Origin of the sequence: Rhizobium sp. PP-CC-3G-465, assembly GCF_004343445.1 — a bacterium.
In the GTDB taxonomy this organism is placed as follows: domain Bacteria; phylum Pseudomonadota; class Alphaproteobacteria; order Rhizobiales; family Rhizobiaceae; genus Ferranicluibacter; species Ferranicluibacter rubi.
In genome coordinates, this window is the sequence record NZ_SLYH01000001.1 from 56,553 (window position 1) to 169,768 (window position 113,216).

The 113,216-nt window shown below is 63.6% G+C and carries 102 protein-coding genes (2 of these 102 cut by a window edge); 54 read left to right on the plus strand and 48 right to left on the minus strand.

Translation table 11 applies throughout. The features are described from left to right. The 5 genes from araD to yjfF form a co-directional block, all read left to right on the plus strand. Positions 1–647 carry the 3' portion of an L-ribulose-5-phosphate 4-epimerase AraD gene (gene araD / locus C8J33_RS00260; protein ID WP_110801853.1) on the plus strand. 67 nt of this gene lie to the left of the window's left edge, so 647 of the gene's 714 nt are visible here — the last part of the coding sequence; the start codon falls outside the window, past its left edge; its stop codon occupies positions 645–647. A 193-nt stretch (positions 648–840) separates the two neighbouring features. Further along, on the plus strand, positions 841–1,803 hold the full coding sequence (gene ytfQ, locus C8J33_RS00265) for a galactofuranose ABC transporter, galactofuranose-binding protein YtfQ (RefSeq protein ID WP_132662621.1): 963 nt from the start codon (positions 841–843) through the stop codon (positions 1,801–1,803). A gap of 265 nt (positions 1,804–2,068) precedes the next feature. Then, a complete protein-coding gene (gene ytfR, locus C8J33_RS00270; protein WP_132662622.1) occupies positions 2,069–3,619 on the plus strand; it encodes a galactofuranose ABC transporter, ATP-binding protein YtfR in 1,551 nt (516 codons plus the stop codon). Further along, complete coding sequence (locus tag C8J33_RS00275) at positions 3,619–4,641, plus strand: ABC transporter permease (RefSeq protein WP_132662623.1); 1,023 nt, start codon at positions 3,619–3,621, stop codon at positions 4,639–4,641. Before ytfR ends, C8J33_RS00275 begins: the two co-directional genes overlap by 1 nt. Continuing rightward, the gene (gene yjfF, locus C8J33_RS00280; protein WP_110733686.1) at positions 4,638–5,606 is read left to right on the plus strand and encodes a galactofuranose ABC transporter, permease protein YjfF; all 969 of its coding nucleotides are present in this window, start codon (positions 4,638–4,640) and stop codon (positions 5,604–5,606) included. Before C8J33_RS00275 ends, yjfF begins: the two co-directional genes overlap by 4 nt. A 62-nt stretch (positions 5,607–5,668) precedes the next feature. On the opposite strand, the gene C8J33_RS00285 is transcribed toward yjfF, so the two are convergent. Beyond that, the gene (locus C8J33_RS00285) at positions 5,669–5,902 is read right to left on the minus strand and encodes a hypothetical protein (RefSeq protein WP_132662624.1); all 234 of its coding nucleotides are present in this window, start codon (positions 5,900–5,902) and stop codon (positions 5,669–5,671) included. 40 nt (positions 5,903–5,942) lie between these two features. Beyond that, positions 5,943–6,134 (minus strand): hypothetical protein, encoded by a 192-nt coding sequence (locus C8J33_RS00290; protein WP_132662625.1) that lies wholly within the window; start codon positions 6,132–6,134, stop codon positions 5,943–5,945. 255 nt (positions 6,135–6,389) lie between these two features. Between C8J33_RS00290 and C8J33_RS00295 the strand changes: the two genes are divergently transcribed. Then, positions 6,390–8,675, plus strand: a complete 2,286-nt coding sequence (locus tag C8J33_RS00295) for an FdhF/YdeP family oxidoreductase (RefSeq protein WP_132662626.1) — start codon at positions 6,390–6,392, stop codon at positions 8,673–8,675. A 68-nt stretch (positions 8,676–8,743) separates the two neighbouring features. On the opposite strand, the gene C8J33_RS00300 is transcribed toward C8J33_RS00295, so the two are convergent. The 6 genes from C8J33_RS00300 to C8J33_RS00325 form a co-directional block, all read right to left on the minus strand. Further along, the gene (locus C8J33_RS00300; protein ID WP_132662627.1) at positions 8,744–9,190 is read right to left on the minus strand and encodes a PPC domain-containing DNA-binding protein; all 447 of its coding nucleotides are present in this window, start codon (positions 9,188–9,190) and stop codon (positions 8,744–8,746) included. Then, positions 9,187–9,948 (minus strand): SDR family NAD(P)-dependent oxidoreductase, encoded by a 762-nt coding sequence (locus tag C8J33_RS00305; RefSeq protein WP_207904000.1) that lies wholly within the window; start codon positions 9,946–9,948, stop codon positions 9,187–9,189. The genes C8J33_RS00300 and C8J33_RS00305 overlap by 4 nt, the downstream gene beginning before the upstream one ends. A 73-nt stretch (positions 9,949–10,021) precedes the next feature. Beyond that, positions 10,022–11,131: a catalase family protein gene (locus C8J33_RS00310; RefSeq protein ID WP_132662629.1), complete on the minus strand. Its 1,110-nt coding sequence runs from the start codon at positions 11,129–11,131 to the stop codon at positions 10,022–10,024. After that, positions 11,128–13,383: a xanthine dehydrogenase family protein molybdopterin-binding subunit gene (locus C8J33_RS00315; protein ID WP_132662630.1), complete on the minus strand. Its 2,256-nt coding sequence runs from the start codon at positions 13,381–13,383 to the stop codon at positions 11,128–11,130. Before C8J33_RS00315 ends, C8J33_RS00310 begins: the two co-directional genes overlap by 4 nt. Before the next feature lie 9 nt (positions 13,384–13,392). Further along, a complete protein-coding gene (locus C8J33_RS00320; RefSeq protein ID WP_132662631.1) occupies positions 13,393–14,409 on the minus strand; it encodes an FAD binding domain-containing protein in 1,017 nt (338 codons plus the stop codon). Next, entirely contained in the window at positions 14,406–14,900 is a 495-nt protein-coding gene (locus C8J33_RS00325) for a 2Fe-2S iron-sulfur cluster-binding protein (RefSeq protein ID WP_245507024.1), read from the minus strand. The genes C8J33_RS00320 and C8J33_RS00325 overlap by 4 nt, the downstream gene beginning before the upstream one ends. A 160-nt stretch (positions 14,901–15,060) precedes the next feature. Here C8J33_RS00325 and C8J33_RS00330 point away from each other — a divergent pair, with 160 nt between their 5' ends. Both C8J33_RS00330 and ligD read left to right on the plus strand, forming a co-directional pair. Further along, a complete protein-coding gene (locus tag C8J33_RS00330; protein WP_132662633.1) occupies positions 15,061–15,900 on the plus strand; it encodes a Ku protein in 840 nt (279 codons plus the stop codon). 2 nt (positions 15,901–15,902) lie between these two features. Further along, complete coding sequence (gene ligD, locus C8J33_RS00335; protein ID WP_132662634.1) at positions 15,903–18,446, plus strand: DNA ligase D; 2,544 nt, start codon at positions 15,903–15,905, stop codon at positions 18,444–18,446. A gap of 23 nt (positions 18,447–18,469) precedes the next feature. On the opposite strand, the gene C8J33_RS00340 is transcribed toward ligD, so the two are convergent. Together C8J33_RS00340 and C8J33_RS00345 are read right to left on the minus strand one after the other, a co-directional pair. Then, complete coding sequence (locus C8J33_RS00340) at positions 18,470–19,261, minus strand: Ku protein (RefSeq protein WP_132662635.1); 792 nt, start codon at positions 19,259–19,261, stop codon at positions 18,470–18,472. Positions 19,262–19,460: 199 nt separating this feature from the next. Next, positions 19,461–20,756 carry a PQQ-dependent sugar dehydrogenase gene (locus C8J33_RS00345; RefSeq protein WP_132662636.1) on the minus strand — a complete coding sequence of 432 codons (1,296 nt, stop codon included), beginning with the start codon at positions 20,754–20,756 and terminating at the stop codon, positions 19,461–19,463. A gap of 205 nt (positions 20,757–20,961) precedes the next feature. On the opposite strand from C8J33_RS00345, the gene C8J33_RS00350 reads away from it, so the two are divergent. After that, positions 20,962–22,062 (plus strand): glycosyltransferase family 4 protein, encoded by a 1,101-nt coding sequence (locus C8J33_RS00350; protein ID WP_132662637.1) that lies wholly within the window; start codon positions 20,962–20,964, stop codon positions 22,060–22,062. Next, complete coding sequence (locus C8J33_RS00355) at positions 22,059–22,814, plus strand: polysaccharide deacetylase family protein (RefSeq protein WP_132662638.1); 756 nt, start codon at positions 22,059–22,061, stop codon at positions 22,812–22,814. Before C8J33_RS00350 ends, C8J33_RS00355 begins: the two co-directional genes overlap by 4 nt. On the opposite strand, the gene C8J33_RS00360 is transcribed toward C8J33_RS00355, so the two are convergent. After that, a complete protein-coding gene (locus C8J33_RS00360; protein WP_132662639.1) occupies positions 22,802–23,575 on the minus strand; it encodes an OmpW/AlkL family protein in 774 nt (257 codons plus the stop codon). The genes C8J33_RS00355 and C8J33_RS00360 overlap by 13 nt on opposite strands. A 125-nt stretch (positions 23,576–23,700) precedes the next feature. Between C8J33_RS00360 and C8J33_RS00365 the strand changes: the two genes are divergently transcribed. Continuing rightward, positions 23,701–24,900, plus strand: coding sequence for a GGDEF domain-containing protein (locus C8J33_RS00365; RefSeq protein ID WP_132713328.1), 1,200 nt, complete (start codon positions 23,701–23,703; stop codon positions 24,898–24,900). Positions 24,901–24,933: 33 nt separating this feature from the next. Here C8J33_RS00365 and C8J33_RS00370 read toward each other — a convergent pair whose 3' ends face one another. Continuing rightward, complete coding sequence (locus C8J33_RS00370; protein ID WP_165910714.1) at positions 24,934–25,764, minus strand: MBL fold metallo-hydrolase; 831 nt, start codon at positions 25,762–25,764, stop codon at positions 24,934–24,936. Between the two features lie 226 nt (positions 25,765–25,990). Between C8J33_RS00370 and C8J33_RS00375 the strand changes: the two genes are divergently transcribed. Continuing rightward, positions 25,991–27,721 (plus strand): metallophosphoesterase family protein, encoded by a 1,731-nt coding sequence (locus C8J33_RS00375; RefSeq protein ID WP_165929693.1) that lies wholly within the window; start codon positions 25,991–25,993, stop codon positions 27,719–27,721. A 23-nt stretch (positions 27,722–27,744) separates the two neighbouring features. Here C8J33_RS00375 and C8J33_RS00380 read toward each other — a convergent pair whose 3' ends face one another. The 10 genes from C8J33_RS00380 to C8J33_RS00425 form a co-directional block, all read right to left on the minus strand. Next, positions 27,745–28,206, minus strand: coding sequence for a cyclic nucleotide-binding domain-containing protein (locus C8J33_RS00380; protein WP_092935006.1), 462 nt, complete (start codon positions 28,204–28,206; stop codon positions 27,745–27,747). Between the two features lie 109 nt (positions 28,207–28,315). Further along, entirely contained in the window at positions 28,316–31,099 is a 2,784-nt protein-coding gene (locus C8J33_RS00385) for an ABC transporter transmembrane domain-containing protein (protein WP_132662643.1), read from the minus strand. Positions 31,100–31,247: 148 nt separating this feature from the next. Beyond that, positions 31,248–32,402: a glycosyltransferase family protein gene (locus C8J33_RS00390; RefSeq protein ID WP_132662644.1), complete on the minus strand. Its 1,155-nt coding sequence runs from the start codon at positions 32,400–32,402 to the stop codon at positions 31,248–31,250. Beyond that, complete coding sequence (locus C8J33_RS00395) at positions 32,399–33,643, minus strand: glycosyltransferase family 4 protein (protein ID WP_132662645.1); 1,245 nt, start codon at positions 33,641–33,643, stop codon at positions 32,399–32,401. Before C8J33_RS00395 ends, C8J33_RS00390 begins: the two co-directional genes overlap by 4 nt. Before the next feature lie 6 nt (positions 33,644–33,649). Then, on the minus strand, positions 33,650–34,858 hold the full coding sequence (locus C8J33_RS00400) for a glycosyltransferase family protein (RefSeq protein WP_110801830.1): 1,209 nt from the start codon (positions 34,856–34,858) through the stop codon (positions 33,650–33,652). A 45-nt stretch (positions 34,859–34,903) separates the two neighbouring features. Then, on the minus strand, positions 34,904–36,067 hold the full coding sequence (locus C8J33_RS00405) for an ABC transporter permease (RefSeq protein ID WP_422038007.1): 1,164 nt from the start codon (positions 36,065–36,067) through the stop codon (positions 34,904–34,906). 44 nt (positions 36,068–36,111) lie between these two features. Next, entirely contained in the window at positions 36,112–37,110 is a 999-nt protein-coding gene (locus C8J33_RS00410) for an ABC transporter permease (protein ID WP_110728502.1), read from the minus strand. Positions 37,111–37,113: 3 nt separating this feature from the next. Next, a complete protein-coding gene (locus C8J33_RS00415) occupies positions 37,114–39,036 on the minus strand; it encodes an ABC transporter substrate-binding protein (RefSeq protein WP_132662646.1) in 1,923 nt (640 codons plus the stop codon). Continuing rightward, positions 39,033–40,967: an ABC transporter ATP-binding protein gene (locus C8J33_RS00420; protein WP_132662647.1), complete on the minus strand. Its 1,935-nt coding sequence runs from the start codon at positions 40,965–40,967 to the stop codon at positions 39,033–39,035. Before C8J33_RS00420 ends, C8J33_RS00415 begins: the two co-directional genes overlap by 4 nt. Before the next feature lie 206 nt (positions 40,968–41,173). Continuing rightward, complete coding sequence (locus C8J33_RS00425; protein ID WP_110801827.1) at positions 41,174–42,514, minus strand: adenylate/guanylate cyclase domain-containing protein; 1,341 nt, start codon at positions 42,512–42,514, stop codon at positions 41,174–41,176. A 257-nt stretch (positions 42,515–42,771) separates the two neighbouring features. On the opposite strand from C8J33_RS00425, the gene C8J33_RS00430 reads away from it, so the two are divergent. After that, entirely contained in the window at positions 42,772–44,103 is a 1,332-nt protein-coding gene (locus C8J33_RS00430) for a nucleotide sugar dehydrogenase (RefSeq protein WP_132662648.1), read from the plus strand. Positions 44,104–44,107: 4 nt separating this feature from the next. On the opposite strand, the gene C8J33_RS00435 is transcribed toward C8J33_RS00430, so the two are convergent. Then, the gene (locus C8J33_RS00435; protein ID WP_132662649.1) at positions 44,108–45,274 is read right to left on the minus strand and encodes a DUF3095 domain-containing protein; all 1,167 of its coding nucleotides are present in this window, start codon (positions 45,272–45,274) and stop codon (positions 44,108–44,110) included. A gap of 236 nt (positions 45,275–45,510) precedes the next feature. Here C8J33_RS00435 and C8J33_RS00440 point away from each other — a divergent pair, with 236 nt between their 5' ends. Then, positions 45,511–45,993, plus strand: a complete 483-nt coding sequence (locus C8J33_RS00440; protein WP_132662650.1) for a class I SAM-dependent methyltransferase — start codon at positions 45,511–45,513, stop codon at positions 45,991–45,993. On the opposite strand, the gene C8J33_RS00445 is transcribed toward C8J33_RS00440, so the two are convergent. After that, entirely contained in the window at positions 45,990–46,877 is an 888-nt protein-coding gene (locus C8J33_RS00445; RefSeq protein WP_132662651.1) for an FkbM family methyltransferase, read from the minus strand. The two genes, C8J33_RS00440 and C8J33_RS00445, sit on opposite strands and share 4 nt — an antisense overlap. A 223-nt stretch (positions 46,878–47,100) precedes the next feature. On the opposite strand from C8J33_RS00445, the gene C8J33_RS00450 reads away from it, so the two are divergent. Continuing rightward, the gene (locus C8J33_RS00450; protein ID WP_132662656.1) at positions 47,101–47,499 is read left to right on the plus strand and encodes a response regulator; all 399 of its coding nucleotides are present in this window, start codon (positions 47,101–47,103) and stop codon (positions 47,497–47,499) included. A gap of 10 nt (positions 47,500–47,509) precedes the next feature. Here C8J33_RS00450 and C8J33_RS00455 read toward each other — a convergent pair whose 3' ends face one another. Then, positions 47,510–49,441, minus strand: coding sequence for a PAS domain-containing sensor histidine kinase (locus C8J33_RS00455; protein ID WP_165929695.1), 1,932 nt, complete (start codon positions 49,439–49,441; stop codon positions 47,510–47,512). Positions 49,442–49,844: 403 nt separating this feature from the next. Here C8J33_RS00455 and C8J33_RS26845 point away from each other — a divergent pair, with 403 nt between their 5' ends. Then, on the plus strand, positions 49,845–50,000 hold the full coding sequence (locus C8J33_RS26845; RefSeq protein ID WP_165929696.1) for a hypothetical protein: 156 nt from the start codon (positions 49,845–49,847) through the stop codon (positions 49,998–50,000). 93 nt (positions 50,001–50,093) lie between these two features. Here C8J33_RS26845 and C8J33_RS00460 read toward each other — a convergent pair whose 3' ends face one another. Next, positions 50,094–51,272 (minus strand): aminotransferase, encoded by a 1,179-nt coding sequence (locus C8J33_RS00460; protein WP_132662660.1) that lies wholly within the window; start codon positions 51,270–51,272, stop codon positions 50,094–50,096. 280 nt (positions 51,273–51,552) lie between these two features. On the opposite strand from C8J33_RS00460, the gene C8J33_RS00465 reads away from it, so the two are divergent. After that, positions 51,553–52,083 (plus strand): DUF3833 family protein, encoded by a 531-nt coding sequence (locus C8J33_RS00465; RefSeq protein WP_132447771.1) that lies wholly within the window; start codon positions 51,553–51,555, stop codon positions 52,081–52,083. Between the two features lie 14 nt (positions 52,084–52,097). Here the strand turns inward: C8J33_RS00465 and C8J33_RS00470 are convergent, their stop codons facing one another. Beyond that, positions 52,098–53,711 (minus strand): VOC family protein, encoded by a 1,614-nt coding sequence (locus tag C8J33_RS00470; RefSeq protein ID WP_132662661.1) that lies wholly within the window; start codon positions 53,709–53,711, stop codon positions 52,098–52,100. Beyond that, positions 53,708–54,586 (minus strand): SDR family NAD(P)-dependent oxidoreductase, encoded by an 879-nt coding sequence (locus C8J33_RS00475; protein ID WP_132662663.1) that lies wholly within the window; start codon positions 54,584–54,586, stop codon positions 53,708–53,710. The genes C8J33_RS00470 and C8J33_RS00475 overlap by 4 nt, the downstream gene beginning before the upstream one ends. 223 nt (positions 54,587–54,809) lie before the next feature. Here C8J33_RS00475 and C8J33_RS00480 point away from each other — a divergent pair, with 223 nt between their 5' ends. Then, complete coding sequence (locus C8J33_RS00480) at positions 54,810–55,565, plus strand: Crp/Fnr family transcriptional regulator (protein WP_110801816.1); 756 nt, start codon at positions 54,810–54,812, stop codon at positions 55,563–55,565. Positions 55,566–55,577: 12 nt separating this feature from the next. On the opposite strand, the gene C8J33_RS27280 is transcribed toward C8J33_RS00480, so the two are convergent. Further along, complete coding sequence (locus C8J33_RS27280; RefSeq protein WP_207904001.1) at positions 55,578–55,847, minus strand: hypothetical protein; 270 nt, start codon at positions 55,845–55,847, stop codon at positions 55,578–55,580. Between the two features lie 201 nt (positions 55,848–56,048). Here C8J33_RS27280 and C8J33_RS00485 point away from each other — a divergent pair, with 201 nt between their 5' ends. Then, a complete protein-coding gene (locus C8J33_RS00485) occupies positions 56,049–56,453 on the plus strand; it encodes a response regulator (protein WP_281024586.1) in 405 nt (134 codons plus the stop codon). On the opposite strand, the gene C8J33_RS00490 is transcribed toward C8J33_RS00485, so the two are convergent. Beyond that, positions 56,437–57,465 carry a DUF2793 domain-containing protein gene (locus C8J33_RS00490; protein WP_132662664.1) on the minus strand — a complete coding sequence of 343 codons (1,029 nt, stop codon included), beginning with the start codon at positions 57,463–57,465 and terminating at the stop codon, positions 56,437–56,439. The two genes, C8J33_RS00485 and C8J33_RS00490, sit on opposite strands and share 17 nt — an antisense overlap. 170 nt (positions 57,466–57,635) lie before the next feature. Next, positions 57,636–58,412, minus strand: coding sequence for a 3'(2'),5'-bisphosphate nucleotidase CysQ (gene cysQ / locus C8J33_RS00495; RefSeq protein ID WP_110801814.1), 777 nt, complete (start codon positions 58,410–58,412; stop codon positions 57,636–57,638). 471 nt (positions 58,413–58,883) lie between these two features. Here cysQ and C8J33_RS00500 point away from each other — a divergent pair, with 471 nt between their 5' ends. The 6 genes from C8J33_RS00500 to C8J33_RS00525 all read left to right on the plus strand — a co-directional run bounded on the left by C8J33_RS00500 (position 58,884) and on the right by C8J33_RS00525 (position 64,437). Further along, positions 58,884–59,786 (plus strand): branched-chain amino acid ABC transporter permease, encoded by a 903-nt coding sequence (locus tag C8J33_RS00500; RefSeq protein ID WP_110728486.1) that lies wholly within the window; start codon positions 58,884–58,886, stop codon positions 59,784–59,786. A gap of 55 nt (positions 59,787–59,841) precedes the next feature. Next, complete coding sequence (gene livM, locus C8J33_RS00505; protein ID WP_422038009.1) at positions 59,842–61,194, plus strand: high-affinity branched-chain amino acid ABC transporter permease LivM; 1,353 nt, start codon at positions 59,842–59,844, stop codon at positions 61,192–61,194. Further along, positions 61,194–62,102, plus strand: coding sequence for an ABC transporter ATP-binding protein (locus C8J33_RS00510; protein WP_132662665.1), 909 nt, complete (start codon positions 61,194–61,196; stop codon positions 62,100–62,102). The genes livM and C8J33_RS00510 overlap by 1 nt, the downstream gene beginning before the upstream one ends. Then, the gene (locus C8J33_RS00515) at positions 62,099–62,821 is read left to right on the plus strand and encodes an ABC transporter ATP-binding protein (protein WP_062591936.1); all 723 of its coding nucleotides are present in this window, start codon (positions 62,099–62,101) and stop codon (positions 62,819–62,821) included. The genes C8J33_RS00510 and C8J33_RS00515 overlap by 4 nt, the downstream gene beginning before the upstream one ends. Before the next feature lie 39 nt (positions 62,822–62,860). Then, positions 62,861–63,205, plus strand: a complete 345-nt coding sequence (locus tag C8J33_RS00520) for a DUF6867 family protein (protein ID WP_110728483.1) — start codon at positions 62,861–62,863, stop codon at positions 63,203–63,205. Positions 63,206–63,318: 113 nt separating this feature from the next. Continuing rightward, positions 63,319–64,437 (plus strand): branched-chain amino acid ABC transporter substrate-binding protein, encoded by a 1,119-nt coding sequence (locus tag C8J33_RS00525; RefSeq protein ID WP_110801810.1) that lies wholly within the window; start codon positions 63,319–63,321, stop codon positions 64,435–64,437. A 273-nt stretch (positions 64,438–64,710) separates the two neighbouring features. On the opposite strand, the gene C8J33_RS00530 is transcribed toward C8J33_RS00525, so the two are convergent. Together C8J33_RS00530 and C8J33_RS00535 are read right to left on the minus strand one after the other, a co-directional pair. Next, positions 64,711–65,625, minus strand: coding sequence for a DNA-binding response regulator (locus C8J33_RS00530; RefSeq protein WP_132662666.1), 915 nt, complete (start codon positions 65,623–65,625; stop codon positions 64,711–64,713). Next, on the minus strand, positions 65,622–69,017 hold the full coding sequence (locus C8J33_RS00535; protein ID WP_132662667.1) for an ATP-binding protein: 3,396 nt from the start codon (positions 69,015–69,017) through the stop codon (positions 65,622–65,624). The genes C8J33_RS00530 and C8J33_RS00535 overlap by 4 nt, the downstream gene beginning before the upstream one ends. A gap of 261 nt (positions 69,018–69,278) precedes the next feature. Between C8J33_RS00535 and urtA the strand changes: the two genes are divergently transcribed. From urtA to ureG, 18 genes are all read left to right on the plus strand, one after another. Beyond that, positions 69,279–70,568: an urea ABC transporter substrate-binding protein gene (gene urtA / locus C8J33_RS00540; RefSeq protein ID WP_132662669.1), complete on the plus strand. Its 1,290-nt coding sequence runs from the start codon at positions 69,279–69,281 to the stop codon at positions 70,566–70,568. A gap of 360 nt (positions 70,569–70,928) precedes the next feature. Further along, positions 70,929–72,536 carry an urea ABC transporter permease subunit UrtB gene (urtB, locus tag C8J33_RS00545; RefSeq protein ID WP_132662670.1) on the plus strand — a complete coding sequence of 536 codons (1,608 nt, stop codon included), beginning with the start codon at positions 70,929–70,931 and terminating at the stop codon, positions 72,534–72,536. Next, positions 72,536–73,714, plus strand: coding sequence for an urea ABC transporter permease subunit UrtC (gene urtC, locus C8J33_RS00550; RefSeq protein WP_132662672.1), 1,179 nt, complete (start codon positions 72,536–72,538; stop codon positions 73,712–73,714). The genes urtB and urtC overlap by 1 nt, the downstream gene beginning before the upstream one ends. A 5-nt stretch (positions 73,715–73,719) precedes the next feature. Further along, complete coding sequence (gene urtD, locus C8J33_RS00555; protein ID WP_110728477.1) at positions 73,720–74,472, plus strand: urea ABC transporter ATP-binding protein UrtD; 753 nt, start codon at positions 73,720–73,722, stop codon at positions 74,470–74,472. Positions 74,473–74,679: 207 nt separating this feature from the next. Further along, positions 74,680–75,375: an urea ABC transporter ATP-binding subunit UrtE gene (urtE, locus tag C8J33_RS00560; protein WP_110801805.1), complete on the plus strand. Its 696-nt coding sequence runs from the start codon at positions 74,680–74,682 to the stop codon at positions 75,373–75,375. A gap of 23 nt (positions 75,376–75,398) precedes the next feature. Further along, entirely contained in the window at positions 75,399–76,241 is an 843-nt protein-coding gene (locus tag C8J33_RS00565; RefSeq protein WP_422038011.1) for an urease accessory protein UreD, read from the plus strand. A 32-nt stretch (positions 76,242–76,273) separates the two neighbouring features. Beyond that, complete coding sequence (locus C8J33_RS00570) at positions 76,274–76,576, plus strand: urease subunit gamma (protein ID WP_062591957.1); 303 nt, start codon at positions 76,274–76,276, stop codon at positions 76,574–76,576. 7 nt (positions 76,577–76,583) lie between these two features. Further along, complete coding sequence (locus C8J33_RS00575) at positions 76,584–76,832, plus strand: DUF1272 domain-containing protein (RefSeq protein WP_132447758.1); 249 nt, start codon at positions 76,584–76,586, stop codon at positions 76,830–76,832. Between the two features lie 75 nt (positions 76,833–76,907). After that, the gene (locus C8J33_RS00580; protein WP_110801803.1) at positions 76,908–77,213 is read left to right on the plus strand and encodes an urease subunit beta; all 306 of its coding nucleotides are present in this window, start codon (positions 76,908–76,910) and stop codon (positions 77,211–77,213) included. 7 nt (positions 77,214–77,220) lie between these two features. Beyond that, positions 77,221–77,646 (plus strand): lysozyme inhibitor LprI family protein, encoded by a 426-nt coding sequence (locus tag C8J33_RS00585; protein WP_132447979.1) that lies wholly within the window; start codon positions 77,221–77,223, stop codon positions 77,644–77,646. 129 nt (positions 77,647–77,775) lie between these two features. After that, positions 77,776–78,432 (plus strand): Urease operon accessory protein, encoded by a 657-nt coding sequence (locus C8J33_RS00590; RefSeq protein WP_132664398.1) that lies wholly within the window; start codon positions 77,776–77,778, stop codon positions 78,430–78,432. Positions 78,433–78,441: 9 nt separating this feature from the next. After that, entirely contained in the window at positions 78,442–78,696 is a 255-nt protein-coding gene (locus C8J33_RS00595) for an AbrB/MazE/SpoVT family DNA-binding domain-containing protein (protein ID WP_132662674.1), read from the plus strand. After that, positions 78,693–79,103, plus strand: coding sequence for a hypothetical protein (locus C8J33_RS00600; RefSeq protein ID WP_132662675.1), 411 nt, complete (start codon positions 78,693–78,695; stop codon positions 79,101–79,103). The genes C8J33_RS00595 and C8J33_RS00600 overlap by 4 nt, the downstream gene beginning before the upstream one ends. 3 nt (positions 79,104–79,106) lie before the next feature. Then, positions 79,107–80,819, plus strand: coding sequence for an urease subunit alpha (ureC, locus tag C8J33_RS00605; RefSeq protein ID WP_132662677.1), 1,713 nt, complete (start codon positions 79,107–79,109; stop codon positions 80,817–80,819). Positions 80,820–80,878: 59 nt separating this feature from the next. After that, on the plus strand, positions 80,879–81,568 hold the full coding sequence (locus C8J33_RS00610; RefSeq protein ID WP_132662679.1) for a TIGR02117 family protein: 690 nt from the start codon (positions 80,879–80,881) through the stop codon (positions 81,566–81,568). Between the two features lie 11 nt (positions 81,569–81,579). Next, positions 81,580–82,146, plus strand: a complete 567-nt coding sequence (locus C8J33_RS00615) for an urease accessory protein UreE (RefSeq protein ID WP_132662681.1) — start codon at positions 81,580–81,582, stop codon at positions 82,144–82,146. Between the two features lies 1 nt (position 82,147). Beyond that, positions 82,148–82,840 (plus strand): urease accessory protein UreF, encoded by a 693-nt coding sequence (locus C8J33_RS00620; protein ID WP_245507120.1) that lies wholly within the window; start codon positions 82,148–82,150, stop codon positions 82,838–82,840. A 152-nt stretch (positions 82,841–82,992) separates the two neighbouring features. Beyond that, positions 82,993–83,604 carry an urease accessory protein UreG gene (gene ureG, locus C8J33_RS00625; RefSeq protein ID WP_132662683.1) on the plus strand — a complete coding sequence of 204 codons (612 nt, stop codon included), beginning with the start codon at positions 82,993–82,995 and terminating at the stop codon, positions 83,602–83,604. Positions 83,605–83,816: 212 nt separating this feature from the next. On the opposite strand, the gene C8J33_RS00630 is transcribed toward ureG, so the two are convergent. From C8J33_RS00630 to C8J33_RS00690, 12 genes are all read right to left on the minus strand, one after another. Continuing rightward, positions 83,817–87,140: an efflux RND transporter permease subunit gene (locus C8J33_RS00630; protein ID WP_132662685.1), complete on the minus strand. Its 3,324-nt coding sequence runs from the start codon at positions 87,138–87,140 to the stop codon at positions 83,817–83,819. A 26-nt stretch (positions 87,141–87,166) separates the two neighbouring features. Further along, a complete protein-coding gene (locus C8J33_RS00635) occupies positions 87,167–88,393 on the minus strand; it encodes an efflux RND transporter periplasmic adaptor subunit (RefSeq protein WP_132664400.1) in 1,227 nt (408 codons plus the stop codon). 321 nt (positions 88,394–88,714) lie between these two features. Continuing rightward, positions 88,715–89,707: an ABC transporter substrate-binding protein gene (locus tag C8J33_RS00640; protein WP_132662687.1), complete on the minus strand. Its 993-nt coding sequence runs from the start codon at positions 89,705–89,707 to the stop codon at positions 88,715–88,717. A gap of 30 nt (positions 89,708–89,737) precedes the next feature. Continuing rightward, the gene (locus C8J33_RS00645; protein ID WP_132662688.1) at positions 89,738–90,601 is read right to left on the minus strand and encodes an ABC transporter permease; all 864 of its coding nucleotides are present in this window, start codon (positions 90,599–90,601) and stop codon (positions 89,738–89,740) included. Beyond that, the gene (locus tag C8J33_RS00650; RefSeq protein ID WP_132662689.1) at positions 90,598–91,470 is read right to left on the minus strand and encodes an ABC transporter permease; all 873 of its coding nucleotides are present in this window, start codon (positions 91,468–91,470) and stop codon (positions 90,598–90,600) included. The genes C8J33_RS00645 and C8J33_RS00650 overlap by 4 nt, the downstream gene beginning before the upstream one ends. After that, the gene (locus C8J33_RS27450; RefSeq protein ID WP_245507026.1) at positions 91,467–92,081 is read right to left on the minus strand and encodes a DUF559 domain-containing protein; all 615 of its coding nucleotides are present in this window, start codon (positions 92,079–92,081) and stop codon (positions 91,467–91,469) included. Before C8J33_RS27450 ends, C8J33_RS00650 begins: the two co-directional genes overlap by 4 nt. Before the next feature lie 235 nt (positions 92,082–92,316). Further along, the gene (locus tag C8J33_RS00665; RefSeq protein ID WP_132664401.1) at positions 92,317–93,138 is read right to left on the minus strand and encodes an ABC transporter ATP-binding protein; all 822 of its coding nucleotides are present in this window, start codon (positions 93,136–93,138) and stop codon (positions 92,317–92,319) included. Continuing rightward, complete coding sequence (locus C8J33_RS00670; RefSeq protein ID WP_132662690.1) at positions 93,135–93,500, minus strand: hypothetical protein; 366 nt, start codon at positions 93,498–93,500, stop codon at positions 93,135–93,137. The genes C8J33_RS00665 and C8J33_RS00670 overlap by 4 nt, the downstream gene beginning before the upstream one ends. After that, positions 93,500–94,954, minus strand: coding sequence for a dihydropyrimidinase (hydA, locus tag C8J33_RS00675; RefSeq protein WP_132662692.1), 1,455 nt, complete (start codon positions 94,952–94,954; stop codon positions 93,500–93,502). Before hydA ends, C8J33_RS00670 begins: the two co-directional genes overlap by 1 nt. After that, positions 94,951–95,331, minus strand: a complete 381-nt coding sequence (locus tag C8J33_RS00680) for a type II toxin-antitoxin system PemK/MazF family toxin (RefSeq protein ID WP_132662693.1) — start codon at positions 95,329–95,331, stop codon at positions 94,951–94,953. Before C8J33_RS00680 ends, hydA begins: the two co-directional genes overlap by 4 nt. Further along, positions 95,328–95,540 (minus strand): antitoxin MazE-like protein, encoded by a 213-nt coding sequence (locus tag C8J33_RS00685; RefSeq protein ID WP_165910708.1) that lies wholly within the window; start codon positions 95,538–95,540, stop codon positions 95,328–95,330. Before C8J33_RS00685 ends, C8J33_RS00680 begins: the two co-directional genes overlap by 4 nt. Positions 95,541–95,578: 38 nt before the next feature. Then, on the minus strand, positions 95,579–96,829 hold the full coding sequence (locus tag C8J33_RS00690; RefSeq protein WP_132662697.1) for a Zn-dependent hydrolase: 1,251 nt from the start codon (positions 96,827–96,829) through the stop codon (positions 95,579–95,581). A gap of 272 nt (positions 96,830–97,101) precedes the next feature. Here C8J33_RS00690 and C8J33_RS00695 point away from each other — a divergent pair, with 272 nt between their 5' ends. Continuing rightward, complete coding sequence (locus C8J33_RS00695) at positions 97,102–97,767, plus strand: TetR family transcriptional regulator C-terminal domain-containing protein (RefSeq protein WP_132662698.1); 666 nt, start codon at positions 97,102–97,104, stop codon at positions 97,765–97,767. Positions 97,768–97,789: 22 nt separating this feature from the next. Here the strand turns inward: C8J33_RS00695 and C8J33_RS00700 are convergent, their stop codons facing one another. Continuing rightward, positions 97,790–99,484, minus strand: coding sequence for an adenylate/guanylate cyclase domain-containing protein (locus C8J33_RS00700; RefSeq protein ID WP_132662700.1), 1,695 nt, complete (start codon positions 99,482–99,484; stop codon positions 97,790–97,792). A gap of 336 nt (positions 99,485–99,820) precedes the next feature. Here C8J33_RS00700 and mqo point away from each other — a divergent pair, with 336 nt between their 5' ends. After that, positions 99,821–101,524 carry a malate dehydrogenase (quinone) gene (gene mqo / locus C8J33_RS00705; RefSeq protein WP_132662702.1) on the plus strand — a complete coding sequence of 568 codons (1,704 nt, stop codon included), beginning with the start codon at positions 99,821–99,823 and terminating at the stop codon, positions 101,522–101,524. A 78-nt stretch (positions 101,525–101,602) separates the two neighbouring features. Here the strand turns inward: mqo and preA are convergent, their stop codons facing one another. Both preA and C8J33_RS00715 read right to left on the minus strand, forming a co-directional pair. Further along, complete coding sequence (gene preA, locus C8J33_RS00710) at positions 101,603–102,916, minus strand: NAD-dependent dihydropyrimidine dehydrogenase subunit PreA (RefSeq protein WP_132662704.1); 1,314 nt, start codon at positions 102,914–102,916, stop codon at positions 101,603–101,605. 12 nt (positions 102,917–102,928) lie between these two features. Further along, positions 102,929–104,293 (minus strand): NAD(P)-dependent oxidoreductase, encoded by a 1,365-nt coding sequence (locus tag C8J33_RS00715; protein WP_132662706.1) that lies wholly within the window; start codon positions 104,291–104,293, stop codon positions 102,929–102,931. Positions 104,294–104,470: 177 nt separating this feature from the next. On the opposite strand from C8J33_RS00715, the gene C8J33_RS00720 reads away from it, so the two are divergent. From C8J33_RS00720 to C8J33_RS00760, 9 genes are all read left to right on the plus strand, one after another. Further along, positions 104,471–105,424, plus strand: coding sequence for a sugar-binding transcriptional regulator (locus tag C8J33_RS00720; RefSeq protein WP_110728450.1), 954 nt, complete (start codon positions 104,471–104,473; stop codon positions 105,422–105,424). Positions 105,425–105,573: 149 nt separating this feature from the next. Beyond that, positions 105,574–106,896, plus strand: coding sequence for an ABC transporter substrate-binding protein (locus tag C8J33_RS00725; RefSeq protein WP_110728449.1), 1,323 nt, complete (start codon positions 105,574–105,576; stop codon positions 106,894–106,896). A 265-nt stretch (positions 106,897–107,161) separates the two neighbouring features. Further along, on the plus strand, positions 107,162–108,034 hold the full coding sequence (locus C8J33_RS00730; protein ID WP_132662708.1) for a carbohydrate ABC transporter permease: 873 nt from the start codon (positions 107,162–107,164) through the stop codon (positions 108,032–108,034). Positions 108,035–108,047: 13 nt separating this feature from the next. Further along, positions 108,048–108,872: a carbohydrate ABC transporter permease gene (locus C8J33_RS00735; protein ID WP_110728447.1), complete on the plus strand. Its 825-nt coding sequence runs from the start codon at positions 108,048–108,050 to the stop codon at positions 108,870–108,872. A gap of 45 nt (positions 108,873–108,917) precedes the next feature. After that, entirely contained in the window at positions 108,918–109,919 is a 1,002-nt protein-coding gene (locus C8J33_RS00740) for an ABC transporter ATP-binding protein (RefSeq protein ID WP_110801779.1), read from the plus strand. Next, complete coding sequence (locus C8J33_RS00745; RefSeq protein ID WP_132662710.1) at positions 109,916–110,689, plus strand: L-iditol 2-dehydrogenase; 774 nt, start codon at positions 109,916–109,918, stop codon at positions 110,687–110,689. Before C8J33_RS00740 ends, C8J33_RS00745 begins: the two co-directional genes overlap by 4 nt. Before the next feature lie 49 nt (positions 110,690–110,738). Further along, positions 110,739–112,223, plus strand: coding sequence for a mannitol dehydrogenase family protein (locus tag C8J33_RS00750; protein WP_132662712.1), 1,485 nt, complete (start codon positions 110,739–110,741; stop codon positions 112,221–112,223). A gap of 7 nt (positions 112,224–112,230) precedes the next feature. After that, the gene (locus tag C8J33_RS00755; protein ID WP_132662713.1) at positions 112,231–112,920 is read left to right on the plus strand and encodes an HAD family hydrolase; all 690 of its coding nucleotides are present in this window, start codon (positions 112,231–112,233) and stop codon (positions 112,918–112,920) included. Positions 112,921–113,035: 115 nt separating this feature from the next. Further along, positions 113,036–113,216 carry the start of an FGGY-family carbohydrate kinase gene (locus C8J33_RS00760; protein WP_132662714.1) on the plus strand. 1,397 nt of this gene lie beyond the right edge of the window, so only the first 181 of its 1,578 coding nucleotides appear in the window; its start codon is at positions 113,036–113,038; its stop codon lies beyond the right edge, outside the window.

Below are 113,216 nucleotides of genomic sequence, written 5' to 3' on the forward strand. Positions count from 1 at the left end.
TGATCAACCTGACCTTCGGCAATGCGAGCGCAGTCGATCGCGCCCGCGGCGTCTTCGCGATCAAGCCGAGCGGCGTGGACTATACCGCGATGACGGTCGAGGACATGGTGATCGTCGATTTCGACGGCAAGCGGGTGGAGGGGACACTCAACCCGTCGTCCGACACGCCGACGCATCGTCGTCTGCTGATGGCCTTCGAGGAGATCGGCGGCGTCGTGCACACGCACTCCTCGCACGCGACGGCCTTTGCCCAGGCCGGCATGCCGATCCCGATTTTCGGGACGACGCATGCCGACTATTTCAACGGCGAGATCCCGGTGACCCGCAAGATGACGGCCGAGGAGATCGGTACGGCTTACGAGTGGGAGACCGGCAACGTCATCGTCGAGCGTCTCGGCAATGTCGATCCGCTTGATTTTCCGGGCGTCCTCGTCAACCGCCACGCCCCGTTCACCTGGGGCAAGACGGTGGCGAAGGCGGTGGAAGTCGCCGTTGCCGTGGAGTGCATCGCGCATATGGCGATGATGTCGCTGCAACTCGCGCCGAAGCTGCCGCAGATCGAGCCGGAACTGCTCGCCAAGCACTTCAAGCGTAAGCATGGGCCTGGCGCCTATTACGGCCAGAGCGACACCAAAACCAAGTCCTAAGTGCCTGAAACCATAACACCCGCGTCTCACGACGCGGGTGTTTTTGCATGCGCCGGTGCAGGTCGAATGGCGCGTAAAAACGTGCGTGAAAAATGTCGAATGGTTGCATTTTGGCGCACGCATTCCCTTTACTAAAGTCATATTGTATGACTATATACGGCCATCGCTGAGGAGCGATTTTTGGGAGGAAATCATGAAGTTTGTTAAGACACTTAGCTGTGCAACGGTTCTCGCTGGCTGCGTTTTCTCGAGCGTATCCGCTGCCGACATGACGGTCGGCTTTTCGCAGATCGGCTCGGAGTCCGGCTGGCGCGCGGCAGAAACCACGGTGACGAAGCAGGAAGCCGAAAAGCGCGGCATCGACCTGAAATTCGCCGATGCGCAGCAGAAGCAGGAAAACCAGATCAAGGCGCTGCGTTCGTTCATCGCGCAGGGCGTCGATGCGATCTTCGTTGCGCCCGTCGTCGCGACCGGTTGGGACGAAGTGCTCGGCGAAGCCAAGGATGCCGAAATTCCGGTCATCCTGCTCGACCGTACTGTCGATGCCGACAAGAGCCTCTACATGACGGCCGTCACGTCGGACCTCGTGCATGAAGGCAATGTCGCCGGCAAGTGGCTGGTCGATACGACCGCCGGCAAGCCGTGCAACGTCGTCGAGCTTCAGGGCACGACCGGCTCGTCGCCCGCCATCGACCGCAAGAAGGGCTTCGAAGAAGCGCTGAAGGGCCACGACAATCTCAAGATCGTCCGCTCGCAGACCGGTGACTTCACCCGCACCAAGGGCAAGGAAGTCATGGAAAGCTTCCTCAAGGCTGAGAACGGTGGCAAGAACATCTGCGCCCTCTACGCCCACAATGACGACATGGCCGTCGGCGCGATCCAGGCCATCAAGGAAGCCGGCCTGAAGCCGGGCACCGATATTCTCGTCGTCTCCATCGACGCCGTGCCGGATATCTTCCAGGCCATGGCAGCCGGCGAAGCCAATGCGACGGTCGAGCTGACCCCGAACATGGCCGGCCCTGCCTTCGACGCTCTCGCCGCCTTCAAGAAGGACGGCAAGGAGCCGCCGAAGTGGATCCAGACGGAATCCAAGCTCTACACCCAGGCCGACGAGCCGCAGAAGGTGTACGAAGCCAAGAAGGGCCTCGGCTACTAAGACATCTCCCAAGCCCGGATCCTCACATCCGGGCGAAGGGTTTCCAGTATGCGACCGGCGGGAGCGGAGGCCTCCGCCGGTTCATTTCTGCCGGTCGGCAATGACGCGCTTCGTTCCAGCGCTCCCGGCCGCCGTCGCCCCGTATATCCGGTGCTTCCGACTTCTTATGCCGGAGGGGGCGGGCCCAACCGGGCGACACAGCATCCACTGACAGCATTGGAGCGATCCGGGCGCATGACCGCCGGCGGGTGCTCCGGGAGGGATCATGCAGGCAGATCGGGATACCGTTCTATCCGCCAACCGCATCGACAAGGTGTTTCCGGGTGCCAAGGCGCTCAGCCAGGTCGATTTCTCGCTCCGGCGCGGCGAGGTGCATGCGCTTCTCGGCGAAAACGGCGCGGGCAAGTCCACGCTGGTGAAGTGCCTGACGGGTGCCTACCACCGCGACGGCGGCACGATCCTGCTCGATGGCGCCGAGATCGACCCGCGCGACACGCTCGACGCACAGCGTCTGGGCATCGGCACGGTTTACCAGGAGGTCAACCTCCTGCCCAATCTGAGCGTTGCCGAAAATCTCTTCCTCGGTCGCCAGCCGCGCCGCGTCGGCCTGATCGACACGGGCGCGGTCAACCGCAAGGCGCGTGCGCTGCTCGCCGAATACGAGCTCGACATCGATGTGACCGCCGGTCTCGACAGTTTTTCCGTCGCCATCCAGCAGGTGATCGCCATTGCCCGCGCCGTCGATGTGTCGGGCAAGGTGCTGATCCTCGACGAACCCACGGCCAGCCTCGATGCCCATGAAGTCGCCATGCTGTTTCGCGTCGTGCGGCGGCTGAAGGCGAGGGGGCTTGGCATCATCTTCATCACCCACTTCCTCGAGCAGGTCTACGAGATCACCGATCGCGTCACCATCCTGCGCAACGGCCAGCTGGTCGGCACGCGCGACACGGCAAGCCTTGAGCGGCGCGAGCTGATCGCGATGATGCTGGGACGCGAGCTGGCCGCAGAGGTGCATGACGAGGCAGGCGCCGCGAAGGTCGCCGATGGCCCGGTGCGCTTCCAGTTCCGCGATTTCGGCCGCAAGGGCCGCATCAATCCGTTCAATCTCGACGTCAAGGCGGGCGAGGTCATCGGCATTGCCGGGCTGCTCGGCTCCGGCCGCACCGAAACGGCCGAGGTCATGTTCGGCGCCCGGCGTGCCGACAGCGGCACCGCGACGATCGACGGCAAGGTGGCGGATCTGTCGTCGCCGCGTGCCGCCATCCGCCGGAAGTTCGGCTTCTGCCCGGAAGACCGCAAAACGGACGGGATCATCGGCGACCTCTCGGTGCGCGAGAATATCGCGCTGGCCCTTCAGGCCCGGCGTGGCTGGGCGCGGCCGATCGCGCGTGCCGAACAGGATCGACTGGCGGCCGAGTACATCAAGGCGCTCGATATCCGCACGACCGACGCGGAGAAGCCGATCCGGCTTCTTTCGGGCGGCAACCAGCAGAAGGCGATCCTTGCCCGCTGGCTTGCGACCAACCCCGAATTCCTCATTCTCGACGAGCCGACGCGTGGCATCGATGTTGGTGCCCATGCCGAAATCATCCGGCTCATCGAAACGCTTTGCGAGAAAGGCATGTCGCTCATCGTGATCTCGTCCGAAATCGAGGAACTGGTGGTCTACAGCCACCGCGTGATCGTGCTGCGCGACCACCAGCACGTGGCCGAACTGACGGGTGCCGAGATCACCACGGACAGCATCGTCAACACGATTGCCGGACCGGCGAAGACGCCGGCCGAGCTATCGACCGCCGCAGGGGAGATCGCGTAATGTCTGTGCTCGGCCTCTACGGCAGGCGGCTCCTGCCGCAGTTCATCGCGCTCGCTATCATCCTCGGCCTGGTATCGATCGCCTTTCCCGGCTTCTTCAATCTCCAGATCCAGAACGGTCGGCTCTACGGCTCGCTGATCGACATTCTCAATCGCGGCGCGCCGGTGGCGCTTCTGGCGATCGGCATGACCGTGGTCATCGCCACCAAGGGCATCGACCTTTCCGTCGGTGCCGTCATGGCGATCTGCGGGGCCATCGCGGCATCCGCGATCACCTCCGGCTACTCGCTTCCGGCAACTCTGCTGATTACGGTCGGCGTCGGCGTTCTCTGCGGCTTGTGGAACGGCATCCTCGTCGCCATCCTCGACATCCAGCCGATTATCGCCACGCTTGTGCTGATGGTGGCCGGACGCGGCATCGCGCAGATGGTGACCAACGGCGCCATTCTGACCTTCAACGACGAAGGCCTGATCTTCATCGGCAGCGGCTCTCTGTTCGGCCTGCCCATGCCGATCGTCATCTGGATCACGGCCGGCATTCTCGTCGCTCTCCTCGTGCGGCGCTCCGCGCTCGGCATGCTGATCGAGGCGGTCGGGGTCAACCGCCGGGCGAGCACGCTTGCGGGTGTCTCAACCCCGGTGCTGCTGATCGCGGCCTATGTCCTCTCGGGCCTCTGCGCCTCCGTCGCCGGCATCATTGCGGCCGCCGATATTCGCGGCGCCGATGCCAACAATGCCGGGCTGTGGCTCGAGCTCGACGCGATCCTTGCGGTCGTCATCGGCGGCACGTCGCTGCTCGGCGGCCGGTTCTCGATCGCGGCCTCGCTGCTGGGCGCCATGATCATCCAGTCGATCAATACCGGCATTCTTCTGTCGGGCTTCCCGCCCGAGTTCAACCTGATCATCAAGGCGGCGATCATCGTCTTCATTCTCGTGCTGCAATCGCCGAAGCTGCAAGGCACGCTTGCCTTCTTCTCCCGCTCGAATGCCGCCACCAAGCCTGCGGAGAGCAAAGCGAAATGAAAGCCAAACATCTTCCGCTCGCGGCGACGATCCTCATCTTCGTTCTGTCCTATGCGCTCTGCGCCTTCCAGTACCCCAACATCCTGTCGACGCGCGTCATCGGCAACCTCCTGACGGACAATGCCTTTCTCGGCATCGCAGCGGTCGGCATGACCTTCGTCATCCTCTCGGGCGGTATCGATCTCTCGATCGGCTCCGTTATCGCCTTTACCGGCGTCTTCCTTGCGGTGATGATGGAGAACACCTCGATCCATCCGCTGGCCGCCTTCGTGCTGGTGCTGATCATCACCACCAGCTTCGGCGCGCTGATGGGCGCTATCATCCATCATCTGGAGATGCCCGCCTTCATCGTGACGCTCGCCGGCATGTTCCTCGCTCGCGGCATGGCCTTCGTGCTATCCATCGACAGCATCCCGATCCGCCATCCGTTCTATGCGACGATGAAGAGCTTCTACCTCAAGCTTCCGGGCGGCGGGCGGTTGACGCTGATCGGTGGCGTCATGCTGCTGGTCTTTGCGCTCGGCATTCTCATTGCCCACCGCACCCGCTTCGGCACGAACGTCTACGCGCTTGGTGGCGGGGCACAGACGGCGCGGCTGATGGGGGTTCCCACAGGCCTGACGACGATCATGATCTATGCGCTCTCGGGCCTGCTCGCCGGCCTCTCGGGCATCGTGTTCTCGCTCTACACCTCGGCCGGGTACTCATTAGCAACTGTCGGCGTCGAGCTGGATGCGATCGCGGCCGTGGTCATCGGGGGAACGCTTCTGTCCGGCGGGTCGGGCTTCGTGGCGGGAACGCTGATTGGCATTCTCATCCAGGGGCTCATCCAGACCTATATCACCTTCGACGGGTCGCTCTCCAGCTGGTGGACGAAGATCCTCATCGGCTTCCTCCTCTTCGCCTTCATCCTGCTGCAGAAGGGCATTTTGTACCTATCGCGCAACAACCGCGCGCTGGCCTGATACGAAACGGCCCCGTCAGTTCACACTGGACGGGGCCGCTTTGCCTTGCGCTCTAAGCGGCCTCAGGATGCCTTGCCGGGGTCGCCGGCGCTGGCGTCGCGCTCCTCATAGTTCAGGTCGAAGTCCTTGCCCGCGCGCTTGCTCCCGCCCGGACCGCTGTGGACGGTGCTGTCCTCGGAGCCGGTGATCACGGTGGGCTTTGCGCTCGTGACGCCGTTGTTGTCGCGGCCGATCGTCGGACGCGTGAAGGCGCCCTTGGCATCGGTTTCGGCTGCGGGTTTCTGATCCTTGGCCATGATAGTCTCCTCTCCGCGTTTATCCGGTGTCGAACGTCTGTCAGACGATATGGTCCGTGGTCTTCCAGTGATCGGCGATCTCGATGAAAGCCGCCTTGATCTCCTCGCGGGTCCAGCCGGCATGCATGGCGGCTTCCGTCACCTGCTGCACCTTCGCTCCGATCGCCTCGCGGCAGTCGAGCGTCCGATCGGCATAATCGCCTTTTTCCCGTGGTTCCTTGATGGGCTGCATGGCGGTTCCTTTTGCTTTTCCTGCATCGGCAAGTGCCGCCGTCCCGACGGATGGCTTCCCGTTGCGTCGGCTCTCGATGGGCCGGCTCTGACAAGAGAACCGCGGGCTGCGGGATAGGTTCCTGCGGAGGCTACACTGCCAGTCTCGCACGGCCCGGTCCCGCCTGGGACGTTGCCCGCACGGGAAGTTGATGGCGTTGCGGAACTGGCATCGCTTTAGGCCGTTGCTGTTCTTCCCGCCTCTGGAGCTTCCGATATGTCCAACGTGCCCAAGATCACGACCTACACAGCGCCTGCCGGCGGATGGGGGTCGGTCAAGTCGCTGATGCGCCAGGCGCGGCAAAGCAAGCGGCCGATCTCGATCCTGCCGGGTCTTGCCAAGATCAACAAACCGGACGGGTTTGCCTGTGTCAGCTGCGCTTGGGCCAAGCCCGCCAAGCCCCATCCGGCCGAGTTCTGCGAGAACGGCGCCAAGGCGACCTTCTGGGAGCTGACGGCCGACCGCGCGACGCCCGCTCTGTTTGCGCGGCATACCTTGACCGAAATGAAGGGCTGGGACGACTTTAAGCTCGAATCCACCGGTCGGCTGACGCACCCGATGCGCTACGACGCTGCGACCGACCGCTATGTCGAGACCACCTGGGAAGAGGCCTACGCCGCAATCGGCGCCGAGATGAAGGCGATCCAGGCGGAGAATCCGAAGCGCACCGTGTTCTACGCATCCGGCCGCGCCTCGCTCGAAACGTCCTACATGTATGCGCTGCTGGCCCGGCTCTACGGCAACAACAACCTGCCGGACAGTTCCAACATGTGCCACGAGTCGACCTCCGTCGGGCTGCTGGAAAGCATCGGGCAGCCTGTCGGCACCGTACGGCTGGATGATTTCGAGGCGGCGGATGCGATGTTCTTCTTCGGGCAGAACCCGGGATCGAACAGCCCGCGCATGCTGCACCAGTTGCAGGAAGCCGTGCAGCGCGGCGCGCGGATCGTGACGTTCAACCCGCTGAAGGAGCGGGGGCTCGAGCGGTTCGTCAATCCGCAGGACCCGGTGCAGATGCTGACGCAAAATGCGACCCAGATCTCCTGCCAGTATCATCAGGTCAAGGCTGGCGGCGACATCGCCGTCATCGTCGGCATGGCAAAGGCGCTGCTGGAGGCCGACGATGCCGACCTGCAGCGGGGCGGCAAGGGTGTGCTCGACCGGGAATTCCTCGCCCAGCACACCACCGGCGCCGAGGAGTTCATCGCCTATGTCAGGGCGCAGGGCTGGCTGGCGCTGGAGCGGGAATCGGGTCTCAGCCGCAGCGCAATCACGGAAGCCGCCGGCGTCTATATGAGCGCGAAGAGCGTCATGGGCATCTATGGCATGGGCCTGACCCAGCACAAGCTCGGGGTTCAGACGGTGCAGGTGCTCGTCAACCTGCTGCTGCTGCGCGGTAATTTCGGCCGTCCGGGTGCCGGCATCTGTCCCGTGCGCGGCCATTCCAACGTGCAGGGCCAGCGCACCGTCGGGATTTCGGAGAAGCCCGAGCTGGTGCCCTTGGACAAGCTCAAGGCGCTCTACGGCTTCGAGCCGCCACGCGAGGAGGGGCTTGCGACCGTGGATGCCTGCAAGGGCATCATCGAGGGGACGGTGGATGCCTTCATAGGCCTCGGCGGCAATTTCCTGCGGGCCGTGCCGGAACAGGGACTGATGGAAGAGGCGTGGCCGCGCATGCGGCTGACGGTGCAGATCGCGACCAAGCTCAATCGCGGCCACCTCTTCAACGGCCGTGTCTCCTATCTCCTGCCGTGCCTTGGACGCACCGAGATCGACCGGCAGGCGAGCGGGCCACAAACTGTGACGATGGAGGACAGCACCTCCTGCTTCCACGGGTCGAAAGGGTTCCATGCGCCGGCCGCCGAGACGCTGCAATCGGAAGTCCGCATCGTCGCCGAACTGGCGAAAGCGTCGCTAGCAGCCAACCCGCGCGTTCCCTGGGACCGCTGGGTGGATGACTATGCCACCGTGCGCGACGCGATCGAGGCTACCTATCCGGATCTCTTCAAGGATTTTAACAAGCGGATGCACACGCCCGGCGGCATGGAGAAGCCGCTGCCGGTGCGCGACCTGATCTGGAAGACCGAGAGCGGCAAAGCCGAGTTCAAGCTGCCGAAATCCCTGTCGGCAAGTTTTGCCGGGGACGGTCCCGATGTGCTGCGGCTGATGACGCTGCGCTCGAACGATCAGTTCAACACGACGGTCTATGGCTATGACGACCGTTTTCGTGGCGTGGACGGTACGCGCATGGTGTTGTTCTTGAACAAAAAGGAGATGGCGCGTATCGGCGCGCGGGCAGGTGAGACGATTGCGCTCGAAACCGTTGCCGACGACGGTGTGGCGCGCCGCATCGACGGGCTGCAGATCGTGCCTTACGATATTCCGGACGGGTGCTGCGGCGCCTACTATCCCGAATGCAACGTGCTGATCCCGCTCTGGCAGCATGCCGAGCGGAGCAAGGTGCCAGCGGCCAAATCGGTGCCGGTGCGGATCGTGCGATAGCTTAAAGAGAAAAGCCCGCTTGCCGGAATGAAAGGCAGGCGGGCTTTCACATTTCGACGTATCTTTGATCAGGCCGCGTTGGGATCAATCAGGGCGAAGCCCATGCCCGGCTGTTTGCGCCGGCGTAGGACGGCCGGTGTTTCCGTCAGGATGACTTCGAGCGTCGGATCGACGATACCCGACACGAAATGTCCGCCGCGCGTGGTGCAGTCCCTGAGGCCGAGGACGGCGTGGAGATGCAGGCTCGGCTTGCCGTCGTCGTCCTCCGCCACGTCGCCGAGGAGGCTCAGAACCTCACTCTGCTCCGGGACGTCCGTGTTCACATAGGATTTTTCCGCCATGTCGAACCAGGCGATGGTGGCCTCAGAGAACGCGCCAATCGCGGTGATCGACGCGCCGCTGATGGCGTTCTCGGCAGCGAACTGCATGATGGCGGCGAAGGCTTCCTCGTCTTTTTCGAGGATCAGCACGAACATGCGGTCGGTCGTGCCGCTGGAGATCTCGCGGCTCTTCATTGCGGCGGCTGCCCGTTGGAGGCGGAGAGGCCGCCATCCACGGCGATATTGGCGCCGGTGATGAAGCTGGCATCGGGGCTGGCGAGGAAGGCGATGACGGCGGCGACCTCTTCCGGCTCGCAGACGCGGCCGAGCGGGATGCGCTCGTAGAATGTCTGGAGAAGAGGCTCGTCGTCCATCATGTCCTCGGTCATGCCGGTGCGGGTGAGGCTCGGGCAGACCGCGTTGACGCGAATGCCGCGCTTGCCGAGGTCCATGGCGAGCGCGCGGGTGAAGTTGACGACGGCGCCCTTAGCGGCATTGTAGGGGCTCATGCCCCAGTCGCCGCCCATGCCGGAGACCGAGGCCGTGTTGATGATGGAGCCGCCGGTCTTTTCGAGGTGCGGGATGGCGGCGCGGCAGCCGTAGAATACGCCATCCGCATCCGTCGCCATGACCTTGCGCCAGGCGTCGTCGGTAATCTCCTCCGGCTCGCCGTTCTCGGCCGTTCCCGCATTGTTGACGAGCACGTCGATCTGTCCGAAGCGATGGACGGCGGTTTCCACCAGCGCATCCACGGAGGTGGATTGGGAGACGTCGGCCACCTGCACCAGCGTACGATCTTTCGGGAAGGCCTGCGCGGTGGTTGTCAGCGTCTCCCCATCCCTGTCGACCATGACGACGCGAGCGCCTTCGTCGGAGAAGCGACGGGCGGTGGCCGCGCCAATGCCGGAGGCCGCACCGGTGACGATGACGACCTTGTCTTCGAAGCGATTCATGCAATTTTCCTTCATTTCAGTCTCTGCCGCAGCGCCGAGACGCTGCGGCACGTATTTTGTCGCCGCCGCCGCCTTACCCGGCAGCGATGGGACAGCGGGCACCGGGCTCACTTACGGGCACGGGATTGCGTTCCGAGCGGAAGGCCGCCGATGAGTCGTAGGCCTGACGGCGCATGCGCATGATGGAGCCAAGCGGCTGGTGCTCAACAATGCCGTTCCAGGGGCGGAAGGACAGGCCGTCATCGATGCGCTTCTGCTTCTCCTCCGTCCAGGCATCCTGTGGCTTCACAGTCAGCCGTGCCACGGGAATGAACGGGCTTTGGTCCTCATCCCAGAGCGTGGAGGCGTCTTCGACCGGCATGGCTTCCAGATCCGTGCAGAGCTGCACCCGAAGTTCCCATGTCACGGTCTCGCTGCCAAAAAAGCTGCGGACCGCGTTTCTCAGCGCATTTTCGTCCTTATCGGCGTCGATCGGCTGGTCCTTCAGGGCTTTCAGGTTCTCGGTCACCGGCACCAGCGAAAATTTGGCGATATGGTCGCCGTAGCGGTGCGGCAGCTGGGTGAAGAAGCTTTCACCGAGAATATGCGTCTCGGGATGGCCGCCGAGGCTCTTCAGCGTGGCACTTTCAGCCCCGAATTTCTCCAGTGCACTTTCGACGACGCGGAAGACTTTCGATGCCACCTCCTTGGTCCGCTCCATGCGGTCGGTCGTTAGCGCCAAGCCTTTGAGGTTCGTCAGGAAGGCCTTGGCGCTCGGGGAGTTGAACAGCTTGCCATTGACCATCAGGAAATCCTGGCTGGTCGAACCGTCCAGCCCGCCGGGCAGGCGCTCGCCTTCGACATCGAGGATCTTCAGCGAGAAGCCGCGCGGGGTCGATACGCTGTCATGGAGGATATCGCCCGGCGAGGTGGACAGGCGGATGACCGCCTTGTGCCGGCCGGGCTTGGCGAAGATGCCTTGCGCGAGAGGCTCCGGCAGATCGGGCAGAATGTCCAGCTCGCCATCGAGCAAGCCGTGGCTCTTCGCATGCACGCTGCGCACGGCATGGCCGCCATTGCGCCAAGTGGTGTGGGCGATGGAGAGCAGGGTTTCGGCCAGCGCCCGGGACGTCTCCGGCTCGTCCTTTTCGATGGTTTCGACATCGGGGCGGTAGCGTTCAAGTTTCGTGGGGAGCTGGGTCATGCGTGCTTCAACTCGCTTTCAAGAATCTTGTCGATGGTGATGGGGAAATGGCGGAAGCGCGTGCCGGTCGCGTGGTAGATCGCGTTGGCAACGGCTGCGGCGACGCCGACAATGCCGATCTCGCCGAGGCCCTTCACGCCGATCGGGCTTGCCTTGTCGTCATGCTCATCGACAAAAATGACCTCCAGATCGGAAATGTCGGCGTGCGCCGGCACGTGATATTCGGCGAGATTGTGGTTCATGATGCGGCCGGTGCGGTGGTCGATCATGCTTTCCTCGTGCAGCGCCATGCCGATACCCATGACGATACCACCCAGAATCTGGCTGCGGGCCGTCTTGGGATTGAGGATGCGGCCGGCGCCGATGGCGCTGACGACGCGAGTGACGCGGATGACGCCCAGCTGCTCGTCGATCTTGACCTCCACGAACACGGCGGAGTGGGTGTAGCTGACAAACTTGCGCATCTGCAGCATGTCCGGTCCGGCCTTGCCCGGCTCCTCGACGGACGACAGTTGCTTGGAGGCGAGGATATCCGACAAAGCGATACCCACCTGGCTATTGACGTCCAGCACCAGCCGGCCGTCGCGGATCACGACCTCCTCAGGCTTAGCTTTTTCGAGCGGTGAGTTCTCCATGTCCTGCGCCATGTCGAGCAGCGTTGCCTTTACCGCTTCCGCGGCGATCTGCACGGCGGAACCGGTGGAGGCCGCAGTCCAGGATCCGCCTTCCACGCCCGTGGTCGGAAGCGTCGAGTCGGCGATCGCGACATGAACGGCCTCAATCGGCACGTCAAAGGCCTCGGCACCAAGCTGGGCGAGGATCGTGTAGGTGCCGGTACCGATGTCGGTTGCGGCGGCAGACACGGTGACCTTGCCGTCGATCGCGTAGCGGACCTTCGCTTCGGCCGGCGCCATGCCCGCCTCCCAGAAGCCGGTGGCCATGCCCCAGCCGACGAGGTCGTGCCCGTCACGCATGGAGCGGGGTGCCGCGGACCGTTCGCTCCAGCCAAAGGCCTCCGCGCCTTCGCGGTAGCAGGCATGCAACGCCTTGGAGGTCAGCTGCTTGTCGCCATTCTGGTCGAAGTGGATGAAGTTCTTCACCCGCAGCTCCAGCGGGTCCATGCCGATTTCGGTGGCCAGCTCGTCCATGGCGGATTCGAGGGCCAAAACGCCGGTGGCCGCCCCAGGTGCGCGCATGTCGCCGGGCGTGGACATATCGACCTGAGCGAGTTCGTAGGTCAGCTTGGCATTGTCGCACTTGTAGGCAAGGCCCGACCAGTTGACGACGACCTCCTGATAATCCTCGTAGCGCGACGTTGCCTGCACGGCGTGGTGCATGACCGATTGCAGCATGCCCTCTGCGTCGGCCGCCAACGACACCGTCTGCAGTGAGGAAGGTCGCCATGTCAGGGCGAACATTTCCTGACGCGACATTTCCACCTTCACCGAGCGCTTCAGGTCGAGGCTCGCCATGACGGCGAGAAACAGCTGGTGCTTCGGGCGCAGGCCTTGGCCGAAAGCGCCGCCGACATAGGCGTTCTTGACGATGACATCATCCGGATCGAGCCCGAAGATGTTGCAGATATAGTCGCGTGAGGCCTGCGACCCTTGCGTCTTGTCGTGCACGGTCAGCTGCTTGTCGTTTTCCCAGAGAACCGTGGTGGCGAACAGCTCCATCGGATTGTGGTGCTCGCCCTCCATCACGTATTCCACGGAGATTCTGTAGGCAGCACCCGCGAAAGCCTCTTCCGGTTCGCCGCGGGGCTTCGGCGGCGGCTGGATGCCGGAGCGCTTCTTCTTCGGCTCGTAGGCTTTCGGGTAGACGGTGTGCAGGTCCGTCTCCGGCGCATCCGCCTTGTATTCGACCGTCACGAGCGACGCCGCATCACGCGCGGCCTCGTAGGTTTCCGCGATGACGAGCGCCACCGGCTGTCCATCGAACTGGATGTGCGGCTTTTCGAGCGGGCGGAACGGGCTGCCGGGCGGGGCCACGCTGTCCTGCCACTTGCTGTCCCACCAGGCCGCACTTGGGCGGTTCTCATGCGTGTAGATCTTGACAACGCCGAGGACGGCCTCGGCCTTCGACGTGTCGATGTTGCGAATCTTGCCGGTGGCGATGGTGGACAGGACGATAGCGCCATGCAGCATGCCGGGCTCGTAATGCTCGGCCGCGTAAGGCGCGGTGCCGGAGACCTTCAGCGGACCATCGATCCGTGAGACCGGCAGCCCTACGATTTTGGAGGGGTTGAACATGGAATTCTCCTAGCGAATGGCTTTTTCGGACTGCACCTGCGGCGTGCCGCTGGCGGCCTGCGTCAGGGCGCGGATGATCGTCCGCTCGGCCATCGGGATCTTGAAATCATTGCCGCCTTGTCCCTGGGCGCCGGCAAGAAGCCGCTGCGCCAACTGGCGGAACGTGGCCTCGTCGGCAGGCTTGCCGGCGCATTCGGCCTCCGCGAGCGGATCACGCCACGGCTTGTGCGCGACGCCGCCGAGCGCCACACGGATATCGACGATCGCGCCGTCCTTCATGTCGATCGCGGCTGCGACCGAGACGAGAGCGAAGGCGTAGGACAGGCGGTCGCGGATCTTCAGATAGCTGTGGTTCGCGGCGAAGTGATCCGGATGCAAGCGGATGGCGACGACCATTTCGTCCGGCGCCAGCGTGTTGTCATATTGCGGCTCGTCGCCGGGAAGGCGGTGGAAGTCGAGGAAGGGAATATCGCGCCGGCCATCGGGGCCCTCCACCTCGACCACGGCATCGAGCGCGGCGAGAGCGACGCACATGTCGGACGGGTGCGTGGCGATACAGGAGGCGCTTGTGCCGAGGATCGCATGGATGCGGTTCACGCCGCCGATCGCGCCGCAGCCGGAACCTGGCTCGCGCTTGTTGCACGGGCTCGACGGGTCGTAAAAGTAGTAGCAGCGGGTGCGCTGGAGCAGGTTTCCGCCCGTGGTCGCGGCGTTGCGCAACTGCGGGGAGGCGCCTGCCAAAAGTGCGCTGGCGAGCAGCGGAAAGCGATCGATGACAGTTGGATCATAGGCGAGCGCCGCATTGCTCACCAGCGCGCCGATTCTCAACGAACCGTCTTCAAGCGTTTCGATGTCCTTCAAGGGCAGGCGGTTGATGTCGATGACCGTGGCAGGGCTCATGACGTCGTACTTCATGAGATCGACCAGATTGGTGCCGCCGGCAAGAAGCCGGGCCTGCGGATCTGCCGACAACGCCGCCACGGCGCCGGCAACATCTTCGGCGCGAATGTAGGAGAACTGTTTCATTCCGCAGCCTCCTTGTAGCTCTTGCCGGATTGCTGGCCCATCACCTGTTCGATCGCATCGGCGATGTTGGTGTAGGCGCCGCATCGACAGAGATTGCCGCTCATCAGTTCGCGGATTTCTTCGCGGGAGTGCGCATGGCCTTCGTTCATAAGGCCGGCGGCGGAACAGATCTGTCCGGGCGTGCAGTAACCGCACTGGTAGGAATCGTGATCGACGAAGGCCTGCTGGAGCGCATGAAGATTGCCGGGCTGCCCAAGACCTTCGATCGTGGTGATTTCGGCACCGTCGAGCGTGACGGCGAGTTTCAGACAGGAATTGACCCGCTGTCCGTCGATGAGGACGGTGCAGGCGCCGCACTGGCCGTGGTCGCAACCTTTTTTGGTGCCGGGCAGTTCCATCGGGCCGCGCAGCAGGTCGAGCAGCGTGACCCAGGGCGCGACGTTCAGCCGCTCCTGCCTCCCGTTCAGCGTGATCACGATCGGAATGGCCATTCGTTCGGCATCGGCGTGAAGCATAGCAAACCCTTTCTCGCCCTAAATTTGGAGATGGATCACAACTGTATGCGGGTCGGAATGTTCCGACCGGAACCTCTGCCCGGTCATTCCGTTTGGTTCGCACACGGTAATCAGAAGAGTAGCGAGGACGCAGCGGATGGCACGACGGGCGAGCTGGAAAGGCCAGTTGAAATTGCGGGATCTCACCTGTGCGGTCGGGCTCTACACCGCCATTTCCTCGTCTGAAAAAATCTCGTTCAACATCATCAACCGCAAGACCGGCCACCGGGTCGAGCGGCAGTTCGTGGACAGCGAAACCGGCAAGCCGGTGGAGCGAGACGACCAGATCAAGGGCTATCCGCTGGACAATGGCGACTATATCGCGATCGAGGGCGACGAACTGGCGGCGCTGATGCCCGACAGCGACAAGGTGCTGAAGGTGACACGCTTCATTGCGCTCGATGCCATCGACACGCTTTATTTCGACAAGCCCTACCATCTGGCGCCTGTCGAGGATCACGACGCGGAAACGCTGGCACTGCTGGCGCGCACCATGCGGGATGAAAATGTTGCGGCGATCGCGGAGGCCATCCTCTTCCGGCGCAACCGCACCGTCCTCATCCGCCCGCAGGACGACACGCTGATCGCGACAACGCTCAACTTCGACTACGAGGTCCGCTCGGCCAAGACGGCTTTCAAGTCCGTCCCGGAGATCGAATTCGACGAGGAAATGCTGGAGCTGGCCGGGCATATCATCGGCACGAAATCCGGCACCTTCGAACCCGAGAGTTACACCGACCGCTATAATGATGCACTCGCCGAACTGGTGAAGGCAAAGATCGAGGGGCGGACCATCGAGAAGAAGGCGCCGCCGAAGCACGACAACGTCGTCGATCTCAAGGAGGCGCTGCGGCAGAGCCTCGGCGGTGCGGCTTCCAAGGGTAAATCGACCGGTAAGGCCAAGGCTGCGGGTTCGCGGCAGAAGAAGGCGAGCTGACGATGAGTCTCGACACCTACAATGCCAAGCGACGCTTCGATGCGACGCCGGAGCCGAAAGGCGAAGCTGCCAAAGCTGCAAAGCGGAAGGCCGCCACAGATAGTGCAAGCTTCGTTATCCAGAAGCATGACGCGACGCGATTGCATTATGATTTCCGGCTCGAAATGGATGGTGTGCTGAAAAGCTGGGCCGTGACCAAGGGGCCGAGCCTCAATCCCGAGGACAAGCGGCTGGCGGTCCATGTCGAGGATCATCCGCTGTCCTATGGCGATTTCGAAGGCGTGATCCCCAAAGGCCAATATGGCGGCGGTACTGTCATCGTCTGGGATCGCGGTACATGGACGCCGATCGGCGATCTTGCCAAGGCCTACGCCAAGGGGCATCTGGAGTTCACTCTGGACGGTGAGAAGCTCCAGGGGCGCTGGCATCTGGTGCGCATGCACGGCAAGCCGGGCGAGACGCGCGAGAACTGGCTGCTGATCAAGGGCGACGACGAGGCGTCGCGGGACGACAGCTTCGACATCCTGAAGGAGCGACCGGAATCGGTGAAGTCTGGGCGAGATCTGAAAGACGTCGCCAAGAACCCCGGCGATACCTGGAACTCGAAGAGCACATCGAAGGCGAGCAACGCAAAACGGGGCAAGCCTACCAAGGTGACGACGGCCGCCGAGGGACAGGCGCATGCCTGGCCGAAGGGCGCGAGGAAGGCGGTTCTTCCGGATTTCGTGGAGCCGGCGCTGGCGACTTTGAAGCCGAAGGCGCCTTCGGGCGACCGGTGGGTGCACGAGATCAAGTTCGACGGCTATCGCCTGCAGGCGCGTATCGAGAAAGGCAAGGTCCGGCTGCTCACCCGCAGCGGGCTCGACTGGACGGAGCGGTTCGGCGATCAGGTCGCCGCCGCCTTCACGGGCCTACCGGTGGAGACGGCGCTGATCGATGGCGAAATCGTGGTTCATAAGGACAATGGCGCGTCCGATTTCTCCGCCCTGCAGGAGGATCTGAGCCTCGGGCGCAGCGATCGGTTCATCTATTATGCCTTCGACATCCTGCATCTGGACGGGCACGACCTGACCAAGGCAACGCTGATCGACCGCAAAAACCTGTTGCAGAAGCTCATCCTTGCCGACAGTCCCACCGTCCGCTTCAGCGAGCATTTCGAGGACAATGGCGATCTCGTGCTGACGCATGCCTGCCGGTTGAGTCTGGAAGGCGTGGTGTCCAAAGAGCGTTCCGGCCCCTATGTCTCGGGCCGCAAGGGTAGCTGGGTCAAGTCGAAGTGCTCCGAACGGCAGGAGTTCGTGATCGGCGGCTATGCGCCGTCTTCCACCTCGGATCATGCGATCGGCGCGCTGGCGCTCGGGGTCTACGAGGACGGCGCGCTGCGCCATGTCGGGCGGGTTGGTACCGGGTTCAGCCATGCGACGGCGGACATGCTGTTCGAGGCGCTGTCGGCTATCGAGCGCTCCGACACCCCGTTCCGCGACAAGCTGACGGCGGATGCGCGGCGCGGCCTGCATTATGTGGAGCCGACTCTGGTCGCAGAGGTCGAGTTTCGCGCATGGTCGGCCGATGGCAACCTGCGCCACGCGTCGTTCCGCGGCCTGCGGGAGGACAAGCCGGCAAGCGAGGTGCGGCAGGAACGTCCGGCCGCGGAAAAGGGCCGGACATCGCCAGCTCTTCCCAAGGCGGCGATCACCTTGACGCATCCCGACAGGGTCTACTGGCCGGAGGAGGGCGTGACGAAGCAGGGGCTTGCCGAATATTACGCGCAGGTCTGGTCGTTCATGGCACCCTATGTGGTCGATCGGCCGCTCTCGCTGCTGCGCTGCCCGGATGGTATCGACGGCAAGCAGCGCTTCTTCCAGAAACATGCCTGGCGCGGGATCAACAAGGCGATCGACCACATCAAGGATCCGAAGGACAAGGCAGGCGAGCCGTCCTTGCGCATCACGGATTTCGACGGGCTGATCGCGCTCGTGCAGTCCGCGGCGCTCGAAATCCACCCCTGGGGTACGACGACGCGGAACTGGAAAAAGCCCGACATGATCACCATGGACCTCGACCCCGGCGAGGATGTGAGCTGGGCCGAGATCATCGAGGCCGCTCTTCTGCTGAAGGGAGAGATCGAGGCGAAGGGGCTTGCTGCCTTCGTCAAGACATCCGGCGGCAAAGGACTGCATGTGGTCGTTCCCCTGAAGCCTTCCGCAGGGTGGCCGGCAGTCAAGGCTTTCGCCAAGGCACTGGCGACGGATGCGGCGAAAAAGGATCCGGACCGCTATCTCGCGGTGGCCACCAAGGCGAAGCGCCGCGGGCGGATCTTCATCGACTATCTTCGCAACGGGCGCGGAGCGACGGCGGTTGCGCCATACTCCACGCGCGCGCGACCGGGCGCAGCCGTCTCGGCACCGCTCGAATGGTCGGAGCTATCGGAGGCGATCGGACCCGATTATTTCACAGTGGACAATATGCCGGCCCGGCTCGCGTCGTTGAAGAAGGACCCTTGGGACGGGTTCTTCGCAGCGGCCAAGGTGCTGCCGAAAGCTTGAGACATCGAATATCGGGAGAGGGCTTAGCCGCTCTTCTCCTGCTGCAGGCTCTTCTTCAGCGCGTCCATGATGTTGATGACGTTGCCCGAGGACTTGACCGATGCGCGCGACGTCTTGGCCGGCTTACCATCCTTTTTCTGGCGGCTCTTGATGAAGGCCTTGATCTTCTTCTGGACAGGGTCCTGAACCAGCGTCGGGCTCCATGCGCCCTTGTCCTTCTCGACCAGCTTTGCGAGCGCTGCCATTTCCGCCTTGCCGCCCTTGGCCTTCATGTCGAGGTCGGCGACGGCCTCGCGGACATCTTCGCCGTAATGCAGCGTCCAGAGCACGATGCCCTTGCCGTTCGGCACGAGCAGCACGGCGCGCTCGCGGCGATAGAGGACAAGGCGGGCGATGCCAACGACGTTGTTGCGGGTCATGGCCTCGCGAATGACGCAGAAGGCCTCGGCGCCAACCTTGTCCTCGGGCACGAGGAAATGCGGCTTGTCGTACCAGATCCAGTCGATGGAATCGCGCGGCACAAAGGTGGAGATGTCGATCGTCCGCGTGCTTTCCAGCCCAACGCTCTCGATCTCGTCGTCCTCCAGCAGGACGTAATCGTCTTCACCTTTGGGGAAGCCCTTTACCTGATCCTTGTCCGCGACCTTCCTATGCGTCACGCTGTCGATGTAGCGGCTTTCGACCCGGTTTTTCGTGGTGCGGTTGAGAACATGGAAACGCACCTTTTCGCTCTCCGTGGTCGCCGGCGTCAGCGATACGGATGCCGTGACGAGCGAGAGTCGGAGGTAGCCTTTCCAGAAGCTGTTGCGGGCCATGTCTTGTCCTCGATAGCGGTGGCGGATCATCAACCCGCCACCGCCGAAAAGGTTGCCGCGCCAGCGTCAGACGGTTTCCGGCTGACCGCGTTCCACGAACCGGAAACAAGAACCATTGAAAATCTCTGGCCGGAAGGCCAGATTTTCAATAGACGGAATACGGCTTCCGGTCTGATTTACTGGAAACCGTATCAGACGATCAGCCCTGACGTGCCAGCTTCAGGATCGCCGACGTTCCCTCTTTCGGGTTTTCGGTGACGGCGTAGATCGCGCCGTCGGGGCCGATCTTCACGTCGCGGATGCGGGCTTCGAGCGGAATTCGCTCCTCGTGGGCAACCTTGTCGCCATCCATGTGCAGGACGACGAGACCGGTGGAGACGAGGCCGCCGATGAGAGCCGCGCCGTCCCATTCCGGAAACTCGGCGCCGCTGTAGAACACCATGCCGGAGGGGCCGATGACCGGATCCCAGTAGTAGACTGGCTGCTCCATGCCGTCTTTGGCGGTGATGCCGTCGCCGATGGCCGAGCCGCTATAATCGATGCCATAGGTAATGACCGGCCAGCCATAGTTAAGGCCAGCCTGCGGCATGTTCAGCTCGTCGCCGCCCTTAGGCCCGTGCTCGACGGTCCAGAGCCGGCCCTTCGCATCCAGTGCCGCCGATTGCAGGTTGCGGTGGCCGTAGCTCCAGATTTCCGGCTGGGCATCCCCCTTGCCCGCAAACGGGTTGTCGGCAAGGGCCTTGCCGGAGGTGTCGATGCGGAAGACCTTACCGAAGCCGCTCTTCAGATCCTGCGCGAAGACGCGGGTCTCGCGGTCGGAGCGCTCGCCGACGGTCACGTAGAGTTCGCCATTGTTGCCGAAGACGAGGCGGGAGCCGTAATGCTTGGTGTTGTCGTAGCCGGGCATCTGGCGGAAGATGACGTTGACGTCCTCCAGCGCCGCACCGCCCTGATCGTCTGCTACCAGTTTAGCCGAGGCGACGGAGGTGCCGTTGCCTTCGTCACGCGGCTCGGAGAAGGAGAAGAAAATGCGGTTGGAGGTGGCGAAATCCGGCGCGATCGCGATGTCGAGCAGGCCGGCCTGACCGTCGGAGATCACGGCGGGCACGCCTTTCAGCGCGGTGCTAGGCTTGCTGTCCGCACCGACGATATGCAGAGAGCCTTTCTTGGCGGCGACGAGCATGCGGCCATCCGGCAGGAACTCCATCGACCAGAGCTGCGGCAGGCCTTCAGCGACGGCCTGATGGGTCACGGTCGGCATCTTGTCCGGCTGCGGCGCACGGGTCTGGTTCTCGAAGGCAGGCTTCTGGTCGGGTGCGTTCGCCGCTTCCGTCTCGACCGGCTTGCCGGCGGCCTTTACCTCGCCGGTTGCAGGCGGCTGGCCCTCGACATGGTCGATGGGGGAGGTGTCGCCCGTCGATTGAGCCATCAGAGGGCTCGCGGTCAGGAGTGCGGTCAGGACGGTTCCGGCAAGGAGGCAAGCACGCGTTTTCATCGATGTTCCTGTCTTGATGACGGCGTCGGGCGACGCATTGACGATGGAAACGATGTAGAGCGTCGGTTACGGATTGCTCATCGCGCCGCGTTCAAGATTATTTTATCGCCGTGTCGGCAAGGCCGCGGCGATCGTCTGATACGCGTGGCCAAGTCCGGGCGGAAGCATTTGGAGGCAGGGGCGGGGATGGTGTAGATCAGGGCGCATGAAGATCGCATTCTACGCTCCCCTCAAGTCTCCCCGTCACCCGGTACCCTCGGGCGACCGGCTGATGTCGCGGCTGATGATGCAGGCGCTGGAGCTTGCCGGCCATCAGGTCGCGCTCGTCTCGGAATTGCGCAGCTTCACGCGCACGCCGGAGGAGATCGGCGATCTCGAGGCGGTGGCCGCTGCGGAGCGTGATCGCATCGCGGCGGACTGGCAGGCGCACGGCGTGCCCGATTGCTGGTTCTGTTATCATCCCTATTACAAGGCGCCGGACCTCCTTGGACCGTCACTCTCGCGCACTCACGGCATCGGCTACGTCACGGTCGAGGCCTCCTATTCCGCACGGCGCGACAAGGACGGTTGGGCGGCGGCGCAGGCGATGCTTCTGGAAACGCTGACGGCGGCGTCCGTCAACATCTGCATGACCGAGCGCGACAAGGTCGGCATTCTCGATGGTGCGCCGCATGCGCGCGTCGAGCGGTTGCAGCCGTTCATCGATCCCGCGCTCTTCCTCGCCCGCGATCCCACGCCGCATCCCGGCCGTCTCGTGACCGTGGCGATGATGCGGCCGGGCGATAAGATGGACAGTTACCGGATGCTGGCCGACGCGCTGTCGCGCCTGCTGCATCTACCCTTCACGTTGTCGATCGTGGGCGATGGCAAGGCGCGTTCCGAGGTGGAGACCCTGTTCGCGCCGCTCGGGTCCGGCCGGGTCGTGTGGTGCGGCGAGCGAAGTGCGCAAGAAGTGGCGGCGTTGCTATCGACCTCCGCGCTTTATGTCTGGCCCGGCTGCGGCGAGGCCTACGGGCTTGCCTATCTGGAGGCGCAGGCGGTGGGTTTGCCCGTGGTGGCGCAGGCCATTGCCGGCGTTCCCGAAGTGGTGGTGCATGGGCGCACGGGCGTGCTGACGCCGCCGGGCGATGTCGAGGCCTATGCGGAGGCCGTTGCCGGCTTTCTCAAGGATGAGACGCGACGGCAGGCCATGGGAGCGGAGGCTCGATTGTTTGCGGGGACCGAGCGTGGACTGGTGCCCGCCGCGTCCCGGCTCGTCGATATTCTCGACCGGCATGTGCAGGTGAAGCGGGAGCCGCGGTCATGAACACCGATATCACCACCACCGTCCTCGACCGCTTTCAGGAGGCGGGACGTGTCGCCCGCTTCTGGCTGCGCGATGATGACGCCATCGAGCCGACGCCGGCGCTTGATCGTCTGCTGGAGCTGACAGAGGCCCACGATGTTCCTTTGGCTCTCGCGGTGATCCCGGAGCCGACGGGCGAGGCGCTTGCCGAGCGGTTGACGCGCGCGCGCCATGTCAGCGTGACGGTGCACGGCTGGCGGCATGCCAATCATGCGATGGAGATGTCCAAGAAGCGGGAACTCGGAGCCGATCGTCCTGCGGATGTCGTTCTCGGGGAGCTTTCGGCGGGTTTTACCAAGCTTGCAGACCTGCATAGCGACCGGTTCCAGCCGGTGCTGGTGCCGCCGTGGAACCGGATCGATCCGGGCCTTCTGCCCTGTCTCTCCGGCCTGGGCTTCCGGGCCTTCTCGGTTTATGGGCCGGAGAAGCCCGCCGTGCTGCCGATGATCAACACGCATGTCGACGTGATGGACTGGCACGGCACCCGCGGCTGCCGCCCCCGGGACGCGTTGTGGCGCGAGATCGCCGCACGGCTGACCGTCTGCCTGGAAAGCGGCGGCAGCGTCGGTCTGCTCACGCATCATCTCGTTCATGACGAGGCCGTGTGGGCGTTTCTTGGCGATCTGTTCGAGGCGACGGCCGCGCATCCTGCCTGCCGCTGGGTGGGGCTTGCCGAGCTTGTCGAAGAGATGGCTGTCGATCAGAAACGGTAGCTGACGCCGAAGCCGAGCGAGAGGCTTTTCACGTCCGTGCGCGCCGTGACGCCGGAATTGGTCAGGACCTGCGTGGGGGGCAGCACCAGCCGCATTTCGGTGTTGGCAAACCATGTCTCGGTTATCTGCACATCCATGCCGGCGCGGATCATCGGCGAGATCTGGCGTTCCACGCTGAAGTGCTTGACAAGGGGGCTCGCAGGCTTTGCGCCCTTGTACCACGTCGCAACCGCGCCGAGACCGATATAGGGGTTGATGCGGGCGTCCGGCAGCAGGTGATAATCCGCCGATAGCGCCAGCGGCAGCGCCCAGATGGAGCCGACGTCGATATCGCCATAGAGGCTGTCGCGGATCTTGAACCGCGTCTTCAGCGCGCCGGCCTGGCCCGTGATGGCGATGTGGTCGGTAAGGAAATAGCTGATATCCAGATCCGGCAGCACCAGGCGCGGAACCTCGATCGTGCCGCCGATCAGGTCGATTTGCGAGTACAGATCGTAGGGCAACACGCCGGAGATACGGGCCCGTATCAAAAGATCGCCGGCGCCGAGACCGGATATGGGAGCGGCGCTCGTCTCATGGTTTCCGGCTGTGTCGAGTGCGGCATCCTGAGCCGACGCAGATTGTCCCGGAGCCAGAAAGCCCATGATTCCGGACAGAATGATCCCGAAGTGGATGGTGTGGAATGCTACCTGTCTGTCGTCTCCCGATGGCGGTGAAAGAACCCGGTTGTCCTGTTCGTAGAGCCTGCCCATCGTCGTCATTACAGTTCCAAATCACGCATTGATCTAATATCTATTATTCTATTTAAGCTTTATCGATCATACATGATAGCGCGTGTTTTGACGGAAGGATTCTGGGGGCTTTCCCCGGAAATGAAGGGGTGTTTATGGTAGACGTGCAGACGCTGCTCGTCTCGAGCGTTACGGCACGTGCGGGTTTTCTTCTCGTCTTCCTGCTCTACAGTTTTCGCCCGGGTGCGACGAACGCTTACCGGTTCTGGACGCTGAGCATCCTCTGTTCCGCGCTTGGTATCTGGCTGACCTACCAGGACGCCGGCTATCCGAACTTCAGCGCGGAAAAAGGCGCTCTGGTCTACTTCGTCGTCGGTCTGAGCATCGTGTCGGTGGAGGCGGGGGCGAAGTCGTTCTTCGACTTGCCGCTCGATCGCGTCAAGTTCGTCGCGACGTGGATCGCGCCGGGGCTGACCTACTGGACTTCCGCGAGCATCGGACTTTCTCCAAGTTACGTGCTGGCGTTGACCATGAGCACGCTCGTCTACATCCTCATCACCGCATCCTCGAGCTTCCTCAAGGGGCGCCGGCAGAAGCGCCTGCCATCCCAGATCCTGATCAGCTCGTCGCTCGCCTTCTATGCCGTTGCTCTCGTGGGAACGATCCTCTCGCTGATCGTCGGCCATTTCTTCGGTTATGAAGGCCTCGGCCCAAGCAGTCGCAACATCTACCTCTCCGTGTTCATCGACCAGACTGTCAGCGTCCTCATCTATGTGGGGCTGGTGGCCATGACGCTCGAGGAGGCGCAGCGCCAGATGCAGATCGCCGCGACCACGGACCCGCTGACAGGCCTAGCCAATCGCCGTGGGCTGCAGGAGCGAGCGCTGGCAATTATCGGCGTCGGGCAGCGGCTGCAGCGGCCGATGGCGGTGCTGATCGCGGATATCGACCACTTCAAATCGATCAACGACCGTTACGGCCATGCCTATGGCGATCGCGTGCTGCAACAGTTTGCCGAGCGACTGCCTGTCGTCGTCAAGCGCCAGCAGGATGTGCTTGCCCGCTGGGGCGGCGAGGAGTTCGTCGCCGTCCTTCACGGTGCGTCGCTGGAGGATGCCACGCATCTTGCCGAGCTGCTCTGCCGGACAATCGAGGAACGGCCGTTCGACGTCGATGGCACGAAGGTCACGGTGACCACCAGCATCGGCGTCGCGCCCTTCGGGGGTGAGGAGCCGCTGCTGGAACAGGCGATCCACATCGCCGACGCCGCGCTCTACAAGGCCAAGCGCACCGGGCGCAACCGGGTTTGCGTCAGCACCGCGATGCAGGATCTTGTGGCAGAAGCCGCTGGCTGATCAGAGATCGACTGTCTCGCTGTGTCGGATCGATCAGAGATCGACGACCTGCCCGTCGAACGCAGAAAAGGCGCCGGGGAAGATGATCTTTGCCTGTTTCTCCACGGCATCGAGCGCGTCGTCGGTGCGGAACGGGGCGTGATGCATGAAGGCGACGCGTTTGGCGCCGGCAGCTTTCGCAAGACGGATGCCCTGTTCCCAGGAGGAGTGGCCGTAGCCGACATGCCGTTCCATCTCGGCGTCGTCATACATGGCGTCGTAGATGAAGAGGTCGCAGCCTTCGATCAGTTCGAGCACGGCGGGATCGAGCGTTCCGGGGTGATGTTCCGTATCGGTAATGAGCGCGCAGGCGCGTCCGCCCCATTCGACGCGGTAGCCGACGGCACCGCCGGGATGGTTGAGGCTGCCGGTGCGGATCTCGACGCCGCGGACGGGGGTGAGCAGATCGCCCGAGCGGAAATCGCGCGCGTCCAGCGCAGCGCGGCAGATATCGGGCTCGACCGGAAACCAAGGCGGCCGCATGAATTCGCCGATCATCTGGCGCGTCGACATGCGCCCGGCGAGATGCCCCGACCAGAGTGTCACGTCGGCGGAATGGTCATAGAGCGGCGGGAAGAACGGCAGGCCGATGATGTGGTCGTAATGACAGTGCGTAAAGAACAGGTTGAATGCGGACACACCTTCGGCCTTGAGCGCGACGCCGGCCGGCATCAGGCCCGAGCCTGCATCGAAGATCAGGCGTTCGCTACCGCATTGCATCTCGATGCACACGGTCCGGCCGCCATAGCGCTGGAACTCGGCCCCCGCCACCGGCAGGCTTCCCCGAACGCCCCAGAAACGTACGCGAAACAGATTGTCGTTCACACTTTGCTTCAGTTTCGACCCGCCCCTTTCGGTGGCTTGCCAACACTGTCCCTCTGCTGTTGCGTGGGTCAGGATCGACCCCGCCGGCTTCTGTGTCCGGCCGTATTTTTGACATGTTATCCAAACTGTCCACATGAAGCGAGACGGGCATTCGCTTTTTCTTGCTTCTCGTGTCAGAGACAGGGAAACGCTATCCGATCCCGCTTTCGAAACCGTTGCCTTCGCCATGTCTTTCAAGGAATTTCCGCCGATCGCCGTGATCGCCGACGCTCATGTTCACGATCCCGCTACCGACTTCGGTTTTCCCGGTGCGGCCCATACGGGCGGTCTGTCCGTTCGGCCGCTGGCGGAGGCGGCACGGTCCACGCGGGTGTTCAACGAGAGCCTGCAGGCCTTCCGCACGGCGCTCGACGATGTCGCGTCGCGCGGCATCCGGCATGTTGTTCTGCTGGGCGATTATACCGATGACGGGCAGGTTGCGACCATGGCGGCGGTTGCCGTGATCCTCAAGGACTATAATGCGCGGCACGGCATGGTGTTCTTTGCCTTGCCTGGGAACCACGATATCTTCGCCGACACCGGCCGGCATCGTACCAAGCGGTTTCTGGAGGCGGACGGTTCGAGCGCGGTGGTGACGAGCCATCCGGTGACAACTTCGGGCGCCACCCTGCCTCCGGGGATCCCACGCGATCTCCCGGTGACGGTGTCGCCCGGGATGTTCTGCCCCGGCTATCCCGACGGGCTGAAGCCGGTCGCGGAGCACGGCTACTTTCCGCATCCGTCCTATCTGCACTGGGAGACGCCTTTCGGCCTCCAGGGCGATAACGAAAAGCGGATGTTCACCGCAATCTCATCGAGCGGAGCGACGCGACGGCCGCTGATGGAGGCCTCCTATCTGGTGGAGCCGGTCGATGGGATGTGGCTGCTGATGATCGACGCGAATGTGTTCGTGCCGATCGATGGATCGGACGACTGGGTCGACAGCACGTCGGCCGGCTGGAATGCGATGCTGGTGCACAAGCGCCATGTGATCGACTGGATGACCGATGTCGGTGCGCGGGCCGCGCGTCTCGGCAAGCGTCTCGTTGCCTTTTCCCATTATCCCGCGCTCGATACGCTGGATGGAACCCGGGCGGCGGAGATCGCGCTGCTCGGGCCCACGGCAACATCGGGCCGCATTCCCGGCGACGCGGTCGGAGAGGCATTCATCGCGGCAGGAATACCCCTCCATTTCAGCGGACATCTTCACGTCAACGACACGGCGCGGATGCGGCGCGGGGACGGGTTCTTCGTGAACGTCGCCGTCCCCTCGCTCGTCGGCTTTCCCCCGGCCTACAAGATCCTGACGCTGCGTGAGGGCACTGCCGAGATCGAGACGGTGTCGCTTAGTGATATGTCGATGGATGGGGCGATCGCAGCGCTCTATGCCGCCGAAGTGCGGTACACCGGCGTCAAGACCGGGGGAATGGCCGAGGCGACCCGCTATGGCGACTTCCTCTCGGCCCATATCGGTCATCTCGCCTGGCGGCGGCACCTGAAGCGGGAATGGCCGGCAGCGCTCGGCGCGCTGCTGCGGGCCGCCACGCTTGGCGATCTCGCGCAGCTGGCCGGGCGGTCCACGGTTCCGATGGAGGATGCCGCTGCCATGCTACCGGTCGCACGCGGTCAGGCGAACGCTTCGGAGGAGGGCAGTCCGGAGGCACTGTCGGCCATCGCGTTCCTTGGCGACTGGTATCGCCTGCGGATGGCGAGCGATTCCGGGCTGGCTTCGGTCTCACGGCCGCGGCTGCGGTTCTACGACAGGCTCTCGGCGCTTTATCAGACGCAGGCTTGGCCGGATGGCTCGGCGCAAAGCGGGATTGCGGCGATGCTGTCGCTCTTCGAGGCCTACCGCAGCGGGTTGCCCTCGAAGGATTTCCGGATCGACCTGCGCACCGGCGATATCACGGCGCGCTGAGCTCTATTCCGCTGCTATCGAAACTATTCGAGTTCGCGCACGCGGCTGCGGGCTTCCGTCAGCTCGCTCGTCGTGTGGCTCAGGCGGTCGGCCAGCACGCGCATGATCTCGATGGTGATTTCGGGAAAGTCCGTGAGGAGCTTGATGAAGTGGTCCTTGCGGATGCGCAGAGCCTCGACTGCGGTGGTCGTCTTCACGGTTGCCGTTCGCGAGACGTCGCAGAGGATGGCGATCTCGCCGACGATCGAATTGCGCTCCACTTCGGCCACGCGGATCGGGCCGGTCGAGGATTCGACCAGGATCTCCGCCTTGCCGTCCAGAACGACATAGGCTGCATCGCCGGCATCGCCCTGATGGAAGAGCGTTTCGCCGATGCCGTAGCTCACGCGGTCCGAGGTGAAGGCCAGCAGCTTCAGCTTGCCGGCTTCCACACCGGAAAAGAGCGGCACCCGCCGCAGCATTTGCACTTCGTCCTTCAGCAACATCAGCTCGTAAACTCCCCATGTTCGGCGCGGCACGCCCGTGTCCTTCCGGGCGATGCGTCGGTGTCTGCCAGTCTTTTCGTGCCTGCCAGTCTTCCGGTTCCCGCGATGATCACGCGGTAACCAACTGTTTAAAGACACCGTCATTGTTTACCAGATTGGCGTGCGTGTCATCCTCTACGAGCGCGCCGCGATCAAACACCAGCACGCGCTCGAACAATTTCGTCAGTCCGTTGTTCGACAGCACCCAGATAACAGCCGGATTGGCGCCGTTGCGCGTGAGCAGCTTCATCACGTCACGGACGACCTCGTCCTGCAAGCGGTGATCGAGGCTCGGGAGCGGGCGGTTGAAGACATAGTAGTCCGAGCGGCGGATAATGGCGCGGGCGAGGTTCAGTTTCTGGCGCTGGACAGCCGTCAGGCGCTTGCCGCCGGCGCCGAGATTGAAGTCGAGACCGATATCCAGCACCTGCTCGATCAGGCCCTGCGAATTCAGCAGCGACGACACGATGGCGCGGATGCGCTTGGAGCCGTCGGTGTGCTTATGGCTGATACGGCCGAAGAGCACGTTGTCCATAAGGCTCGCGGAGGCGAGGTATTTTTCCGGATCGTAGCGCTCGATGTCGTGGGTCAGATCTTCCGGCATGTTCTCGTGGAACTGCCGGCGGACCTCGACGATTTGCGCCATGAGTTCCTCGGTCAAGAGACCGAAGCGGTGGCGGGGCTCGACATAGTTGAAGCTCAGGCGGATGATCTGGTAGCGATCGTCCTCCGTCGCGGTCTCCAGCCCCTTGCCGGCATATTTCTGAAGCAGCAACTGGTAGGCAGGGATGTCGTCGGCCGTCATGAAGGTCAGCTGCTGGAAAAACGGGTGGTCCGGCGGCAGGTCGGCGAAGAGTTCCACCGCGTTCTCGGCGATCTGGTAGCCCATGTCGAAGAGCACGCGGTCGATGCCGGTTTCCGAGACGACCTTTCGGAAATAGGGGTTCTTGGCAATGGCGCGGCCGGCCACGCTCGGGGCGGTCGCCGTGCCGAACAGCAGGTTCTCGCCGACGGTGGCTTCCATATTGTATTCGCCGGGCTCGAAATAGGCGATCAGACCGTTGAGGCCGGCCTCTTCCAGCTCCTCGCGCAGCGCTTGGCGCATATCCACGATACTGGCCGCAAATTCGGGCCGGTCCGCCGGGTCGATATTGGTGCGGAGTGCAAGGTCGAGAATGTCCTTCGACAGTTGCACCGTGTCGAGCACGGCGAGGATCGAGGGGAAGAGATCTTCGGCCTGCGTTGCGCCGGCGGCGGTGTAGTCGATCCAGTCACCGTTGACGTCGTAGTCGGGATTTCCGGCGAGCTTGGCTTCCGTCACTTCCCATTTGCGATGGGCGGCAAGGCTGCCCTCGTAGGTGGCGGCCGCCAGCGGCGCGTGCTTCAGGCCGTAGAGCAGGTTGTCGCGCAGCGAGCCGTAGAAGAAGTAGGTATCCGACGATGCATAGGTGATGGCCCGGCCAACGACGGATTCCGGCATGTGCAGCAGGTCTTCGCCGCCAAGCGTCACCTTGCCGCCCTCCGGCCAGATCAGGCGGCCGAAGGCCTCGGCCAGCACGTCGCCGCCACTGGCGGCACCGCCGATGATCGCAACCTTCTCTCCGGGCTTGATCTCGACCGAGACATGCTCCAGCAGGCGGGCGCCGCTGTCGTCGGCAAGGGTGAGGCCGGAGGCCGCAAGGGCGCCAGACGCATCGTTTCCGCCATCGCTGGCGGCTGCCGCAGTACCGGCAAGGCCCGCACCGGCGGCCACGGCGCCGACGGCAACGGCACCGGTGGAAATGGCCTGGATCTTCGGATCGATCAGCGGCTCGACCGTGAACTGTTCGACCACCTGGACGTATTTCACCTGTACGTCCTGACGCAGCTGGTCCCAGTCGATCAGCTCTTTCAGGGGCCCTGGCAGATCCTTGTAGGCGCTGATGACGGCGACAAGCTGGCCGATGTCGAGCTGTCCGCGCAGGGCAAGATAGCCGCCGATGCAGTAGAACAGGAAGGGTGTCAGCTGCGCGAGGAAGTTGTTGATGAACTTCACCATGAACTTCCACTGGTAGAGATCGTAGCGGATCTTGTAGATCCGCCCCAGCCGCGCGGCCACGTCGGCGCGCTCGTAGTTCGAGGTGTCGTAGGCGTGGATGGTGCTGATACCGTCAACGATCTCGCTGACGCGGCCGGCAAGCTCACGCGCGGTGATCTGGCGCTCGCGGCCGAGCACCAGCAGGCGGCGGCGCATGCGCGGGATGATGGTCGCCTGGATGCCGACCATGAAGGCTGCGATGAAGCCGAGCCACATGTTCTGCATGAAGATGAAGGCGAGCGCCGTCAGGGCCTGTCCGCCGAGCAGAGCCGGAGACACGAAGGCATCGCCCGTAAAGCCGCCGAGCGGTTCGACCTCGTCCTTCACCATGGAGGAGACTTCCGCCCCCTTCATGCGTTTGAACTGGGTCGGCGGGAACCGGAGGATGCGATCGATGAGCTCGAAGCGGATGCGGCGAAGCAGGCGCTCGCCGAGCCGGCCCTTGTAGGTATTGATGTAGAGCTTGAATAGGCCGTTGATGATGACGAGCAGGAGAAAGATGACGCTCAGCGCATAGAGCGTTTCCATGCGCGTCAGGTCGATGCCGTTGAACAGCGTGACGTTGCCGACCCAGGGCAGGGAGAAGGAAATGTCGAAGAACCGCTCGGTCGCGCCCGGCTGCTCGAAACCCTTTCCCTGTATGGGCCCGTTGACGATCTGCTTGGGCAGGTCGAACGACAGGAAGTAGGGGATCATCGAGATGGCGACGATCATGAGGATCCACATTTGCTGCTTGCGCGTGTGGGTCCAGATGTAACGGGTAAGGCGGATATCCATGAAGGGCTGCCATCGAGACGAAGCGGAGACGACGCGGCGGACCAGGTGCTCGTCTGTCTCCTCCGTTACGGTGGAATCTATAGCAGTGATGGTAGGAAAACCACCCGCAAACGCATCGTCCTGAAGCGTTCGAACGGCGATTTCGCCGTCACGCGTCCGACAGCATGTCGCGCAGGATATCGGCCGTCCTGTCGGCGCCCTCGAGGTCGATCGAGAGATCGCCTTGCTGGAAGGCAGGAGCATCGAGACCGGAGCGGATGGCCGCGGCGACCCGCTCGGCCGAAATGTCGGAATCGCTGAGCGCCGTCACGAGGCCAAGGCGCTCCAGGCGTTCGGCACGGGCCGCCTGCTCGGTTTCGCCGCCTGTCGTAAACGGCACGACGATCGCCCGGCAGCGCGCCCGCAGAATGTCGCAGACCGTGTTGTAGCCGGCCTGCGACACCGAGAGGGTCGCGCCCGAAAGGAGGCTCGCGAAGTCGGGGCGAAAGCGGAAGACCGCGACATTTCCGACGACGCCGGCGGCGATCGCATCGTGGTCGACCTGCGCGAGGTTGGGGCCTGTTATCAAGGCCCAGGGCTTCTCAGGCCGGATGATGGCGGTGGCGCCGACGACCGCGTGCAGCACGTGCCGGCCGACAGCGCCGCCGCCGGCCGAGACGATCACCTCGAAACGGTCTGCCGGGGCGTCGGGCTGCGGCGGGGCGACGAGGCCGGTATAGACCACCTTGTCGGCGATCTCGTCGGCATGGGGAAAGGTCTCTTCCAGCCTTGCGAAGGTCGGGTCGCCATGGATGAGGATGCGGTCGAAGTAGCGCTCGATATAATCCACCGTCTCGCGGTCACGCTCCGGCTTCGGGCGCTTTTGCAGGATATCGCGCACGGAGGCGAAGATTTTGGGCGGCTCGGGCATAGCGCGGGCGGCGTCGAGGAAGGGTAGGAGTTCGAAGCGCATTTGACGCCGGCCGAACGGGAAGGCCTCCGTGAGGATGGCATGCGGCTTGATCTCGTGGAGGATGGCGACCAGCCGGTCGCGACGCATGTCGCGGAAGGCGTCATCGACCGGATTGCCGTCCATGTCCTGCAGGGCGGAAAAGCCCTCGTCGCTGGAGACGACGGGCGGCAGCGCGATATGACGAACGGCCGGGCCGGGAAAACCGGACACGGGCTTGCCACCGGTGACGACCGTCACGTCGAAGCCGCGCACGGCCAGCGCGTTGGCAATGCGGCTCGCACGTGTCAGGTGGCCGATACCGAGCAGATGCTGGACGTAGAAGAGAACGCGTTTCGTGTCCGGATCGGTCATTCGGCTGTCCGCCATTCGGTTTCAAAGAGATTGCGAAGCTGGGTGATGCTGGTGTGGTAGTCGAAATCCTTGCGGACGCGCCGTTCGGCGGCATCACCCAGCCGCTTGCGGAGATCGGGATCGCGGATGGCGCGCTCCAGGGCGTTCGCGATGGCTTCCGGGTTCTCGGGCGGCACCAGCAGGCCGTTCTCCCCGTCGGACAGAAGCTCCGGTACGCCGGAGATCGTGGTGGAGAGACAGACGAGCCGCTGGCTGGAGGCTTCGACGATCACGTTCGGCAGGCCATCGCGGTCGCCATCCGCGCCGATGCGGCAGGCGAGCGCGAAGATGTCGGAGGCCCGATAGCGCGCCAGAACGTCTTCCTGTGCCATGGCGCCCAGCCAGTCGATGCGGTCGGCGATGCCGAGGTCGGTTGCAATGTCCTTCAGGGATTTGGCGAGCGTGCCGCCGCCGATATGAACGAAGCGCCAGGCGAGATCGGCAGGCAGGCTTGCTAAGGCCTTGAGGAGCAGGTCGTAACCCTTTTTCTCCACGGCGCGGCCGACGCTGAGAATGACGACGGGGTCGGCGGGATCGCTGCCGTCGCGAGGGCGGCGCTCCTGCGTGAAGGGTGCAAAGCGGGCCAGATCGAGGCCGTGATAGCTCAGATGCACGGTCGTCTTGTCGGCGGCCAGCGTGCGCAGGTGGTGGAAGCCGGTTTCGGTGCAGGTGACTGTCCAGCGGTTGGTGGCGAGCTTGTCGGCCAGCTCCCAGTCGGGCGAAGTCCAGATGTCCTTGGCATGGGCCGAGCACGTCCAGGGAATGCCGGTCAGAAGGCTGGTATAGGCGGCGACGGACGCGGGCGTGTGGATGAAATGGGCATGCAGCCAGTCTCCACCCTCCGGCCATTCCGCGGCAAGGACGGCCGCTTGTCCGAAGCGGCGGACACGGTTGCGCGAGACATCGCGCACCAGGTCGCGGCGGAAGGCAGAGAGGGCCTTACGGAAACCGGGACGCCGGGCGGCGGCCCACAACCCGCGCAGGACGCGCAGCGGCTCGTGGTGCAGATATTCGGGCAGGTAGAGAACCGGCGCGCGGATCTCGTCGTGAACGGGATGGCGCTTCTTGTCGGTCGGGTGGCGCATCGAAATCAGCGACAGCTCCAGCCCCGATTGCTCCAGACCCAGCAGTTCCTGGGCGATGAAGGTTTCCGACAGGCGCGGATAACCCTTCAGGATGACGACGATCTTGCGGCTTTGCATAACGGTTCAGGCCTTGACGACGCTCAAATGGTCGCGTTCGCGCCCGTCTAGCATGTTGCCGACGATCCGGGAAATATTACTCAGGCCGTCGAGATGCATGTTGCTGGCATGGTGGGAGGGCGGCGCGCGGTGCGGCAGGGCATGAAGGGCAGCGGCCAGCCGCTTGGGGTCCGCAGCCTCCTGTGGCAGCAGCATATCGACGAGCCCGAGTTCGCTGGCGCGGCGGGCGCGGATCAGTTGCTCTTCGCGCGGGACGACGCGTGGGACGATCAGGGCCGGTTTGTCGAAGGAGAGGATTTCGCAATAGGTGTTGTAGCCGCCCATGGCGACGACGCCGCTGGCATTGGCGATCAGCTCTTCCATACGGTTGTCGAACTCGATCACCGTCAGGTGCGGGGTCAGCGCGCATTTCGACAGCAGCTTGTGGCGCTGCTTTGCCGGCATGTAGGGACCGAGCACGACGAAGGAGGGGTGCGTCAATGTCGGGTCGGCGCGGTAGGCGTCCACCACGTCGTGGATGAGGTCGGAGCCATCGCCGCCGCCGCCGGTGGTGATGAGGATATAGTCGCCCTTCGGCTTGTGCTCGGAGCTGACGTCGAGCGAGACGCTGCGCTGGAGGAAGCCGACGAAATCCATGCGGGCGCGGACCTGCGGCGGTACGTCGAGGCCGACCAGCGGATCGTAGAAATCGGGCGGGCCGTAGACCCAGACCGTATCGTAGAACTGGCCGATCTTGCGCATCACGTCGTTGCGCTTCCACTCGGCGTCGAGCAGGTGCGGTGCGTCCATGACCTCGCGCAGGCCAAGCACCAGCGTCGTGCCCTGATGCTTGAGGTAGGACAGCGTGTCCTCGACCTCGCCGCGAAGCCCCATCGGCTCCTTGTCGACGATGAAGATGTCGGGCTTGAAGGTCTCCGCCGTGTGCCGGATGATCGACCGGCGCATCTTCAGCGTCTCGTTCAGATCGATATGCCGATCCATCGAGGTGTATTCGCCGTTGCGCAGCTTGATGACGCTCGGAATCTTCACGAAATCGACGCGGGCCCGGTAGTCATAGGCACCGGCGATGGTCGCGCCGGAGATGATCAGGACCTGCAGGCCGCGATAGTCCTCGACGAGCGCATGCGCGATCGCCCGGCACCGTCGCAGGTGGCCGAGACCGAACGTATCGTGGCTGTACATGAGGATGCGGGCATTCTCGATGCGACGCGTCATCGGCACGGCTCCACGCACAGGGCAGACTTCATCACCATGGCAAACTCACTTGTACGGATCAGCCGCATCTCTAAGTCCATCGCCCAGAAAGTTAAAGGCCAGGATGACGAGAATGACCGGGATGGTTGGGTAGAGCAACCATGGATAAAAAGCGATGGTACTGACGCTGCGCGCTTCCGTCAGGAGAATGCCCCAGCTGGTAATCGGCGGACGGAGGCCAAGGCCGAGGAAACTCAAGGCGGTTTCACCGAGAATCATCGCCGGGATCGACATTGTCGCGCTGGCGATCAGATGCGACATGAAGCCGGGCACGAGATGGCGGCCGATGATGCGGCTGGTCTTTGCCCCCATCAACTGTGCCGCAAGCACGTAGTCCTCCTCGCGCAGGGCCAGCAGCTTGGAGCGCACCGCGCGGGCAAGGCCGGTCCAGTCGAGAAGGCCGAGAATGGCGGTGATGCCGAGATAGATGACGAGGGGGCTCCACGTCACCGGCATGATGGCCGCAAGCGCCATCCACAGCGGAATACTCGGGATCGACTGCAGCACCTCGATGACGCGCTGGACGATAAGGTCGAAGACGCCGCCCTTGTAGCCGGCAAGGCCGCCGATGACGATGCCGAGAATGAAGCTCATCGTCACGCCGAGCAGACCGATGGTGAGCGAGATGCGGGCGCCGTAGAGAATGCGCGACAGCACGTCGCGACCGAGCCGATCGCTGCCGAGCATGAAGAACTGCCCGCCCTGTGCCGGGCAGACGAGATGGAGCGAGGCGGGAACGAGGCCCCAGAAATTATAGGTGTCGCCGCTGCAGAAGAAGCGCAGCTTTTCGATCCGCTGGGGATCTTCCGTATAGACGCGGCGCAGCGTGTCCATGTCGAGGTTCATCGTGCGGCCATAAACGAACGGGCCGACGAACTGGCCGTCATCGAACAGGTGCACCTGCTGCGGCGGCGCGTGGATGAAATCGACGTTGCGGGTATGCAGGTTGTAAGGCGCCAGGAACTCGACGACCGTGACCATCGCATAGAGCAGAACGAGGAAGACCAGCGAGAGGACGGCAACCCGGTGCCGTTTGAACTTCCACCACATCAACCGAAGCTGAGACGCCTCATAGACGTGTTTCTGCTCCTCGCTCATCGTTTCCACGGCCATCGGATCGAAGGGGGCGGCGGAAACGAAGTGCGTCAGGGGCTGGCCGGGTGCGGGCAGGCAGGCGGGTGTGGGGGACGTCGTGGACGGCGGATGCGTTGCGGTCACTTCGTGCTGCCCCCCTGGAGCCGGATGCGCGGATCGAGCAGCGCCAGCGCGATGTCGGAGACGAGCACGCCGATGACGGTGAGGAAGGCAAGGAACATCAGGAAGGACCCGGCGAGATACATGTCCTGGCTCTGCAGCGCCTTGATGAGCATCGGCCCGGTGGTTTCCAGCGACAGCACGATGGCCGTGATTTCGGCACCGGAGATGATGGCCGGCAGGATCGAGCCGATGTCGGCGATGAAGAAGTTGAGGGCCATGCGGAGTGGGTACTTCACCAGTGCCCGGAAGGGATGAAGACCCTTCGCCTTCGCCGTCACCACATATTGCTTCTGTAGTTCATCCAGAAGGTTGGCGCGCAGGCGACGGATCATGCCGGCCGTGCCCGCGGTGCCGATGATGATGACGGGGATCCAGAGATGCTCGAGGATCGACAGGAACTTGTCCCAGCTCATGGGCTGCGACAGATATTTCTGGTCCATGAGGTGCCCGATGGACGTGCCGAACCACATGTTGGCGAAATACATCAGGATCAGCGCGAACATGAAATTGGGAATGGCAAGGCCAAGCAGGCCGAGGAAGGTCAGGCCGTAATCGCCCCAGCTGTACTGGTGGGTGGCCGAGTAGATGCCGATCGGGAAGGCGATGAGCCAGGTGAAGATGATGGTCACGAAGGAGACGAGGACCGTCAGCCAGAGCCTGTCACCGACGACGTCGGAAACTGGCAGCTGGTATTCGAACGAGTAGCCGAAATCGCCCTGCAGCATGCCGGCGACCCAGTGGAAGTAGCGCATGATCGGCGGACGGTCGAAGCCGTATTCGGCCCGCAACGCCTCGATCTCCGCCATATCGACGCCTTCGCCCTGGGCGCGCATTTCCGAGATGTAGCTCTCGAAATAATCACCCGGAGGAAGTTCGATGATGGTGAAGACGAGGGCCGAGATAATGACGAGCGTCGGGATCATGGCACTGACGCGCCAGAGAATGTATCGCAGCATCGATCAGCTCACCTTGTCGCCGAGCCAGAACGTATCCGGCATGTAGACCCCGAAGAAGCAGGTCGGATCGAAGCCGTAGAGGCCGTGTTCCGGAACGTTCTGCATGCGCGACGTATGAAGGATCGGCTGGAGCGTGGCGTTGACCATGCCGATGGAATAGACCTGATCAGTATAGATCGACAGCATCTCGTGCCAGATCCGCGTGCGGCCCGCATTGTCGGCTGTACGACGCCATTCCTTCAGCAGGTCCACCAGCTTCTGGGCCTCGGGAAGCTCCGGTGCATGACCGAACTGGCCGAGCGACAGGTAATGCATGCCCCAGACCGGCCATTGCAGCTGGTCGTCGGTGCTCGGGGCCAGCGAGTTCGGGCTCATGTCGGCCGTGGGCACGCCATTGGAGAGTCCGAGCCACATGGACATCATGATCTCGCCGCCCATGGTGCGGTTTCGGAAGACCTCGCGCTGGGAGGTCTTGATGAAGAGCGGGATGCCGATCTTCGCCCAGTGATCGGTGACGAGTTCGAGGACGTCGGTTTCCAGCGTGCTCTCGCCGGCGGTTTCCACCACGATCTGCGCGAGACGGCCATCTGGCAGAAGGCGCATGCCGTCCTCGTTGCGGCCGGTCAGGCCCGCCTCGTCCAGCAGGCGGTTGGCCTGCTCGGTGTCGTGCTGCGACCAGGCGGCGGCATATTCCGGCTTGTAGAGCGGGCTCTCCGGCAGCACGGTATCGGCGCTTTCCTTGCCGAGGCCGTAGAAGGCAACCATGTTGATCTCGCGCCGGTCTATGGCGAGCGAAAGAGCGCGGCGGACGCGGACGTCGCGCAGGAGGCCCTGCCAGACAGGATCGCCGTAATTGAGGTTCGGCAGCAGCGCGACGCGCGATCCTTGCGTGCGCTTCCACAGCTTCACCTTCACCGGATACCGCTTTTCGGAATCCTTGATGAAGGCGTAGTCGGTAAAGTCGATGTTCTGTGCCTGCAGGTCGGCTTCGCCGCCACCGGTCTTTGCGGCGATGATGCCCGGTGTGGAGACGTTGAGGACGACGCGGTCGATGTAGGGAAGCTGAATTCCGTTTTCGTCGACGCGGTGGAAGAAGGGGTTCCGGTCGAAGATGAACTGTTCGGCCGGCGAGGCCGTCGTGTTCTGCCATGGGTCGAGCGTCGGCAGGTCCGGATTGTCGGGCCGGTTCTGGCGCGACATCTTGATGTGCAGGTCCACCCACTTCTTGACCCGGTACTTCTTCATGAATGTCTTGAGCTGTTCCTCGGTCTGGTAAGTCTTGTGGAACTGCTTCATGTAGGCGGCGGGCAACAGCAGGATCAGCGGCAGTGCCGCCGCCAGGTTCGGCAGGAAATCGGGGTTGGGCGCATCCCAGCTGTAGCGCACGGTGCGCGCGTCGAGAACCTCGAAACGCGGCGGCTTGCCGTCCGCCAGAAGCTCCTGCTGCACGCCGCCCTTGCGCAGGTCCTCGTTCAGGACCACGTCTTCCCAGGTATACCGGAAGTCTTCCGACGTGAGCGGGCTTCCGTCCGACCAGCGATGGCCTTCGCGAATGCGGAAGGTGAAGACCTTCTCGCCCTCGACCTCGCAGGCCTCCAGAATATCCGGCTGGAAACTCAGCTTCTCGTCGTAGCCGACCAAGCGGGCATAGCCGTTGATGAACATCGCGCGGATGTCCTTTTGGCTGCCGATGAGGATGCGGATGGAACCGCCATAGCTGCCGGGCGTGCGGCCCATAGCGGCAAGGTTGACGATGCGCGGCGTCTTCGGCACGCGCTCGATCATCGGCGGCAGGGTTCCGGCAGTGATCTTTTCGAGAAGGATTTCGGGCTCTGTCCCCGCGGCCATGGCGTCGCGCGGAAGCATAAGCCGGGGCAGGGCGATGGCGGAGGCGAGGAGGCCGAGGGTGGTGCGGCGCTTGATCACGGCTGGAGCTCCTTCACGTCGGCATTCCGGCTCGCCAGCACCCAGTGACCATTGCCGAGATCGGCGGGCGCAAGGCCGGCATCGCTTTCGCCCGGCCGGAAGGCGGCGTTCCAGCGCTTCTTGTCGGAGGCCCCGCCGGCATTGAGCGCGACGAAGTCGAGCGGCCGGTCAAGATCCGGGAAGGGCACGGCGGCCAGCAGCGCCTTGGTGTAGGGGTGCACCGGCGCGCGCATCAGCTGTTCGCGCGGTGCAAGCTCGACGATCCGCCCGGCGCACATGACGGCGATGCGGTCGGCCATGTAATCGACGACGGCGAGATTGTGCGAGATAAAGAGATAGGTCAGGCCGAGTTCCGCCTGCAGGTCCTTCAGGAGGTTGAGGATCTGCGCCTGCACGGACACGTCGAGTGCGGAGACCGGCTCGTCGCAGATCAGCAGTTCGGGGCCGAGTGCTAGAGCGCGGGCAATGCCAATGCGCTGGCGCTGCCCGCCGGAGAAGCTGTGGGGATAGCGGTTCATGTGCCGCTCATTGAGGCCGATGGCCTTCAGCAGCGCCTTCACCGTCTGCTGCCGGCTCTTCGGATCGCCGCGGCGGTGGATCTCGAGCGGTTCGCTGAGGATGTTCTGCACCGTCATGCGCGGCGAGAGCGATGAGACGGGATCCTGGAATATCATCTGCATGCGGGTGCGCAGTTTGGCCAGCGACTTGCCATGGGCCTCGCGGATGTCGATCGGGCCATCGGCCGAGTTCAGCATGATCGAGCCGGTGTCGGGAGAGAGCGCCCGCATCAGGATCTTGCTGAGCGTCGTCTTGCCGCAGCCGCTTTCGCCCACAAGCCCCAGACATTCGCCGCGACGTATGTCGAAGCTCACGTCGTCTACCGCACGATACTGGTGGGCCTCCCCCTTCTTCCACCAGCCGGACTTGCGGCTGGAAAACGTCTTGCCGACATGGCGCACGGAGAGCAGCACATCCTCGCCCGGTGCCGGAAGCGTGTCCTCGACGCGGGGCAGCGGTCGCGCAGGCGCACGTTCGCCTTTGCGCCGCACGATCAGGCTCTCGACGTTGACGGGTACCTCGCGCAGCGCCTTCAGGCGCTCGCCGGGCTTCATGTCGAAATGCGGCACGGCTGCCATCAGCCCCTTGAGATAGGGGTGGGACGGATTGCGGAAGATATCCTCAACCGAACCCGCCTCCATGATTTCGCCGTGATAGATCACCACGACCTCGTCGGCCATGTTGGCGACGATTCCGAGATCGTGGGTGATGAGCAGCACGGCCATGTTGAAGGTCGATTGCAGGTCCTTGAGCAATTGCAGGATCTGCGCCTGGATGGTCACGTCGAGGGCCGTCGTCGGCTCGTCGGCAATGAGAAGCGACGGCTTGCAGATCAGCGCCATGGCAATCATCGCGCGCTGTCGCATGCCGCCGGAAAGCTCGAACGGATACATGCCGAAGGCACGCTTGGGGTCGGGGAACCCGACGAGACGCAGCATCTCTTCGGTCTGTTCCCGCTGTCCCGGCTTGTCGACGTTGCGGTGGATGCGCAGGCTTTCGCTGATCTGGTCGCCGATCGTGTGGAGTGGCGACAGCGAGGTCATCGGCTCCTGGAAGATCATGCCGATGCGGTTGCCGCGAAAGGCGCGCATATCGGCACCCTCGGGCGCGAGCGCTGCAAGATCGATGACACCGCCGGGTGCCGTCTCATCCTTGAAGAGGATCTTGCCGCCGATCCTCGCCGATTTCGGCAGGATGCCCATGATGGCCTGGCTGATCACGGATTTTCCGGACCCGGACTCGCCCACGAGCGCCGTGACCTTGCCCGGCAGGACCCGGAGGCTGGCCTTTCGAACCGCGTCGATCTGGCCGCCGAACATGGCGAAAGAAACGCTCAGGTCCTCGATCCGCAGCAGGTCTCCGCCTGATGTCATGCCTGCCATTCCCCACTTATTCTCTCCATCCGGTGCGGATGGTGGCTGGCTTTGCGCCAATACCTTATGGGAAGACTATCGCAGGCATTTCGGCCTGTCCATGACCGCAATGTAAACCGCACGGTCACGCCTTCCCGGCGTCGGCTGCGGGTCTAGCGTCGTCATGTATCGTTTTTTTGAAATGATGCCCCGCGGCTAAATAATTTCTATTGCAGCAGTTTGTTCCAGATGTCCCGTTGGGGCGTGTTGCGGTTGCGGTAAAGCAGCATGACCTGCTCCGCCTCGGAGCTGCTTTCCTGCGTCCGGTGGCGAATGGCCTCCGCCTGATCGATCTTCAGGAGCTTTTCGCTCGGCACCAGCACCGTCAGTTTCTGCCTCACGCCGCGCAGCTTTTCCTCGCCAAGCGTCTCCCACTCGCCGCCGGCATAGGCGGTGAAGGCCTGGCTGGCGACGATGTGGGTGGAATGCTTCTTGGTCAGCCCCTGCAGGCGGGAGACCTCGTTGACGGCGGTGCCGAAGGTGGAGAAGGTGAGGCGGTCGCGCAGGCCGACATTGCCGAACATGACGTTGCCGATATGCAGGCCGATGCCGTAGCCGACCTCGCTCAGCCCGTTTTCCCGCCGTTCGCTGTTCATCTCGGCCATGCGCGCCGTGGCCTGGCGCACGGCCTCCATGGCGGCAAGGGCCGCGGCCTGCGACGGTTCGCGGTGGCGCCCGCAAGGATAGACCGCGAGGAAGCCATCGCCGAGGAAGCTGAGGATCTCGCCACCGCCGCGGTTGAACGGCGTGGCGATGGCGTCGAAGAACTGGTTGAGGGTGTCGATATAGGCCTGACGGCCTTCGCGTTCGGCAAGGACGGTCGATTGGCGCATGTCGGCCATGACGAGCACGGCACGGATGGTTTCACCGTCGCCTCGCCGGATCTGGCCGGACAGCACGCGCTTGCCGGCGTTTTCGCCGAGATAGGTGGTGAGCATGTTGTCGGCGAGCTTACCGAGCACGGCCATCTTGGCGGCAACGGCCAGGCTGCTCTGGAGCCGCAGCATGGCTTCGATCAGCTGGTCGGAGAAACCTTCCGGCGCGTCCGTCGTCCAGGAGCCGACCATGCCCTGTCCGTGGCTTTCGCTGAAGGACTGCACGAAGGCGAAGTAATCGGTCGCGCCGTCGCGCTTCAGTTCCTCGAAGATCGGAAATTCGATCGGCGACTCCGGCGTGATGCGGCGGCGCAGATGATCGAGGTCGTGGGAATAGAGGTAGTAATAGGGGCTGCGCAGGAAGCGCTCCGCATCCGTCTCGCTCTGACCGGCGCGGAAGCCCTCGACGGTGACGCCCTTGCCGCGCTGCCAGGTGAAGCCGAGCGCATCGTAAAGTGGATGGAGCATGGCGAAGCTGAGATGCACGCGCGACAGCGGCACGCCGGCGGCGGCCAGCCGTTCGCAGAAGCCCGTCACCAGCATTTCGAGCGAGGCGCCGTTCAGCGCCGTCTGCTTGAGCCATAGGGACACGCGATCGAGCAGATGGGTGGAAACCTGCTGCATCTGGGTCATGTCGATCTTCCCGCTGTTTGCTGCGAACGATCACCTCAGGCCGATATTAACCCCCCGGCATGACGCGATCGTCTTCACGATATAATGACGCGGTATGGCGGAAACCAGAACGGCGGCGACGAAAAGTTGGCGATGGCTGCTGCGAGGGAATTCGCATGATGGCCCGGCCCCGATATCCTGGCCTTGACAGCGGCAGGCCAAGTCCGCATCTGCCATGGCTCCGGCGTGCGAGGCGCGCCCAACAGGCAAGGTTACCGATGAGCACGTCTCCCCACGCGGTTCTTCTGTCGCGGATCGCCGATCGCACGGCGCATGCCGGCGTCATCGGCCTTGGCTATGTCGGACTGCCGCTCGCCATCGCCATCGCGCGCAAGGGTTTCACCGTCACCGGCTTCGATATCGACCCCGGCAAGATCGTCGCGATCGAGGCAGGCCGGTCCTATATCGAGGCGGTCGGCGACGACGTTCTCGCAGCAGAGCGGGATGCCGGACGGTTTTCCGCAACGGTCGATTTCGATGGCCTTGCCGTCTGCGACGTCATCGTCATCTGCGTGCCGACACCGCTGACGCGGCATCGCGATCCCGACCTCACCTATATCGTGAAGACCTGCCAGGAGATCGCCCTCCGGCTGCGGCCGGGGCAGCTCGTGGTGCTGGAATCCACCACCTATCCCGGCACGACGACGGATGTCGTGCGGCCGATCCTGGCTGCCACCGGGCTCGATATCGGGGGGGAGGTCTTCCTCGGCTTCTCGCCGGAACGCGAGGACCCCGGCAACCGCGATTTCTCCACCACCAGCATTCCGAAGATCGTCGCCGGTGACGGTGATGCGGCAGCGCAGGCGATGGAGGCGTTCTATTCGGCCGTGGTCGAGCGCGTCGTGCCCGTCTCCACGACGGCGACGGCCGAGGCTGTGAAGCTGACGGAGAACATTTTTCGGGCGGTCAATATCGCGCTGGTCAACGAATTGAAGACCGTGTTCGAGGCCATGGGCATCGATATCTGGGAGGTGATCGACGCGGCGAAGACCAAGCCTTTCGGCTATATGCCGTTCTATCCCGGTCCCGGTCTCGGCGGGCACTGCATCCCGATCGATCCGTTCTATCTCACCTGGAAATCCCGCGAATACGACATGCCGACCCGCTTCATCGAGCTTGCGGGCGAGATCAATTCGGCCATGCCGAAACATATCGTCGGGCGGCTTGCGGAAGCGCTCGATATTCACCTGGGTAAAGCCCTCAGCCGGTCGCGCGTGCTGATCATCGGGCTCGCCTACAAGAAGAACGTGCCGGATATCCGCGAGAGCCCGTCGTTGAAACTGATCGAGCTGATCGAGGAGCGCGGCGGCAGCGCATCCTTCCATGATCCGCATGTGGACGAGATCCCGAGGACGCGCGAATACCTGTCGTTGAAAGGTCGGCGCTCTGTGCCGCTGAGCGAACTTGCCGGTTTCGATGCCGTGCTGGTCGCCACCGATCACGACGATGTCGATTATGCGCTGATCGCGCAGCAGGCGCCGCTGGTCATCGACACGCGAAACGTCTTTGCCCGCCGCGGCATTCAAGGTGGATTGATCGTGAAGGCTTGAGGCGTCAGGCCGCGGGTGCGGCTTGCATGGGTGCCTTCAGGTGGCTGGCCGCCATGGCATAGCCGCCATTGGCGCCGTCGATGAAGTGCATGTGGTCGCGGCTGAGCGCGGTCGGCACGATGCAGGTCATCAGAGCCTCGTCCTGCCGGTGGAGGCCGTAGCGGCAGACGCCTTCGGACGCCGCGCGTTCCAGCCGTGCTTCCAGGCTGACGAGGCGCCCCGCCTCGATGTCGATGGTCATCTTCAAGCCATCGTCGAACTTGCGGAAGTCCGAATTGCTGGCGACATCCTGACGATAGATCTTCGGATCGAAGCGGCCGAGCGTCATTCCAAGTTTTGCCAAGCCGTAGGTCAGTGCCGCCTCTATGAGGATGCGGCCGCGCTGACGCAGGCGGCCGGGTTTTCCGACCGTGCGCACTTCCGTCTCCAGGCCCTCGCGGGAGAGGCCGAGCGTCGGGCCTTCCGCCGGGACCGGATGGCCCTCGCGTTCCTCGCCCGAGGCCAGCGAGACGATATCGGAAACCAGCGCCGAAAACGGCCCTGCCTCCTTGCCGGGGCAGGGCACCGCGATGATCGAGACGATGGCGCCATGACGGGATGCGATGGGGTTCCAGCGACATGAAAGGCCGGTGAGGTCGGGGCGGGCACCTGCGGGCGCGGGCGCGACGAGATAGCGTCCGGCCTTCATCTCCGTCTCCGCCCATGCGCCGCCGCCGCCGGCAAACATCGCGTAGGAGACGTCCGGGCTGACCTGGAAGCGTGCCACGCGCACATCGAGCCCGGCTTTGCGGATGTCGGAGACCGGGACGAGGGCGGCCCGCAGGTCGAGATCGAGTTCTTCGCGGGCGTAAAGCTGCACGGCAGCCAGCGCCGATGTGGCCGCGACGAGGGCCGAGGGGGGAAGCGCCACGAGCGCGCCGTCGCCGCCGAAGACGAAGGGAAGGTCGAAATGGCCGACCGCGTTGAGCACCGCCGAGATGACGCTGGCGCCGGCCATGTTTACGGCCTTGTACCGACCGGTCTCGATGGCGCCGGTGGAATCGACGATATCGGCGCTGGCGATCCACCAGTCGATGGGCAGCGGGCGGTAGTTCTCCGCATCCGCCACGCGCTCGAACGCCGTGAAGACGGGGAGTGCGGAAAAGAACTGGTCGCTCTGCATCTGTGCCATGCGATTTAAGGTAGCACAGCCGTCTCCGTCCGACAGGGCCGCGCCGGATGACTTTTGCGTGCAGCGCGCGGCGATGTTGCCTGTTGGGTGGCGGGCACCCTATAGAGGGGCTCATTCGAGCGTTTCCGCATTTCCCCGAATCGCGAAAACGCTCCATCTCTTTGGTTTCACGCAATTCCGTCCGCAAACCGCTGCGTATTTTTGCTGGAATTGCCTCGGCAACGGGAAGCGCCTTCATGAGTCGTCTCGACAGCTTCATCGCCCGCCTGCAGGCGCAGCGCTCCATCCTCAACCACATTCGGGATGACATGGCGCTTCCGGGCGAAGGCGCGGTGCTCGAAATCGGGCTTGGAAACGGCCGTACCTACGATCATATCCGCGAGATCTTCCCCGGCCGTCGTATCATCGCCTTCGATCGGGCGGTGGGGTCGCATCCCAAATCGACGCCGGATGAGGGCGACCTCGTGCTTGGCGAAATCTCGGAGACGCTGAAGAGCGTGGCCGGCATGGGGGTGGCGTTCGCCCATGCCGATATCGGCACGGCCTATCCCGAGGTGGATGCGGAAACGAAACGCTGGCTGCCGCCAGCGCTTGCCGATGCGCTGGCCTCCGGCGGCATCGTCGCCAGCGGCCTGCCGCTGGACCATGCCGACCTCGCGCCCCTGCCGGTGCCGGAGGGGATCGACCGCAAGCGCTATTATCTCTACCGCCGCCGCTAAAGCGCGTCGGGCAGCAGCAGCAGATCGAACTGGTCCGCGTCGAGCGGGATATCGGCGAGCGCCATTTCGGTCATCTCGTTCTCGGTGAAGACGATGCAGCGGGAATAGAAGGTGGCAAGCCACTCTGCGAAAACGCGGGCCTGATCGCGGCCGTAGAAGACCGGCGAGAATTCGAGATAGAACGGCGTCTGGCGTTCGAGAAGCGGGATCATCGAGCGGGCGGCGACCGGCTCGTAGCCCTCGATATCCATGAAGATCAGCGACACGCCGTCGGCTGGGATGTCCGCGTCCGCGAGGATCTCCATCACGGGGCGCACCGGCACGCTGATCTGACGGTCGCGCGGGCTCTGCCGCGTCGCGCTGCTCTTGCCGTGATTGTCGGGATGCTGGAAGAAATCGATCGTGCCCGCGGTCTCGCCGGCCGCGCAGGGGATGGCGGTGATCCGGTCTTCCAGCCCGTTCTGGCGGATGTTCTGGTTGAGCAGGGCGTAGTTGCGCGGATCGGCCTCCACCGTCACGATGCGCGGAATATCGCTGCCGAGGGCGAAATAGAGCGTCTGCGTGCCGATATTGCCGCCGACCTCCAGCAAAGCGCCCGAGAGGTCGATATTCCGCTCCCGCAGGACGGCGAGCAGGCGTACGACGTGATCGCGCTCGAACTGGCCCTTCCGGTAGATCTTGCGACCGATATAGTCATGCGGCGAGAACGTCATGACGTGGTCGCCGCATTCGGCTGTCATCGAGAGCACGCGGGGGCTGATGCACTGGATCAGCAGTTCCCGCCCGTAGCGGGTGGCAAAGGCGCGGCGGGCAAGCCTGTTGCGCAGCTTGCGGACACGACGCTTCCATCGTTTCAAAACCGGCATGTCGTCACTGAGGGGCATGCGCCACCTTTCCCGGTCGATCGCGTTGCGCGGGTTACACCACAGGCGTGGGCTGAAAAAAAGAGCGTCTGGAAGAGTTTCTTCGGGCGAAATGATACGGAACTTTTGACGTCGTGCCGCATTCATGAGCGTCGCCGTCTTCTTCCTGGGGGCAAATGGAGCCGTCTGTTCGGATCCATACACGGGAGCGACGAGGCACTTTCGGTGAAGTGGGCATGTCAATATGAGTTGTAATATCATGGTGGTCGAGGACGAGATTTTCGTTGCGACCGAGATCGAGTATGTCGTTGAAGAACTGGGTTACCGGCCTGTCGGCATCGCTGCTGATACGGCCTCGGCGATCAAGCTCGGCCCGCTCGCCGATATCGCCCTCGTTGATCTCAACCTGCGCGATGGCGCCACGGGCCGCGATATTGGCCGCATGCTTGCCGAGCGTCACGGCATGACTGTTCTCTTCATGACCGCCAATCCTTTGCAGGTCGGCGAAGCGTTTCCGGGTGCCGTCGGCGTGCTGCCGAAGCCTGTGGCGGAGGAGGACCTGAAAGCGGCCGTGCGCTATACGGTTGCGCTGCGCGAAGCGCGGCAGGCCCACGCGCCGGCTCGTCTCCGCGTTTTTGCCTGAGATAAGGCGATTATCGGCGTCCAAGACGACCACTGCGGGTCAATGCGCTCAAAGGTATCGACGCCTCGATCCGCAAGCCATCCGGTTCCCAGAAGCGCTCCAGCTGTCCTTCCAACTGGCCTTCGGCGCTGATCTTCATCAGCCGTGACCCGAAGCCGTCCTTCTCCGGCGCGGAGATGACGACGCCCTGGACCTTTTCCTTCCAACTCAAATGATAGGTCTCGCCGTCGATGCGTCCGGTGATCTCGACCCGGCCATCGGCCGTTGAGAGGGCGCCGTATTTCGCCGAGTTGGTGCCGAGTTCGTGCAGGAGGAGGGCCAGAGGCGTGGCGGCGCTGTCGGCAATGGCGGTGTCGTCGCCATGCAGTCCAATCGCGCCTGTTCCCTCTTCGCCCCAATAGGGCTCAAGCAGTCTTGCCAGAAGGTTGAACAAGGTCGTGTCCGGCATGGTCGGGCGCGACGCCTCGCTGTGCGGACGCACGAAATCGTGCGCGCGGCCCATGGCGTCGATGCGCTTGCGCAACTGTTCGGCAAAACCCCGGGCCTGCGGCTCGGAACGTGCGGACAGGCTGATGATGCCGCTCAGCACGGAGAAGATGTTCTTGATCCGGTGGCTGAGTTCATGCGCGACGACCTCGCGTTCCGCCTGCGCCATCTTGGCGTCGTGAATGTCGGTGCAGGTGCCGTACCAGCGCGTGATCCGCCCTTCGGCATCGCGGATGGGCAGAGCGCGACCCAGCACCCACCGATAGGGCCCGCTGTGATGGCGCAGCCGATATTCGATCTGGTAGGGGTCTCCCGTCTCGAGGCTGTGGCGCCAGAGCGCCCAGGCGCGGTCCTGATCCTCCGGGTGGAAGATGCCGCTCCAGCCGGCGCCGTCGGTCGATCCCGGGGGAACGCCGGTGAATTCGTACCAGCGCGCATTGTAGTAATCGTGGAAACCGTCGGGCCGCGTCGACCACACCATCTGCGGCATGGTGTCGGCCAGCGTCCGGAACCCGGTCTCCGACTGCGCATAGGCCTCGGCCACCTCCTTCTGCGCGGTGATATCGACGGCGATGCCGGGAAAGCGGATGCAGGTGCCGTTTTCGAGCAGCGGCTGCCCCTCGGCCAGCACCCAGCGCACGGACCCGTCCGCCTGGACGAGCCTGTATTCGATCGAGAGCTTCTCGCCCGTCTTCATGACGCCTTGCAGCACATTGGACACGCGCTCGGCATCGTCGGGGTGAATGCCGGCGGTGAAGCCGGAGATCGGGACGCCGTTTGTCGCCGCCGTCTCGGGATCGACGCCGTAGAGGGACGCGAATCTGTCGTCGGCATAGACGCGGTCGGCGACGACATCCCAGTCCCAGATGCCGACCACGCCGGAGGCCTGCAGGGCGAGCGACAGCTTTTCGCGGTTGCGCGCGAGCGCCTGCTCGGCCTCCACCGCCTTCGTCGTTTCCACGACGACCGCGAGCACGCCGCTGATGGCGCCCTCATCGTCGAAGACGGGGCTGTAGTCGAGATCGAACCAGACGCGTTCAGGCTCGCCGCTGCGGTTCAGCGTCATTTCCATATCGGCGTAGGAAAAGCACGCGCCACTAAGCACGCCATCGATGATGGTGCGGTTGAAATCGGCGACCTCGGGCCAGCACGCGATGGCCGACATTCCGAAGCATGTCGGATGGCGGCCGCCGGCGATGGCGGCATAACCGGCATTGTAGATCATGATGCCGTCCGGACCCAGCAACAGCGTCATGGCGACCGGCGACGACAGGACGGTGCGGACAAGGCCCGTCAACGATGCCGGCCAAGTCTCGCGCGCGCCGAGCGGCGTCCGGCTCCAGTCCCGGCTTTCCAGAAGCGCCGCGATCTCGCTCCGGGACGTTGCGACCGTCGTCCAGCGCTTGCCGGACACAGGCGGCGTATCGACGGTTTCGGGCGGGAGAGAACTCTGCATAGGGCATCTCGAAGTCGGTTCGGTCACTCCTCGCATCCCGGGAGTGTCCTGAGGGGGAGATATAGGTAAGCCCGGCCGAAAGTCATCTGTTTTCATGACGCTATGACCGGCGGGACGAGGGGATTTTCGGCCTTTGTGAGGGCTTCCATACGGTGCTCAGCCCACCGTGCCCGGTGCGGCCATTGCCGGGCCGGATAAATGATAGGGTGGCCGGGAACCATGAACGCGCGTTAACGTTTTGGCTGCAATGGTCCCCGAGAGAAAAGTAGGAAATTCTGAAAACGATCGGTGATGTGGAATATATTGTCTATGAAATCGGTGGAAATCCACGAATGTAGACGCAGAGCCGATCACGGTCGACCTTGCGAAATGTGAACGCGGCTCGCTTGTTCTGGAGGATATGATGCGAACGTCGAAACAGGTCCTGCACGGTCCCCACGCCCGATATTCCAATGCCGCATCGACGGCAGCCCTGCCGAGCTTTCATGCGGTGCTGCGCACGCTGACGCTGGCTGCGGCCTTCGCCTTCATCGGCGCCTGTGTCTTCGGAGCGATCTGAGCGCTCTTTCATCTCTAACATTGCAAAACCGGATCGTGGCGCAAAGCCCCGGTCCGGTTTTGTCGTTTTGGCACCGTCAAATATCCTTCGACGTCAGATACCGGGCAGCTTGAAGTTCTCGAGGCGCTGGCGCAGGAGGCCGATGGTTTCGACATCGGCATTCGCAAAGGCAAAGCGCAGAAAACCTTCCTGGATCTCGCCGAAATAATCGCCGGGAAGGCAGACAACGCCGGCAAGCGTCGCAAGTTTGCCCGCGACGAATTCGGCGCTGATATCGGGGTAGGGGTGGCGGACATAGGCGAAGTAGGCGCCGATGGATTCGAGCTTCCATCCGTCGAGGCCCGCCATCACGGCCTGCATGGCAGTGCTGCGCCGGCCGATTTCCAGACGGTTCTCCTCACGCCAGTCGGCAAGAGCCGGGATCGCCTTCACCAGTGCGATCTGGCCGGCGCGGGGCGGGCAGATCTGCAGGTTGTCCATGATCTTGGCGATCTGGTGGACCGTCTGCATGCCGCAGGTGATGGCGCCGATCCGGTGGCCGGGAATGCAATAGGACTTCGAAAAGCTGTAGAGGCTGACGAAGTGGTTCTGCCAGCCTTCGATCGAGAAGATGCCGTGCGGCGGCTCGGCCGTGTCGGCCAGGAAGTCGCGGTAGGTCTCGTCGAGGATCAGCCAGATGTCGTTGCGGCGGCAGAGGTCGAAGATATCGGCAAGTAGGGCGGCAGGGTAGACGGCGCCCGTCGGATTGTTGGGCGAGACCAAAGCCAGCGCCTTCACGCCCGCATGCAGCGACGCTTCGATCGAATCGACATCCGGAATGAAGCCGCTTGCGGCATCGCAGGGCACGATATCGACATTGATGCCAAGCATCGACAGCGTCGTCTCGTGGTTGAAATAATAGGGGTTTGTCATCAGGATCGTATCGCCGGCACCGGCAAGCGCGATGACGGTCGCGACGAAGGCCTGATTGCAGCCGGCGGTGATCTGGACGTTGCGGCCCGTCAGCGGCGCGCCATAGAGTTCGGCGACGTGGTTGCCATAGGCGGTGCGCAGGGGGATTTCCCCCTCGATCGGCCCATAGCCGGCCGCCTGTTTGGAAGCCGCGGCTTCGCCGAGCCATGCCAGCATGTCGGGATGCGGCGGGTAGCCGGGCACGGCTTGGCTGAGGTCGAGCAACGGGCCGTGGCTTCCGTCATAGCTCTTGGCCCAGGCGGCGACCGAGGGAACGGGCGGCGGCGACAGCCGGGCGACCAGCGGATTGAATTTCGGCATGGGTTCGTTCCTGTGCGGTGACGCTGGTCCGGAGGTTGGGAGGCCGCCGCGGATCAGCGTCGAAAGAGATGGCGAGCTTGAGGGTTCAGGGAGAATGGTGGCCGATTTGCGCCGGAAAGGGGTTCGTCCGAACGTAAGACGATTTCCCGGATATTTCCAGAAGCCGTTCCAGGATAAAAAGCCGACGACGGTTTCGTGGCCAGGTGATGTTTTGCCAATGTCGTGGAAAACCGTTCTGCCGGAAGATCCGTATCGTCTCCATGACAGAATGGAGATCATCATGAAGATCGCATCGACCGCCGTTTTCGCCGCCAGCCTTGCAGCAAGCCTCCTGTCCGTATCCAGCAGCGCCTTTGCACAGACCGCGGGCGGGATGCGGGAGACCGTCATGGAGCGCTTCTTCCGGGGCCAGACACAGGCCGAGGGAACCTTTCGCGCCATCAACGGTACACGGCGGGACCTCGATATCGCACTGCGCGGTACGGTAACGAAAACCGGGCTGACGCTGCGGGAGGACATCCGCTACAACGACGGACAGAAGGAGCGCAAGACCTGGCATTTCGTCCGCACCGGCCCTGCGACCTATAGCGGAACGCGCGAGGACGTCATCGGCGGCACGACGGTGCGGGTGGACGGCAATGTCGTGCGGTTCAACTATCTCGTGGATCTCGATCCGGGTCCGAAGCAGGATGTCTACCGCTTCTTCGATACGCTGACTTTCTCGCGCGACGGCAAGACCATGTCGAACACGGCTGTGGTGTGGAAGACGATCCTGCCCGTCGCCCGGGTCAAGATCGACTTCCGCAAGTAGCCGAACACCGCTCCCTATAGCGGCTGTCGCGCCGGGAGCGCACGAAGCCAGCCGGCGATCGTGCCTGCATCTTCCGGCGACAGCTCGTGGCCGGCGGACAGCATGACGACGGTCGTTTCGGCACCGGCGCCTGCCAGCGCTGCCACCTGTGCCGGGCGGTAGGCGTCGAAGCTATCCTCTGCTCCCGCGACGATCAGAACCTCTGTGCCGGAGAGATCTGCCAGTGGGATCGTTTCCAGCGGCATCATGCTGCGCAGAAGGACGGCGCGACGGATGAGACCCGGCTGCAGGAACAGCGTCGCGGCGATCAGGTTCGCGCCGTTGGAATAGCCGAGAAACGTGGCGCGTTCGAGATCGATGCCATAGCCGGATGCCGTGCCTTCGACGAAGGCAGCGAGGGCTTCGGCTTCGTTTGCGATATCGGCCTGATCGAATGTCGTGGCGCCAAGGCGCCGGTAGAAGCGCGGGGCGCCTTCCTCAAGGCTGCGACCGCGAAGGGCGACGAGCAGCGCATTCGGCGCCGCCTTGCGCGCGAGCGGCAGGAGGCTCAGCTCGTTGGCGCCGCTGCCATGCAGCAGAAACAGCGTTGTCCCGTCCGGCTCGGCCGGCTGATGCAGGCGGTGGATGAAGGGCAGTTCGCGGGCGGCGAAACGCTCCTCGCCGGAAAGGCCGAACTGGGGCAAGAGGACGGTCATGTCCTCGTCTGGCCCGTCCTCGCTCTGTCCGGGCACGAACAGCCGGGTGCCCAGAGTGGTTTCATCCTCGTCGATCCCCATGCCCGGGCCGTCTGTCGCGACCTCGATAAGGCTGCCGCCGGGTTCTCGGACGTAGAGCGAGAAGAAGTAGGTGCGGTCATGCGCGGGCGTCGGGCCGGCATCCTCTGCGCCGAGGCGATCCCGCAGAGCCTTCACGGCTGCGCGGTCGGGCGCGCGCACGGCAATGTGGTCGATGGTGCCGGTGCCGGGGGCAGATGTCCAGAAACCGGTGGCGTCGCGAACGTCGATGACGTCGCCCGCATCCGAACGCAGACGCTCGATCGTTTCGGTTCTCTCGGCTGACCGGAAGCCGGTGTGGCGTTCGAGGAAGGCGGCTGTTTCCACAGGTCGGCTGGTGAGGATGGTGGCGCCGCGCAGCGCACGGATCGCATCGCCCTGTGGGATGCCGGCGGCATAGGCGGGCTCGACGCCCGCAATATCCGTCGTTCCCACCAGCTTGACGATGACGCCATCCGGGTCCTTCAGGCGCAGCACGGGCTCGCCGAATTCCGGCGCCGGGCCGGAAACGGGCACGAGGTAGCGCAAGGCGCGTTGAAGCCAGAACCCGATCGACCCAGGGGCGATGGCGAAGGCGATCTCGCTCGGCTGGCCCTCGCCGACACGGCCGGGCCCGCCGTCTTCCCAGACGAGGAAGGTGACGAGCGAACCGGGTGTGCCGAGGCGGTCGCCATAAAGGAGGTGCAACTGGGCTGCATCCTCGAACCCCGCCGTCCGCTTGACGAGGCGCAGACCCAGGAAACCGACGTAGAAATCGACGTTCGCCTGCACCTTTCGCGTGATGAGCGTGATGTGGTGGAGGCCGCTGGTGCCGCGCGCCGTATCGAAGTTGGAGCCTGTGGGGATCGTCGTCATGCAGGGTCACCCGACTGCCGCGGACGGTCCTGGGTCAGGTAGGTGCGGAAGGCTTCGGCATGGTCGGGGTGCCAGCGGGAGAGGGGCGGGCGGTTTTCCACGATGTCGCCGGCAGCCCAGAGGATGCGCTTCTCGTCGAGGTCCCGGCTGACATCATTGTCGGGGCAGAGAATGTAGAAATCGCCGCGCGCGATACTGTCCATCATGAAGTTCACCGTCTGCTCCGACGTCCAGGCGGCATCCGGTTTCTCCGTGCGGCCGTTGGCGGTGAGGCCGGTATAGACGAAGCCGGGAATGAGGAGATGCGACGCGATGCGGCAGCCGGCGGTGTTGCGCAACTCGTGCTCGAGCGCTTCCGAGAAGGCTTTGACGCCGGCTTTTGCGACGTTATAGGCCGGATCTCCCGGCGGCGTGGTGATACCCTGCTTGGAGCCGGTGTTGATGATGAGGCCGGGTTCGCCATGCGCGATCATGCCGGGGCCGAAGACGCGCGTGCCGTTGACGACGCCGCCGAGATTGACGGCCATCACGCGCTCCCAGTTTTCCAGCGGGCCGAAGAGCGTGCTGCCGGGCTGGATCCCGGCATTGTTCATGAGCACGTTGACCTTGCCGAACCGCTCGATCACCTCTTCCTGCAAGGCTTCGAGCGCTTCCAGTTCCGAAACATCCGTTGCGCAGGCGAGAACGGCCTCTGTGCCCTGCGGCGAAACCTCTGCAACCGACCGTGCGGCATCGGCCAGTCGCTCGCCCTTGCGGTCGGCCAGCACGACCCTCATGCCAAGGGATGCGAAGCGGTGGGCGGCGGCAAGGCCGATGCCGGAGGCGGCTCCCGTGACGACGGCAACGGCATTGGCGGCGAAGGCGGCATGTGTCATGGTCGGTCCGAGCTCTGCCGCCCCATTTATGAGGCGTGCGGTTAGCAAATTTAATAGTGTCGCCCGCGAAACTAGGTAAGGAGAAGGCTCAAGTCCATCCTCTTGGGCGCTGCCCGCCTTCCTTCCCCTCATCCTCCAGCGCCAGACTGCCTCGCCCAGCCTACTCTTTACCTGGCCTGCTCTTCCGCTCCCGTCATCCATCCGTCTCCCTATTCGAGTCCCCATGTATCCCCCGAGAACGCGCAATAGCCGGCAGACGCCGTGCGAACACTGTCCCCTGCGTCATCTGCCGACCTTCCGCGAATTTCAGCCTGAGGAGCTTGCATTCGTTTCGCACTTCAAGACCGGCGAACTCTCGGTCGATGCGGGAACCACGGTGCTGAGCGAGGGAAGCCACAGCGCGCATCTGTTCACCGTGCTGTCGGGCTGGGGCTTTCGTTACAAGATGCTGGGCGATGGCCGCCGGCAGATCCTGAATTACATCATGCCGGGCGATCTCGTCGGCCTGCAAGGCAGCCTGATGGGGGAAATGAAGCATTCGGTGGAGGCGCTGTCTGCGCTGACGCTCTGTGTGTTCGAGCGCGAGCGCCTCGGGCAGGTCTATCGCAACCACCCCGATCTTGCTTTCGACGTGACCTGGATCGCTTCGCAGGAAGAGCGGATTCTCGATGAACACCTGTTGAGTATCGGACGGCGCACGGCGCTGGAACGGGCGGCCTATCTGCTGTCGTTTCTGTCGCAGAGGGCGGGGGTGTCGAACCTTTTCAGAGGTGAGCGCGTCTCCATCCCGCTGACGCAGCAGCATGTCGCCGATACGTTGGGGCTCTCGATCGTTCACACGAACAAGACGCTGAAAAAGCTGGCCGAGCGCAACCTTATACGCTGGGCGGATCGCGGCTGCGATGTGCTGGACGCCGAAGGCTTGATGCGGGTTGCGGACTGGGACGGTCTGGAGGCCGTGCGGCGTCCGTTTATTTGACGAGCGTGAGACTTAGACGCTCGGTGCCGATGTCAGGCGGGCAGGTAGCCGCTTCTGGAAAAAGGCGCGGAGACGATCGGTAAAGCTCTGATGTTCCTCGACAATCAGAGTATCTCCGTCATCATGGCCGAACACGCTTCGTGCCGCTTGTTCCAGTCTTTCGATATCGCTGGCTGTCATGGTTTCCTCCCTTTGGTTCCCCCGAAAAACATAATGCGCCCGAAGGGTTAAAAGTTCCAGTCCAACATGAGGGCTCTCGAAAATACGCTGCTGTTTTCCCATTCTTGGTGCTATTCCTGGGGGTATCTTGATGGTAGCGTACTGCCTGCCGTTACCGGCTCCAACCTTCGCTATGTCTTATTTAAATGTGACCATGCGTGATAAGCACTAGTGTTGATTTCGAGGACGTCGAATCATATCTGTGGGTTGGTCGATCTGAAGCCTCTTTACGATGGGATCCTGGTGCTGCGTTTGGAAACACTCTTGTCAATCAAACGTGTTCTCGTGCTGGAAGACAATTTCATCATCGCGATGGAAGCCGAGGATATTCTGCGCACGCTGGGCGTCGAGATGGTCGATATCGCCACGAATGTCGCGCAGGCCAAACAGCTCGTTGATGAGCATGCGTTCGATTTCGCGCTGCTCGACGTCAATCTCGGTAGCGAGACGAGTTTCGACTTTGCCAACATTCTCGTGTCCCGTGATACGCCGTTTGGTTTCGTCAGCGGCTATGGCGAAAGCGCCATGTTCCCCGGCAGTCACCGCGATCGGCCGCGCATTACCAAGCCCTTCAACGAGACGTCGATGAGCCAGTTGCTCGCCTCCGTGTCCGGCGCGGCGGATGCGGTCGAAGCACCCGCCGAAGCCTCTTCTAAAGCATTGCGATAAGCACGTCCGTACGGTCTTCGCCGAAGGTGAAGGTGGCACTGCCCGTATGGGACAACGTCACCGGATCTCCTGCCGTCATGGCTGCAAGGCCTGTGACGATCGCGGCCTGTCGGGCTGACGGGCCTGAAAATGTACGCAGAGTGGCCACGGCTTGCGTTCCCGCCTTCACGGCGAGCGAGAAGGCGCCGTTCGGCTCGACCTCCGCTTTGAGGGTGACCAGATAGATCCCCGTTGCCGGCACGATCAGGCTCCTGCCACCGCCAGCCACCGTTGCCCCAAGCGCGAACCCGCCTTGCGAGAGCGGCATCGTCGCAAAGCCGCTTTCGCTGCCATCTGCAGGCGTTGCCGTGTCCGCTGGCGTGCTTGCGCGCGCGATGGGTCTCTGCGGCAGGTGAACGCGGCCGGCCGCGTCCACGCTCAAGGCCTCCTGCCAGGAGGTGCCGTCGGCGCTCGTTTTGATCGCGAAGGTCTCCGTACCGTTCAGGCCCATTTCCGCTCGGCCGGACCAGCCGCTCTGAAAGAGGAGGCTGGCCGTGTCGCCGGGCGTTGCCTTGTTGATCTTCAGTTGATGGCCATGGCCGGCATGGCTGAGCAGCGTTGCATCTGCCGACACCGCGAGCCGGTTGACCTCGTCGGCGGTCGCGTTGACACCCAGCCGCTCGAGACCGGCCGTGGCATCGTAGACGCGGAAGGCTGTCCCGTCATGGATGTACAGGCGGGCGTCGCCCGCAAAAACGGCTCGCCAGCCGGGGTGGGGCGTGACGAAGGTCCAGGCGCCATCCTGCCACACGGCGATCTTCCCGGCCTTGCCGGTCCATTCGTCCGTCGGCGAAAGCGCGATCTCGTAGCAGGTGCCTTCGCCGGGATTCACAGGGGGATGCGCCAGACGCGCGGCCATCACGAGTTGCGTCACGGCATCCAGCCGCTGCAGCGCCTCGTTGTGCGTGACATGCTTCTGCGCCTGCGATGGCAGGATGTAAGGCATTTCGAGGTTCGGGGTCATCTCGCTCATCAGCATCTCCTGTCAGGGTGCCGGTAGTCTGCGCGCGATGTCGGGGGCGGGGAGCCGCAGCATGGTGCGTCACTGTTTTCATGAGCCTTTTGCGGATTTCTCTCCCCGCGGCGTCAGAGCTTGGCGGGTGAGAACGAAGCGACGCCCCATGCTTTGAGGCGCAGCAAGCGTCAGGCCCGGCCGCGGGAGACGAAGTGGGGATTGGCGAAGTCCACATCATAGGTCTGGTTGCGCTTGCCGTAGAAGAGCGGGTTGCCGTCCATGGTCACGGTTTCCCCACCGGCCGCGCGCAGCACGGCATCGCCGGCCGCGGTGTCCCACTCCATCGTGCGGCTGAGGCGCGGATAGATGTCGGCGAGACCTTCGGCGAGAAGGCAGAATTTCAGGGAGGAGCCGACCGACTCGTAGTCGGTGACGCCGTGTTCGGCGAGGTAGGCGATGGTTTCCGCGCTGTTGTGCGAGCGGCTGGCCAGCGCCACAATGCGGTCGCCGCGCTGGCGACAGCCGATGACGGTGGGGGTGCCGATATCCGTCTGGCCGGACACGACGGACTTGCGCGCCCGATTGCGCTCCGCTGCGTAGAGGATGCCAAGGGCAGGCGCGTAGACCACGCCGAGCGTCGGCGCGCCCTGTTCGATCAGCGCGATATTGACCGTGAAGTCGTGATTGCGGCCGACGAATTCCTTCGTGCCATCCAGCGGATCGACAAGGAAAAAGGCGCGTCCATCGATATCGGGAACGAGGCCCGCCGAAGCGGCTTCTTCCGCAACCACGGGAATGCCGGGAAAAGCACCCTGAAGATGGCGCAGGATGATGCGTTCCGCGCTTTCATCCGCATCCGTCACCGGCGATGCATCCTCCTTGTAACGGACCTCCGCACCCACATTATAGACGTCGATGACCGCCCGCCCGGCCTCTACCGCCGCCCTCTCCAACACGTCCAACATTGCGCTCGCCGCGCTCCTTTTCGGTCTGGCGGTGGCCTGCGTCCCGGCGCCCACCGCGTTATCACCACAACCCTACAGGGTTCTGCCTCATTCGTCAGGCAAATCCCTGTGACCGGGCGTTACAATTCGTGGTGTCGGGGCTGAGGCTTGGGAGTTCAATGCTGTGGCCGGGCGATGAGCATCGCGCGTTTCTTTAGCAAATACAGTTTGATGGTGTGAGAGACGCAAGCTGGGCGCCCTTGCCAACATGCTGATATGCTTAAAATGTAAGCGCCGACTGCTTCCCACTCAGCCGATTGCCGAGGAAACCGCCAGAAAATGTCTGAATGGAAAAGAATCTGTTGGGTGCCTTCTTTTTGTGCTTTTCTTTTCGAGCGAAAACAGTATGGAATCCCCGCAAACGTCGCGTCCGCAAAGGACTGCAGAACAAGAGGCCGGACCCGGTAAGGGATCTGGTCCAGGGGAAAATAGATGGTGTATTTCGTCCAACAGCTCGTCAACGGGCTGACTCTTGGATCTATCTACGGCATGATCGCCATCGGCTATACGATGGTTTACGGCATTATCGGCATGATCAACTTCGCCCATGGCGATATCTTCATGCTGGGCAGTTTCGCGGCCCTTATCGTCTTCCTGATTCTCACGACCCTGTTTGCCGGCATCCCCGTCGTCCTCGCTCTTCTGGTGATGATGATCGTGGCCATGCTGCTGGCGGGCCTGTGGAACTGGACGATCGAGCGGATCGCCTACCGGCCGTTGCGCGGTTCGTTCCGGCTTGCGCCGCTGATCACCGCCATCGGTATGTCGATCGCGCTGTCCAATTTCATCCAGGTCGTGCAGGGGCCGCGCAACAAGCCGATCCCGCCGCTGGTGAATTCCAACTATCAGGTGCTCGGCATCTCGATCTCGCTGAAGCAGATCGTGATCATCGTCGTCACCGCCGTGCTGCTGACCATCTTCTGGTACATCGTCAACAAGACACCGCTCGGTCGGGCGCAGCGTGCTACCGAGCAGGACCGCAAGATGGCGGCGCTCCTCGGCATCGACGTCGATCGCACCATTTCCATCACCTTCATCATGGGTGCTGCGCTCGCCGCCGTCGCCGGTACGATGTATCTGATGTATTACGGCGTTTCCGTCTTTACAGACGGCTTCATCCCCGGCGTGAAGGCCTTTACGGCGGCCGTTCTCGGGGGCATCGGCTCGCTGCCGGGCGCCGTTCTCGGCGGCATCCTCATCGGCCTCATCGAAAGCCTGTGGTCCGCCTATTTCTCCATCGCCTACAAGGACGTCGCAACCTTCGTCATCCTCGCGGTCGTTCTGATTTTCAAGCCGACCGGCATTCTCGGCCGGCCCGAAGTGGAGAAGGTATAAGTCCATGGCGAACATTTCCTCTCCCGTCTCCGAGCCACATGCCGAACCCAGCGTCATGGCGCGTGCCCTCAAGGAAGCTTTCTTCGCAGGCCTCGTCTCGCTCGGCCTCTTCTGCCTCTTCGTCGGTGTCGAGACCTACCAGAACATCAACAACGAACTCGTCTGGCGCATGCGCTGGGGCCTGCTCGCGGTGTTCGTTGGGGTCGCTGCCGTCGGTCGCTTCCTCAACGTCGCCTTCATCCGGCCGGCGCTCGATAAGCGGAAGCTCGCAAAGGCCAAGAGCGGCATCCTCGATGTCTCCGAGGACAAGGGCTTCTTCCACCGCCACTTCCTCAAGATCGCGCTGATCGCGCTGCTGATCTATCCGCCGGTGTCGGTCATGCTGCGCGGCGTTCAGGGTTCGCTGCTGCTGGTCGACAATTTCGGCATCCAGATCCTGATCTACGTGATGCTCGCCTGGGGCCTCAACATTGTGGTCGGCCTCGCAGGCCTGCTCGATCTCGGCTATGTCGCCTTCTATGCCGTCGGCGCCTATTCCTACGCGCTGCTGTCCACCCATTTCGGCCTGTCCTTCTGGGTGCTCCTGCCGCTGGCGGGTATTTTCGCTGCCCTCTGGGGCATCATTCTCGGCTTCCCGGTTCTGCGCCTGCGGGGCGACTATCTCGCCATCGTGACGCTCGCCTTCGGTGAAATCATCCGCCTCGTGCTGATCAACTGGACGGAAGTGACCAAGGGCACGTTCGGCGTCTCCGGCATCGCTAAGGCATCGATCTTCGGCATCTGGTCGTTCGACGTCGGCTCGCCGTCCAACTTCGCCAAGTCCTTCGGCCTGCCGATGTCGTCCGCCTACTACAAGATCTTCCTGTTCTACGTGATCCTGTTTCTCTGCATGCTCACGGCTTATGTCACCATCCGTCTGCGCCGCATGCCGATCGGCCGTGCATGGGAAGCGTTGCGCGAGGACGAGATCGCCTGCCGCTCGCTCGGCATCAATACGGTCACGACCAAGCTGACCGCCTTTGCCACGGGCGCCATGTTCGGCGGTTTTGCCGGCTCGTTCTTCGCCGCGCGGCAGGGCTTCGTGTCGCCGGAAAGCTTCGTGTTCATCGAGTCCGCCGTCATCCTCGCCATCGTCGTTCTCGGCGGCATGGGGTCGCTGACCGGCATCGCGATCGCCGCTGTCGTCATGGTTGGCGGCACGGAACTGCTGCGTGAAATGAACTTCCTCAAGGCCATCTTCGGCCCCGACTTTACCCCGGAACTCTATCGCATGCTCATCTTCGGTCTCGCCATGGTGGTCGTGATGCTGTTCAAGCCGCGTGGCTTCGTCGGCTCCCGCGCACCGTCGGCCTTCCTTCACACCCGAAAGAACGTGTCGGGAAGCTTTACCAAGGAAGGGCACGGCTGATGGTTACGGGAACGGCGACGACAATGTCCAAGGATCCAATCCTCAAGGTCGAACATCTCTCCATGCGCTTCGGCGGCCTGATGGCCATCAACGACTTCTCGTTCGAAGCGACGCGCGGCGAGATCACCGCCCTCATCGGCCCGAACGGGGCCGGCAAGACCACTGTGTTCAACTGCATCACCGGCTTCTACAAGCCGACCATGGGCATGATCACGATGCGGCAGAAGGGCGGCAAGGAGTTCCTGCTGGAGCGCCTACCGGACTTCGAGATCACCAAGCGGGCAAAAGTTGCCCGGACCTTCCAGAACATCCGTCTGTTCTCGGGCCTGACGGTGCTGGAAAACCTGCTCGTCGCCCAGCACAACGCGCTGATGCGCGCATCGGGCTACACGATCCTCGGCCTGTTCGGCTTCCCCGCCTACAAGAAGGCATCGCTCGCCAGCATCGAGCTTGCGAAATACTGGCTCGACAAGGCGTCGCTGACCGACCGTGCCGATGACCCAGCCGGCGATCTTCCCTACGGTGCCCAGCGCCGTCTAGAAATCGCCCGCGCGATGTGTACCCAGCCGGAGCTTCTCTGCCTGGACGAGCCGGCTGCCGGTCTCAACCCGCGCGAGTCGCTGGCGCTCAACACGCTGCTGCGCGACATCCGCACCGACACCGGCACGTCGATCCTGCTGATCGAGCACGACATGTCGGTTGTCATGGAAATCTCCGACCACGTCGTCGTTCTGGAATACGGGCAGAAGATCTCGGACGGCAATCCGCAATTCGTACAGAACGACCCGAAGGTCATCGCGGCCTATCTCGGCGTCGAGGATGATGAGGTCGACGAGGTGATCGCGGAAGTGGAACAGGTTGCGGCGACGGTCGGTCACGGAACCGGCAGCACGGGAGAGCGCTCATGAGCCCGCTTCTTCACGTCAAGGGCGTCGAGACCTATTACGGCAACATCCGGGCGCTCGGCGGCGTCGATGTCGTCGTGGAACCTGGCGAGATCGTCTGCATGATCGGCGCCAACGGCGCCGGCAAATCGACGCTGATGATGACGATCTGCGGCAGCCCGCAGGCGCGCACCGGCTCGGTCATCTTCGATGGTCAGGACATCACCCGCATGCCGACCCACGAGATCGCCCGGCTGCGCATCGCGCAGTCGCCCGAGGGCCGGCGCATCTTTCCGCGCATGACGGTCTATGAAAACCTGCAGATGGGCGCGAGCCTCGACAACCTCAAATATTTCAACGAGGACATCGAGAAGATCTTCACGCTGTTTCCGCGCCTGAAGGAGCGCCAGTCGCAGCGCGGCGGCACGCTTTCGGGCGGCGAGCAGCAGATGCTGTCGATCGGCCGCGCGCTGATGGCGCGTCCGAAGCTTCTCCTTCTCGACGAGCCGTCGCTGGGCCTTGCACCGCTGATCGTCAAGGGAATCTTCGCGGCAATCAAGAAGCTCAACGAGGAAGAGGGGCTGACCGTGTTTCTCGTCGAGCAGAACGCGTTCGCCGCGCTCAAGCTGTCGCATCGCGGCTACGTCATGGTCAACGGACAGGTGACGATGAGCGGCGGCGGCCGGGAATTGCTGGCCAATCCGGAAGTGCGCGCCGCCTATCTCGAAGGCGGGCACCATTGAGCCCCGCTTCCCTTATCCCTTTCATCGGGAGTTTCTGACATGCAGGGCATTCTCCACGAAGAGCCTTCGATCCTTCAGTTTATGCTGATCACCTGCGTGCTCGGCGGCTGGACCGCCTGGCGCACAGGCAAGAGCGTCGCGGACGGCTGGCAGACCTATACGACCGTCGTGGTCTATACGCTGCTGCTCGGTCTCGGCATCCGTTTCGTGCATCACGCACTGTTCAACGGCACGATGTTCAGCCTGCACTACTACGTCGTGGACACGATCATTCTTTTGCTGTTTTCTACCGCTGGGTTCCGTTTCTACCGGACACGCCAAATGGTCAGCAGCTACTACTGGCTTTACGAGAAGGCATCGCCCTTCTCGTGGAAGAATAAATAATAAAGGGAACAGCCGCAGGCGCATCGCCTCGGCCACAACGAACACCGGCGCAGTCAGAGTGGGAACTGCGTTGGCTATGGCAACAGACCCGCTTGAAAATTGGGAGTTACAGGATGAAGAAGTCACTTTTGTCGGCTGTTGCGCTGACGGCGATGGTCGCGTTCAGCGGCCAGGCCTGGGCGGACATCACGATCGCTGTTGCCGGTCCGCTGACCGGCCCGAACGCCGCTTTCGGCGCGCAGCTCCAGAAGGGTGCCGAGCAGGCAGCCGCTGACATCAACGCCGCCGGCGGCATCAACGGCGAGCAGATCAAGATCGTTCTCGGCGACGACGTGTCCGACCCGAAGCAGGGCATCTCGGTTGCCAACAAGTTCGTGGCCGACGGCGTGAAGTACGTCATCGGTCACTTCAACTCGGGCGTTTCGATCCCCGCGTCGGAAGTCTATGCCGAAAACGGCATTCTCGAAATCACGCCGGCTGCAACCAACCCGGTGTTCACCGAGCGCGGCCTTTGGAACACGTTCCGCACCTGCGGCCGTGACGACCAGCAGGGCGGCGTTGCCGGCGCGTACCTTGCCGAAAAGTTCAAGGACGCCAAGGTCGCCGTCATTCATGACAAGACGCCTTACGGCCAGGGCCTTGCCGACGAAACCAAGAAGGCGATGAACGCTGCCGGCATGACGGAAGTCCTGTACGAAGGCGTCAACACCGGCGACAAGGACTTCTCGGCCCTCATCGCCAAGATGAAGGAAGCCGGCGTTTCGATCATCTACTGGGGCGGTCTCCACACCGAAGCCGGCCTGATCATCCGCCAGTCGGCCGACCAGGGCCTCAAGGCCACGCTCGTTTCGGGTGACGGCATCGTCTCCAACGAACTGGCCTCGATTGCCGGCGACGCCGTTGCCGGCACGCTCAACACCTTCGGCCCCGATCCGACGCTCCGCCCGGAGAACAAGGAACTGGTCGAGAAGTTCAAGACCGCCGGCTTCAACCCGGAGGCCTACACGCTCTACTCCTACGCCGCCCTGCAGACGATCGCAGCAGCTGCCAAGGCTGCCGGCTCCATCGATTCCGAAACCGTCGCAACGGCGATGAAGGAAAAGGGCCCGTTCAAGACCGTTCTCGGCGACATGTCCTTCGACGAAAAGGGCGACCCAAAGCTTCCCGGCTACATCATGTACGAGTGGAAGAAGGGCCCGGACGGCAAGTACAGCTACTTCCCGCAGATGTAAGACACCACGGCTTCGGCCGTCGTGTTCGAGACGAGGAGAGCCCGGCTTTGTGCCGGGCTTTTCCGTGTTTGGGGGGTAAAGGAAAACCCTCTCTGGCCTGCCGGCCATCTCCCCCACAAGGGGGGAGAAGACTCGCGGGACGCCCTCGGCACGAATCTTCGAGGTTTGCGTAAAGAGCGAGCGGCAAGCCACAGGTCCTCTCCCCCCTTGTGGGGGAGATGCCCGGCAGGGCAGAGAGGGTTTTTCTTCATCAGCCCCGGCACGAACAACCCCTCAACTCTGGCTCAACGCATTCGTCGCCTTCACCGCGGCCGACGCCCGGTTTTCCACGCCCAGCTTCACATAGATCTGCTCAAGGTGCTTGTTGACGGTGCGGGCGGAGAGGCCGAGGATTTCGGCGATGTCGCGGTTGGATTTGCCCTTGGCGATCCAGACGAGGACTTCCGCCTCGCGCATCGTCAGGGAGAAATGCCGGCGCAGGGCTTCCTCGTCGGTGGTCTGGCTGACGGCGGTGAGGCGGAACAGGTATTCGTCGCTGCCGATGGTGCCGAGGAAGGCGAGTTGGAGGACGGGCACACCGGCATTTTCGATCACGAGGGGAGCGTCCTTGCCAAGCGTGCGCTCGCGCAGGAAGAGGGCGATCTGGTCGGAGACGGCGTCCAGTCCGTCTTCCGAACCTATGGCGGTATCGACCAGCCGGGTCGCTTGGGGCGTCGACCAGTGCAGGGCGCCATTGCCGCGCACCGCGAGCAGATGCCGGCCAGCGGCGTCCAGCGCGACGCGGGCACTCTGGGTGGAGCGGGCGTTGCCGAGGTGGACACGGATGCGGGCCCGCAATTCATCGATGTTGATGGGCTTGGAGAGGTAATCCACCCCGCCGGATTCGAGCGCATGCACGATGTGCTCGGTCTCCGTCAGCCCGGTCATGAAGATCACAGGCACGGGGGCGATGTCGGCAAGCGCCTTCAGCCGCCGGCAGGTGTCGAAGCCGTCCATCTCGGGCATGACGGCGTCCATCAGCACGATGTCGGGCGTGATCTTGTCAACGACCTTGAGGGCCGCCGGGCCGGAGGTGGCGATCAGCACGGAGAAGCCGGATTGCTCCAGCGCGTCGGTGAGGAAGCCGAAGGTTTCCGGGCTGTCGTCGACGATCAACACGATATCGCGGGGGCGGGGGGCGTCACTCACCGGTGGTCTCCTTCCGGCGGCGGGTCGCTTCGCACGGCGGCGGTTTCGAGGAAGGTGGCGTAGCCCGCCATGTCGAAGGCTTGGACATAGGCCCGCGCGGCGTCGGCAAAGGGCAGGTGGGTCGCGTCGCGCGCGAGCTCGGCGAGCTTGGCCTCGATGCCCCTGATATAGCCGATTTCGCCCAGCCGGATCAGCTCCTCGATATGGGATGCTTCGGGCACGAGGATGGGCTGGGGTTCTGTGGTGTCGGTTGGCGGTGCGGGGACATCATGCGTCCATTCGAGGCCGAGATTGACGGCAATCTTGTCCCGGAGCTGGCGGATGACGAAAGGCTTGGCGAGCGTATCGTTGTGGCCGGTATGCTGGCTGGCCAGACTCCCGTCGCCGATATTGGCCGACAGCATGATGATGGGCGCCGCCTGCCCGAGTTCGCGCAGGCGCGAGACGAGCTGCCAGCCGCTCATGCCAGGCATGGAGATATCGACCAGAAACAGATCGGGCTCGATACCCTCGATCAGCGTCAGGCATTCGGCGCCGCCGATGGCGGTGAGGACGACGAAGTCGAGCGGGATCAGCACCTCGCGCATCAATTCGCGGTGATCCTCGTTATCGTCCACCACGACGATGGTGCGGCGCGGGCCGGCATAGCCGGTGACGTCTCGCTGGGGCGGGGGAACGGCGGCGGGCCGGGCCACAGTCGACAGCATCAGCCGCACGCGGAAGGTCGAGCCCTTGTCGCGCTCGCTGGTGACCAGGATTTCGCCGCCGAGCGTCTCGGTCAGAAGCCGCGTGATCGTGAGGCCGAGGCCGAGGCCCGGCATGGGGCGGATCGTTTCGGCTTCGCCGCGCTGGAACGGCTCGAAGATGCGCGGCCGGTCGGCCTCGGAAATGCCGCGGCCGGTATCGGTCACGGTGAAGGTCGCGACCTGGCTGCGATAGGCGACCTCAAAGCGCACGGTGCCGCAATCGGTGAACTTGATGGCGTTCGACAGGAGATTGACGAGGATCTGGCGCAGGCGCTTCTCGTCGGTGCGCACATGCGTCGGCAGGCCGGGCGCCTGGATATGCTCGAAGGCGAGACCCTTGGCCTGGGCCTGCGGGCGGAACATATCGACGATCTGGTCGAGAAAATCCTGGATATTGATCTCGTTGGAGAACACCTGCAGCCGGCCGGCCTCGATGCGGGAAATGTCCAGCAGGCCGTCGATGAGGCCCGAGAGATGATCCGCACTGCGCTTGATGACGCGGATGGCGGCCTGCCGTGGGGCGGGGATCGTCTCGTCGCGCTCGAGAATCTGGGCATAGCCCATGACGGCGTTGAGCGGGGTGCGCAACTCGTGGCTGAGGCCGACGACATAGCGGCTCTTGGCGCGGTTGGCGGCCTCAGCCGTCTCCTTGGCATATTGCAGGGCCGCGTCGGTCTTCTTGTGGGCTGCGATCTCCTTGAGGAGCAGGGTGTTCTGGCGGGACGATTCCTCCTCCGCCACGAGCCGGCTGTCATGGGCGAGCACATAGAACCAGCAGACGACGCCGGTGACGACGGTGAACACGAAGAAGACGATGCCGATGGTGCGGTTGATCACCTCGGCGGCGATCGGCGAGGCGGAACCGGTCTGGTAGGCGATCATGGCGAGGATAGCGCCGATGGCGGAGACGGCGATGACCACGGCGGTGGCATAGCGGCCGAGCCTGCTGGCGAGTGCTGCGACGATGCGTTCGGGCAGGAGCCTGCGGGCGACGGCCGCCGTCTGGGCGTTCAGCCGCGCATGTGGCTTGCAGATGTCGTGGCAGCGGCTGTCGAGTGAGCAGCAGAGCGAACAGATCGGCGCGGCATAGGCGGGGCAATAGGCCATGTCTTCCGGCTCGAACGGATGCTGGCAGATGGAACAGGTGATGGTGCTGCGCATCTTCCAGTGCGCGCGCGGCTTGCGGGCGAGATAGTAGCGGCCGCGTGTGGCATAGGCGAGGGCGGGGGAGATGAGGAAGGCAATGAGCGTGACATAGGTCGATAGCGACGCCATGACCGTGCCAAAGAGGCCGAAATGGGCGGCGAGCGCCACGCCGGCGGAGGTGAACATGGCGCCGAGGCCGACCGGGTTGATGTCGTAGAGATGGGCGCGCTTGAACTCGATGCCATCAGGGGAGAGGCCGAGCGGCTTGTTGATGAAGAGATCGGCCGAGAGCGTGCAGAGCCAGGACATGGCGATGATTGAGAACACGCCGAGCGTGGCTTCGAGCAGCTTGTAGATGCCGAACTCCATGAGAAGCAGGGCGATGGCGACGTTGAACACCAGCCAGACGACCCGGCCGGGGTGGCTGTGGGTCAGGCGGGAGAAGAAATTCGACCAGGCAAGCGAGCCCGCATAGGCGTTCATCACGTTGATCTTCAGCTGCGAGACCACGACGAAGGCCGCCATCAGCACGAGGGCGGCCGTATCGTTGGGGATCATGTAGCCGAAGGCCGCGAGATACATGCGCGAGGGGTCTGCGGCCTCACCGGCAGGCACACCGGTTGACAGCGTGAGAACGGCGAGGAACGAGCCGGCGAGCAGCTTCGGCACGCCCACCACCACCCAGCCGGGACCGGCCAGGAAGACGGCGAAGCGGTGCCGCCACTTCTTCACGCCCTCCGGCGGCAGGAAGCGCAGAAAATCCACCTGTTCGCCGATCTGCGGCATCAGTGCGAGAATGACGGCGGATGCGGCGCCGAACTCGATCAGGTCGAAGGGTGCCGCACCGCCAACCTGCGCATTCGAATGGCCGATGCCGGCAAAGGCGCGCCAGAGGTCGAACTTCTCCCAGTCCAAGAAGGCGATGAAGAAGAACGGCAGGATGTTGAGCACGATCCAGAAAGGCTGCGTGATCAGCTGGAAGCGGGAGATGAGCTGGACGCCGTAGATGACGAGCGGGATGACCACGACGGCGCTGATGATGTAGCCGATCCAGAGCGGGATGCCGAAGGCGAGGTTCAGCGCGCCGGTCATGATCGATGCCTCGATGGCAAACAGCATGAAAGTGAAGCTGGCATAGATGAGCGAGGTGATGGTGGAGCCGATATAGCCGAAGCTCGCGCCGCGCGTGAGAAGGTCGATATCCACGCCGTGGCGGATGGCATAGCGGCTGATCGGCATGCCGATGACGAGCATGGCGATGGCGGCGGCGATGATGGCGTAGAACGCGTTCGTCGTGCCGTAGGAGAGAGTGATCGTGCCGCCGATCGCCTCCAGTGCCAGGAAGGAAATCGCGCCGATGGCGGTCTGGGAAATGCGGCTTGCCGAAAAGCGCCGGGCGCTCTTGGCGGTGAACCGCAGGGCATAATCCTCCAGCGTCTGGTCTGCGACCCAGCGATTGTACTCGCGCCGGACCGGAATGATGCGCTGCCGGGCTGTCATTTCGAGGTTTTCATGGTGCGGAGCAACATCCTTGTCGGCAAGCGACATCGCGGGAGGGCTTGAGGTTCCGATGATCTTGAAGGCTATGCAGGCCCCTGTCCAGACAGACCGCATGTTTCCCGCGGGAGCGCACGCGGCATGTGCGGTTCGCGCCTACGTCAATTGACGTATGTGCATTGCACAAGGCCTGTCGGATAGTCCCGTTGCGACCCGTTAACCCTCCCTTAGGAAACGGCGCCAACGAACGAGAGGGGCTCTCTTATGTCATTCAAATCTCATATCCTCAGCGCATTCCTGGCAGGGGCTTTGGCTACGACGGCATTCTCCGCCGTCTACGCTGCCGAAGACACCATCAAGGTCGGCGTTCTGCATTCGCTGTCGGGCACGATGGCCATTTCCGAGACGACGCTGAAAGACGCCATGCTGATGCTCATCGAGGAGCAGAACAAGAAGGGCGGCGTTCTCGGCAAGAAGCTCGAAGCCGTCGTGGTCGATCCCGCGTCCGATTGGCCGCTGTTTGCCGAAAAGGCCCGCGAGCTGATCTCGGTCGACAAGGTCGCGGCCGTGTTCGGCTGCTGGACGTCCTCGTCGCGCAAGTCGGTTCTGCCGGTGTTCGAAGAGCTGAATTCCATCCTCTTCTACCCCGTCCAGTACGAAGGTGAAGAGTCCTCGCGCAACATCTTCTACACGGGTGCCGCACCAAACCAGCAGGCCATCCCGGCAGTCGATTACCTGATCGCCAACGAAGGCGTCGAGCGCTTCGTGCTCGAAGGCACCGACTACGTCTACCCGCGCACGACCAACAAGATCCTGGAAGCCTACCTGATCGCCAAGGGCGTCGCCAAGGAAGACATCATCGTCAACTACACGCCGTTCGGCTTCTCGGACTGGCAGACGGAAGTCGCCAAGATCAAGGAATTCGGCTCGGCCGGCAAGAAGACGGCCGTCGTCTCCACCATCAACGGCGATGCCAACGTTCCTTTCTACAAGGAACTCGGCAACCAGGGCATCAAGGCCACCGATATTCCGGTCGTCGCCTTCTCGGTCGGTGAAGAAGAGCTTGCCGGTCTCGACACCAAGCCGCTCGTTGGCCATCTCGCCGCCTGGAACTACTTCCAGTCCGTCGATGCGCCTGCCAATGCCGAATTCATCAAGCAGTGGCATGCCTATACCAAGAACGACAAGCGCGTGACGAACGACCCGATGGAAGCCGCCTATATCGGCTTTTCCGCTTGGGTAAAGGCCGTCGAGGCTGCCGGCACGACCGATACGGATGCCGTTCTCGACACGATCATCGGCACCTCCGTTCCGAACCTTTCGGGCGGCTACTCCACCGTCATGCCGAACCACCACATCACCAAGCCCGTGCTGATCGGCGAAATCCAGGGCGACGGCCAGTTCGAAATCGTGCAGCAGACCCCCCAGGTCGTCGGCGACGAGTGGTCGGACTTCCTGCCGGACAGCAAGGACCTGATCTCCGATTGGCGCAAGCCCATGTCCTGCGGCAACTTCAACGTCGCAACGGGCAAGTGCGGCGGCAAGGGCTCCTGATCTCAGCCTTCGGAGGTTGATTTTCCAGACGGCTTTTCATGAAGCAAGCATTTCCGGTGCGGCCCTCGGGCCGCACCGCCAAGGTTTATTACAGGCGATTTGAGACGGCATCGTCTCCGTCCGGCTTTGCGCCGGGCGGAGACACTCTCTTTCTCAGGGGAGGCGATCGTCCGTTGTGTTTTACGGCAGTCCAGGCATGGCACGGAACATGCATGGATGAGGCGGGCACGGACGAACGGACGGGGCTTTCCTGCAATGTCGTACCCGCAATGGCGCAACCGAAAGGTGGTTCCTGCGGAATTCTTGGGCAGATGCGCGCGGTTCATCGCCGTCCTGCCGCGTGAAGGGGCTTTGAAACACATGCAGCTGACATCGAGCACGCTTCGGATCGTTCTTCTTCTCCTCGGTCTCGGCCTCGTTTTTGCGACAGGCGCGCGGGCGCAGGATGCGCTGAAACCGCTGGTCGATGGGCTGGGCGCCATCGCGTTTCCGCAGAAGGTGGAAGCGGTGAAGCAGCTCGCCGCGACAGGCGATCCGAAGGTGCCCGGGATCCTCGAAAAGCTCAGCGCCGGGGCGCTGTTTGCACCGAAGGCGGGCGGTACGGTCTATCTCGTCGAGGGCGACGTGGTGTCCGATCCGGTCACCGGCGCGCCTGTCGAGGGGGTGGCGGCCGGCAGCCTGCAGAAGATCCGGCTGAACAACATGCTGCGCGGCGCCATCGGCGATGCCATGAGCCAGCTGACCCTGCTCAGCCCCGACCGCAATGCCCGCCTTTCCGCTGCCCAGGCGCTGCTTGCGAGCGGTGATACCGCCAATCTCGCGCTGCTCGACAGTGCGCTGGCCAAAGAGGGCGATGCCGAGGTCAAGGCGGCGATGGAATCCGCCCGGGCTGTGCTGATCCTGAAGACGGATGCGAGCGCCGAGGACAAGAAGGCGGCGATCGAGAACGTCGCAGCGCGCGGCGACCGCGGCGCGCTCAATATCCTGACTGCGGCGCTTGCCACCGCTCCGCCGGACCTCGTACCGGTGATCCAGAGCCGTATCGACGGCATCGCCAGCAGCCTTGCCGTCTGGGATGTTGTGCAGAACGTCTGGTACGGGCTGTCGCTCGGCTCGGTGCTGCTGCTCGCCGCCATCGGCCTGGCCATCACTTTCGGCGTCATGGGCGTCATCAACATGGCGCATGGCGAGATGGTGATGCTGGGCGCCTACACGACCTATGTCGTGCAGCAGACGGTCGCCTCGCTGGCACCTGAGCTTTCCACCTTCTCGCTCGCCTTCGCGGTGCCGATCGCCTTTCTCTTTACCGGGCTTGTCGGCGTCGCCATCGAGCGCGGCATTATCCGCTTTCTCTATGGCCGGCCGCTCGAGACGCTACTTGCCACCTGGGGCCTGTCGCTGATCCTGCAGCAGACCATCCGCACGATCTTCGGGCCGACCAACCGGCAGGTAGACAATCCGAGCTGGATGTCGGGCACGTTCGATTTCGGCGGTCTCGCCATCACCTGGAACCGCATGTGGATCATCGTCTTCTCGCTTGCCGTGTTCCTGGCATTGCTGACGCTGCTCAAGCGGTCGCGCCTCGGCCTGCAGATGCGCGCCGTGACGCAAAACCGGCGCATGGCCTCCTCCATGGGCATCCGCACGCCGATGGTGGACGCGATGACCTTCGGCCTCGGCTCGGGCATTGCCGGCATCGCCGGGGTGGCGCTTAGCCAGATCGATAACGTCTCGCCCAATCTCGGGCAGAACTACATCATCGACAGCTTCATGGTCGTGGTGTTCGGCGGTGTCGGCAATCTCTGGGGCACCTTCGTCGGTGCCATGACGCTCGGGATCGCCAACAAGTTCCTCGAGCCCTATGCGGGCGCGGTGCTCGGCAAGATCCTGATCCTCGTCCTCATCATCCTGTTCATCCAGCGGCGGCCGCGCGGCCTGTTCGCCCTCAAGGGGAGGTCGATCGAATAATGTTCACGACCCGGCTCATCCACGCCCATGAGAAGAAGGTCCTGGCGCTTGCCGCCCTGATCCTCTTCATCGCCCTCGCGGTTCCCGCCTCCAACCTGCTGCTCGATCCCGGCAACCCGCTGCATGTTCCGTCCCATGTCGTGCCGTTGTTCGGGAAATATCTCTGCTACGCGCTGCTCGCGCTCGCGCTCGATCTCGTCTGGGGCTATTGCGGCATTCTCTCGCTCGGCCACGGCGCCTTTTTTGCGCTCGGCGGCTATGCCATGGGCATGTATCTCATGCGCCAGATCGGCGCGCGCGGTACCTATGCCAACCCGATCCTGCCCGACTTCATGGTCTTCCTGAACTGGAAGGAACTGCCCTGGTACTGGACCGGCTTCAACTCCTTCCCTTTCGCCGCGCTGATGGTGTTGCTGGTGCCCGCCGCGCTCGCCTTCGTCTTCGGCTGGCTCGCCTTCCGTTCGCGCGTCACCGGCGTCTACCTCTCGATCATCACGCAGGCGATGACCTATGCACTGCTGCTCGCCTTCTTCCGCAACGAGATGGGCTTTGGCGGCAATAACGGCCTGACCGACTTCAAGGACATCATCGGCTTCAATATCCAGGCGCCGGAAACGCGCGCGACCCTGTTCGCCATCACCGGCATCGTTCTCGCGCTCGTCCTGCTCCTCTCCTCGGCCATCGTTCAGTCCAAATACGGCAAGGTGCTGATCGGGGTGCGGGATGCGGAAAGCCGGACGCGCTTTCTCGGCTATCGCGTCGAGAACATGAAGCTCTTCATCTTCACCTTCTCCGCCATGATCGCCGGCGTCGCCGGCGCGCTCTACGTGCCACAGGTCGGCATCATCAATCCGGGCGAATTCGCGCCTGCCAACTCGATCGAGGTCGTCATCTGGACGGCGGTCGGCGGACGGGGCACGCTGATCGGGCCGATTATCGGCGCGGTGCTCGTGAACTTCGGCAAGTCCATTTTCACCGCCGCCTTCCCGGAATTCTGGCTGTTCGCGCTCGGCGCGCTCTTCGTCGCCACCACGCTGTTCCTGCCGAAGGGCATCGTCGGCACCATCCAGCAGGGCTTTGCCTCCCGTCGGGACTACAAGGCGGCAGCCGAAGCCGAAAAGGGCCGCACCGTTTCGACCCGCGACCCCGTCGACCTCCAACCTCAAGCCGCGGAGTGAGCGCCATGGACCAGAAGATCACCAACAGCCTCCTCTATCTCGACGGCGTCTCGGTTTCCTTCGACGGCTTCAAAGCGCTGAATTCCTTGTCTTTCGTGGTCGCGCCCGGCGAGCTGCGGGCGATCATCGGCCCCAACGGTGCCGGCAAGACGACGATGATGGACATCATCACCGGCAAGACGCGGCCGGATACCGGCACCGTCTATTTCGACGGGCAGATCGACCTGACCAAGAAGGACGAGGCCGATATCGCGCAGCTCGGCATCGGCCGCAAATTCCAGAAGCCGACCGTGTTTGAAAGCCATACGGTCTGGGACAATATCGAGCTGGCGCTGAACCGCAAACGCGGCGTCTTCGCCACGCTGTTCTACACGCTCACGCCGGCCGACAAGGCGCGGATCGAGGAGATCCTCGAAACCGTGCGCATGACCGCCCGCAAGGACCATCTCGCAGGTAGCCTGTCGCACGGGCAGAAGCAGTGGCTGGAGATCGGCATGTTGCTGGCGCAGGAGCCGAAGCTGCTGCTGGTGGACGAGCCCGTCGCCGGCATGACGGATGCGGAGACCTCTGAGACGGCGATCCTCCTCAAGGAGATCGCGAAGACCCGCTCCGTTGTCGTCGTCGAGCACGACATGGGCTTCATCCGCGACCTCGGCGTCAAGGTCACCTGCCTTGCCGAGGGCTCGGTTCTAGCCGAGGGCTCGATCGACTTCGTGTCGAACGATCCCAAAGTCATCGAAAACTATTTGGGGCGGTGATCTCATGCATTACAATGTCTCGATGTTTGCAATCCAAGGATCAGCGTCCGCCGATCCAATCCTTCGACATGATTTTGGGGCAGGGCAAGCATCCCGAGTCTTCTCCCCCCTTGTGGGGGAGATGGCTGGCAAGCCAGAGAGGGCCTTCCTTCCCGCAAGCCCCTCAAACTCCACCGCACCGACCACGCCCACCGAACGAGGTGCCCCATGCTGACCGTCGACAACATCAACCTGCACTACGGTGCGGCGCAGGCTCTGCGTGGCGTCTCCATCACGGCGCCGATGGGCAAGATCACCTGCGTGCTCGGCCGCAACGGCGTCGGCAAGACCAGCCTTCTGCGTGCGGTCACCGGCCAGCATGCGACAAGCGCCGGCAAGGTCACCTTCAACGACACGGTCATGAACGGCATGGCGCCCTATAACCGGGCGCGGCTCGGCGTCGGTTTCGTGCCGCAGGGGCGGGAGGTGTTTCCGCTGCTCACGGTCAAAGAGAACTTGGAGTCCGGCTTTGCCCCCGTCGCCCGCAAGGATCGCTTCGTGCCGGAGGAGATCTTCGCGCTGTTCCCGATCCTCAAATCCATGCTCGGTCGGCGCGGGGGCGATCTTTCCGGCGGGCAGCAGCAGCAACTGGCCATCGGCCGGGCGCTCGTTACGCGGCCCAAGATTCTGGTGCTGGACGAGCCAACGGAGGGCATCCAGCCCTCGATCATCAAGGATATCGGGCGTGCGATCCAGTATTTGCGGGATTCCACGGGGATGGCGATTTTGCTTGTGGAACAATACCTTGACTTCTGCCGCGAGCTTGCAGACCATGTCTACATCATGGATCGTGGAGAGATAGTGCATGAAGGCCCGGCCGAAACGCTCGACACGCCGGAAGCCCGACGGCACCTTACGGTTTGATCGCGCAACCGATGCCTGAGCCCGTGCCGGAAGTGGTGGCGGCCGCGCCGCAGCGCGCTTTCGGCCGCGGGCGGCTGGTGGCGAAGTCGGCCGGCGGGCGGACGCGGCTGCAGGAGTTCTATCAGGAAGGCTGCGCCAAGCTGCGTCTGCCGACTATGTTCGATGGCAGCATGGAGGCCGTGCTGATCAACAGTTCCGGCGGGCTGACCGGCGGCGACGTGATGGACTGGCGTTTCGGCGCCGGCGCGGACACCGAGCTGACGCTGACGACGCAGGCCTGCGAGAAGATCTACAAGGCAAGCGCCGGCACGACCTCGGTGACGACGACCATCCGGGCGGAGGCGGGGTCCCGCGTTCACTGGCTACCGCAGGAGACGATCCTGTTCGACCGGGCCTCGATGACGCGGTCGCTCGAGGTCGATCTGGCAGCCGATGCCGAGTTTCTGGCCGTCGAGGCGGTGCTGCTCGGGCGCGCTGCCATGGGTGAGCGCATGCGCAGCGGCCTTTTTCGCGACCGGTGGCGCATCGTGAAGGGCGGCACGCTGCTGCATGCGGAGAACATGCGGCTGTCCGGCGATATCGACGCGCTGACCCGGCGGGCCTTTTCGCTGAGCGGTCATGTCGCTTTCGCCACGCTGCTCTTCACCGCGGCCGGCTGCGAGCGGTATCTGAAGCCTCTCCGCGAACTGATGGATCATGGTGCCGCCAGCGGGTCGGGTGGCGTCAGCCATGTCGTGGTCGGCGGTCAGGAAAAGCTCGTCGCGCGGATCGTGGCAAAGGACGGCTTCGCTTTGCGAAAAATCCTTGTGCCGATGATTTCGCACTTGCGCAGGAGCGCGTCTGTACCGAAAGTCTGGAGCCTGTAGAGAATGTCGAAGATGATGATGGATCGCGTCGCATGAACCTTACTCCCCGCGAAAAAGACAAGCTGCTGATCTCGATGGCGGCCATGGTGGCGCGCCGTCGGCTGGAGCGCGGCGTCAAGCTGAACCATCCCGAAGCCATCGCGCTGATCACCGATTTCGTGGTCGAGGGCGCGCGCGACGGGCGTTCGGTCCCCGACCTCATGGAGGCCGGCGCCCATGTCATCACGCGCGAGCAGGTGATGGAGGGCATTCCCGAGATGATCCACGACATCCAGATCGAGGCAACGTTCCCGGACGGAACGAAGCTCGTCACCGTTCACGAACCCATCCGCTGAGGTTTCCATGCTGGCGCTTCGACCCAATTGCGAATGCTGCGACACGGATCTGGCGGCCGATAGCCGCGAGGCGATGATCTGCAGTTTCGAATGCACGTTCTGCGCCGCCTGCGCGAGCGCCGTGCTCGGCGGGCGTTGCCCGAACTGTACGGGCGAACTCGTTCGCCGACCTGTGCGGCCGGCCGAAAAGCTGGTGAACAATCCCGCTTCCACGGAGCGCGTGGTGAAAGCCGGGGGCTGTGCTGCGGCGGCGTAATGCCGTGGCGACAGCATCCTCAGCCTGCCACGATTGCCGTGCAGCATGCCTATCGAGACCTTCAGGAGAGACAAGATGATCCCCGGTGAAATCCTTGCAGCAGAGGGCGAGATCGAGTTGAATGTGGGCTTGGAGACGGTGACGATCGAGGTGTCGAACACCGGCGACCGGCCGGTGCAGGTCGGCAGCCACTATCACTTCGCCGAGACCAATGCCGGTCTGACCTTCGACCGCGCGGCCGCCCACGGCAGGCGGCTGGACATTCCCGCAGGCACCGCGGTGCGCTTCGAGCCGGGGCAGACGCGCGACGTGACGCTCATTCCGTTTGCCGGCAAGCGGGAAGTCTATGGTTTCCGCCAGAAGGTCATGGGTGCGCTCTGACATGGCAATGCGGCTCGCTTATCCCGGCGCGGCACTGGCCTCGTGCCTGTTTCTCGGGGCAGGTGCTGCCTCGGCGGCTGGGCCGGATGATGTCGATTGCAGCAAGGCGATGACCCAAAGCGACATGACGGCGTGTTCGCAACAGGATTACGAGACCGCGGACGTGGCGTTGAACGCGGCGTATCGCAAGACGATGGCGCGTGCGCAGGCGATGGACAAGGATTTCGCCGAGATCGGCGACACCATGGTTGGTGCCGTCGAGGCCCTGAAGACCGCGCAACGCGCCTGGATCGCCTATCGCGACGGCCAGTGCGAGTTGGCCGGGTTCGAGGCACGAGGCGGAACCATGGAGCCGATGCTGGTGGCGGGTTGCCTTGCGGACCTCACCACCAAGCGGACGGACGAGCTGAACGCGGCGCTGGCCGATCGCTGATCGTCGCGACGGCGGTTCGAGAATGAAGCAGGCTGCAGGTTCGACCGGTCTTTCAGGATGGGAAGCCGGCAGGATCGACGGGCGGCAGGAAACCGAGGGCAGAACGCTGTGAAGACCGGTGCGCGCATCGTGATCGTTGGCAATGGGCCGGTGCCGGACAGCGCCGCCAACGAGATCGCGTCTGCCGATTGCGTCATCCGTTTCAACGATTGCCGCTCGTATCGCCCGGGCGAGCGCACCGATATCGTCGCGGTCTGCAACACCGGCCGGCCGGCGAAGACGATGCTGGGAACGTCGGTTCCCTCCGCCCTGCACCCCACCATCCTGCCGACGGCTTGGGCGGCGCATCCCGCGGTGGTCGAGGCGACCGGCATCTGGTGTGTTCGCAACCCCGCTGTTTTTGCGGCGCTCCGGGCACCGCTCGCCATCACGCATCCGGAGCTCGATGATTTCTGCGACGACGAGACGGCGGGGTTCGAGGCCTTTGCGCTTGCGGCCGGCAAGGCGTTCCGGGTTCTCGATGCGGAAACCCAGCGGTTCCTGGAGACCATTCTCGCAAGCTTTTCGCCCGCCCCCTACATCGTGCCGAGCAGCGGCATCGTCGTCATTGCCGATATACTCGGCGCGCATCCCGCAGCGGATATCGCGCTTGCCGGCTTCGCCCATGTCGGCTGGGAGGGACATCCCTTCGCAGCGGAGGCGCAGCTGGTCGATCGCTGGATCGCCGAGGGCCGGCTCCGGCGGCTGGATGCGGCGCCGGCATTGTCTCTCGCGGCCGGGAGCTAGGAGCACGCCATGGGCGAGACGGTCAGGATCAAGGCAGGCACGATCACGGTTCCCGAGTCGGTGCTGAAGGCACTCGGCCTGAAGGACGGCGACGCGGTCGAGTTCGTTGCCAACGAGGCTGGTGCTGTCGAAATCCGCAAGCCGGGGAAGAGTTTTGAGGATTTGCGAGGGATCGTGACGTTGGAGCGGCCGATCACCGGCGAGGAACTGGATGACTGGATCAGGGAAGCCCGAAATGCCGGTTTTCGGGAGAGCGGGGAATGATCGGTCTCGACACCAACATGGTGATGCGGTGGTTGGCTCTCGGCTCGATCACCGACGCCGAGGGCGTGAAGCAGGGCGAGCAGGCGACAGCCTTTCTCAAGCAGGAGATCGCGCCCGTCTTCATCAATCACGTCGTTCTCGTCGAGGTCGTTTGGCTTCTGCGGCAGAAGGTGAAGATGGCGCGGCCCGCGGTTTCCGCGTTCATTTTCGACATGCTGAACCGACCGCGGATCGTCATGCAGGATCGCGATGCGGTCATCGCATCCCTGCGTTCCTATGAACTTCATCCCGGCCACTTCGCCGACCACCTGATCGGCGAGATCAACAGCCGCAATGGCTGCCGGACCACCTATACCTTCGATCGTGCTGCGGCGCGGTCGCCCCTTTTCTCCGAACTTTCGAGGTAGACCATGTCCTACAAGATGTCCCGCGCCGCCTATGCCAACATGTTCGGCCCGACGACGGGTGACCGGGTGCGGCTGGCGGATACGGAGCTGTTCATCGAGGTGGAGAAGGATTTCACCACCTATGGCGACGAGGTGAAGTTCGGGGGCGGCAAGGTCATCCGCGACGGCATGGGGCAGAGCCAGGTGACGCGGGCGGATGGCGCCGTGGACACCGTTATCACCAATGCGCTGATCGTCGATCACTGGGGCATCGTGAAGGCCGATATCGGGCTGAAGGACGGGCTGATCGTCGCCATCGGCAAGGCCGGCAATCCCGATACGCAGCCGAACGTCGACATCATCGTCGGGCCCGGCACGGAGGCGATTGCGGCAGAGGGCAAGATCATCACCGCCGGCGGCATGGACAGCCACATCCACTTCATCTGCCCGCAGCAGATCGAGGAGGCGCTGATGTCCGGCCTCACCACCATGCTCGGCGGCGGCACTGGTCCGGCGCACGGCACGCTCGCCACCACCTGCACGCCAGGGCCTTGGCATCTGGCGCGGATGATCGAGGCGGCCGATGCCTTTCCGATGAACCTTGCCTTTGCCGGCAAGGGCAATGCCTCGCTACCCGGCGCGCTGGTGGAGATGGTGCTCGGTGGCGCGACGTCGCTGAAGCTGCACGAGGATTGGGGCACGACGCCGGCCGCCATCGACTGCTGCCTGTCGGTGGCCGACGAATACGACGTGCAGGTGATGATCCACACGGACACGCTGAACGAGAGCGGCTTCGTGGAGGATTCCATCGCCGCGCTGAAGGGCCGCACCATCCATGCCTTCCACACGGAAGGGGCGGGCGGCGGCCATGCGCCGGATATTATCAAGATTTGCGGCCAGCCGAACGTCATCCCGTCTTCGACCAATCCGACGCGGCCCTACACGATCAATACGCTGGCCGAGCATCTCGACATGCTGATGGTCTGCCATCACCTGTCGCCGTCGATCCCCGAGGATATCGCCTTTGCCGAAAGCCGTATCCGCAAGGAGACCATCGCGGCCGAGGATATCCTGCACGATATCGGCGCCTTCTCCATCATCTCGTCCGACAGCCAGGCCATGGGCCGCGTCGGCGAGGTGGCGATCCGGACCTGGCAGACGGCCGACAAGATGAAGCGGCAGCGTGGGCGCCTGCCGAGCGAAACCGGCGACAACGACAATATGCGGGTGAAGCGCTACATCGCGAAGTACACGATCAACCCGGCCATCGCGCATGGCCTCAGCCACGCGATCGGCTCGGTAGAGGTCGGCAAGCGAGCGGATCTCGTGATGTGGAACCCCGCTTTCTTCGGCGTGAAGCCGGATATGGTGCTGCTCGGCGGCATGATCGCAGCGGCACCCATGGGCGATCCGAACGCCTCCATTCCCACGCCGCAGCCGGTGCACTACCGGCCGATGTTCGGCTCGTTCGGCAAGGCGCGCACCAACTCTTCCGTGACATTCGTGTCGCAGGCGTCTCTCGATGCCGGCCTTGCGGCAAAGCTCGGCGTGGCGAAGACGCTGATGGCGGTGAAGAACACGCGCGGCGGCATCGGCAAGGCCTCGATGATCCACAACAGCCTGACGCCGGTTATCGAGGTGGATCCGGAGACCTACGAGGTGCGCGCGGATGGTGAACTGCTGACCTGCGAGCCGGCGACGGTGCTGCCGATGGCGCAGCGCTATTTCCTGTTCTAGATGCTCGTGACCGCCACATCGAAGCCTTGCCGGAAACGCGCAGCCAATACCGTGTCGGCATGACGAGGCTGCGCAAGGTCTTGCGGAGGCTTTCGCTCGGTCTTCCGTTGCTGGTTTTGCTGCTCGCGCTTGCGGCAGGTCTCGGCACCATCGTGCCGCAGCCGTTCTTTGCATCACGGGAAGGGGAAGGCGGGGAGACGCGGCGCATCCTCGTGCTCTCCAACCCGATCCACACCGATATCGCCATTCCGGTGGATGCGGAAAGCCTGGCGCGGTTTCCGTTTCTCAGCGCGAGCGGCGTTCCGGTCGATGATCCCGCGGCGCGGTGGATCATCTTCGGCCGGGGCGGGCGTACCTTCTATCTGGAGACGCCGACCTGGGCAGACCTGAAGCCGCTGCCGTTGCTGCGCGGGCTGACGCTCGATCGGGCCGTGCTGCATGTGGATGTCGTCGGCGCGCTTGCCGAACCGTCGCCGACCGTGCAAGGCTTCGACATCGGACCGGCCGGCTATAAGCGGCTGCTCGACATGATCGCGGCAAGTTTTGCGACGCAAGACGGGCAGGTCGTGCCTGTGCCCGACGTGCGCTACGGGCAGAACGACCGGTTCTTCGAGGCCACCGGCGGGTTCACGGCGCTGGCCGGCTGCAACACATGGACGGCGCGGGGCCTGAGGGCCGCGGGCCTGCGCACAGGATTGTGGAACCCGCTGCCGGTATCGATTGCCTTTTCTCTCACGCAATTCAACTGATCGAGGTCACCATGCCCTATCGCTCCACCTCCATCCTCTCCCCGGCACCGGCCGATATCACGCCGGTTGCGGTGTTGCGCCTCCCGCACGATCAGCGGCATCTACGGCGCAAGCTCCTGCACCTTCCGGATGACGATGTCGTCATGCTGGACCTGAAGCAGGCCGTGATGCTGGCGGATGGCGATGCGCTGGCGCTGGAGGGTGGCGGCTATATCCTCATCGCCGCCGTGGAGGAGCCGCTCTACGAGATCCTGCCGCGCGACCGGCTTCACCTGATCGAGCTCGCCTGGCATCTCGGCAACCGACACCTGCAGGCCGAAATCCGCGAGGACCGCATCGTCATCCTGCGCGATCCGGTCATCCGGGCCATGCTGATCGGGCTCGGCGCCGAGGTGAGCGATGTGACGGCGCAGTTCCAGCCGATGCGCGGCGCTTACCACAGTGGGCATGATCATGGGTCTCATGATCAGAGCGGGCACGAGCACGGGAAGCATGACCATGCCGGGCACAGCCATGACCATCACGATCACGACACGCATGGCCATGACGGAAAAGGGCACCACCACCCCCATGACTGACATGCTCACGGACGGGCAGAAACAGCCATCGGCTTCGGGCGGGACGCAGGCCCTGCTCCGGCTGATCACCTGGATGTCGCCGGCCTTCCCCATCGGTGCCTTCTCCTATTCGGCAGGGCTCGAGCAGGCGGTGGCGGATGGCAGTGTTGCAGATGCGGCCTCGCTTCAGGATTGGTTGTCCGGCGCCATTGCCGAGGGTGCCGTCTGGAACGATGCGGTGCTGTTGGCGGAAAGCTATCGTGCGGCTGAGGACGTCCAGCGGCTTCACGCGGTCGCTTCGCTGGCGGAGGCGATGACCGGGAGCCGGGAGCGGCAGATGGAAACGATGCTGCAGGGCGAGGCCTTCGTTGCGGCGGCCTCGGCCTGGCCGACGGTTGGCGGTGACATGCCTTTGCGCATGGCCTATCCGGTTGCTGTCGGTGCGATCGCCGGTGCGCATGCGACAGGCGCCGAGCCTGCGATTGCAGCCTATCTGCATGCGACGGCATCCAATCAGGTCTCCGTCGCGATCCGCTGCGGCGTCCTCGGGCAGCGTGCGGGGGTGGCCGTGCTGGCGGCGTTGGAAGGCGAGATCGCGGCGACGGCCGCGCGCGCGGCGGCAAGTTCGCTGGACGATCTCGGTTCTGCGGGACTTCTCGCGGATATCGCAGGTATCCGGCATGAGACGCTGCCCTCGCGGCTGTTCCGCTCGTGAGGACGGATATGCATTCCTGCCGAGCGGCATCTCTTTCACCCGGTCCAGAGCCTTTCCGAAAAAGGACAGGCTCACTCTCTTCGTATCGACGCAGCGTCCGACGTCCAGGCGGACCTGCTGACCTCGACATGCGTACCTGAAAGGACAATCTCATGGCATCCTCCAATGGCCCCCTCCGCGTCGGCATCGGTGGTCCGGTCGGCTCCGGCAAGACGGCGCTGACGGATAAGCTCTGCAAGGCCATGCGCGACAGATGGTCGGTCGCGGTGGTCACCAACGACATCTACACGCAGGAAGACGCCGAAGCGCTGGTGCGCATGCAGGCGCTGCCCTCCGACAGGATCGTCGGCGTGGAGACGGGCGGTTGCCCGCACACGGCCATCCGCGAGGATGCGACGATCAACCTGCAGGCCATCGCCGACCTCAACCGCCGCATTCCCGACCTCGACATCGTCTTCATCGAATCCGGCGGCGACAATCTCGCAGCGACCTTCTCGCCCGATCTCGCGGATATCACGCTCTACGTCATCTCTGTCTGCCAGGGCGAGGAAATCCCCCGCAAGGGCGGCCCCGGCATCACGCGCTCCGATCTTCTCGTCATCAACAAGATGGATTTGGCCCCTTACGTCGGTGCCGACCTCGACGTCATGCAGCGCGACGCCGACCGCATGCGCCAGTCCCGTCCGTTCGTGTTTTCGGACATGAAGCGCGGTGAGGGCGTGGAGCGGATCGTGGAGTTTTTGCGGGTTGAGGGCGGGTTGTAGAGTGGCCGGCTAGCTTTCCGGCAGTTCGTTCGGTCGGGGTGCGTGTCCGCCCCTCATCTGCCTGCCGGCATCTTCTCCCCGTTTTAACGGGGAGAAGGGACTTGAGGCACGACTTCACTCCATATCGAACTGCCGAGCATGCCACGTCCCCTCTCCCCGCGCGCGGGGAGAGGGCTAGGGTGAGGGGCTGCCGCGGTGCACAGCCTTACCGTCTACTCCGCCGCCAGCGCAGGATGCGTGACCACGGTGCCGCCGACGGCGCGGAGGGTGCCGGGGGAGGTGCGGTTTTCCAAACGGTCGATGCGGCTCTGCAAGGCTTCGATGGTTTCGGACTGCTCGGCGAGCTTTTCGGTCAACACCACGTTCTCCAGCGGCACGGTTTCTGCCTCCTTGCTTCCGACGAGGCGGCCGAAGGACCAGCCGAGGAGGCGGGAGAGGTCGTCCATGATCAGGAAGAACGAGGGCACGACGACCAGTGACAGGACGGTGGAGACGATGATGCCGCCGATGACGGCGATGGCCATGGGCGCGCGGAACGAGCCGCCTTCGCCCACGCCGAGCGCCGATGGCAGCATGCCGGCCGACATGGCGATGGACGTCATGATGATCGGCCGGGCGCGCTTGCGGCCCGCCTCCACCATGGCATCGACGCGTTCCATGCCGTGCCGCTTCATCTCGATGGCGAAATCGACCAGCAGGATGGCGTTCTTTGTGACGATGCCCATCAGCATGAGGATGCCGATGAGGACGGGCATGGAGAGCGCGTTGTTGGTGACGATCAGGCCGAGCGCGACGCCGCCGATGGCGAGCGGTAGCGAGAAGAGAATCGTGAAAGGCTGGATGACGTCCTTGAAGAGAAGGATGAGCACCACGAGCACCAGCAGCAGGCCGAGCAGCATGGCATGGACGAAGCCGGACTGCATTTCCGCCTGAACCTCGGCATCGCCGCTTTCGAGGAAGCGGACGCCTTCGGGCAGGCGGATCTCGTTGGCCGCCTGCTTGAAGCGGTCGGAGGCCGTGTTGAGCGCGACGCCGACGGGAAGGTCCGCGCCCATGGTGACGACGCGGAAGCGGTCGTAGCGCTTGATGGAGCTCGGGCCTTCCGAATAGGAAATATCGGCGACGCTGGAGATGGGCACGAGCGCGCCGGAGGCCGTCTGGATCTTGAGGTTGCGGATGGCGGCGAGATCGGTGCGCAGACCGGTGTCGATCTGCACGCGGATCGGGATCTGGCGATCATCGAGCGAGATCTTCGTCAGCGCCGCATCGATATCGCCGATGGTTGCGACACGCACCACATCGGAGAGCTGCGACGTGGTGATGCCGAGGCGCGACATGCGGTCGGCAAGCGGGCGCAGCTGCAGTTCCGGGCGGGGCAGGGCGCCGTCCGGGCTGACATTGGCGAGCGTCGGCTCGTCGCGCAGCTTGGCCTCCAGCAGACCGACAGCTTCGTTGAGGGCGGCGTCATTGTTGGAGAGAAGGTTGAAGGCGAGGTCGCGCTCGCCACGGTCGTTCAGCTTGAGAACGCGAACATCCGGGATCGAATGGATGGCGGCGAAAACCTGGGCTTCGATCTGCGACTGCGGAATGATGCGGCCAGCCGGCGGCAGCTTCGGCATATATTGTCCGACCAGCGGCAGGTTGCCGAGCAGCGTATTGACCAGCTTGTTGACGAGCGAATGGTCGAGCTTGTCCAGCATGACGGTGATGGTGGCGCGGCGCAGCTCGAGGTCGCCCTTCGGCGAGGCGCCACCGAGGACGAAGATGCCTTCGACGCCCGGGAAATCCTTGATCCGGTCGTAGATTTCCGCGCTCGTGCGGTCGGTATCTTCCAGCATTGCATCCGGCGGCAGCTCGACCGAGAGCACGATCCGCGAGGCGTCCTCCGGCGGCAGGAAGCTGCCGGGGACCGTGAGAAGCAGCATGACGGAGCCGACAAGGAAGGCGAGCGCCACGGACAGGGTGAGGTAGCGCATGTACCAGCGCCGCGTTGTGGCGGCGACCAGCCAAGTGTAGCCGCGCATGAACAGGCCGTCGCGCTCTTCGCCATGCCCGTCGCCATCGCCGGAGCGCATGAGATAGGCGGCCATGACCGGGGTGATCAGGCGGGCGACCATCAGCGAGAAGAACACGGAAACGGCGACCGTCAGGCCGAACTGGATGAAATACTGCCCGGGAATGCCCGGCATGAACGACACCGGCACGAAGACGGCGATGATGGTGAAGGTGGTGGCGATGACGGCAAGGCCGATCTCGTCTGCCGCCTCGATCGACGCCTTATAGGGCGATTTCCCCATCTTGATGTGGCGGGCGATATTCTCGATCTCGACGATCGCATCGTCCACGAGGATGCCGGTCGCAAGCGTCAAAGCAAGGAACGAGACAAGGTTCAGCGAGAAGCCGAGCAGGTCCATGATCCAGAAGGTGGGGATGGCCGACAGCGGCAGGGCGAGGGCGGAAATCAGCGTCGCGCGCCAGTTGCGCAGGAACAGAAGCACGACGGCGACGGCCAGCAGCGCGCCTTCGATCAGCGTGTGAAGGGCGGCTTCGTAATTCCCATAAGTGAAGTAGACGCTGTCGTTGATGAGCTGGATCGACACGCCGGGATTGGCGGCGCGGACCGTGTCCAGAGACTTCGCAACGGTTTCGGCGACGCTGACTTCGCTGGCGCCCTTGGAGCGGAAGACGGCGAAAGTGACGACGGGCGTGCCGTCGAAGCGCGAAAAGCTCTTCGGCTCCTCGTAGGTATCGGTGACGGTGCCGAGTTCCGACAGGCGCACGAAGCGGCCGTTCGGCATAGCGATCATCGTATCGGCCAGCGCCGAGACCGAGCGGGCGTCGCCGAGCGTGCGGATCGCCTGTTCGCTGCCACCGATCTGCCCGCGGCCGGAGCCGAGGTCGGTGTTCATCTTGCGCAGTTGCGCGTTCACGTCGGTCGCCGTGATGCCGTAGGAGTTCAGGCGGCTTTCGTTGAGCTCGACGCGCACCTCACGGTCGGCGCCGCCGTAGCGGTCGATCCGGCCGATGCCGGTCTGGCCCTGCAGCGAGCGCTTCACCGTATCATCGACGAACCAGCTGATTTCCTCCAGCGTCATGTCCGGCGCGGAGACGGCGAAGGTCTGGATCGCCTGTCCCTCGACATCGACCTTGGCGACGATCGGCTCCTCGATGCCGGCCGGCAGGTCGCCGCGGATGCGGTCGATCGCGTCTTTGGTGTCCTGCACCGCCTGATTGGTCGGGATCTCGATCTCGAACTGGACGGCGGTCGTCGAAAGGCCGTCGGTGATGGTCGAGGTGACGTGCTTGACCCCGGCGATGCCGGCCACGGCATCCTCGATCTCCTTGGTGACCTGCGTTTCCAGCTCGGCAGGGGCTGCGCCGCTCTGCGACACGGCGATGGAGACGATGGGCACGTCGATATTGGGGAAGCGCGTGATCGGCAGCGTGTTGAACGACTGATAGCCGAGGAACATCAACAGCACGAAGGTGAGGATCGGTGCGATCGGATTTCGAATGGCCCAGGCCGAAAAGTTCATGGCGGGTCGATCCTCGGTTGGTGGCCTCAGTTGGTGGCCGTCTTGTCGGTGGTTGCTGCTGCCTTGACCGGGGTGATGCGGTCGCCATCGCGGACATAGGCGCCGGCCTTTGCCACGACCTCGTCGCCGTCCTTGAGGCCGGAGAGGATCTCGATATAGCGGCCGTCCTGAATGCCCGTCTCGACGCGTGCCATCTCGACCACGCCGTTAAGCACCTTGCGCACCACGGTTTCGGTCTTGCCGCTGGTCACGGCTGTGAGCGGCAGGGCCAGCGCCTGCTTTTCCTCGATCGTGATGTCGGCGTTCGCATACATGCCCACGCGCGCTCTTTCGGGCTCGGCGATGCTGATGAAGACGGTGCCAAGGCGGGTGTCGGCGTCGACGGTCGGCGAGATCAGGCGGATCGTGCCGTTGAGCGTGACGCTGCTATCCGCAAGCTTCAGCTTGGCCTTCTGCCCGACTGCGAGCTTCAGGAGATCGCTTTCCGAGATGTCGGCGCGCATTTCCACCGCGCCATCGCGGATGATGGTGAAGAGCGGCTGGCTGGAGCCTGCGGCGATGGCGCCCACTTTCGCCGTCCTGGCCGAGACCGTGCCGGCCACGGGCGCCTTGATGACGGTGCGGGCGAGGCGGAGATCGACATCGGAGATCTGGGCTTCGACAACCTTGATGTCGGACTGCGCGACCGCGATCAGTTGCTCGGCGGAATTGACGCGGGCGAGCGCCACGGCCGCGGCGGCTTCCGTCTGGTCGGCAAGCGCTGTCGAGACAGAGCCGGCCTCCTTGAGCTTGGCATTGCGTGCGGAGACGCGGACGGCCTCCTGCGCATTGGCCTGCGCTTCCACCAGCTGCGCCTGGTACTGGGCGAGCGAGGCACGAGCCCTGGCAAGGTTCGCCTCATTCTCGCTGCGGGTCAGCAGCAGAGCGTCGTCGTTGAGCGTGGCCATAGTGCCGTCGGCCTTGACGGTATCGCCGATATCGACGGCGAGACTGCGGATCGACAGGCCTTCGACCAGCGGCTGCACCAAGGTTTCCTCGACGGCCTGGATGGTTCCCGTCGCGATGACACGGTCTATGACCGTCCGTATTTCGGCTTTGGTGACGACGATGGAGGGGTAGGCGGTGTCGGGTGCTGCCTGTGTTTCCGTTTTGGCCGGCGTTGCGTCCTGCGCCAGGGCCTCGCGCGTCAAGACGGGTGCCGCCGCCAGCAGAAGCGCTGTCAGAAGTGCGGGAACCCGCGCAGCCGTGCGCATGCCGTTTGCAAACGTACCTTCACCAGCCATCGGCCTGTCCTCACTGTCGAAATATGCTGAAAGGCGACTGTGTCGCCTTGCCGCCCCGTCATCTCCCAGCACGCGCCACGCCCCCGTGGCACTGCACCCTTGAGCGTCTATACCATCATCCCGTGTCGGATGCTTGTCGAAATGGAGGCGAAGGCCGCCCTCGCACGTCGCCGAACCCGCGCAAATGCGGCAGTCTTTACGGTATATGGCGTCGGGATCAGGCATTTTTCAGGCAGAACGCAAAACGCGCGACCGAAGCCGCGCGCTGCCGAATTTCCCCGTGTTGCGGGCCTACTTCAGGGCTGCGTCGGTGATTTCGTGCGTCCAGGCGCCGGCCGGCTCCTTGGTGATCACGGGGTCGGAACCGCCCTTCATGAGGGATGCGACGGTGCGAGTGTAGTCGGCCTCATCCAGTGCGCCGTTGGAGCCGGCGGTGAGCTTGGCGATCTCGCCCATCATGCGTTTCTGGTGCTCTTCCGTCTGGGCGCCGGTGGCATCGTTTTCGAGCACGATGCCGGCGGCTTCGTCCACATGCTCCTCGGCATATTTCCAGCCCTTCATGGAGGCGCGGACGAACTTGACCATCTTGTCCTTGAAGGCTGCGTCCTTCAGCTTGTCTTCGAGCACGTAGAGACCGTCTTCCAGCGTCGCGACGCCCTGGTCCTCGTACTTGAAGGTCACGAGGTCCTCGGGCTTGATGCCCGCGTCGAGAACTTGGCCGTACTCGTTATAGGTCATGGTGGAGATGCAGGCGGCCTGCTTCTGAATCAGCGGATCGACGTTGAAGCCCTGCTTCAGCACGGTCACGCCGTCCGGTCCGCCATCCGTCTTCAGTCCGAGCTGGCTCATCCAGGAGAGGAACGGATATTCGTTGCCGAAGAACCAGACGCCGAGCGTCTTGCCTTTGAAGTCGGCCGGGGTCGCGACGCCGCTTTCCTTGAGGCAGGTCAGCATCATGCCGGATTTCTTGAAAGGCTGGGCGATGTTGACGAGGGCGACGCCCTTTTCGCGCGTGGCGAGTGCCGACGGCATCCAGTCGACCACGACATCGGCGCCACCGCCGGCGATGACCTGCGGCGGTGCGATATCCGGGCCGCCTGGCTTGATCTCGACGTCGAGGCCTTCCGCCTCGTAGAAGCCCTTGTCCTTGGCGACATAGTATCCGGCGAACTGGGCCTGGGTGACCCATTTCAGCTGCAGCGTTACCTTGTCTGCCGCCATGGCGTCGAAGGCGGCCAGCGTCAGCGCGCTGGACATGAGAAGCGATGCGATTGTCCGTTTCATGTACGTTCCCTTTGTTATCGTTCGTCTTTTTTACGCCCGTCCACCGCGGACGGACGGATGCCAGAAGGTGACGACGCGTTCCACCAGCGCGACCACACCATAAAACACCGAGCCGGCCAGTGCCGCCACAGCGATTTCCGCCCAGACCATGTCGACATTCATGCGCCCGACCTCGGTGGAGATGCGAAAGCCCATGCCGACAATCGGCGTTCCGAAAAACTCCGCAACGATGGCACCGATCAGCGCCAGCGTCGAGTTGATCTTCAGTGCATTGAAGATGAAGGGCCAGGCGGCCGGCAGCCGGAGCTTGACGAGCGTCTGGAACCAGGAAGCCGCATAGGTTTGCATCAGGTCCTTCTCCATGCTGCTCGCGGCGGCAAGCCCGGTCACCGTGTTCACCAGCATGGGAAAGAACGTCATGATGACGACGACGGCGACCTTGGAGGGCCAGTCGAAGCCGAACCACATGACCATGATCGGAGCGATGCCAACCACCGGCAGGGCGGAGACGAAATTGCCGAGCGGCAGCAGGCCCTTCTGCAGGAAGGGGGAGCGATCGATGGCGATGGCGACGAGGAAGCCAAGGCCGCAGCCGGCGACATAGCCGGTGAGCACGGATTTGAGGAATGTCTGGCGGAAATCCGCCCAGAGCGTCGGCAGCGACGAGATGAGGCGCGTCCAGATCATGGAGGGCGGCGGCAGTAGCACGGCCGGTACCGCGAAGCCGCGCACGAATCCTTCCCAGAGGACGAGCAGGCTGACGCCGAAGAGGACCGGCACGACGAGGCGGATCGCGCGCTCTGCGGCTTTCGAGGCGGGTTTCCGGCGGACGAGCCATTCGTTGAGCGCCCAGGCGGCGAGCCAGAAGAGAATGGCGGGCAGGATGGCGTTCATGGGCGGGCTCCCATGCGGCGCAACACCGCGCTGTGGGCCGCGCCGACGATGAGGACGAGGACGGCGGCAAGGCCTGCAGCCATGAACAGGGCCGACCAGATCTGCACCGTCTGCCCGTAATAGGACCCGGCCAGCAGGCGCGCGCCGAGGCCCGCGACAGCGCCTGTCGGCAACTCGCCGACGATGGCCCCGACCAGCGAGATCGCCACCGCCACCTTCAGCGAGGTGAACAGATAGGGCATGGAGGCCGGCCAGCGGAGCTTCCAGAACAGCTGCGAGGAACTGGCATTGTAGGTGCGCATCAGGTCGAGCTGGATCTGCTCGGGGCTGCGCAGACCCTTCACCATGCCGACGGCAATCGGGAAGAACGAGAGATAGGTTGAGATCAGCGCCTTCGGCAGCAGGCCGGAAATGCCGATGGCGTTCAGCACGACGATGATCATCGGCGCGATGGCAAGGATCGGGATGGTCTGGCTGGCGATGATCCAGGGCATTAGCGAGCGATCCATCGCCCTGTTGTGCACGATGCCGACCGCAAGCGTAATGCCGAGCAGCGTGCCGAGCCCGAAGCCGACGAGCGTGGCGGAAAGCGTGATCCAAGCGTGATAGACGAGGCTGCGCTTGGAGGTCACCGGCTTATTGATGGTGGTGTCCCAGAGCTCTGATATTACCTGATGCGGCGCCGGCAGAACAGGCCGCACCTGCGCCATCGTCCGCGGCACGATTTCCGAAAAGGTGATGGTGGTGCCGGCCCGGGCGGCGGTGTCGCGCTCGAACGGTGCGTTGAGGTAGACAGCGGCGGCGTACCAGAACACGAGGACGGCTGAGAGAATGGTAAGGACGGGGAGGATCTTGTCGCGCGCGGTCATGGATAGGGCACCCCGGCGGTGATGGGGTGATGAAAGAAGGCCCTCTCTGCGCTGCCGCCCATCTCTCCCACAAGGGGGGAGACCTGCAGGTGGCTGCCGATCGCCCTGTTTTGGGCAAACTCATTCTGGATGCCGATGGTGAGAAAAAGACCTCGCCGCACGTCTTCTCCCCCCTTGTGGCGGAGATGGCCGGCAGGCCAGAGAGGGTGTTTCGTTCGAACAGGCATCACGACGCTCCCACCTCGGCAAGACGCTCGGCAATCTTGCTTTCGATCAGCAGCGTGACATGATCCGAGTTGCCGACGATCTGATCGTTGTCGAAGCGGAGGACAGTGAAGCCCTGTTGCATCATGAAAGGCGTCGCGGCGCTGATCGTGTTTTTTTCCCGCGTCGGTCTCATGGCTGTCACCATCGACTTCGATGACGATGCGGGCGGATAGCCACGCGAAATCGGCGATGTAGGGGCCGATGGGCGTTTCACGCCGGAAGCGGGCGCCGCGGGGGTGGAAATCCCGCAGGATGTTCCACATCAGCTGTTCGGCCTTGGTGCGTTCCCGACGGAGACGCTTGGCGCGGGTTCGGGTGAGAGGGGTGATGTTGGAGTGGGCCATGGTTCGGGTGGTCCCGGTGAGGCGGTGGTGGCGGTGGTTTGGGGAAGGAAGGCCCTCTCTGGCCTGCCGGCCATCTCCCCCACAAGGGGGGAGAGGACCCCTGGCTGGCCGCTCGATCCAGCCGAAAACGTTCAAGACAGAAGCGATGTGCGCGCCCCAAGTCTTCTCCCCCCTTGTGGGGGAGATGCCCGGCAGGGCAGAGAGGGTCTTCCTTCTTTCCTCCCCCAACCCCACGCTACTCGTCATAGCTATGCCCCGCCCGCAACCCGTCCCGAACCCGGCTGGCGATCTCCAGAAACTCCGGCGTCTCGCGGATATCCAGCGGGCGTTCCCGCGGCAATGTCGACTCGATGACGTCGGTGATCCGGCCCGGCCGCGGGCTCATGACGACGATTCTGGTGGAGAGGTAGACGGCTTCTGGTATCGAGTGGGTGACGAAGCAGATGGTCTTTTCGGTTCGCGCCCAGAGCTCGAGGAGCTGCTCGTTCAGGTGGTCGCGGACGATCTCGTCGAGTGCGCCGAAGGGTTCGTCCATCAGCAGGAGGTCGGCGTCGAAGGCGAGCGCGCGGGCGATGGAGGCGCGCTGCTGCATGCCGCCGGAGAGCTGCCAGGGGAATTTCTTGCCGAAGCCGGAAAGGTTGACCAGCGCAAGCGTGCGCTCGATCCGCGCCCGCTTCTCGGCCTCACTGTAGCCCATGATCTCCAGCGGCAGGGCGATGTTCTGCTCGATCGTGCGCCAGGGATAAAGGGCTGCGGCCTGGAAGACGTAACCGTAGGAGCGGTTCTTGCGTGCATCCTCGGGCGTCGTGCCGTTGACGGTGATGGTACCGGCGGTCGGCTTTTCCAGATCCGCGATGACGCGCAGGAAGGTGGTCTTGCCGCAGCCGGAGGGGCCGATGAAGGAGACGAAATCGCCCTTGCGGACGTCGAGATTGACACCGGTCAACGCGGTGACCGGGCCGTCGTCTGTCTTGAAGGTGAGCCCGAGATCCCGGGCGGATACAACGGAGCGGGTATTCGGAGACCCGGTTTTCGGAACGAGGGCATCTTGTATCATCTGCGGCATTGCGAAAGCGGTCCCCATGTGGTGCCGTCCTTGAAACGGATCGTGTAGCCGTTCGCGCCCTCGTCGAGCGCGACGGTTTCCGTCGGGCCGACCTCGCCGTCGGCGTCGCACTGGGTGCGGATGGTGAAGCCGGACGCAGTTTTCGCGGCCGTTCCCTCGAACTGGCAATAGGCCGTGGCCGTGGTGATGCCTTCATCGTTGAGGAGGAAGAAGGCGTCAGCGCCACTCGATTCCCCGGTCTTGGCATAGATGCAGCCTTCCGCATTGCCATAGGCACCGTCGAGAAATGTGGGCGCGGCAATGCTGACGCCGGAGACGCAGCCGCAGGCGGCAAAGAGCGCAAGGGCGCGCATCAGACGCCGCTCGCGGGGATGCCGGTCCGCGTGACCTTTCGAGGCGCGGTGATGTCCTTCCAGGTCGAGAGCGCCTTTGCGACCGGCGTCACCGGCGGGCGGCGCACGAAGGCGCCATGGCCCTCCCGCGTCTTGACCGTATCCTCCTCGATCGCGACCACGCCGCGGGTCAGCGTATAGCGGGGCAGGCCGGTGACGGTCTTTCCCTCGAAGACGTTGTAATCGATCGCCGATTGCTGGGTCTTTGCCGAGATGGTCTTCGTGCGGTTCGGATCCCAGACGACGAGATCGGCATCGGCCCCGACCAGGATCGCGCCCTTCTTCGGGTATATATTGAGGATCTTAGCGATGTTGGTCGAGGTCACCGCGACGAACTCGTTCATGGTGATGCGGCCCGTGGCGACGCCATAGGTCCACAGCATCGGCATGCGGTCTTCGAGACCTCCGGTGCCGTTGGGGATCTTGCGGAAGTCACTGACGCCGGAGCGCTTCTGCTGCGTGGTGAAGGCGCAATGATCGGTGGCGACGACCTGCAGCGAGCCGGAGGAGAGGCCGGCCCAGAGGCTGTCCTGATGCTGCTTGCTGCGGAAGGGCGGCGACATCACGCGGCGGGCGGCGTGGTCCCAGTCGGGATTGGCATATTCGCTTTCGTCCAGCGTCAGGTGCTGGATCAGGGGTTCGCCATAGACTCGGCAGCCCTTCTGCCGGGCGCGGCGGATGGCTTCGTGGCTCTGCTCGCAGGAGGTGTGGACGATATAGACCGGGCAGCCGGCCATGTCGGCGATCATGATGGCGCGGTTCGTTGCCTCACCCTCGACCTCCGGCGGCCGTGAATAGGCATGCGCTTCCGGCCCGTCATTGCCATCCGCCATCAGTTTGGCCTGCATCTGCGCCACCACATCGCCGTTTTCGGCATGGACGAGCGGCAGGGCGCCGAGCTCCGCACAGCGCTGGAACGAGGCGAACATCTCGTCGTCATCGACCATCAGGGCACCCTTGTAGGCCATGAAGTGCTTGAAGGTGTTGATGCCCTTGTCGCGGACGATGGTCTCCATCTCCTCGAAGACCTGCGCACCCCACCATGTGATGGCCATGTGGAAGGAATAGTCGCAGGCCGCGCGCGAGGTCTTGTTGTGCCACATGTCGAGCGCATCGAGCAGCGACTGGCCGGGGTTCGGCAGCGCGAAATCCACCACCATCGTCGTGCCGCCGGCAAGCGCCGCGCGGGTGCCGCTCTCGAAGTTATCGGCGGAATAGGTGCCCATGAACGGCATTTCGAGATGCGTGTGCGGGTCGATGCCGCCGGGCATGACGTAGCACCCCGTCGCGTCCAGCGTGTCGCCACCCGTCAGGTTCTGTCCGATCTCGGCTATGAGGCCGTTCTCGATGCGGATGTCCGCGGTGTAGGTGAGATCGGCGGTGACGATGGTGCCGTTCTTGATGATAGTGGTCATGGATGTTCCCGTTGTTCTTTCTTTTCGCTCGTCGGGGGAGCGGGATAAGGCAGGCCAACGGCCAAGGTCAGAGCGATTTCGAGCCTTGTCATATCCGCGGGCCCAAGCTGGCCGATTCGTTGGCGAATGACCTCCTTTTTCAGAGGCGAGATTTTTTCGACCATAACTTGAGAGACGTGCTGCAAACCGTTTTCAGCGGTCGGCGCGACGATGGGCCGAAGTACGGGTGCGTCGATCAGATATGTTGTAATCGGACATGCAAGAATGCTGCTCAAAGGCTCGATGAAGGCATCTGCCTGCATGATCACGGCAGGTCTGGGTTTTCCAAGTTCAGCGGGAAAAACCGCAATCACGACATCTCCCCGGCTGAGTTTCATGGCTCGTCCCAGTCCACCGGCCCGACCGCCGCGATCCAGTCCATGATTTCGTCTTCCTCATCGGAGGCTGCGATCCGTTGTGCCTCCTGCTGAAGCTGCTCCTGAAACGCCATATCATCGGTAACGGGAACCCAGATCTCGACCGGACGATAGCCTCGCCTCATCAGGTCCGCCCGCTCTTCTTGTGACAATTCTCTTGGACGTCCCATCGCCGTCTCCTGTGCGGTCCTCATCCTGTCGTTCTATGTTACTCCACAATCCCCGCCGTCTCCACCACGGCATGAAACAGCACGTCGCAGCCGGCGCTGGCCCAATCCTTGGAAATCTCCTCCGCTTCGTTGTGGCTGAGGCCGCCGACGCAGGGGCACATGATCATCGTTGCAGGTGCGACCTTGGCCGCCCAGCAGGCATCGTGGCCAGCGCCGGAGATGATGTCCATGTGGCTGAGGCCGAGCTTTTCGGCGGCGGTCCGCACCGTCGAGACCAGCGTCGGGTCGAAGGTGATGGGGTCGAAATGGCCGACGGCCTCGACCGCGTAGCCGACGCCGAGATCTTCGCAGATCCGGGCGGCCTCCGCTTCGATCGTTGCGCGCATGCGGTCGAGTTTCGCCTGGTCGGGCGTGCGGATATCGACAGTGAAGACGACCTTGCCGGGGAGGACGTTGCGCGAGTTCGGGGAGAAGAAGACCTGGCCGACGCCACCGACCGCGCCCGGCTGTTCGCCCATGGCCACAGTCTGTACCATCTCCACAATGCGCGACATGGCAAGGCCGGCATTGACGCGCAGCGCCATCGGCGTCGAGCCCGTGTGTGCCTCGCGGCCCGTTAGCGTGAATTCGAGCCACCAGAGGCCCTGGCAGTGCGTCACCACGCCGATCGCCTTGTTTTCCGCTTCGAGAATGGGACCCTGCTCGATGTGATATTCGAAATAGGCGTGCATCTTGCGCGCGCCGACCTCTTCCTCGCCCAGCCAGCCGATCCGCTTCAGCTCGTCGCCATAGGTCTTTCCGTCCGGATCCTTACGGCTATAGGCATAGTCGAGCGTGTGGACGCCAGCGAAAACACCGGAGGCCAGCATGGCGGGGGCAAAGCGCGCGCCTTCCTCGTTTGCCCAGTTGGTGATGACCACGGGGTGCTTGGTCTTCAGGCCAAGGTCGTTCATGGTGCGCACGACTTCCAGCCCCGCGAGCACGCCAAGCACGCCGTCATATTTTCCGCCGGTCGGCTGGGTGTCGAGATGCGAGCCGACATAGACGGGCAGGGCATCCGGATCGGTGCCGGGCCGGGTGGCGAACATTGTTCCCATGCGATCGACGCCTAAGGTCATGCCGGCGTCGCGACACCAGGTCGCAAACAGGCTGCGGCCCTCGGCATCCGCATCGGTCAGCGTCTGGCGATTGTTGCCGCCGGCAATGCCGGGGCCGATCTCCGCCATCTGCATGAGACTGTCCCACAGACGGTCGGCATCGACACGCATATTCTCGCCTGGTGCTGCCATGGCTTCATCCCTCTTCGTTCGAACACGGCGATGCGCATGGCGCGATCGGGCCTGACGTTCGATTGCATTGTTCCCGCCGGTCGAATGGGGCATTCTTTTTGTTCGCCCTCGTATCAGTCGTTGCGTTTGTCATTGAAGTGACTGATAATTTAACCGGTTGGTAAACATTACAACTTCCGTTGCAGCACTCAAGACGGAAAAGCAAAAAAACGAAAAAGCTGCAGACGACGTGACGGACATGGCGGTCGGAAGGCCGGCGAAGGGGGCGTGGGATGGCATTGCCAAGAGCAGCGAGAACGCAACGGCGCACGCGGATCCAGGAAGAGAAGGAAGAGGTGATTCTGGAAGCGGCGCTGGAGGTCTTTGCGACCAACGGCTTTCGCGGCAGCACCATCGACCAGATCGCCGAGGTCGCCGGCATGTCGAAGCCGAACCTGCTCTATTATTTCCGCACCAAGGAAGCGATGCACCGGGCACTGATCGAGCGGGTGCTCGACAGCTGGCTCGATCCGCTGCGCGAATTCGATGCGGAGGGCAATCCAGTGACCGAGATCCGCAGCTACATCCGGCGCAAGCTCGAAATGGCGCGCGATTTTCCGCGCGAGAGCCGGCTTTTCGCCAATGAAGTCCTTCAGGGTGCGCCTCGGATCGAGGACGCGCTGATGGGGCCGCTGAAATCTCTGGTGGACGAAAAGGCGAAGGTCATCCGTGCCTGGGCCAAGGCCGGCAAGATCGCCAAGTGCGACCCCTACCACCTCATCTTCGCCATCTGGGCGACGACGCAGCACTATGCCGACTTCGACGTGCAGGTGCGGGCGGTGCTCGGCACGGATCGGGCGGGCGAGGGGCGTTTCGAGGATGCGGCCCGGTTTCTGGAACTGCTTTTCGTCAATGGTCTCGCGGTGGGCGGGCCTGCCAACGGTGGACCTGCGACCTGAGATCTTTTCGCGGAAAGTCTGATCAGGCGCCGGTGCGTGCGGCTTGCGCCACGGCCGCTTTCCTGGCGCGGGCGGCAGCAAGCAGCGTGCCGATCTCCTCGGCATTCTCGACGATCAGCGTTTCCAATGTGCCCTTGCGGCCGCGAATGGCGATGTCGTAGCTTTCGCGGTCGTCCAGCGTCAGTCCGGCATAGCGAATGACGTCGGCGGAGACGGCGAGCTGGGCGTCATATTCCTTGGCGAACCCTTCGAGACGGCTTGCCGCGTTGATGGTATCGCCGACGGCCGTCAGGGACGAGGCGCGGCCGTAGCCGATATGGCCGATGATCGCCGGGCCCGCATGCATGCCCATGGCGATGCGCAGGGGCTTGTCGAGTTCGCTGGTGAAGTTGCGGTTGAGCGTCTCCATGCCGCGGGCGATGCGCGCCGTGGCTTCCAGCGCATTGGCGCAGGCGTCCTCGATCCGGCCGGTGAGGCCGAAGATCGCCAGCACGCCATCGCCGATGAATTTGTCGATCACGCCGCCGGCACCCTCGACGGCCTCGCCGATCGTCTCGAAGTAGCGATTGAGCAGGAAGACCGTATCGAAGGGAAGCTGCTGCTGGGTGAGGAGCGTGAAATCGCGTAGATCGCAGAACAGCACGGCGATGCGGCGTTCGCGACCGGCGGCGACGTCCTCGCCGATCTGCGGGCGTACGCCGACATTGTCCGCGCCAAGCACAGGAGCGATGGCCACGTCATGGTTCGGCCGAAGCTGGCAGCCGAGGCGAACATTTTCGCCGGCGCGAATGCGGATCAGCGTCTGGCGCTCGCCCTCGCTCGGTGGCGGCAATCCTTCCAGCCCCTCCGTGACGCGGACGCGACAGGTGGAACAGCGCCCTCGTCCGCCGCAGACGGAAAGATGGGGTATGCCGGCCGAGCGGCTGGCTTCCAGCACGGAGAAACCACGCGCGACCGACAGCACCTTGCCATCGGGATAGCGGATACGCACCTTGCCGCGGATGGGGAAGGACCGCCAGAGCAGCGTGAAGCCGATGCAGGCCGCGAGGGTATAGAAGATGGCCTGCCGGATCTCGGCCAGACGTGCGGGATCGGTGCGGCCCGACATGAACCAGGCATTCGACGGCATTGCGGGCCCGAGGGTGCGGGCGGCGACCATGAAGCCGAGCAGCGACAGCACCGGGACCAGAAGCGCAAGGGTATAGAGCGTCAGCGCCATGCGCGGATACCAGTCCCGGCCGCGCATCCAGAACCAGAAACCGAGACAGCCATGCGCCCAGGCGATGATCAGCGCCGCGGACTGCCAGACGGTGTTGCTGGTTCTCGACCAGATGCGCGGCAGGACATCGCGATAATCGGCGGAGTAGCCGGACAGCATCCAGTCGATGCGGGTGACGGTGACGTGACTGATCAGCAGGAAGGGCAGAGCGAGCCCCAGCCCGATCTTCAGTGCCTCGCGCATCGGCATACGCAGCGTCTGCCGCCGCCGCAGGCCATCGAGCGCCAGCACGAAATGAACGGCAAGCGACCCGTAAAGGGCGACGGTTCCCGGCAGGCTGCGCCAGATCTGATTGAAGAGATCCCGGCCACGCTCCATGGCGTCGATCGAAATGAGACCGAGCGCGTGGTTGAGGAAGTGCGTGAGCAGAAACAGACCCAGGCACACGCCGGTCCAGATATGCAGGCGCTTGCGCAGCTTCGAACGATCGCGTTTCAAGCGGGCTCCGGTCCCAACGGTTGATCACAGCATGCTTATCGGCCAGATTCCGACGCGGAGCAACGCACGAATTGCGACGTGGGGTTCAAGCGAGGTCAGCGGTTTGCAAACGCCGTATGGCCTGTCCCTCGATGAAAGGTGCACGGGATCTAAAAAGGAACGAGAGATCCGTCGGTGGTTGGATCCATCCTGGTCTTGCCTGTGAGCGAGGACCACCGCGAAATCCCGGAATGGACGGATCTTGCCTGATTTTCCGCTGCGACAAATTGCCTTGTCACCAAAAAACGTTTCGCTTATACGGCGATCCTGGGGGGACTAACAAGACGTGAGGTTGACATGGCCGGTGAAAAGAATAGCGGCGCTCCGCGTTCGGGAACTTCGCAGCATCTGGCCATAAGTCGTCGGCAACTTCTTGGATCCGCTGCAACCGGTGCGGCCGCTCTCACCTTGTCCTCGCTTCCCAGCTGGGCTCTTGCGCCCGAAAAGACGGTGGACGTGCTTCTCGTCGGCGGCGGTATCATGAGCGCCACGCTCGGCGTGCTGATCAACGAGCTGGAGCCGTCGTGGTCGATCGAGATGATCGAGCGGCTGGACGATGTGGCGCTTGAGAGCTCCAACGGCTGGAACAATGCCGGCACCGGGCATTCCGCGCTCGCAGAACTCAATTACACCCCTAAGGATGTGAACGGAAACGTCGATATCAGCCGCGCCGTCGGCATCAACGAATCCTTCCAGGTCTCCCGCCAGTTCCTCGCGCATCAGGTCGATCGCGGCGTTCTGAAGGACCCGCGCTCCTTCATCAACTCTACGCCGCATATGAGCTTCGTCTGGGGCGACGACAACACGGAATTCCTGGAGAAGCGCTTCGAGGCGCTGAAGGCCAGCGCGCTGTTCTCCGGCATGAAGTTCTCGCGCGACCATGACGAGATCGCGACATGGGTTCCGATCATGATGGAAGGCCGCGATCGGTCGCAGACGCTGGCCGCCACGTGGTCGCCGCTCGGTACCGACGTGAACTTCGGCGAGATCACCCGCCAGTACGTGACGCATCTGAAGACCCAGCCGACCTTCAGCCTGACGGCCTCGAGCGATGTGCAGGAGATCACCCGCAACGAGGACGGCACCTGGCGGGTGAGCTACACCGACACGCGGACCGGCGCCCAGAAGGGCGTGATCAACGCGAAATTCGTCTTCCTCGGGGCCGGCGGCGGTGCTTTGCCGCTGCTGCAGATGTCGGGCATTCCCGAAGCTGCCGATTATGCCGGCTTCCCCGTCGGTGGGTCGTTCCTCGTCTGCGAGAAACCCGAAATCGTCAACCGGCATCTGGCCAAGGCCTATGGTCAGGCGTCGGTCGGCGCGCCGCCCATGTCGGTGCCGCATCTCGACACGCGCATGCTGGATGGCAAGCAGGTCGTGCTGTTCGGACCTTTCGCGACCTTCTCGACCAAGTTCCTGAAGGACGGTTCCTACTTCGATCTTCCGGCCTCGGTGACGCTCGACAATATCTGGCCGATGCTGCAGGTGGGCATGAACGAGTTCAGTCTCGTCCAGTATCTCGCCGGTCAGCTGCTGATGTCCGACGAGGATCGCCTTGCTGCTTTGCGCGAGTATTTCCCGCAGGCAAACGGTGAAGACTGGCGCTTGTGGCAGGCCGGGCAGCGCGTGCAGATCATCAAGCGCGACCCTGAAAAGGGCGGCGTGCTAAAGCTCGGCACGGAAATCGTTGCCTCGGAAGATGGTACGATCACGGCTCTTCTGGGGGCATCCCCGGGGGCCTCGACGGCAGCGCCGATCATGCTGGACGTGCTGAAGAAGGTCTTTGCCGAGCGTCTGGCGACGCCGGAATGGCAGGCAAGGGTGCAGGCGATGGTGCCAAGCTACGGCAAGAAGCTCAACGACGACCCGCAGGCGCTCGCGCTGGCCTGGGCCGCGACGAGCGAACGCCTTCAGCTCGCCATCGCACCGCCGGCCATCGGCGCAACGACGCCTTCCGCTCTTCCGGCCGGCGACGTGCGCCGTGTACCGGATATGGCGCTCTAGTTTATCGACCTTAGACCTGCCGACGTTTCGCGCGGCAGGTCATGATTGGAGCGCGACGATCCGTTCGACGCGCTCTCGTTATTCCGCTGCCTGCCGTGACATCGGGTTGTTCGGGTGCGTGGTCCAGTTCGCATAAGCGGGATCGACCACCTTGCCGGTGCGCTCGTCGAGCGTGCCCGGGGGCAGGGCGAACATGGTGATGCAGTCCTGCACGGGACAGACGTTGACGCAGAGATTGCAGCCGACGCATTCGTCTTCCATCACCTCGAAATGCCTGACACCATCGACATACTGCGTAATCGCCTGATGCGAGGTGTCCTCGCACGCGATATGGCAGCGGCCGCATTTGATGCAGGCATCCTGATCGATCCGGGCCTTGGCGACGTAGTTGAGGTTGAGATACTGCCAGTCCGAGACGTTGGGAATGGCCCGGCCGGTGATGTCGTCGAGCGTCCGGTGGCCCTTGGCATCCATCCAGGTCGAAAGCCCCGTGATCATCTCCTGCACGATCTTGAAGCCATAGGTCATGGCGGCGGTGCAGACCTGCACGTTGCCGGCGCCGAGCACGAGAAACTCCGCCGCATCGCGCCAGGTGGTGATGCCGCCGATGCCGGAGATCGGCAGGCCGTGGGTTTCCGGATCGCGGGCGATCTCGGCGACCATGTTGAGCGCGATCGGCTTGACCGCCGGGCCGCAATAGCCGCCATGGCTGCCCTTGCCGTCGATCGAGGGCTCTGGCGCGAAGGTGTCGAGGTTGACCGAGGTGATCGAGTTGATCGTGTTAATCAGCGACACGGCGTCGGTGCCGCCGGCCTTGGCGGCGCGGGCGGGGTGGCGGATGTCGGTGATGTTCGGCGTCAGCTTGGTGATGACCGGCATGCGGGTGTACTGCTTGCACCAGCGCACCACCATCTCGATATAGGCGGGCACCTGGCCGACGGCGGCGCCCATGCCGCGCTCCGACATTCCGTGGGGACAGCCGAAATTGAGCTCGATGCCGTCGGCACCGGTCTCCTCCACAAGCGGCAGGATCGCCTTCCAGCTTTCCTCCTCGCAGGGCACCATGATCGAGGCGATCAGGGCGCGGTCGGGCCAGTTCATCTTGACCTGCTTCATCTCCCGCAGGTTGGTGTAGAGGTCGCGATCGGTGATCAGTTCGATATTGTTGAGACCGAGGAGCCGCCTGTCGGCGCCCCAGATCGCGCCGTAGCGCGGGCCGTTGACGTTGACGACCGGCGGGCCGTCCTCGCCGAGCGTCTTCCAGACGACGCCGCCCCAGCCGGCCTTGAAGGCCCGCTCGACATTGTAGGCCTTGTCGGTCGGCGGTGCCGAGGCGAGCCAGAAGGGGTTGGGGGATTTGATGCCGACGAAATTGTTGCGCAGATCAGCCATGGTCCATCTCCCTCAAGCAACGGCGACAGCTGGGTGGCGCTCGGCCATCAGCGTGCGGTGGATCGATTCTGCGGCGTCGCGGCCTTGAGCAACGGCCGACACGGTGAGGTCCTCACCGCCGAGGCGACAGTCGCCTCCGGCCCAGACGCGATCGAGCGAGGTGCGACCTTCCGTATCCACGACGATGCGCCCGGACTGAAGGGCGACGATGCCGAGTGGATCGGCCTCCAGGGTCTGGCCGATGGCCTTCAGGATCTGGTCGGCCGCGAGAATACCGGTTTCGCCGGTTGCGACCAGACGTCCGTCCACATCCGTGGTGTAGTCGAGTTCGATGCCGGCGACCTTGCCGTCTTCGCGGACCAGGATGCGCCGCGGTTGCAGTCCGTGGCGGATGGTGACGCCACGTGACGTTGCGAGATCCTGCTCGTAAGGCGACGCATTCATGTGCTCGCGTCCGCGGCGGTAGCAGATGGTCACCTCCTCGGCGCCCAGCAGCTTTGCCTGCACCGCCGCATCGATCGCGGTCATGCCGCCGCCGATGACGACGACGCGGCGACCGACGGGGATGTCGGTTTTGCCTGTGGATTGCCGCAGGGCCGCGATGAAGTCGATCGCATCCTCGACGCCTTCGGCCGCTTCGCCTTCCGTGCGCAGCGCGTTGACGCCGGTGAGGCCCATGCCGAGAAAGACGGCATCGTGGCGGGCGAGGAGATCGGCGAGCGTGATGTCGCGGCCGAGCATTTGCTGGTTGTGGATTTCGATGCCGCCGATGGCGAGCACGTAATCCACCTCCTTCTGTGCGAAGTCGTCCGTCGCCTTGTAGGTGGCGATGCCGTATTCGTTCAGCCCGCCGGCCTTTTCGCGGGCGTCGTAGACCACGACGTCATGGCCGTTGACGGCAAGGCGATGGGCGCAGGCAAGGCCCGCGGGGCCTGCTCCGACGACGGCCACGGTCTTGCCGGTCGAAGGGGCGCGCTCGTAGAACTGCCGGCCTTCGGCCATGGCGATATCGGTGGCGAAGCGCTGCAGCCGGCCGATCGCGACCGGGCGACCCTCCGCCTCCATGCGGACGCAGGCCTCCTCGCACAGCGTTTCGGTGGGACAGACCCGGGCGCACATGCCCCCGAGGATGTTCTGGTCGAAGATCGTCTTGGCCGAGCCGATCGGATTGCCCGTCGCGATCTGCCGGATGAAGAGGGGAATGTCGATGGAGGTGGGACAGGCCGTCATGCACGGTGCGTCGTAGCAGAAATAGCAGCGGTCGGATGCGACGAGCGCCTCGTGCTCGTCCAGGCGCGGATGCAGATCCGCGAAGTTCGCCTCATATTGGCCGGGCGTCAGCCGCCCGCCGATCATTCCGGAGTCCGTCGTTCCCATGTTTTCCTCCCAATGGCAACCGCACGATCAGCGAAGGCTAACATGGAAAATTTCTTGATCAAACGGTAAAATTTCGAGCCGCCCTTCGGTATTCCCTGAGGGGACGGGTCGATTGACAGGTCTGGCCAAAAGGTGTCAGCACTTCGGGTTCCCGCTGGACCTTGGGAGGGGCATGACATGGCACGCAGACCGGAAGCGAATGCACGGCTCGACGATGCGGCACGCGCCGGCTGGCTCTATTATGTCGCCGGACGGACGCAGGACGAGATCGCCGGGCAGATGGGTATTTCGCGCCAGTCGGCCCAGCGCCTCGTGTCGCTTGCTATGGCCGAGCGCCTGATCAAGGTCCGGCTCGACCACCCGATCGCCGCCTGCATGGAACTCGGCCTGCGGCTGAAGGAACGCTACGGGCTGCGGCAGGCGGAGGTGGTTCCGAGCGATCCGACCTCGTCCTCCACCACCGTCGGCATCGCCGAGGCGGGCGCGGCCGAGATCGAGCGCTGGCTGAAATCGAGCGATCCGATCATCATGGCGATCGGAACCGGACGGACGCTGAAGGCGGCGATCGACCAGCTGCCGGCGATGGATTGTCCGCAGCACCGCATCGTCTCGCTCACCGGCAATATCGGCGTCGACGGGTCGGCGGCCTATTACAACGTCATCTTTTCCATGGCCGACGCGGTAAAGGCGCGACATTTCCCGATGCCTTTGCCGGTCATCGTGTCCTCGGCCGAAGAGCGCGAGGTGCTGCACAAGCAGATCCTCGTGCAGTCGGCGCTTAGCCTCGGCACGCAGGCCGATATCGCCTTCGTCGGCATCGGCGAGGTCGGAACCGATGCACCGCTCTGCCAGGACGGATTTCTCGCCCATGACGAGATGGCGCAACTGGTGGAGCAGGGGGCGGCAGGCGAGATCTGCGGCTGGATGTTCGATGGTGACGGGCAGTTGATCTCGGGCGACATCAACAAGCGGGTGGCCAGCGTGCCCCTGCCATCGCGTGACACGGCGACCCTGATCGGCATGGCCAAGGGCCGTCGCAAGTACCTTGCGTTGCGTGCGGCGTTGCGCGGCGGACTCATCAACGGCGTGATCACCGACGAGGAAACGGCCGAATATCTGCTCGCTCCCTGAGCAAATATGTCAAAAAATTGTCAGTTCTTCCGATGACTTAACGGTGTGTTCGGCGCTGCAGCATCGAATGCGATTGACAAGTCCACCCTGAAAATGAGTAATTGCCCGTGAGCGAGGCAAATGCTCATTACTCTTCTGGGAGGAAGATCATGAATTTGAAGACATCTCTGCTGGGCGCTTGCTCGGCACTCGTCATTGCAGCCGTTTCCGGCGGTCTGGCTCAGGCCGAGACCCTCACCATCGCAACGGTGAACAATGGCGACATGGTCCGGATGCAGACACTCACCGACGATTTCACCAAGGCCAATCCCGACATCCAGCTCGAATGGGTGACGCTGGAAGAGAACGTCCTGCGTGAACGCGTCACGACCGACATCGCCACGAAGGGCGGCCAGTACGACGTCCTGACCATCGGCACCTACGAGGTTCCGATCTGGGCCAAGCAGAACTGGCTCCTGCCGCTCGACAATCTCGGCGCCGACTACGATGTCGACGACCTGCTGCCGGCCATCCGCTCGGGCCTGACGGCCGACGGCAAGCTCTATGCCGCACCGTTCTACGGCGAAAGCTCGATGGTCATGTACCGCAAGGACCTGATCGAGAAGGCCGGGCTCACCATGCCCGACGCGCCGACCTGGGACTTCATCAACGACGCGGCCCGCAAGATGACCGACCGTGCCAACGGCATCAACGGCATCTGCCTTCGCGGCAAGGCCGGCTGGGGCGAGAACATGGCGTTCCTGACGGCAACGTCGAACGCCTTCGGCGCACGCTGGTTCGACGAGAACTGGAAGCCGCAGTTCGACCAGCCCGAGTGGAAGAACACGCTTGAGATGTACGTCAAGCTGATGAACGATGCCGGCCCGCAGGGCGCTTCGTCCAACGGCTTCAACGAGAACCTGGCGCTGTTCCAGCAGGGCAAGTGCGGCATGTGGATCGACGCCACGGTCGCGGCATCCTTCGTGACCAACCCGAAGGACTCCACGGTTGCCGACAAGGTCGGCTTCGCACTGGCGCCCGATACGGGCCTCGGCAAGCGCGGCAACTGGCTGTGGGCCTGGAACCTCGCCATCCCTGCCGGCACGCAGAAGGCCGAAGCGGCCGAGAAGTTCGTTTCCTGGGCAACCAGCAAGCACTATCTCGACCTCGTCGCTGCAAAGGAAGGCTGGGCCAACGTTCCCCCGGGCACGCGCTCTTCGCTTTACGCCAACGCCGACTACCAGAAGGCGGCGCCCTTCGCCAAGATGACGCTCGAGAGCATCAACGCGGCCGACCCGAAGAACCCTTCGACGAAGCCGGTTCCTTACGTCGGTGTCCAGTTCGTGGCGATCCCCGAGTTCCAGAGCCTCGGCACGACCGTCGGCCAGCTGTTCTCGGCAGCGCTTGCCGGTCAGATGTCGGTGGACGATGCGCTGGCGCAGGCACAGACGGCAACGACACGCGAAATGACGCGTGGCGGGTATATCAAGTAAGCTTGTAGCTTGACGGGTGGGGCTGCCCCTCACGCGTTATGCGTGTGTCGCCCCTCACCCTAGCCTTCTCCCCGCTCGCGGGGAGAGGGGACGTGCCACACGGCAACTCCGAGTGCCCTTCGCCCCGCGCAAGCGGGGAGAAGGTGCCGGCAGGCGGATGAGGGACTAGCCCCGCGCACCGCACCACACAACCCACACAACAAAAAGCCGCCCCTTCCAACTTCGCGGAAGTCAGAGCCGGCAACACCAGAGGGAGGGTCTATCCATGGCAACGCAGAATACCCGAGGCCTTGCCCGGATCATGATGGCGCCCTCCGTCGGGCTGCTGCTGATCTGGATGATCGTGCCGCTGGCAATGACGCTCTGGTTCTCGTTCCAGAACTACAATCTGCTCAATCCGGGCAATGTCAGCTTTGCCGGCCTGTTCAACTATCAGTATTTCTACAGCGATCCCGCCTTCTTCCAGTCGATCTGGAATACGCTGGTGATCGTCGTCGGCGTTCTCGCCATCACCGTCATCGGCGGCATCGCGATCGCGTTGATGCTCGACCAGCCGGTCTGGGGGCAGGGGATCGTGCGCATTCTGGTCATCTCCCCGTTCTTCGTCATGCCGCCGGTGGCCGCACTCGTCTGGAAGAACATGATCATGCACCCGCAATACGGGGTGTTTGCCGATATCAGCCGCTTCTTCGGGGTGCAGCCGATCGACTGGTTCGGGCAGTATCCGCTGCTCTCCATCGTCATCATCGTCGCCTGGCAGTGGCTGCCGTTCGCGACGCTTATCCTGCTCACAGCCCTGCAATCGCTCGATGGCGAGCAGAAGGAAGCGGCCGAGATGGACGGGGCGAACTTCTTCAACCGGTTCATCTACCTGACCGTGCCGCACCTCGCCCGCTCGATCACCGTCGTCATTCTCATCCAGACGATCTTCCTGCTCGGCGTCTACGCTGAAATCCTCGTCACCACCAATGGCGGCCCGGGCTATGCCTCGACCAACCTGCCGTTCCTGATCTATCGCACGGCCCTTCTCGGCTACGACGTCGGCGGTGCATCCGCCGGGGGCATCATCGCCGTCATCCTCGCCAATATCGTCGCCTTCTTCCTGATGCGCGCCGTTGGCAAGAACCTCGACAAGTAGGGAGATCAAGACCATGGCACGCGCCGTTTCAACCCGCAGGACCGTCTTCTTCACCGTGCTCGCCTGGATCGTGGCTCTGGTGATCTTCTTCCCGATCCTCTACACGATCATCACCTCGTTCAAATCCGAGACCGAGGCGATCCAGGGCTTCAACCTGATCCCGTCAGGTACTGTCGAGAGCTATGCCGCCGTGCAGGCGCAAAGCAACTACTTCAAGTTCTTCCTGAACTCGGTGATCATCTCGGTCGGCTCGACGTTTTTGGCGCTGCTGATCTCGGTGCCCGCCGCCTGGGCGATGGCGTTTTCGCCGACGCCGCGCACCAAGGACGTCCTGATGTGGATGCTCTCCACCAAGATGATGCCGGCTGCCGCCGTCATGGTGCCGATCTACCTTCTGTTCCGCGACTTCGGCCTGCTCGACAGCCGGTTCGGCCTCACCATCATGCTGACCATGATCAACCTGCCGATCGTCGTCTGGATGCTCTACACCTACTTCCGGGAAATTCCGGGCGAGATCCTCGAAGCCGCCCGCATGGACGGGGCGTCGCTGTGGGGCGAGATCGTCTACGTCCTGACCCCGATGGCGGTGCCGGGCATCGCCTCCACCATGCTTCTCAACATCATCCTCGCCTGGAACGAAGCCTTCTGGACGATCCGCCTGACGACCACGAACGCAGCACCGCTGACGGCCTTCATCGCCTCGTTCTCGTCGCCGCAGGGCCTGTTCTGGGCAAAGCTTTCGGCAGCCTCGACGCTCGCCATCGCGCCGATCCTGATCATGGGGTGGTTCAGCCAGAAGCAGCTTGTGCGCGGCCTCACCTTCGGCGCCGTGAAGTAGCAGTTCAACAAAGATATAACGACAAGACGAGCGGGAGCGCGCACCATGGGCAATATACGTCTGAAGAACGTCTCGAAGAGTTTCGCCGCCACGACGGTCATTCCGGGCATCGACCTCGAAATCAAGGACGGCGAGTTCGTGGTCTTCGTCGGGCCTTCGGGCTGCGGCAAGTCCACGCTGCTGCGGATCATCGCAGGGCTCGAAGACGCGACCTCCGGCCATATCGAGATCGATGGCCGCGACGTCACCAACGAGGCACCCGCCAAGCGCGGTCTGGCCATGGTGTTCCAGTCTTATGCGCTCTATCCGCACATGACGGTGCGCAATAATATCGCCTTCCCGCTGAAGATGGCGAAGATGGAGCAGGCTGCGGTCGACAAAAAGGTGACTGAGGCCGCCCGCGTCCTCAATCTCACCGACTATCTCGACCGCCGGCCGGGCCAGCTTTCGGGCGGCCAGCGCCAGCGCGTCGCCATCGGCCGGGCCATCGTGCGCGAGCCCTCGGCCTTCCTCTTCGACGAGCCGCTCTCCAACCTCGATGCGGCGTTGCGCGGCACGATGCGCCTGGAAATCAGCGAACTGCACAACCAGCTGAAGACCACGATGATCTACGTCACCCACGACCAGGTGGAGGCCATGACCATGGCCGACAAGATCGTGGTGCTGAACGCCGGCAATATCGAGCAGGTCGGGTCGCCGCTCGATCTCTACCACAAGCCGAACAACCTCTTCGTCGCCGGCTTCATCGGCTCGCCGCGTATGAATTTCGCGACCGGCACCTTTGCAAGCGGCTACGACGCCCACACGATCGGCGTGCGGCCCGAGCACCTCAAGCTCTCGCGCGAGAGCGGCACGTGGACGGGCAAGGTCAGCGTCGCCGAACATCTCGGCGCCGACACGTTCCTCCACATTCAGGTCGAAGGCATCGGCCAGGTGACCGCGCGCATCGCGGGCGATGTGCCCGTGCACCACGGCGACACCGTCTATCTCACGCCCGACGAGGCGCGCATCCATAAGTTCAACGAGAAGGGCATGGCGATCCGATGAAACGTCTTGAAGGAAAAAGCGCGCTGATCACGGGTTCAGCCCGGGGCATCGGCCGCGCATTCGCGGAAGCCTACATCGCCGAAGGTGCAACGGTCGCGATTGCCGACATCAACCTCGCGCGCGCCACCGAGACGGCAACCGAGCTGGGGCCGCAGGCCTATCCTGTGGAAATGGACGTGACGCAGCAGGCCTCCATCGATGCGGCGATTGCGACCGTCGTCGAGAAGGCGGGCGGCCTCGATATTCTCGTCAACAATGCGGCTTTGTTCGACCTTGCGCCGATCGCCGAGATTACCCGCGAGAGCTACGACCGGCTGTTTGCGATCAACGTTTCCGGTACGCTCTTTACGCTGCAGGCCGCCGCGAAGCAGATGATCGCGCAGGGGCGCGGTGGCAAGATCATCAATATGGCGAGCCAGGCCGGACGGCGCGGCGAAGCGCTGGTTGCAGTCTATTGCGCCACCAAGGCGGCGGTCATCAGCCTGACCCAGTCGGCGGGCCTCAACCTCATCCCGCACGGCATCAACGTCAACGCGATCGCCCCCGGCGTCGTGGACGGCGAGCACTGGGACGGCGTGGACGCGATGTTCGCGAAATACGAGAACCGGCCGCTCGGCGAGAAGAAGAAGCTCGTCGGCGCGGAAGTGCCCTTCGGGCGCATGGGAACTGCGCAGGACCTGACCGGTATGGCCGTGTTCCTCGCGTCAAAGGACAGCGACTACATCGTCTCCCAGACCTACAATGTCGACGGCGGAAACTGGATGAGCTGAGGCCGAGGCCCGCTCAACTTCCAAGCCGCTTTCCGAAAAGGGTAACACCATGACCACCAAGCTTTCGCTTGCAAACCTCGACGCCATCAAGGCCACGGCGACCGTTCCGGCTTTCGAGCGATCCGCGCTGAGCGCCGGGATCGTCCATTTCGGCGTCGGCAATTTCCACCGCGCCCATCAGGCCGTCTATCTCGACGATCTGTTCAACACGGGCCGCGATCTCGACTGGGCGATCGTCGGAGCCGGCGTCCTGCCGTCGGATGCCGCCATGCGCGACAAGCTGGCCGGGCAGGATTATCTGACCACCGTGGTCGAGCAGGACAACAACCGCTCGGCTGCCCGCGTCACCGGCCCCATGATCGACTACCTTGCGCCGGGCAACCCGACCGACACCATCGCCCGTCTTGCCGATCCGGCGATCCGCATCGTCTCGTTGACGATCACCGAAGGCGGCTATTTCATCGATCCGGCCTCCGGCCACTTCAACCCGCAGCATCCGGCGATCGTTGCCGATGCGGAAAACCCGGATGCGCCGAAGACGGTGTTCGGCCTTGTTATCGCCGGGCTCAAGGCACGTCGGGAAAAGGGCATCCAGCCGTTCACGGTCATGTCCTGCGATAACATTCCCGGCAATGGCGAAGTCACGCATGCCGCCGTTTCCGGTCTTGCCCGCCTGTCGGACGCAGGGCTTGCCGACTGGATCGACGCCAATGTCGCCTTCCCGAACGGCATGGTCGACCGGATCACGCCGGCGACGGGTCCGCGCGAAATCGGGATCGCCGCCGATGATTACGGCATCGACGATGCCTGGCCGGTGTTCTGCGAGGAGTTCAAGCAGTGGGTGCTGGAGGATCATTTTCCCGCCGGCCGGCCCGCGCTCGAAACGGTCGGCGTCCAGTTCGTGGCCGACGTCGCGCCCTACGAGCTCATGAAGATCCGCATTCTCAATGGCGGACATGCGGCGATCGCCTATCCCGCGGCGCTGCTCGACATTCACTTCGTGCATGATGCGATGGAGGAGCCGATCATCCAGGCGTTCCTCGAAAAGCTCGAGCATGACGAGATCATCCCGATCGTGCCGCCCGTGCCGGAGACCGATCTCAAGGCCTATTACAAGCAGGTCGAGACGCGTCTCTTCAACCCGAAGATCGGCGATACGATTCCCCGTCTCGCGCAGGATGGGTCGAACCGGCAACCGAAGTTCATCCTGCCCTCGACCGGCGACCGCCTGCGCCAGGGCCTCGACGTCGTGGGGCTGGCGCTGGTCTCTGCCCTCTGGTGCCGCTACTTTGCCGGCACGACCGACAGCGGTGCGGCCATCACCTTCAACGACGCCAGTGCCGACCGGCTGCATGAAGCGGCGGTGAAGGCGAAGGACGATCCGATGGCGTTTCTGGCGCTTTCGGACATCTTCGGCGAGGTCGCGCAGTCGGAACTTTTCGCCAAGCGTTTTACTCATGCCTTAAAGACGCTATGGGAGCAGGGCACGCGCCAGACGCTGCAGCTGTATCTCGACGGAAAACTGACGGAGTAAGATCATCATGGCCGCACCCGAACTTGTCATCTTCGATTGCGATGGCGTGCTGGTCGACAGCGAGCCCTTGTCGATCGATGTGCTGGTGCGGGTGCTGCGCACCGCCGGCGTCGAGATGGACGCCGACGAGGCCACCGAGCGGTTTCTCGGCAAGAGCCTGATGACGATGACGAAGATCCTGCACGACGACTTCGGGCTGCAGTTGGACGAGCCGTTTCTCGAAGACATGCGGCGCGACCTTTATCAGCGGTTCGAAACGGAGCTGCAGCCGATCGCCGGGATCGCCGGTGTTCTCGACCATCTGGAGGTGCCGCGTTGCGTTGCGTCATCGAGCCAGATGGAGCGAATCCGCCTGTCGCTGACCATCACCGGGCTCATCGACCGACTGGACCCGCATATCTTCAGCGCGACCATGGTCACCAACGGCAAGCCGGCGCCTGACCTCTTCCTGCATGCAGCCGGGGTAATGGGCGTGGCGACGGACAAGTGCATCGTCATCGAGGATAGCCCGGCCGGCATCGTCGCGGCGAAAGCTGCCGGCATGCGCGTCTTCGCCTTCACGGGCGCCTCGCATGCCCGCACCGAGCGGCATCTCGGTGCCATTCGTGCGCTTCAGCCGGATGCGGTGTTTGACGATATGCGCGAACTCATCCATCTTGTGGCCAAAGAACAAAAGCGGGATGGACACCCAGGCTGACGCACCGCATCGCTTCCAGCATCGACCTTGCGACACCGGCGAGCCCTCGGACAGCGCCGGGCGCCTGTTCGTTGTCCGGAGCCTGGCCGACCATGCGTGACATGACGGGTGCGACATGGGCGATCTGATCGTCGCAGTGGATATCGGCACGGGCAGCGCGCGGGCAGGGATCTTCGATGCCGCCGGTGGCCTTTTGGCGCGGGCGGATTATCCGATCCTCATGAACCGGCCGGAAGAAAACCACGCCGAGCACGATTCCGAAAATATCTGGTCGGCGGTCTGCATTGCGGTGAAGA

What these genes read in the sequence shown, in the direction of transcription:
- hydA (WP_132662692.1), bottom strand. Translation starts at nt 94,954, where the DNA reads ATGACCACTATCATCAAGAACGGCACCATCGTCACCGCCGATCTCACC.
- C8J33_RS00385 (WP_132662643.1), bottom strand. Translation starts at nt 31,099, where the DNA reads ATGGATATCCGCCTTACCCGTTACATCTGGACCCACACGCGCAAGCAG.
- C8J33_RS00725 (WP_110728449.1), top strand. Translation starts at nt 105,574, where the DNA reads ATGAATTTGAAGACATCTCTGCTGGGCGCTTGCTCGGCACTCGTCATT.
- C8J33_RS00465 (WP_132447771.1), top strand. Translation starts at nt 51,553, where the DNA reads ATGAAGATCGCATCGACCGCCGTTTTCGCCGCCAGCCTTGCAGCAAGC.
- preA (WP_132662704.1), bottom strand. Translation starts at nt 102,916, where the DNA reads ATGGCTGATCTGCGCAACAATTTCGTCGGCATCAAATCCCCCAACCCC.
- C8J33_RS00535 (WP_132662667.1), bottom strand. Translation starts at nt 69,017, where the DNA reads ATGACAGCCCGGCAGCGCATCATTCCGGTCCGGCGCGAGTACAATCGC.
- C8J33_RS00635 (WP_132664400.1), bottom strand. Translation starts at nt 88,393, where the DNA reads ATGCGCACGGCTGCGCGGGTTCCCGCACTTCTGACAGCGCTTCTGCTG.
- C8J33_RS00360 (WP_132662639.1), bottom strand. Translation starts at nt 23,575, where the DNA reads ATGACGACGATGGGCAGGCTCTACGAACAGGACAACCGGGTTCTTTCA.
- C8J33_RS00735 (WP_110728447.1), top strand. Translation starts at nt 108,048, where the DNA reads ATGGCACGCGCCGTTTCAACCCGCAGGACCGTCTTCTTCACCGTGCTC.
- C8J33_RS00290 (WP_132662625.1), bottom strand. Translation starts at nt 6,134, where the DNA reads ATGCAGCCCATCAAGGAACCACGGGAAAAAGGCGATTATGCCGATCGG.
- C8J33_RS00350 (WP_132662637.1), top strand. Translation starts at nt 20,962, where the DNA reads ATGAAGATCGCATTCTACGCTCCCCTCAAGTCTCCCCGTCACCCGGTA.
- C8J33_RS00320 (WP_132662631.1), bottom strand. Translation starts at nt 14,409, where the DNA reads ATGAAACAGTTCTCCTACATTCGCGCCGAAGATGTTGCCGGCGCCGTG.
- C8J33_RS00430 (WP_132662648.1), top strand. Translation starts at nt 42,772, where the DNA reads ATGAGCACGTCTCCCCACGCGGTTCTTCTGTCGCGGATCGCCGATCGC.
- C8J33_RS00345 (WP_132662636.1), bottom strand. Translation starts at nt 20,756, where the DNA reads ATGAAAACGCGTGCTTGCCTCCTTGCCGGAACCGTCCTGACCGCACTC.
- C8J33_RS00750 (WP_132662712.1), top strand. Translation starts at nt 110,739, where the DNA reads ATGACCACCAAGCTTTCGCTTGCAAACCTCGACGCCATCAAGGCCACG.
- C8J33_RS00500 (WP_110728486.1), top strand. Translation starts at nt 58,884, where the DNA reads ATGGTGTATTTCGTCCAACAGCTCGTCAACGGGCTGACTCTTGGATCT.
- C8J33_RS00470 (WP_132662661.1), bottom strand. Translation starts at nt 53,711, where the DNA reads ATGACGACGATCCCCACAGGCTCCAACTTCGATACGGCGCGCGGCACC.
- C8J33_RS00375 (WP_165929693.1), top strand. Translation starts at nt 25,991, where the DNA reads ATGTCTTTCAAGGAATTTCCGCCGATCGCCGTGATCGCCGACGCTCAT.
- C8J33_RS00755 (WP_132662713.1), top strand. Translation starts at nt 112,231, where the DNA reads ATGGCCGCACCCGAACTTGTCATCTTCGATTGCGATGGCGTGCTGGTC.
- C8J33_RS00690 (WP_132662697.1), bottom strand. Translation starts at nt 96,829, where the DNA reads ATGGCAGCACCAGGCGAGAATATGCGTGTCGATGCCGACCGTCTGTGG.
- C8J33_RS00630 (WP_132662685.1), bottom strand. Translation starts at nt 87,140, where the DNA reads ATGAACTTTTCGGCCTGGGCCATTCGAAATCCGATCGCACCGATCCTC.
- urtC (WP_132662672.1), top strand. Translation starts at nt 72,536, where the DNA reads ATGTTCACGACCCGGCTCATCCACGCCCATGAGAAGAAGGTCCTGGCG.
- C8J33_RS00355 (WP_132662638.1), top strand. Translation starts at nt 22,059, where the DNA reads ATGAACACCGATATCACCACCACCGTCCTCGACCGCTTTCAGGAGGCG.
- C8J33_RS00285 (WP_132662624.1), bottom strand. Translation starts at nt 5,902, where the DNA reads ATGGCCAAGGATCAGAAACCCGCAGCCGAAACCGATGCCAAGGGCGCC.
- C8J33_RS00380 (WP_092935006.1), bottom strand. Translation starts at nt 28,206, where the DNA reads ATGTTGCTGAAGGACGAAGTGCAAATGCTGCGGCGGGTGCCGCTCTTT.
- urtA (WP_132662669.1), top strand. Translation starts at nt 69,279, where the DNA reads ATGTCATTCAAATCTCATATCCTCAGCGCATTCCTGGCAGGGGCTTTG.
- C8J33_RS00610 (WP_132662679.1), top strand. Translation starts at nt 80,879, where the DNA reads ATGACGAGGCTGCGCAAGGTCTTGCGGAGGCTTTCGCTCGGTCTTCCG.
- C8J33_RS00275 (WP_132662623.1), top strand. Translation starts at nt 3,619, where the DNA reads ATGTCTGTGCTCGGCCTCTACGGCAGGCGGCTCCTGCCGCAGTTCATC.
- yjfF (WP_110733686.1), top strand. Translation starts at nt 4,638, where the DNA reads ATGAAAGCCAAACATCTTCCGCTCGCGGCGACGATCCTCATCTTCGTT.
- livM (WP_422038009.1), top strand. Translation starts at nt 59,842, where the DNA reads ATGGCGCGTGCCCTCAAGGAAGCTTTCTTCGCAGGCCTCGTCTCGCTC.
- C8J33_RS00315 (WP_132662630.1), bottom strand. Translation starts at nt 13,383, where the DNA reads ATGTTCAACCCCTCCAAAATCGTAGGGCTGCCGGTCTCACGGATCGAT.
- C8J33_RS00600 (WP_132662675.1), top strand. Translation starts at nt 78,693, where the DNA reads ATGATCGGTCTCGACACCAACATGGTGATGCGGTGGTTGGCTCTCGGC.
- ureG (WP_132662683.1), top strand. Translation starts at nt 82,993, where the DNA reads ATGGCATCCTCCAATGGCCCCCTCCGCGTCGGCATCGGTGGTCCGGTC.
- C8J33_RS00520 (WP_110728483.1), top strand. Translation starts at nt 62,861, where the DNA reads ATGCAGGGCATTCTCCACGAAGAGCCTTCGATCCTTCAGTTTATGCTG.
- C8J33_RS00450 (WP_132662656.1), top strand. Translation starts at nt 47,101, where the DNA reads ATGAGTTGTAATATCATGGTGGTCGAGGACGAGATTTTCGTTGCGACC.
- C8J33_RS00665 (WP_132664401.1), bottom strand. Translation starts at nt 93,138, where the DNA reads ATGATACAAGATGCCCTCGTTCCGAAAACCGGGTCTCCGAATACCCGC.
- C8J33_RS00455 (WP_165929695.1), bottom strand. Translation starts at nt 49,441, where the DNA reads ATGCAGAGTTCTCTCCCGCCCGAAACCGTCGATACGCCGCCTGTGTCC.
- C8J33_RS00595 (WP_132662674.1), top strand. Translation starts at nt 78,442, where the DNA reads ATGGGCGAGACGGTCAGGATCAAGGCAGGCACGATCACGGTTCCCGAG.
- C8J33_RS27280 (WP_207904001.1), bottom strand. Translation starts at nt 55,847, where the DNA reads ATGGGAAAACAGCAGCGTATTTTCGAGAGCCCTCATGTTGGACTGGAA.
- C8J33_RS00515 (WP_062591936.1), top strand. Translation starts at nt 62,099, where the DNA reads ATGAGCCCGCTTCTTCACGTCAAGGGCGTCGAGACCTATTACGGCAAC.
- C8J33_RS00525 (WP_110801810.1), top strand. Translation starts at nt 63,319, where the DNA reads ATGAAGAAGTCACTTTTGTCGGCTGTTGCGCTGACGGCGATGGTCGCG.
- C8J33_RS00680 (WP_132662693.1), bottom strand. Translation starts at nt 95,331, where the DNA reads ATGAAACTCAGCCGGGGAGATGTCGTGATTGCGGTTTTTCCCGCTGAA.
- C8J33_RS00695 (WP_132662698.1), top strand. Translation starts at nt 97,102, where the DNA reads ATGGCATTGCCAAGAGCAGCGAGAACGCAACGGCGCACGCGGATCCAG.
- C8J33_RS00395 (WP_132662645.1), bottom strand. Translation starts at nt 33,643, where the DNA reads ATGCAAAGCCGCAAGATCGTCGTCATCCTGAAGGGTTATCCGCGCCTG.
- C8J33_RS00745 (WP_132662710.1), top strand. Translation starts at nt 109,916, where the DNA reads ATGAAACGTCTTGAAGGAAAAAGCGCGCTGATCACGGGTTCAGCCCGG.
- ligD (WP_132662634.1), top strand. Translation starts at nt 15,903, where the DNA reads ATGAGTCTCGACACCTACAATGCCAAGCGACGCTTCGATGCGACGCCG.
- C8J33_RS00615 (WP_132662681.1), top strand. Translation starts at nt 81,580, where the DNA reads ATGCCCTATCGCTCCACCTCCATCCTCTCCCCGGCACCGGCCGATATC.
- C8J33_RS27450 (WP_245507026.1), bottom strand. Translation starts at nt 92,081, where the DNA reads ATGGCCCACTCCAACATCACCCCTCTCACCCGAACCCGCGCCAAGCGT.
- C8J33_RS00580 (WP_110801803.1), top strand. Translation starts at nt 76,908, where the DNA reads ATGATCCCCGGTGAAATCCTTGCAGCAGAGGGCGAGATCGAGTTGAAT.
- ureC (WP_132662677.1), top strand. Translation starts at nt 79,107, where the DNA reads ATGTCCTACAAGATGTCCCGCGCCGCCTATGCCAACATGTTCGGCCCG.
- C8J33_RS26845 (WP_165929696.1), top strand. Translation starts at nt 49,845, where the DNA reads ATGCGAACGTCGAAACAGGTCCTGCACGGTCCCCACGCCCGATATTCC.
- C8J33_RS00575 (WP_132447758.1), top strand. Translation starts at nt 76,584, where the DNA reads ATGCTGGCGCTTCGACCCAATTGCGAATGCTGCGACACGGATCTGGCG.
- C8J33_RS00685 (WP_165910708.1), bottom strand. Translation starts at nt 95,540, where the DNA reads ATGGGACGTCCAAGAGAATTGTCACAAGAAGAGCGGGCGGACCTGATG.
- ytfR (WP_132662622.1), top strand. Translation starts at nt 2,069, where the DNA reads ATGCAGGCAGATCGGGATACCGTTCTATCCGCCAACCGCATCGACAAG.
- C8J33_RS00300 (WP_132662627.1), bottom strand. Translation starts at nt 9,190, where the DNA reads ATGAAGAGCCGCGAGATCTCCAGCGGCACGACCGACCGCATGTTCGTG.
- C8J33_RS00310 (WP_132662629.1), bottom strand. Translation starts at nt 11,131, where the DNA reads ATGACCCAGCTCCCCACGAAACTTGAACGCTACCGCCCCGATGTCGAA.
- C8J33_RS00510 (WP_132662665.1), top strand. Translation starts at nt 61,194, where the DNA reads ATGGTTACGGGAACGGCGACGACAATGTCCAAGGATCCAATCCTCAAG.
- C8J33_RS00410 (WP_110728502.1), bottom strand. Translation starts at nt 37,110, where the DNA reads ATGCTGCGATACATTCTCTGGCGCGTCAGTGCCATGATCCCGACGCTC.
- C8J33_RS00730 (WP_132662708.1), top strand. Translation starts at nt 107,162, where the DNA reads ATGGCAACGCAGAATACCCGAGGCCTTGCCCGGATCATGATGGCGCCC.
- urtE (WP_110801805.1), top strand. Translation starts at nt 74,680, where the DNA reads ATGCTGACCGTCGACAACATCAACCTGCACTACGGTGCGGCGCAGGCT.
- C8J33_RS00340 (WP_132662635.1), bottom strand. Translation starts at nt 19,261, where the DNA reads ATGGCCCGCAACAGCTTCTGGAAAGGCTACCTCCGACTCTCGCTCGTC.
- C8J33_RS00670 (WP_132662690.1), bottom strand. Translation starts at nt 93,500, where the DNA reads ATGCGCGCCCTTGCGCTCTTTGCCGCCTGCGGCTGCGTCTCCGGCGTC.
- cysQ (WP_110801814.1), bottom strand. Translation starts at nt 58,412, where the DNA reads ATGTTGGACGTGTTGGAGAGGGCGGCGGTAGAGGCCGGGCGGGCGGTC.
- C8J33_RS00445 (WP_132662651.1), bottom strand. Translation starts at nt 46,877, where the DNA reads ATGCCCCTCAGTGACGACATGCCGGTTTTGAAACGATGGAAGCGTCGT.
- urtD (WP_110728477.1), top strand. Translation starts at nt 73,720, where the DNA reads ATGGACCAGAAGATCACCAACAGCCTCCTCTATCTCGACGGCGTCTCG.
- C8J33_RS00330 (WP_132662633.1), top strand. Translation starts at nt 15,061, where the DNA reads ATGGCACGACGGGCGAGCTGGAAAGGCCAGTTGAAATTGCGGGATCTC.
- C8J33_RS00425 (WP_110801827.1), bottom strand. Translation starts at nt 42,514, where the DNA reads ATGACCCAGATGCAGCAGGTTTCCACCCATCTGCTCGATCGCGTGTCC.
- C8J33_RS00420 (WP_132662647.1), bottom strand. Translation starts at nt 40,967, where the DNA reads ATGACATCAGGCGGAGACCTGCTGCGGATCGAGGACCTGAGCGTTTCT.
- C8J33_RS00435 (WP_132662649.1), bottom strand. Translation starts at nt 45,274, where the DNA reads ATGGCACAGATGCAGAGCGACCAGTTCTTTTCCGCACTCCCCGTCTTC.
- C8J33_RS00325 (WP_245507024.1), bottom strand. Translation starts at nt 14,900, where the DNA reads ATGGCCATTCCGATCGTGATCACGCTGAACGGGAGGCAGGAGCGGCTG.
- C8J33_RS00365 (WP_132713328.1), top strand. Translation starts at nt 23,701, where the DNA reads ATGGTAGACGTGCAGACGCTGCTCGTCTCGAGCGTTACGGCACGTGCG.
- C8J33_RS00650 (WP_132662689.1), bottom strand. Translation starts at nt 91,470, where the DNA reads ATGACCGCGCGCGACAAGATCCTCCCCGTCCTTACCATTCTCTCAGCC.
- C8J33_RS00490 (WP_132662664.1), bottom strand. Translation starts at nt 57,465, where the DNA reads ATGAGCGAGATGACCCCGAACCTCGAAATGCCTTACATCCTGCCATCG.
- C8J33_RS00480 (WP_110801816.1), top strand. Translation starts at nt 54,810, where the DNA reads ATGTATCCCCCGAGAACGCGCAATAGCCGGCAGACGCCGTGCGAACAC.
- C8J33_RS00440 (WP_132662650.1), top strand. Translation starts at nt 45,511, where the DNA reads ATGAGTCGTCTCGACAGCTTCATCGCCCGCCTGCAGGCGCAGCGCTCC.
- C8J33_RS00585 (WP_132447979.1), top strand. Translation starts at nt 77,221, where the DNA reads ATGCGGCTCGCTTATCCCGGCGCGGCACTGGCCTCGTGCCTGTTTCTC.
- C8J33_RS00295 (WP_132662626.1), top strand. Translation starts at nt 6,390, where the DNA reads ATGTCCAACGTGCCCAAGATCACGACCTACACAGCGCCTGCCGGCGGA.
- C8J33_RS00460 (WP_132662660.1), bottom strand. Translation starts at nt 51,272, where the DNA reads ATGCCGAAATTCAATCCGCTGGTCGCCCGGCTGTCGCCGCCGCCCGTT.
- ytfQ (WP_132662621.1), top strand. Translation starts at nt 841, where the DNA reads ATGAAGTTTGTTAAGACACTTAGCTGTGCAACGGTTCTCGCTGGCTGC.
- mqo (WP_132662702.1), top strand. Translation starts at nt 99,821, where the DNA reads ATGGCCGGTGAAAAGAATAGCGGCGCTCCGCGTTCGGGAACTTCGCAG.
- C8J33_RS00570 (WP_062591957.1), top strand. Translation starts at nt 76,274, where the DNA reads ATGAACCTTACTCCCCGCGAAAAAGACAAGCTGCTGATCTCGATGGCG.
- C8J33_RS00475 (WP_132662663.1), bottom strand. Translation starts at nt 54,586, where the DNA reads ATGACACATGCCGCCTTCGCCGCCAATGCCGTTGCCGTCGTCACGGGA.
- C8J33_RS00390 (WP_132662644.1), bottom strand. Translation starts at nt 32,402, where the DNA reads ATGACCGATCCGGACACGAAACGCGTTCTCTTCTACGTCCAGCATCTG.
- C8J33_RS00715 (WP_132662706.1), bottom strand. Translation starts at nt 104,293, where the DNA reads ATGGGAACGACGGACTCCGGAATGATCGGCGGGCGGCTGACGCCCGGC.
- C8J33_RS00620 (WP_245507120.1), top strand. Translation starts at nt 82,148, where the DNA reads ATGCTCACGGACGGGCAGAAACAGCCATCGGCTTCGGGCGGGACGCAG.
- C8J33_RS00640 (WP_132662687.1), bottom strand. Translation starts at nt 89,707, where the DNA reads ATGAAACGGACAATCGCATCGCTTCTCATGTCCAGCGCGCTGACGCTG.
- C8J33_RS00720 (WP_110728450.1), top strand. Translation starts at nt 104,471, where the DNA reads ATGGCACGCAGACCGGAAGCGAATGCACGGCTCGACGATGCGGCACGC.
- C8J33_RS00645 (WP_132662688.1), bottom strand. Translation starts at nt 90,601, where the DNA reads ATGAACGCCATCCTGCCCGCCATTCTCTTCTGGCTCGCCGCCTGGGCG.
- urtB (WP_132662670.1), top strand. Translation starts at nt 70,929, where the DNA reads ATGCAGCTGACATCGAGCACGCTTCGGATCGTTCTTCTTCTCCTCGGT.
- C8J33_RS00400 (WP_110801830.1), bottom strand. Translation starts at nt 34,858, where the DNA reads ATGACGCGTCGCATCGAGAATGCCCGCATCCTCATGTACAGCCACGAT.
- C8J33_RS00305 (WP_207904000.1), bottom strand. Translation starts at nt 9,948, where the DNA reads ATGAATCGCTTCGAAGACAAGGTCGTCATCGTCACCGGTGCGGCCTCC.
- C8J33_RS00740 (WP_110801779.1), top strand. Translation starts at nt 108,918, where the DNA reads ATGGGCAATATACGTCTGAAGAACGTCTCGAAGAGTTTCGCCGCCACG.